A 114,100-nucleotide genomic window follows, 5' to 3' on the forward strand; every position below is an offset into this window, starting at 1 on the left:
CCCCAGCCCAATGCGATGCAGGCCTTGCTGGCCGCCAAGCCCAAGCCGACCTGGTGGAAGCGCCGCAGCCTCTGGGCTGCTGTTGTATTGATAGCTGTTGGGGCAGGCAGTTATTGGGCTTGGAGCCTCAACCAGCAAAAGAATGCGGCGCCCAGTTACATCACCGAGCCAGTCACCAAAGGCAACCTGACGCTCAACGTCACCGCCAACGGCACGCTGCAACCCACACGTTCGGTCAGCATTGGCAGTGAACTCTCGGGCACCGTGCGCCGCGTGCTGGTGGACATCAACGACCGGGTCAAACAGGGCCAGGTGCTGGTCGAGCTCGACACCGCCAAGCTGGGTGACCAGGTGACCCGTTCACGTGCCGCACTGGCGGTGGCGCAGGCCCAGCTGGCCCAGGCCACGGCCACCGTCAAGGAAAACCGCGCCAGCCTGGCCCGGCTCGAAGAAGTGGCCCGGTTGTCGGGTGGCAAGGTGCCCTCGGCCACCGAACTCGACACCGCGCGGGCAGGCATGGAGCGCGCCGTGGCCGCTGAGCTGAGTGCCCGCGCCAGCGTCGATTCAGCACGGGCCTCGTTATCCACCGACGAGACCAACCTGTCCAAAGCCTCGATCCGCTCACCGATCAACGGTGTGGTGCTGACCCGCAGTGTCGACCCCGGCAATGCGGTGGCCGCCTCGTTGCAGGCGGTGACCCTGTTCACCATTGCCGAGGATTTGAGCCAGTTGCAGTTGAAAGTGAATGTGGACGAGGCCGATGTGGGCCGGGTCAAGGTCGGGCAAAAAGCCAGCTTCACCGTCAGCGCCTTCCCGACGCGGCGCTTTCCGGCCACCATCACCACGGTGTCGTATGGGTCGACCATCACCGACAACGTGGTCACCTATGTGACCCAGCTCGATGTGGCCAACGCCGACCTGAGCCTGCGCCCAGGCATGACCGCCACCAGCACCATCACCGCGGTTGAACGCAAGGGGGTGCTGCTGGTGCCCAACACCGCACTGCGTTTTAACCCAGCCAAAGCCAACACAGCAGTGGCCAAGTCGGGTGGCGGCATCATGTCGAGCATGATGCCGCGTATGCCCCCGGGCCGCAGCAAAAGTGTCTCAGGCGGCGCGACCAAACAGGTGTGGGTGCTGCGTGACGGTGTGCCAGAGGCGGTGACGGTCACCCCCGGCATCAGCGATGGTCGTATGACCGAGATCACCGACGGCGCCCTCACCGAAGGTTTGGCGGTGATCACCGAACAACGCAGCAACGCCAGCGCCAAAAAACCATGAGCAGCGAGCCGCTGATCCAGCTCAAACAGGTGACCAAGGTCTACGGCCAGGGCGCCACCGCCCTGCTCGCCCTCAAAGGGGTGGATCTGGCCATCGAGGCGGGTGACTTTGTGGCCATCATGGGCCCCAGCGGCTCAGGCAAATCCACCGCGATGAACACCCTGGGCTGTCTGGACACCCCCACCTCGGGCGAGTACATCTTCAACGGTGTGCATGTGGAACACCTCTCGCGCGACCAGCGCGCACTGTTGCGGCGAAATTACCTGGGTTTTGTGTTCCAGGGCTTCAACCTGCTGGCGCGCACCTCGGCGCAGGAAAACGTCGAACTGCCGCTGTTGTACCGGGGTGAACCCGCCCAAAAGCGCCACGCGGCCGCCAAAAAGGCGCTGGCCTCAGTCGGCCTGGCGGGTTGGGAGCACCACACGCCGGCGGAACTCTCGGGCGGTCAACAACAACGCGTGGCGATTGCCCGCGCCATCGTCACCGAGCCCGCCGTGCTGCTGGCCGATGAACCCACCGGCAACCTGGACACCAAACGCAGCCACGAGATCATGCACCTGTTGTGGAAGCTCAATGTGGACCACGGCATCACCGTGCTGATGGTCACGCACGAGAGCGACATGGCCGACTACGCCAAACGCATCGTGCGTTTTGTCGACGGTCTGGTGGCCAGCGATGTGCGCAACCCGCATCCGCTGGCACTGACCGAAACGGCTGTCACCCAGACCGAGGAGAGCATCTGATGTGGCTCAACACCTTGTTGCTGGCGCTGCGCTCAATCCGGCGCAACCTGATGCGCTCGTTTTTGACGATCCTGGGCATTGTGATTGGTGTCAGTGCAGTGATCACGATGGTGACCGTGGGCAACGGCGCCACCCTGTCGGTGCAGAACCAGATCGCCGGGCTGGGCACCAACCTGTTGCAAATCCGGCCCGGCCAGCGCATGGGCGGACCCGGTGGCAGTGGCGCACCATCTTTCCGCGAGGCCGATGCCATCGCCATCCGCAGCCAAGTCAGCGGCCTGTTGGCGGTGGCCGCTGAGGGCCGCACCTCGGCCACCATCGTCGCTGACGGGCGCAACTGGGGCAGCAGCGTGATCGGCAGCACCAACGACTGGCTGGTCACCGGCAACTGGAAACTCAGCGAGGGTCGCTCTTTCAGCGACGACGAAGAACGCGGCGGCGCCTCGGTCTGCCTGGTGGGCCAGACGATTCAACGCGAGCTGTTTTCTGGCAGCAGCGCGCTGGGCGCTTTCATCCGGGTCAAGCAGATCACCTGCGAGGTCATTGGTGTGCTGGGCTCCAAGGGCCAGGGTGCTTTTGGCAACGACCAGGACGATGTGGTGCTGGTGCCCTTGCACACGCTGCAACGCCGCATCACCGGCAACCTGCGTATCAACACCTTGCTGGTGTCGATGGTGGACGGCGCCGACCCCGAACGTGTCAAAGCCAGCCTGACCGAGTTACTGCGCGAGCGGCGCAAACTGGCCGAGGCCGACGAAGACAACTTCAATGTGCTCGACACCAAACAACTTGGCGAAACCTTTGCCAGCACCACCAAGGTGATGACCATGCTGCTCGGCGCGGTAGCGGCCGTGAGCCTGCTGGTGGGAGGCATCGGCATCATGAACATCATGCTGGTGAGTGTGACCGAGCGCACGCGCGAAATCGGCCTGCGCCTGGCGATTGGCGCGTTGGAAGGTGAGGTGCTACTGCAGTTTTTGATAGAAGCGGTGGTGCTCTCGGCCCTGGGTGGGCTGATCGGCATTGTGCTGGCCACCGGTGCCTCGATCGGGCTGGCACGGCTGATGGACGTGCCCTACGTCTTCAACGTTGGCGTCAACCTGCTGTCCTTCGTGTTTTCAGCGGCGATTGGGGTCTTGTTTGGCTACGTGCCGGCCCGCCGCGCGGCACGGTTGGACCCGATCGAAGCATTGCGGCACGAGTGAGGTTTGCGACATTTGATCAGCGCCAGCGACGGGCGGATTGAACAACGCAGCACCCTGGTGGACCAACCCGGTGCCACCCTCACAGCGGTGGTGGCCTCCATTCGCCGGGTTCACAACAATGGGCGAGTTTCTGAGTCTGGCGGCGGACACACAGCCGCATCAAGGCAGACATCTGCCACCCGGCGTGGGTCCAAGCGGGTTTAGCATAATTCGCCACCAACCCTTATCCATAAAGGGCAAGTAGCTACACTAAATATAGTGATTTCACTGGCAGGAAACCGCTTCGGCCATCGCACTGTCGGGCGCCAGCGCATAAGCATTTGCAAAAGTGACCATGGCGCGACCCGCGATGTCTTTGATTTGCGCATCTGTCAGGGGCGGCAACTCTTTGTAGTACCAGCGCGGCTGAATTTCAGCCTGCACCAAGGCGATAAATTGTTGGGCAGCCACCGTCGGGTCGCCTTGGCGCATACAGCCCTGCGCCATGGCACGGCGGAAAAACTCGGCAATGTCCAAGATGCCTCGTTGGGGCCCGGCTTCGTAAAACAACGCACCCACATTGGAACGCCCCGCCTCGGCCAACACCATGCGGTGGGTGGCCGCCAGTTCCGGACTGCACATCAAAACAGCCAGTTTTTCGCTGAACTTTCCCAGTACTTCAAGGACACCCGCACGGATGTCGTGTGCGGCCAGTTCATCGAAGGCGCTCTCGATGTGCAGTTCACCCGCAGCCTTGGTGACCGCCAGAAACAGCGCCTCTTTGGAAGGGTAGTAGCCGTAGATGGTGGATTTGGAACCGCCAATGCGGTGAACGATCTCGGCCATGGACGCACGTTCGAAACCAAACTCAAGGAAGACCTGCGACGCGACCTCCAGGATGGCCTCGCGGCGGGCTTCTGTCCGAACTTTCATCATGCCTCCTTAAATGTACCGATGGGTATATTTTTGCTTGACAAACAGCTTTTGTCAATCTAATATTCAACAATACCGTACCGTTCGGTATATTTAAAAGCCGTTTTTCACCGTTTGTATCTGCCTGGCGTCCTGCGTGATGCCACATCTTTGGAGCCTTGTCCATGCACCCTGTTTTTCATCGACCCGTGGCCGTGCTGGCCACCGTTTCAGCCCTGGCACTTGTCGCCTGTGGCGAAGCCCCCCAGCCACCCGCCACCGCAGGCCAAGGTGTGCCCCAGGTCAGTGTGCTCACGCTGCAACCCCAGCGCTTGGCCCTCACCACCGAGTTGCCTGGTCGTGTGGCCCCCGCACTGATTGCCGAAGTGCGACCGCAGATCACCGGGCTGGTGTTGCAGCGCCGCTTCAAAGAAGGCAGTGACGTCAAGGCGGGCGATTTGCTTTACCAGATTGACCCCGCCACCTACCGTGCCAATGTGGACAGCGCCCAGGCCACCCTGGCCAAGGCCGAGGCCAACCTGGTCACGGTCAAGCTCAAGGCCGGGCGATACAAGGAACTGGCCGCAATCAAAGCGGTGAGCCAACAGGACGCCGACGATGCCGCGGCCTCCTTGCAACAGGCCGAGGCCGAGGTGAGCTCTGCCAAGGCGACCCTGCAAACCCAGCGCATCAACCTTGACTACACCCACATCACCTCGCCCATCAGCGGCCGCATTGGCCGCTCCAGCGTCACACAAGGCGCACTGGTCACGGCCAACCAGGCCAGCGCGCTGGCGACCGTGCAGCAGCTGAACCCGATTTATGTGGACGTGACCCAATCCACCAGCACCCTGCTGGCGATCAAACGCTCCATGGATGCGGGCACACTCAAAAGCGGCACCGCCAAAGTGCGCCTGGTGCTGGAGGACGGCAGTGTGTATGCACAGCCGGGCAAACTGCAGTTCTCAGACGTGACTGTGGACCAGAGCACCGGTGCCGTCACACTGCGTGCCGAGTTCCCCAACCCCCGCGCCGACCTGCTGCCCGGCATGTACGCGCGGGCGGTGCTGGAAGAAGGGGTGCTGGAACAGGCCCTGCTGGTGCCGCAATTGGCGGTGGCGCGTGACACCACAGGCAAACCTTATGCCTTTGTGGTGGACGGCAACGGCAAGCTGCAGCAACGCAGCTTGACCACCGACCGTGCGGTGGGTGACCAATGGCTGGTGAGCAATGGACTCCAACCTGGAGATGTCGTGGTGGTGGAAGGCCAGCAAAAAGCGCGGCCCGGTCAAACAGTGCAGGCCCAGCCTTACGTACCCGCCGCCCAGAAGACCGTTGCAGCTCAAAAGACGGCCACCGCTAGCGCCCCCGCTGGCACCAAATAAATCCCCCACCGAGAGACTCCTATGGCCCGTTTTTTCATAGACCGCCCCATCTTCGCGTGGGTGCTTGCCATCATCACGATGCTGGCTGGCTTGATGGCAGTGCTGACACTGCCGATTGCCCAATACCCCACCATCGCCCCCCCAGCGATTGCCATTTCGGCAAACTACCCTGGCGCCTCGTCCAAAACGCTCGAAGACACCGTGACCCAGGTGATCGAGCAGAAGATGAAGGGGCTGGACCGGCTGTCCTACATCGCCTCCACCAGCGAATCTTCGGGCAGCGTGACCATCACGCTGACCTTTGAGAACGGCACCGACCCCGACACCGCACAGGTGCAAGTGCAGAACAAGCTGGCCCTGGCCACACCTTTGTTGCCGCAAGAGGTGCAACAACAAGGTGTGCAGGTGACCAAATCGGCCAGCAATTTCTTGAACGTGCTGGCGTTTGTGTCCGAAGACGGCAAGCTCAATGGCGCGGACTTGTCCGACTACGTGGCCGCCAACGTGCAGGACCCGATCAGCCGTGTGGAAGGTGTGGGTGACACCACGCTGTTTGGCTCGCAATACGCCATGCGCATCTGGCTCGACCCGAGCAAGCTCAACAGCTTCAACCTGACACCACTGGACGTGAAAACGGCCATCGAAGCCCAGAACGCCCAGGTGTCTGCCGGGCAACTGGGGGGCCTGCCCTCTGCCGCCAACCAGCAGCTCAACGCCACCATCACCGCGCAGACGCGCATGAAGACGGCAGAGGAGTTCGCCGGCATCTTGCTGCGCACCCAGGCCAGCGGTGCTGCCGTGCGCCTGAGTGATGTGGCACGCATCGAGCTGGGGGGTGAAAGCTACGCCGTGGTGGCCCGCTTCAACGGCAAGCCCGCTGCGGGCCTGGCCATCAAGCTGGCCACCGGTGCCAATGCGCTCAACACCGTGAAGGCGGTGGATGCCAAGTTGGACGAACTGAGCCAGTTCCTGCCCCAGGGCGTCAAGGTCATCAAACCCTACGACACCACGCCGTTTGTGCGCATCTCGATCCAGGAAGTGGTCAAGACACTGGTTGAGGCGGTGGTGCTGGTGTTTGTGGTGATGTACCTGTTCCTGCAAAACTTCCGCGCCACCTTGATCCCCACGATTGCGGTGCCGGTGGTGCTGATGGGTACCTTTGGGGTGCTGGCGGCGTTTGGGTATTCACTCAACACACTGACCATGCTGGCCATGGTGCTGGCGATTGGCCTGCTGGTGGACGACGCCATTGTGGTGGTCGAGAACGTGGAGCGGGTGATGAGTGAAGAAGGCTTGCCCCCCCTGGAGGCCACGCGCAAGTCCATGGGGCAGATCACCGGCGCCCTGGTCGGCGTGGCCCTGGTGCTGGCCGCGGTGTTTGTGCCCATGGCCTTTTTTGGTGGATCCACCGGTGTGATCTACCGCCAGTTCACCGTCACCATCGTGTCGGCCATGACGCTGTCGGTACTGGTGGCGATGATCCTCACACCCGCCTTATGCGCCACGCTGCTCAAACCAGTGGAAAAGGGACATGGCCTGGCCAACAAGGGCTTTTTTGGTGTCTTCAACCGCGCGTTCGACCGCAGCAACCGGGGTTACCAGGGCCTGGTGCAGCGCATGCTCAAACACGGCTGGCGCTGGATGCTGGGTTACGCCCTGTTGGTGATGGTGGTGGGTTTTGTGTTCACCAAACTGCCCGCTGGTTTTTTGCCGGATGAAGACCAAGGCACCCTGTTCGCCCTTGTACAGCTGCCACCTGGCGCCACACAGAGCAACACCGAGAAGGTGCTGGAGCAGGTGCAGAGCCACTTTCTGGAAGACCAGAAAGACGCCGTCGACTCTATCTTCACCGTGTCGGGCTTCAGCTTTGCCGGCAGTGGTCAGAACACCGGCCTGGCGTTCATCAAACTCAAACCCTGGGACGAACGCACGGCCCCTGGCCTGAAGGCGCAGGCCGTGGCCAACAAGGCCATGGCAGCGTTGTCGCAGATCCGCAATGCCTCGGTGTTTGCATTTGCACCACCTGCGGTGTCCGAACTGGGCAACGCCAGCGGGTTTGACCTGATGCTGCAAGACCGTGCCAACCTGGGCCACGAGGCCCTGATGCAGGCGCGCAACCAATTGCTGGGGGCCTTGATGAAAGAGCCCGGCCTGGTCGCGGTGCGTCCCAACGGCATGGAAGACACCCCCGAGTTCCGGGTGGACATCGATGAACACAAGGCCGGTGCCTTGGGCCTGTCGATGAGTGACATCAACAACACTTTCTCGGTGGCCTGGGGCAGCAGCTACGTGAATGACTTCATCGACAAAGGTCGGGTCAAGAAAGTGTTTTTGCAGGCCGATGCGCCTCACCGCATGGTGCCCGACGACATCAACAAATGGTTTGTGCGCAACAGCAGCGGCACCATGGTTCCGTTCAGTGCGTTCTCCACCTCAGGCTGGACCACCGGCTCGCCCCGACTGGAGCGTTACAACGGCGTGCCGTCGGTTGAAATTCTCGGCATGGGCTTGCCAGGCACCTTGTCCAGTGGCCAGGCTTTGGACTTGGTAGAGCGCCACGCAGCCGAATTGCCTCCCGGCATCGGCTTTGAATGGACGGGTGTGTCGCGCCAGGAACGCGAGTCGGGCGGCCAGGCCATGCTGCTGTATGCGGTGTCCATCCTGGTGGTGTTTTTGTGCCTGGCTGCGCTGTACGAGAGTTGGTCGATTCCGTTCTCGGTGCTGCTGGTGGTGCCCCTGGGCGTGCTGGGCACGCTGGCCGGCGCAATTCTGACCTGGAAGATGAACGACGTGTATTTCCAGGTCGGCTTGCTTACCACCGTGGGGCTGGCGTCCAAAAACGCCATCCTGATCGTCGAGTTTGCCAAAGAGTTGCATGCCCACGGTATGTCGCTGGTGGAATCGGCCATCACGGCAGCACGCATGCGGCTGCGCCCGATTTTGATGACCTCGCTAGCGTTCATTCTGGGCGTGTTGCCCCTGATGATCAGCCAAGGCGCGGGTGCCGGTGCACAAAACGCGCTGGGCACCGCCGTGGTCGGGGGCATGGTGACCGGCACAGTGCTGGCCATCTTCTTCGTGCCGCTGTTTTTTGTGGTGGTGCAAAAGCAGTTTGACCGCGCCCATCACCTGCCGCTTGTTGCTGAACCTGTTATTACCCCTGTTGTATCGGAGGGCCATTGAAATGCCTCGTTCCCTGACCTTGTCCCTGGTGGCTGCCGCACTTGTGCTGGCGGGCTGTGCCAACCTGGCGCCGACCTATGAGCGGCCTGCCGCACCGGTGCCCGCAAGCTACCCTGGCACCAAACCCAACAGCCCGGCTGTGACCGACATCGACTGGCGCACCTTTTTTGCCGATGCCAAGTTGCGCAACCTGATCGAGCTGGCCCTAGCCAACAACCGCGATCTGCGCGTGGCCGTTCTCAACATCGAGCAGGCCCGTGCGCAATACCGCGTGCAAGACGCGCAGACCCTGCCCACGGTCAACGCATCGGGCAGCGGCACGGCAGCGCGCACACCGGCCAGCCTGTCGGGTGCCGGCGCCACCGTGACCAGCCACCAGTACAGTGCCAACCTGGGTGTGAGTGCCTATGAGCTGGACCTGTTTGGCCGCGTGCGCAACCTCAGCAGCCAGGCGCTGGAGCAGTATCTGGCCACCGAACAGGCGCGCCGTAGCACGCAGATCAGCCTAGTGGCCGAGGTCACCACGGCCTACCTCACCTGGGCCGCCGACCTGGAACGCCTGGCCCTGGCGGCGGAGACCCTGCGCAGCCAGACCGAGTCTTACCAGCTGACACAAACGCGCTTCGATCTGGGTGTGGCATCGGCCCTGACGCTGCGCCAGTTGCAAACCAGCGTGGAGAGTGCGCGCGTCGATGTGGCCCGCTACACCGGCCAGGTGGCGCAAGACCGCAACGCGCTGGCACTGCTGCTGGGCACGCCGGTGCCCGAGGCACTGGCACCCGACGCCTTGGGTGACACGCTCAACACCTTGCCCGAGCTGCCTGCGGGTGTGCCGTCTGACTTGCTGCTGCGTCGACCTGACCTGCTGCAGTCCGAACACCAACTCAAGGCTTACACCGCCAACATTGGGGCGGCGCGGGCCGCGTTTTACCCACGCATCAGCCTCACGGCCACAGCGGGCAGCAGCAGCGCAGATCTGTCCAGCCTGTTCAAGGCGGGATCGGGCAGCTGGAGCTTCATCCCGCAAATCAGCCTGCCCATTTTTGATGCAGGGAGCAACCAGGCCAACCTCGACAGCGCGGTCGCCGGGCGCGACATCGCAGTGGCGCAGTACGAAAAAGCGATCCAGACCGCTTTTCGCGAAGTGGCCGATGCCCTGGCCCAGCGCAGCGCTGTCGGTGACCAATGGCTGGCACAGACCGCGCTGGTGCAGGCCAGTGGGGAGGTATTGCAGATGTCGCAGGCCCGTTTTGACCGCGGTGTGGACAGCTACCTGGACGTGCTGGATGCCCAGCGCTCCTGGTACAGCGCACGCCAGACCCTCATCGGCACCCGCCTGACCCGCCTGACCAATGGCGTGACACTGTACAAAGCGTTGGGCGGCGGCTGGTCTGGCACAACGTCCTGAAACCTGAAGGCCCGCCATCATGCGCAGAACACGGCAGCAGGCCCTGGCCACCCGCCAGAGCATTCTGGACGCTGCAGTCCAGGTGTTTCTGGAGCACGGTTTTCAGCACACGGCAATACAGGATGTGGCCGAGCGGGCGGGTGTGACCCGGGGCGCGGTCTACTGGCACTTTCGCAACCAGCTTGATGTGCTGGAGGCACTGCTGGACACCACCCGACTGCCCTGGCAGGTGTTGCAGCCCTTGCCCAGGTCACTGCTGGGCAGCACACCGGTGGCGCCCATGCGGCAGGCTCTGGTGCGCATGGCCACCACACCCTTGACGTGGCTGGAGGGCTCGGTGCCAGCACAGCAGATGCTGCGCATTCTCGGTCAGATGAACGAGCCCGACAGTGCCACGCGCCTGGGTGTGCGCCTGAGCGCCCGCCTGGATGCTGACCGCAGTGCGGGCTTGCAGTGCTTGCGCATGGCGCTGGCACAAGCTGCCGCCAGCGGGGCCCTGCGTCAAGGCACCGACCCTGGCGCGGCTGCGCTGGGGCTGTTTGTTCTGGTCGATGGGCTCATGCACCAGTGGCTGCGCCAGCCCGAGGCCTTTGACCTGACAGCGGTGGGCACGCAAGCGGTGCAATCCCACTTGGCGGGACTGCTGCCGAATTGATCCTCAGCTAACCAAGCGGTCGAAAGACAGCGCTATGGCTTGCAAGGTCTGCTGCGGCTGCTTGCTCCGGCAACAACGCGGCTTCTAATGCCACACTATTGATAGTTATCTGCCCTTATTCCATAAGGGCTAGAAGCCATTTTCACGCATAACCGTCTGAATCACCCCAAACCGACCCACCGCAGCAAGGGCTGCGATTTGGAGCAACTGCGCCTTAACGCGCCATGACCCGGCCACTTTCGTCAGACAACACAATTTCCACCCGACGATTGAGTTGGCGGTTGTTGGCGGTGTCATTGGCCACCACCGGGAAAGACTCCCCATAACCCCGCATGGCAACACGGTCCGAGGCAATGCCCATCTGTTGCAAGGCGGCCTGCACCGCACCCGCACGGCGCTCTGACAAGGCTTGGTTGTATTCAGACGCACCCGTGCTGTCGGCAAACCCCTCCACCAACACATTGCGCTGTGGATTGTTTTGCAGCAAGGTGGCGAGTTTTTGCGCGGTGGCCATGCCAGTGGCCGTCAGACGCGACTGGTCGGTCGCAAACAGCACATCCCCCATGGTGATGACCATGCCGCGCTCGGTCTTTTTGGCCGCCAGATCAGCCAACTGGGTTTCCAGCTGGGCATTGCGCAGCTGCGCGTTGGCAGCATCATCCTGGGCCTGCTGGGTTTGCAGCTTGGCGCGGGCGGCGTCGTTTTGCGCCATCAAAGCCGCCTGATTGGCGGTGTTGGCGCGGATCTGGGCGGCATTGGCTTCGTTGGTGCGCTGGTCCAGCATCAGCTGGCTACGCTGTTTGCCTGCGTTGGCCACATCTGCCTCGGCCATGCGGCGTTTGGTCACCTCTTGTGTGAGGGCAATCTTTTGCCGGGCCAGATAGGCCAGTTGGTCCACTTCGTCTTTGCTGCCACGCTCAGCGGCCAAAGTTTCGGTTTTGTCCATGGCGTCGCTGGCGAGTTTCATCTCTTGGGGCGCATAGGTGGCCACGTTCGGGCTGGCCTGAGCTGAGCGGTATTCCACGCGAGTTTGCTCCAGCAAGGAGGTGGATTGCGGCATCGAGCCGCAGGCAGCCAGCAGCGCGGCCACGGCCAGAACAACCGGGGTTAGATAGGTGTTTTTCATGTTGAATTCCAATGGGTATGAGGGGATGAGCGTGGCTCAGAGATTGCGCTCAAGCTCGGCGCGCAACACGCGAATGTCCTCTTGCAGGGCATCCGAGGCGGCCTGGGCTTTGGCTGAGTTGGCCTTGCTTTGGGCCAGTTTGGCATCCACCTCAGCCTGGGCGGCCAGCTCTCGTGCCAATTTGTAGTCTTTGGCGGCCATGGCCTGGTTGGCCAGCACCATCTTGTCGCGCGCAGCGGTCATCTCGACCGGGGCAAATTGCACACCACCGGCACCGGCAGCGTTGTCCACGGCGGCTTTGGAAACCGCCACATCAGCGGTCGCCGGGGTTTTCAAACTGCTGCAACCGATCACCAGCACCGCAGTGGCACCGAGCAAGGCCGTAACCCAGCGTCTTGAGCGTGTTCTCATCATCTCTCTCCTTAAATGTCCATCAAGCGCAGGATCACTCTTGATAAGGACAGTTATAGGCGGATGGGTCAAACACGTCTGTTCGCTGGCACACGATGGTGTGCAACCGGCGGCTGATTCCAGCACAGGAGCAGGTCGCCGTCAGCTGGCAACCTGCCAGTGGCTCGTTAGCTCAACATGGAAAAGCTCAGTCCCCGCGTCGGTGGCTTAACGCGCTGGCGTCAAATCGAGCTGACCGTACAAAACGCGGGCGTCGGAGCGGGTGTTGTCGGTGTCGGTCATGATGCCGATCCCCACCAGGGCTCCGGGCGGCTCGCCAAAAGCGCGCTCAAAGTCGGCGCGAATGTTTCGCTCGTACATCTGCCAGCGGCTGAGCCCTCGCGCACCGGACTCCACCACCATCTGGCGAATGCGGTCGGTACGCGGATTCACAATCACGGTGTCCGATGGCCGGGTGTTGCACCAGACATACATCAAGGTCGCGTAAGGCAAAGGTTCGCCGGTGATGGCATGTGAGAGCTCCGACATCATCGCGTTTTTCATGGAAAACCGCGACCGATCACCATCAAAGGCCAAGATGATCCGCACGGGTGAGTCATCGGCCTCGGGCAAGGCCATGTCGGCAGCGTCGATCAATTGAGGAACGTTCCACGAAAACCGGATGCGACCCAGCTCAGCCGGCTCAATACGCATGCGGTGACGCAACATGCTGGCAGAAGATGTGGCTTGCGCCGAAACCGCCGACTTGCCGTCCACCCGCAGAAATGAAAATTTGGTGGCTTGTTTGCCAGGCAGTTGATAGTGCTGCCAGGTGTCAAAGGCAGGCAACACCAGTGTCGGATTGGTGAGACTTGGTGCTTGGCCACCTGGCGTATCGCCACTTGCCAACTGTGAGGGTGTCTTGGACACCGTTGCGCAGCCCGCCAGCACAGCCAAAGCCAGGACAAACACACAAGCTGTCAGACAACGGCTCTTCGGAATCGGCAGGTGGAACATGCTTTTGCTGCAGTCAGTGTCGAGACAAGAAAAAAGGGTTTGCTACTACTTTCGTAGCGGCAAACCCTTTGATACTGGCGGAGCGGACGGGACTCGAACCCGCGACCCCCGGCGTGACAGGCCGGTATTCTAACCAACTGAACTACCACTCCTGGTAGCTAACGTTTGCTCTTTCGAGCCAAGTCATTTGCTTTTGACAGCAAACCGTTACCGACTTGCGCCGCATTATCCGAAGATAACTTGGCGACCCCACGGGGATTCGAACCCCGGTACTCACCGTGAAAGGGTGATGTCCTAGGCCTCTAGACGATGGGGTCAAAACCTTTGGACTAACCAGTCAACACTTTGGAACTTTGGTGGAGGTAAGCGGGATCGAACCGCTGACCTCTTGCATGCCATGCAAGCGCTCTCCCAGCTGAGCTATACCCCCAAAAACCACTTTGCAACTTTTTCAAATTGCTCGTAACTTCCAAGCCTCAAATTATAGCGCGTAAATTACGCTTGTTGCAAGCGTTGCAAAACTTTTTGTCGGTCGAACAAAGAAAGCATTGCATCGACCGAAGGTGTATGGGCTGTACCAGCCACCAACACACGCACCGGCATAGCCAGATGCGGCATCTTCAGGCCGCACGCCGTCAGCACTTCCTTGATGGCCGCCGCAATGCCCGCCTTGTCCCAGACACAGCTGGCCAGCTTGTCGGCCAACAAGGCCAGGGCCGGTTTGACGGCCTCGGTGACATGTTGTGTACGCTCGGCCGCGGAGGGTGTGACGTCGGCATAAAACACCGCAGCCCAATCGGCCAGGGCCACGGTGGTGTCACAGCGGTCCTTGAACAGGGCACAAATGCCCACCAAGCGCTCATCGGCGGTGATGTCACGTTTTTGCAGTTGGGCTTGCACCAGCGGGGCCAACACCTCGTCTGCCGTGGCCTTGATGTGTTGTGCATTCACCCAGCGCAACTTGGCCTCGTCAAACTGAGCCGCGCTCTTGCCCAGGTGGTCCAGGCTGAACCACTGCAGGAACTGCTCGCGGCTGAAGATCTCGTCGTCACCATGGCTCCAGCCCAGGCGCGCCAGGTAGTTCACCATGGCATCGGGCAGGTAACCTTCTTCGCGGTACTGGGTGACCGGTTTGGCGCCGTTGCGTTTGCTCATCTTTTCACCCTGCTCGTTGAGCACGGTCGGCAGATGGGCATACACCGGGTGTTCTTTGCCCAGTGCCTTGAAGATGTTGATCTGGCGCGGTGTGTTGTTGACGTGGTCATCACCCCGGATCACATGGGTGATGGCCATGTCGATGTCATCCACCACCACACAGAAGTTGTAGGTGGGCGTGCCGTCCGGACGGGCAATCACCAGATCATCGAGCTCGTCGTTGCTGATCTCGATGCGGCCTTTGACCTTGTCCTCCCACACGACTGAGCCACTCTGCGGGTTCTTGAAACGCAGCACCGGCGCCACACCTTCGGGAACCGGTGGCAAAACCTTGCCCTCGGCCGGGCGCCAGGTGCCGTCATAACGCGGTTTTTCCTTGGCGGCAGTCTGGCGCTCACGCAAGGCATCGAGTTCTGCCATGCTCATGTAACAAGGATATACATGGCCTGCGGCCACCAGCTCAGCCAGCACTTCCTTGTAGCGATCCATGCGCTGCATTTGGTAGAACGGGCCTTCGTCGTGGTCCAGACCCAGCCAAGCCATGCCTTCAATGATCACATCCACCGCAGCCTGGCTCGATCGCTCCAGGTCGGTGTCTTCGATGCGCAGCACAAAATCACCGCCGGTGGAGCGGGCAAAGGCCCAAGGGTACAAGGCCGAACGGATGTTACCCAGGTGGATAAAACCGGTGGGAGACGGTGCAAAACGGGTGCGGGTACGCATAGTAGGTGTGTTCATATCAGAAAGAAGTGAGGCCACGGTCAAGGTCGGCCTGAATGTCGTTGATGTTTTCCAGACCCACGGCCACGCGGATCATGCCCTGGCTGACACCCGCCAGTTGCCGCTGCGCCGGGGTCAAGCGGCCATGCGAGGTGCTCGCCGGGTGCGCCAGCAAGGTTTTGGTGTCACCCAAATTGGTGCACAGCGACAGGGTTGCCAGCGAATCCAGCACATGGAAGGCACGCTCACGTGCCTGTTCGTCGTCAGAGGATTTGACTTCGAACGACAGCACCGCGCCGCCGCAGTTGGACTGCTGCGCCATCGCCAATTCATGCTGTGGGTGGCTGGACAAACCTGGGTAAAACACCTTGGCCACCGCCGGATGGGCCTGTAACCACTGCGCCAGAGCCAGGGCACGTTCGGACTGGGCTTGCATACGGATCGACAAGGTCTCCAGCCCCTTGAGCACCACCCAGGCGTTGAACGGCGCCAGCGTCATGCCACCACTCTTGAGGATCGGCAAAAAACTCTCGCTCACCAGCTCTTCACTCGCGCACAGGGCGCCGGCCATGACGCGGCCCTGGCCGTCCAGGTACTTGGTGCCCGAATGCACCACGATATCGGCGCCCAGGGTCATCGGCCGCTGCAGGGCCGGTGTGGCAAAACAGTTGTCCACCGCCAGCAGCGCGCCCGCCTCATGGGCGATGTTCGCCAGCGCCCGGATGTCACAGACATCGGTCAGCGGGTTGGTGGGGGTTTCGGCAAACAGCAGCTTGGTATTGGGCTGGATGGCCGCTTTCCAGGCGGCCGCATCGGTCTGCGGCACAAAGGTCGAGCTCACCCCGAACTTGGCCAGGTCCGAGCCAATGAGCTTGATGGTGGAGCCAAACATCGAGTGGGAGCAGATCACATGGTCGCCCGCCTGCAGCAGCCCCAGGCACATCATCAAAATAGCCGACATGCCCGACGCGGTGGAAATACAGGCCTGCGCACCTTCGAGTGCGGCCAGACGCTGCTCAAAACTGCTCACCGTCGGGTTGCCGTAACGGCCATAGGTGTAGCCGTCTTCCTCCCCGGAAAAACGGCGTGCGGCGGCCTCGGCACCGGGCTGCACATAACCACTGGTGAGAAACAGCGCCTCGGAGTTTTCGCCATACTGGCTGCGCGCCACGGCGGTGCGCACCGCCAGCGTGTCGCGGTGCAGGGGTTCAAAAAGAGGGGTTGTCATGCTCAGTCCTCGAAATTGGGTAGGGCCAGGCGCGAGTTGTCGTCCTGGTTGTCGTCGGTGCCGACCCGGCTGGCATTCAGGCGAACAATGTCCTCCACCGTGATGTCACCGGTGACGTACACACCGTCAAAACACGAGGCATCAAAACCATGGATGGCCGGATTGAGTGAACCGATGGCTTTTTTCATGGCTTCCACGTCCTGGTAAATCAGGGCGTCGCAGCCAATCAGTTCGCGGATTTCTTCGACCGTGCGGTTGTGCGCCACCAGCTCCTGCGGTGTCGGCATGTCGATGCCGTAGACATTGGGGTAACGGACCGGCGGCGCGGCGCTGGCCATATAGACCTTGCGAGCACCCGCGTCACGCGCCATTTGCACAATTTCTTTGGAGGTGGTGCCGCGCACAATCGAGTCGTCCACCAGCAGCACATTGCGGCCCTTGAACTCGCTGGCAATCACATTGAGCTTCTGGCGCACCGATTTTTTGCGCACCGACTGGCCCGGCATGATGAAGGTGCGACCGACATAGCGGTTTTTCACAAAGCCTTCACGGTACGGCAGACCCAGCAATTGCGCCAGTTGCGCGGCACTCGGACGGCTCGACTCGGGGATCGGGATGACCACATCAATCTCGTTGGGCGGCACGGTGGAGATCACCCGCTTGGCCAGGGTTTCGCCCAGATTCAGGCGCGCCTGGTAGACCGAGATGCCATCCAGCACCGAATCCGGCCGCGCCAGGTAAACAAACTCGAAGATGCAGGGGTTGAGCACCGGCGCGTCAGCGCACTGCTTGGTGTGCATCTGGCCCTGCAGGTCGATGAACACCGCCTCGCCAGGCGCCACATTGCGCTCGAACTTGTGCGAGGTGCCCTCCAGCGCCACCGATTCGCTGGCCAACATCCAGGTGTCATCAGTGCGGCCCACACACAGCGGGCGGATGCCATGCGGGTCACGGAACGCCAGCACACCGTGGCCGGCAATCATCGCAATCACCGCGTACGAGCCCTTGATACGGCGGTGCACCCTGCGCACCGCCTCGAACACGTCGCTGGGGGTCAGCGGCAGGCCCCGGGTGGTGGCCTCGATCTCGTGCGCCAGCACATTGAGCAGCACCTCGGAGTCACTCTCGGTGTTGATGTGGCGGTGGTCGGCGTTGAACAACTCGGCCTTGAGCGCATGGGCGTTGGTCAGGTTGCCGTTGTGCACCAGCACAATGCCAAACGGTGCGTTCACATAAAACGGCTGGGCCTCTTCTTCGCTGAAGGCATTGCCCGCGGTGGGGTAACGCACCTGGCCCAGGCCACAGTTGCCGGGCAGTGAACGCATATTGCGGGTGCGAAACACGTCGCGCACCATGCCCTTGGCCTTGTGCATGAAAAACTTGCGGTTGAGTTGGGTGACGATACCCGCCGCATCCTGGCCACGGTGCTGCAACAGCAGCAACGCGTCATAAATCAGCTGGTTGACCGGCGACTGGCTGACAACACCTACGATTCCACACATTTAGATTTCCCGGTTATTCATAAAGAGTCAGACTGGCAAGAACCGATTGAGTTCATGCGGCAAAACAGGTTTCAGCTGGGTGATCAAAGCCTCGGCCATCGCGGCACCCACCGATTCACGCCAGGCGCTGCTGCCTTTCATCGGTGTCATGTGCACCACCACGGTGGCAAGCAGCAGCAGCAAGACCCCGCGCAACACACCAAACAACGCTCCCAGCGCCCGGTCCAGAGGGTTCAGGCCCACGGCAGCGGTCAGTTTTTTGATCAGCACCACCACCAGCCCCCCCAACAGGATCACCAGCACAAACACCAGCAAGAAGCCTGCCGCGTAACGCATCGGTGCACTGGCGCCGCCCATCGGCAGCTGCTGCGCGGCATCCAGCGCCAGCCACTGCGCCAGCACAAAAGCCAGCACCCAGTTCACCAGCGACAGCACCTCGTACACCAGGCCGCGCCAAGCCCCGAGCACCATCGAGAACAGCAACACCGCAGCAAAAATCCAGTCCAACGCAGGCATGGTCACCAACAACTACAGCGTCAACAAGGCAGCGGGCAAATTGAGTTTTTTGATTTTGTCAGCCACCTTGTCGGCCTCGGCCTTGCTGGTGAAGGGGCCGGCACGCACCCGGATGCGCCGCCCTTCCTTGGTGTCAGCGGTCTGGGCATAGGTCTTCACGCCGGCGCGCTCAAGCTTGACCCGCACCTCATGCGCGCGGGCGTTGTCAGAAAAAGCACCCACCTGCACCACGTAGCGCTCGGCGGTAGCGCTGGCGGCTTTGGCGGGCGCGGCTGCCGAACTGGCGACCTTGGGTGCCTTGGCAGCGGCGTCCGCCGATTTATCGGCAGGCTTGCCTTCCAACAGCGCCAGCGCCCGGTTGGCATCGGCCGGGGTGGCCGCCGGTTTGGGGCTAGCAGGTGCCTCTTTGACTACGGTATTTGTAGCTGCCTGCCCTTTATCTACCTGGGCCACAGGCTGTTTTTGCTCTGCAAGCTTGTCCGCAGCCGGTTTGGGTGCGGTGGCCGCAGCGGCTTGTGCAGCCGGTTCAGCCGCCACCGGGCTGGTCGGTGCGGCGGTGTCCGCACTGGCTTGGGTGGGTTTGGCTGGGCTGGCAGGGATCACCAGGGGCAGCACCTTGTTTTTGTCAGGAATCACAATCGGGGTGTCCACCGCAATCGGGCGCGGCTGCTTGTCAAACAGCAGCGGCAGGCCAATCACGGCCCCCAGCACCAGCACCGTGGCACCAGCCAGCCGGTATTTGGCGCGCTGGCGGATGGCTTCGATGCTGGGCGGCTGCCCGGATGCTCTCGGAGAGTCATCGGCGCCCTTGCGAAACTTGAAAAAAGCCATGCTGGTGTGTGGAGGTGGTTCAGGAGGTGGGCAGATGCCTGGCGGCCAGTCGGGGCACGCCGTCTTTCAAGACGCCGCCCACGGTGTAAAACGACCCGAAGACAACAATTCTATCAGCGGGGTCGGCGCCAGCCAGGGCCGCCTGCAGGGCTGCCTCGGGGTCGGGGTGCACGCTGGCACTAGCGTCTTTGCGGGTGTTCTGGGCTTGCCAGCGCTGCAGCAGCTCGGCCGCCGACAGCGCACGTTCGGTCGGCAGGTCGGTGAAATACCACTTGTCGATGACCGGGCCGATGCGGGCCAGCATGGTGGCCAGGTCCTTGTCGGCCATCGCGCCAAAAACCGCATGGGTGGTCGGGAAATACCCCATGGCGTCCAGGTTGGCAGTGAGCGCCGCCACCGCATGCGGGTTGTGCGCCACGTCGAGCACCAGGGTGGGCTGGCCCGGCACAATCTGAAAACGCCCGGGCAAGTCGGCCATCAACAAACCGGCGCGCACCGACTGTGCACTCACCGGCAAACGCTCCCGCAACGCGGTCAGCGCGGACAACACACCGGCCGCGTTGAGCAGCTGGTTGGCACCACGCAGCGCCGGGTAGGCCAGCCCGGCAAAACGCCGCCCGCGCCCGGCCCAACCCCACTGCTGTTTGTCGCCGGACACATTGAAGTCCACGCCCACACGCCACAGGTCAGCCTCAACCTCCAGCGCACGGTCCAGCACACTTTGCGGCGGCACCGGGTCACTCACAATCACCGGTTTGCCGGTGCGCATGATGCCGGCCTTCTCGTAACCAATGGCCTCGCGGTCGTCGCCCAACAAGGCCATGTGGTCCAGGTCGACGCTGGTGATGATGGCGCAGTCGGGCTCGATGATGTTGACCGCATCCAGGCGCCCACCCAGACCCACTTCCAGAACCACCACATCGAGCGGGTGCTGCCGCATCACATGCAGGATGGCCAGGGTAGAAAACTCGAAGTAGGTCAGCGACACTTCATCGCCTTTTTTGCATCTGGCCCTTTCCACATCAGCAAAAGCCGCTACCAATTCTGCAGCCTTGACGGACTCGCCATTGAGCCGCAGGCGCTCTTCAAAATGCACCAGATGGGGTGAGGTGTAGACGCCGGTGCGGTAACCGGCCTGCCGCAAAATGGCCTCCAACATGGCGCAGGTCGAGCCCTTGCCGTTGGTGCCAGCCACGGTGATCACCGGGCATGTCAGGCGGATGGCCATGCGTTCGGCCACCGTGCGCACACGCTCCAGCGTCATGTCGATGGCGGTCGGGTGGAGTTGCTCGCAGTACGCAAGCCAGTCGTTGAGGGTGTCAAAGGAATGTGTCATAGCGGCGCCAATTGTCGCGCAGCCCGGAGCGCCTGCAGCCGGGCCTGGTCAATGGCATCATGGCGGGCATGAAAAACACCGCCCCCTCCTCCTCGACCGTCACCGTGTACGGCATCCCCAACTGCGACACCGTCAAAAAAGCCCGCACCTGGCTCAGCGACCAGGGTGTGGACTACCAGTTCCACGACTTCAAGAAGCAAGGTGTGCCGGCAGACCTGTTGCCGGGCTGGCTCGCAGCCATTGGCTGGGAAACCCTGGTCAACCACAAGGGCACGACCTGGCGCAAGCTCGATGAAGCCACCCGGCTGGCGGTGGTGGATGATGCGTCCGCCACGTCGCTGATGCTGGCCAATCCAAGTGTGATCAAACGGCCAGTGGTGGTGTGGGCCGATGGCGGTGTGAGCGTCGGGTTTACGACGGAGGCGTTTGCTGGTCGGGTGTGAGTCTGTGACACCACTGCGCAGGGCAAAAGCCGCGCAGCAAGCTCCCCTAAAATCCCAAGCTTTCACCGCCCGGAAAACAGCCCCACCATGACCACCACCCATATCGACAACGTGAATGTCACCACCAAAGCCAATGTGTACTTTGACGGCAAATGTGTCAGCCACAGTTTCACCGAGGCCGACGGCAGCAAAAAGTCGATCGGCGTGATCCTGCCGGCCACCCTCACCTTCAACACCGGCGCGCCCGAAGTCATGGAATGTGTGGCGGGCAGCTGCGAGTACAAACTCGACGGCACCGATGTCTGGGTCAAGTCGTCCGAGGGCGAGAAGTTCAGCGTGCCTGGCAATGCCAAATTCCAGATCCGCGTCACCGAAGGTTTTGACGCGTACCACTACATCTGCTCTTACAAATAACTTCCGGATGATCGACGACAAAGCGCCCCAGCGTCGTAGCGCCGCCTTGTCGTACCAAGACGTACTGTCTGCGGCGGCGCGCCTAGCCAGACCGCTTTTTCGCCGATCCGAGACAACTTGTTGAGTTTATTTTTTATAGCTACCCACCCATACTCCAAAAGGTCTAGAGGCCAAAATCATGTCTAACACCATTCTGCAGAACATCCCCGTCGGCCAAAAAGTTGGTATCGCTTTCTCAGGCGGGCTCGACACCAGCGCCGCCTTGCACTGGATGAAGCTCAAGGGCGCCCTGCCCTACGCCTACACCGCCAACCTGGGCCAGCCCGACGAGTCGGACTACGACGAAATTCCGCGCAAGGCGATGACCTACGGCGCTGAAAAAGCCCGCCTGATCGACTGCCGCCAGCAGCTGGCAGCCGAAGGCCTGGCCGCGTTACAAAGCGGCGCCTTCCACATCAGCACAGCCGGCGTGACCTACTTCAACACCACCCCGCTGGGCCGTGCGGTCACCGGCACCATGCTGGTGGCGGCGATGAAAGAGGACGACGTCAACATCTGGGGCGACGGCAGCACCTTCAAGGGCAACGACATCGAGCGCTTCTACCGCTACGGCCTGCTGACCAACCCGGCACTCAAGATCTACAAACCCTGGCTGGACCAGGCCTTCATCGACGAACTCGGTGGCCGCGCCGAAATGTCGGCCTTCATGACCGCACACGGTTTTGGTTACAAGATGAGTGCCGAAAAGGCCTACAGCACCGACTCCAACATGCTCGGCGCCACCCATGAAGCCAAGGATCTGGAAAACCTGAACAGCGGCATCCGCATCGTCAACCCGATCATGGGTGTACCGTTCTGGAAAGACGACTGCGTGGTCAAGGCCGAAGAGGTGAGCGTGACCTTTGAAGAAGGCCGCCCGGTCGCATTGAACGGCGTGGAATACCCCGACCTGGTCAGCCTGTTCCTAGAAGCCAACCGCATTGGCGGCCGCCACGGCCTGGGCATGAGCGACCAGATCGAGAACCGCATCATCGAAGCCAAAAGCCGCGGCATCTACGAAGCCCCCGGCCTGGCCCTGCTGTTCATCGCCTATGAGCGCCTGGTCACTGGCATCCACAACGAAGACACCATCGAGCAATACCGGAGCAGTGGCCGCAAACTTGGCCGCCTGCTGTACCAAGGCCGCTGGTTCGACAGCCAGGCCATCATGCTCAGAGAGACCGCTCAACGCTGGGTGGCTAGCGCCATTACCGGCACCGTCACACTCGAACTGCGCCGTGGCAACGACTACAGCCTGCTCAACACCGAAAGCCCCAACCTGACCTACGCCCCCGAGCGCTTGAGCATGGAAAAGGTGGAAGACGCACCTTTCAGCCCGCTGGACCGCATCGGCCAGCTGACCATGCGTAACCTGGACATCACCGACACCCGCGCCAAACTCGGTGTGTATGCCAAGGCCGGGATGCTGGAGCTGGGTAAGGGAGAAGACTTCTTGAAGCTGGGTAAGTAAAACCCCAAAAACAAAGCCCGCCAGACGACCTGCTTGGCGGGCTTTTTAATTGCCAACAAAAAGAGCTTATGACTGCGGATGGTCGCTGGCCACGACTTTTTCGATGCGCCGATCAGGCACCAGCCACATCAGCGCAACGGCGATAAAACAGGCTTGCGCCAACCATGAATTGACGAAGGCGCAGGGGATGGACAGGGCATACAGCAGCCAGGACAACTTGCCTTTGATATCCCACCCGATGGCCCGCGCCAGCGTTGTGTCCTGGCCTTCGCTGCGGATCACCAGACGTTGCAGGATCGTGTAAGCGATCGCCGCCATCAACAGGATGAAACCGTAAAACGCCGTCGGCAGCGGCGCAAAGTGGTTTTCGCCCATCCAGCCCGTCACAAAGGGAAACAGCGACAACCAGAACAGCAGGTGCAGGTTGGCCCAGAGCATGCCGCCACTGATGTGGTGTGTGGCATGCAGCAGGTGATGGTGGTTGTTCCAGTAAATGCCCACATACACAAAACTCAGCACATAGCTCAGAAACACGGGCAACAGCGGCTGCAAAGACGCCCAGTCTTCACCGTGGGGCACCTTCATTTCCAGCACCATGATGGTGATGATGATGGCCAACACGCCATCGCTGAACGCCTCAAGCCGATTCTTTCCCATGCCGTCAATGTCCCAGGTAGGTCTTCATGAATGATAGACAAAGTGCTCTCTGTCCGCAGGTTGGCCAAGCGCGCCCTATCTGCCCTGCAAATACCCCTGTGCAATCGGCTGCAAGGCCGAGGCGGTGATGCCCAGGGAGTCCAGGCCAGGAAACTTGCCAGTGGCCACGTTGGGCACTTTCATCGAGTCGAGGTTGTCGGTGCTCATCACCGGCTCACCCGGTGCCAGGCCCATCAGTTTGGCTTGCAGGCGGGCGGCCCAGTCGGGCAGGCCAAACACGGGGCGGCCAAAACCACCGCCCAGGCCCGCCAGTTGGCCGGACAGCTGCACCAGCTGTTTCAGGGTGAACACCTCGGGGCCGACGAGTTCGATGGTGCGCGGAGATGGGGCCTGGCTGGCGCCAGCCAGGCAGCGCACCACGGCGCTGGCCACGTCCTGCACCCAGACCGGCTGAAACTGCGCGTTGGCACCGGCCAGGGGTAACACCGGGAAGATTTTCTGCAACTTGGCAAACACGTTGAGGAATTTGTCCTGGGCGCCAAAAATCACGCTCGGGCGCAGGATGCTCAGGTCATACCCGTTGCGGCCCGAGGCATCGGCACCGGCGCCCACCGCAGCCTGGATCAGCACCGCCTCACCCTCACCTTTGGAACGCAGGTACATCGACGGCAGGGTTTGGGGCTGCAGCGCGTCAGTGCCCAGGGCGCTGACATGCACCAGCTGTTTCACACCGTGGGCCAGGCAGGCCTTGGCAATCTTGCGTGGCAGGGCCACATGGGTGCGTTCAAACGCCGCCTGGTTGCCGTGCAGGATGGCCACCAGGTTGACCACGGCGTCGTGCCCGGCCACCACCTGGGCCAGGGCGGTCTCGTCGTGCACATCACAGGTCAGCACGGTCAGGCCGGGCAGGTGTTGGAGCGCGTTGGCATTGCTGCGCCGCCGAGTCGGCAGGGTCACGGCCCAGCCCTCACGCACCAGTTTTTCACACACATGGGCACCTACAAAGCCGGTACCCCCAAGCACAAGAATTTTTTTCATGGCGCGATCATGCGGCAAATACGCCGCTGATTCCGCCCAGGCGCTTAGATAACCCGAAGCGGCGCGTGGGGTGTGCGCCGTCAGCCCAGGCTCAGCGACAGAGTTGCTCTGCCAAAAATAGCTACTCACCCTTATGACATAAGGGCTGACGGCCAAAAAGGCGTTAAACCACCACCGGCTCGGGTTCGAGCCAAATGCCAAAACGCTCGTACACGCTGGTCTGGATCGCCTTGGCCAGGGTCATCACCTCGCCACCGGTGGCGCCATCGGGGCCGTCGACCGAGCCACGGTTCACCAGCACCAACGCCTGTTTCTCGTAGACGCCCGCTTTGCCCACCGACTTGCCGCGCCAACCGCAGGCGTCGATCAGCCAGCCCGCAGCCAGCTTGAAGCTGCCGTCGGCCAGCGGGTAAAACACCACCTTGGGGTCGCGGCCAATGATGTCGGCACATTGCTCGGGCGTCACCGTGGGGTTTTTGAAGAAGCTGCCCGCGTTGCCCATCACGGCCGGGTCTGGCAATTTGGCGCGGCGGATCTCACACACCCAGTCAAACAGCTGCTGCGCAGTGGGTTGGTCCACACCGTGCTCGGCCATCTTTTTCTCGAGGTCCAGGTAACCCAGCACCGGTTTCCAGGGTTTGGGCAGGGCAAAACGCACACGCAGGATCAGCGCCCGGTCTTTGAGACCAATGGCCTGCTGGCCCACATCTGGATTGGCTGCGCTGCTATGTTTAAAAACAGAGTCACGGTAACCGAAGGCGCATTGGGCGGCGTTCAGGGTGAACACCTGACCAGTCACCAGGTCAATCGCGTCGAGCGAATCAAAGCGGTCCTGCAGCTCCACCCCATACGCGCCGATGTTCTGCACCGGCGCGGCGCCCACGGTGCCCGGGATCAGCGCCATGTTCTCCAGCCCCGGCCAGCCTTGGGCCAGCGTCCAGGCCACAAAGTCGTGCCAGTTTTCACCGGCACCGGCTTCCACAATGAAGGCTTTGGCTGTCTCGCCCACCAGCTGGCGGCCCGGGATCTCGACCTTGAGCACCAGTGGTTTGACATCACCGGTGAGGATCACATTGCTGCCGCCGCCCAACACAAACTTGGGCTCGCTGGCCCATAAGGGGTCGGCCAGCAGGGTGCTGATGTCGGCCTGGGTGGTGATGCGGGCCAGCGCATTGGCTTTGGCCAGGATGTGAAAGCTGTTGTAGGCCTGTAGCGGCACATTGTTCTGAACTAACATGGCGGAATTGTCGAACATTTATTTAGCGAGAACTCCTATGCCCTCTTTTGACACCGTTTGTGAAGCCAAGATGGTGGACGTGAAACACGCCGTGGAAAACACCTCCAAGGAAATTGCCACCCGTTTTGACTTCAAAGGCACGCCCGCCGCTGTCGAACTCAAAGACAAAGAAATCACCCTGATTGGTGACGCCGACTTCCAACTCACCCAGATCGAAGACATCCTGCGCAACAAACTCACCAAACGCGAGGTGGATGTGCGTTTTCTGGACAAGGGCGACGTCCAGAAGATCGGCGGTGACAAGGTCAAGCAGGTCATCAAGATCCGTGATGGCATCGAGACCGAACTGGGCAAAAAAATCCAGCGCCTGATCAAGGACAGCAAGATCAAGGTGCAGGCCGCCATCCAGGACGGCAAATTGCGCATCACCGGCAAAGACCGCGACGACCTGCAGGCCGCCCAAGCCCTAATGAAAAAGGAAGTCACCGACATCCCGCTGAGTTTTGACAACTACCGCGACTGATGGCCCCGCTGCTGCACGCCCTGCCCGCCCTGGCCACAGCCACGCTGCTGTGCGCCGTGGCCTTGCCGGCCGCCGCCCAAAGTGTGGCGCTGGCTGGGTTGCTGGGCAGCAAGGCGCTGCTGGTGATTGACGGAGGTCAACCGCGCAGCCTGGGTGTGGGTGACACGGTGCAAGGTGTCAAGCTGGTCAGCCTCTCGGGTGACCAGGCCCAGGTAGAGATGGGTGGCAAACGCCAGACGCTGCGCCTGGGTGGTGCCCCGGCCAGTGTCGGCAGCAGCGGTGCTGAGGCCGGTGGCAGCCGCATTGTGCTCAGTGCCGACTCGCGCGGCCACTTCATGACCCTGGGCCAGATCAACGGCCACAGCGCCAATATGATGGTCGACACCGGGGCCTCCAGCGTCAGCCTGTCGGTGGCGCAAGCCCAGCAGTTTGGGCTGGACTACAAAAAAGGCCGGCCCCAGGGCATCAGCACCGCCAACGGCGTGATTGCCGGCTGGCGCATCAAACTCGACCGGCTGCGTGTGGGTGATGTGACGCTGTACGACATCGACGCGGTGGTGTCCGACGGCGCCATGCCTTATGTGCTGCTGGGCAACAACTTTTTGGGCCGTTTCCAGATGAACCGCAACAACGACCAGATGGTGCTGGACAAGCGTTTTTGAGCATGGGCCTGATTGTCAAGAACGAGGGTGAATACGAAGACCTGCTGGGCCTGTGGTCGGACCTGGAGTCCGGCCTGGCGGTGGTGTTGACCCATCCCGACAGCGTGCAGGAATTTGCCCAGCGCATCCACCAGTACGACCGCTGGCTGCAAGACCTGCTGCAGCAGGACACCGATGTCAGCCTGTACCTGCTGTTCCAGCTGGCCACCAAGTCGCCGGTGGGTTACAGCGCCTCACACGCGCTGGTGTGTGCGGTGTTGTGTGACCTGATCGCCGCCCACCTGGCACTGCCACGCGCCCAACGCGACAGCCTGGTGCGCGCCGCCCTCACCATGAACGTGGCGATGACGGTGCTGCAGGACGAGATGGCCACCCAGCGCGGCCGCCCCACGCGTGAGCAGCAGATCACCATCAACGAACACCCGACCAAAGGCGCCCAGATCCTTGAAAGCAAGGGCATCAGCGACACGTTATGGCTGGAGGTGGTGCGGCAGCACCATCAAGAAGACAGCTCAGCCCAGACCCTGAGCCAATTGCCGCCGCATCGGCGGCTGGCGCACATCCTGCAGGTGGTGGACCGCTACGCCGCGATGATCAGCCCGCGCGAATCGCGTGAAGGCCAAAGCGCCGCCGACTCGGCTCGTAACCTGATCCAGGGGGCCTCGGAGCACAGTGGTGCGGTGGGCCAGGCGCTGGTGCAGATGGTCGGTTTTTGCCCGCCGGGCACCTTTGTGCAGCTTGAAGACGGCCGGGTGGCCATCGTGACCCGGCGCACCCCGCAGGCCAACCAGCCCGATGTGGTGGTGGTGATCGACGCACAGGGTCGGCTGGTGCGCACACCGGTGCGCCATGCCACCTCGGGCCCGGGGGCAGGTATTGCCTCGGCACTGCTGGCCTCGGCCGTGCGTGAGCGCATCAACCACCACCTGGTGCTGCAGCTGGGCAGCACCGAGATTTGATCTGTTTTTGATAGCTATCTGCCCTTTATACATAAGGGCCATAGGCCCATTTGACCATGAACACTGAGCCTGCCACCCCACCCTTTCATGAGCCCCGGCTGAGCCGTGAGTTACGTGCCCTGCTGGCCAGCCAGCGGGTGGCGTCGCTGGGCACCCTCAACAACGAGGGCAAACCCTTTGTCTCGATGGTGCCGTTTGCGGTGGAGCCCGACAGTGCCATCCTGGTGATCCATGTCAGCCAGTTGGCGCCCCACACCGGTTTTCTGCTGCGCAACCCGGCGGTCTCGGTGATGGTGATGCAGGCCGAAGTGGCTGGCGCGCCGGTGCATGCCTTGCCCCGGATCTCGTTCGACGGTGTGGCCACCCGGCTCGAACCCGGCACCAGCGCCTGGCAAGCCGCCCGCAGCGCCTACCTGGCGCGTTTCCCCGAGGCAGAGCCGATGACCCAGCTCGGTGACTTCAGTTTTGTGGGCATCCGCGTGACGCAGGCGCGTCAGGTCGCGGGTTTTGGTGCGGCCAGGTCGCTGGCCAGCGATGAGATCAGCAGCGTGCTCAGGCCGCTTTAGGCGGGCAAGGCCTGGCCTTCGATGAAGGCCACCATCAAACGCGCCACAGCAGCACCGTCGTGGCCCTTGGCCAGGCTCTGGGTGCAGGACTGGTACTTGTCTTCACCCAGCGAGCTGCGGCGTTTGTTGAGCAGATAGGCGCTGTAGTCCACCACAAACTCGGGGTGCGGCTGCACACAGAACACCCGGTCTTCCACCGCAAACGCGGCCACCGGGCAAAACTCACTGGTGGCCAGCAGCCGGGCACCTTCGGGCAGGTCAAACACCTGGTCCTGGTGGCTGGCCAGCAGGGCGATGTCACAGCGGCCTTGGGCCTCGGGCAACTCAGGCGCCAGCCACTGGTAATCCATGCGCCCGGCGCCCCAGCCCTGCGGCGCCCGGCCCACACGGGCACCCAGGCACAGCGCAATCAGTTGGTGACCAAAACAGATGCCAATGAGTTTTTTCTTGGCCTGCAGCAGCTGCTCGACCTTCTGGCGCAGCGCCAGCACCCAGGGCTCTTGTGAGAACGAGTCGGCCTTGCTGCCCGTCAGGAGCACCGCGTCATACGCATCAAACGACTCGGGGTAGTGCCCCTGCATGGTGTTGAACAGGTCGATCTGGCCCGTGGCACCGGCGTCGCGCAGCAGGCGCTCGGTCATCGCGCCATAACTTTTGTAGGTGGGTTCAACCGCCGGGTCGAGGGTGTCGTTGTCGAGGATGCAGAGTTTCATGCTCAGTGTTTTCCGGTGTGTTCGGCCGAACTGCCAGGCCGGTGATGCGGGTGGCCACGGTGGGCACCGTGGTCTGGCACAGCGGCAGCAGGTGTCGCCTTTTTGCCCAGCTTCGACTCGGTGCCCTTGATCAGCCGGTTGATGTTTTCAGCATGGCGATATAGCAGGAACAGTGCCATCACCGTGATGCCCACGGTCACGCTGGTGTTCTTGATCCAGAAGGTGTCACCGGCCAGCACGTACACCACTGGCGCCAGCACCGCAGCGGTGAGCGAGGCCAGCGACGAATACCGGAAACCCAGCGCCATCAGCACCCAGATCAGCAGGGTGGCCAGGCCCAGCCAGCCACTCACGCCCAGCAACACACCGAGTGCGGTGGCCACACCTTTACCCCCCACAAAGCGGAAAAACACCGGGTACAGATGCCCCAGAAAAGCCGCCAGCCCGACCATGGCCAAGGTGCCGTCACGCAGGCCATACTGGGGGCCGTAGATGCCCACCAGGAACACCGGCAACCAGCCCTTGGCGGCATCCAGCAGCAGGGTGATCACCGCCGCCGCCTTGGAGCCCGAACGCAGCACATTGGTGGCGCCCGGGTTTTTGCTGCCAAAGGTGCGCGGGTCACTCAGGCCCATGACCCGGCTGACAATCACCGCAAACGACAGCGAGCCCACCAAGTAGGCAGCCACCACAGCCAAAACTGGCAAAAAGCTTTGCATGGATTCCAAAAAACACTCCTGCTGCCCGCGGGTGCGGGTGTAAGTAAATCAACTATTTTGCCAGCCAGCGCCGGGCTCTGGCCAAACAGCGCAGCTTAGCCCAGCACCTCGGCCAGCGCACATAACACCGGTTTGGCGCCCAACAGGTCCACACACACCTGGGGTGACAGCCCCACCAGATAACCCCGCCGGCCTCCGTTGATCAGGATCTTGGGCTGGTCAAGAATGGTGGCCTCGATGAACACCGGCATGGTTTTGCGCGTGCCAAACGGTGAGGTGCCGCCTACCAGGTACCCGCTGTGCCGGTTGGCCACCTCGGGCGCACAGGGCTCCACCGTCTTGGCGCCGATCTGGCGCGCCAGGTTTTTGGTGGAGACCTTGCGGTTGCCATGCATCAACACCACCAGGGGTTTGGCGTCCTGGTCTTGCATGATCAGGGTTTTGACCACCGCATACGGGTCCCAGCCCAGCTCAGACGCGCTGTGCAGGGCACCGCCATGCTCCAGGTAGTCATACGTGTGCTCGGTGAAAGCCACCTTGCTGGCTTTGAGCAGCTGAGTGGCAGGGGTTTCAGAAACGTGGTCTTTTTTGGCCATAGTGGTGAAAGGACCTCAACGTTGTGCCACAGCCAAACGCAGAGCCAAACCGGCAAACACCACCGAGGTCACCCGGTTCATCAGCCGCTGCGCGCGGGTCGAGCCGCGCAGACGCTGCCCCATAGAGGCCGCAAAAAAACTGATGGCACCAAAAGTGATGAGCGTGGCCAACATGAACACCGCACCCAGTTCACAGATTTGCAGCGCAATCGCGCCGCGCTGCGGCTCGACAAACTGCGGCAAAAACGCCAGAAAAAACAGCACCACCTTGGGGTTGGTCAGGTTCATGATCATGCCGCGTCTCAACAACTGGCCCGAGCGCTGCACACTGGCGCCGCCCAGCTCACCCGCAGTGACCGGTGCCCACCACGCCAGCCAGGCCAACCTGGCCAGATAAGCAGCACCCACAAATTTCAGCACCACAAAGGCTGAGGCCGACGCGGCAAACACCGCCGCCAAGCCCAAAGCCACCGCTGCGGTGTGCACCACCAGACCGGCACACAAACCCAGCACCACCAACAAACCCGCCTTGCGGCCGTGTGCTGCCGATTGCATCAGCACAAACACATTGTCCGGACCAGGCGTCAGGCCCAGCAACAACGAGACACCAAAAAAAGCCAGCAGGGTTTGAACGGAAATCATCTGGAATGTTTGCAGCAGGTGAAGATGGGCCCGATTGTCAGACTACATCGCTGGGTCACGCATGTCCCAGCGGATATCGTCCACTTGGCGCAACACGACCTCCGACAACTGGGTGCCCCAAACGGCGACGTTTTCCTCAAGCTGGGCCACCGAGGTCACCCCCAGAATGGTGCTGGACACACGCCACTGCTTGTAACAGAAGGCCAGCGCCAGCTGGGTGGGTGTCAGGCCGTGTTCACGCGCCAGTGCGTTGTAACGCAGCGCTGCCGCCTGCGCTGCGGCCCGGCCCCAGCGCTGTTTGCGCATGGACTCGAATTTGGTCAGACGCGCTTCTGCCGGGGCACCGGGGCCGGTCAGGCCGGTGGCGTCGTATTTGCCGGTGAGCAGGCCAAACGACAGCGGCGAGTAGGCCAGCAGCGAGACATTCAGGCGGTACAGGGTCTCGTCCAGCGCGTTTTCCACACTGCGGTTGAGCAGGTGGTAGGCGTTTTGCACGGTGGCAATGCGCGGCAGGCGGTGTTGTTCGGCCAGGCGCACAAACTCGTGCACGCCATACGGTGTTTCGTTGGACAAGCCCACCGCACGCACCTTGCCCGCTTTCACCAAGGTGCCCAGCGCCTCCAATTGGGCGTGGATCGAGCTGCCCTCGGTCTCACTGGGCTGGAAGTACAGGCCACCAAACATCGGCACACTGCGCACCGGCCAGTGGATCTGGTAGAGGTCAATCACATCGGTCTGCAGGCGTTTGAGGCTGGCGTCGCAGGCGGCAATGATGTCGGGACCGGTCAGGTCAGCGCTGCCACCACGCACCCAGGGCATGGAGCGGCTGGGCCCTGCCACCTTGGTCGCCAGCACCAGCTTTTGCCGCACACCGGGGCGCTGGCTGAGCCAGTGTCCAATGATGGTTTCGGTCGCGGTGTAGGTTTCGGCACGGGCGGGCACCGCGTACATCTCGGCGGTGTCGATGAAGTTGACGCCCAGCTCAAGCGCGCGGTCCAGGATGGCAAAAGCGGTAGCTTGATCGACCTGTTCACCAAAGGTCATGGTGCCCAGACAGATGGGCGAGACAGACAGGTCGCTGGAGCCAAGTTGCACAGATTTCATAGGTAACACAGAGGGTAAAGAGCCAAAACGAAAAGTGTAAGCTCAAGCCACGGCACACACCGGTCATCGGGTTGTTAGCGGGTCAGGTGGCCCGAAAGAACTGACCTGACTCCCTATCATCCACCCCATGTACGCCATCCAGAACATCCCCCGCAGCCAGTTTGTCCCGATCCGTAACCTGAGCTACCACGTGCGCCTGTGGGGCCAGCCACAGCCTGGCCAGACACCGCTGGTGTTGTTGCACGGCTGGATGGACGTGGGCGCGAGTTTCCAGTTTGTGGTGGACGCGCTGGCGCAGGACCACTTCATCATCGCGCCCGACTGGCGCGGTTTTGGCCTGACCGACTCCAATGGTGCCGACAGCTTCTGGTACCCCGACTACCTGGCCGATCTGGACGCGCTGCTGGACCACTTTTCGCCCGATAGCCCGGTGAACCTGGTCGGCCACAGCATGGGCGCCAACATCGCGATGTTGTACGCCGGCATTCGCCCAGTGCGGGTGCGCCGCCTGGTCAATCTGGAGGGTTTTGGCCTGCCCGCGACCCAGCCAGAGCAAGCCACCGAACGTTTCACCCAGTGGCTGGACCAGCTCAAGGCACCGCACGCCACACAGCTCAAAAGTTACCCCTCGCTGGACGCTGTGGCCGCCCGCCTGATCAAAAACAACCCGCGTCTGAGCCCCGACAAGGCGCAGTGGTTGGCCAGCCACTGGTCGGTGGAGGCCACACCGGGCCACTGGCAGATCCTGGCCGAGGCCGCCCACAAGCTGACCAACCCGCAGCTCTACCGGGTCGACGAGGTGGCTTGTGTGCACCGCCAGATCACGGCGCCCACCCTGATGGTCGAGGCCGAGGATGACGGCATTGCCCTGTTCTGGAAGGGCAAATTCACCCTGGCCGAACACCGCGAGCGCCTGCAGGCCGTGCCCGACATCCGCGTACAGGTGTTGCCCGACTGCGGCCACATGCTGCACCATGACCAGCCGCAAGCGGTGGCCGCTTTGATCGAAGCGTTCTGCAAGTAGCCCGGCATGAGAAAATAGCGGGTTATTCGCCGAACAGACACACACAGGACACCTCAATCATGGAAGCAGAACGCATCAACGCCATTGGCAACCTCCTCGCTGACCTCAGCGCCCGTGCCCTAGATTTACGGGGGTATCTTTGACTTCGATGCCAAATTCGAACGTCTGAGAACCGTCAACGCCAGCCTAGAAGACCCCACGGTCTGGAATGACCCCAAACGCGCCCAGGAGCTGGGCAAAGAGAAAAAACTGCTCGACGGTGTGGTCGTCACCCTGACCGACCTGCAAAGCAACCTGGCCGACAACACCGAGCTGTTCGAGATGAGCCGCGACGACAACGACGAAGCCGGCCTGATCACCATCGAAGAAGACGCAGCGCGCCTGGAAGAGATCGTCAAGGGCCTCGAGTTCCGCCGCATGTTCAACAACCCGGCCGACCCGCTGAACTGTTTTGTCGACATCCAGGCCGGCGCCGGTGGTACCGAAGCCTGCGACTGGGCCAGCATGTTGCTGCGCCAGTACCTGCGTTATTGCGAGCGCAAGGGCTTCAAGACCGAGATCGAAGACGAAACCGCAGGCGACACTGCGGGCATCAAAGGTGCCTCGTTCAAGGTTGAGGGTGAATACGCCTTTGGCCTGTTGCGCACCGAGACCGGTGTGCACCGCCTGGTGCGCAAGAGCCCGTTTGACTCCTCAGGCGGCCGCCACACCAGCTTTGCCAGCGTGTTTGTTTACCCCGAGATCGACGACTCGATCGAGATCGAGATCAACCCGAGCGATGTGCGCGTGGACACCTTCCGCGCCAGCGGCGCCGGTGGCCAGCACATCAACAAGACCGACTCGGCCGTGCGGCTGACGCACATCCCGACCGGCATCGTGGTGCAGTGCCAGGACGGGCGCAGCCAGCACAGCAACCGCGACGTGGCCTGGAAACGCCTGCGTTCGCGCCTGTATGACTTTGAGCTGCGCAAACAGCAGGAAGCGCAACAAAAGCTCGAAGACACCAAGACCGACGTGGGCTGGGGCCACCAGATTCGTTCTTATGTGCTGGACAACAGCCGCATCAAAGACCTGCGCACCAATTTCGAGACCTCGGCCACCCAGAAGGTGCTCGACGGTGACCTGGACCCCTTCATCGAAGCCTCTTTGAAGCAAGGCGTGTGATGCAGGACGCTATGACTTGCGAAGCTGTCAGCCCAATATCAAAAAGGGCTGGCGTGGTTTCTGGCTTGATTTTCGACATGGACGGCACCATGATCAACTCGATGCCCAGCCATGCCCAGAGCTGGGTCGAGTTCTGCCGCCGCCAAGGTATCCAGATCGATCTGGCCGACCTGATGCGCCGCACCACCGGGCGCACCGGTGCCGAATGTATGCGTGAGCTGTTCCAGCGTGAGATGTCCGACGATGAAGCCTGGGCCTACATCGCCATCAAAGAGCAGCTTTACCGCGACCTGTTCGCCCCGGTGTTTGCCGAGGTGCCCGGCTTCAAACAGTTTGCCGGGCTGGCGCGACAACACGGCTTCAAAATCGGCGTGGGCACCGCCGGTGACCGCCACAACATCGCTTTTGCGATGCAGCGCCTGCAGCTGCCGGTGCCACCGCATGCGATGGTGGGCGGTGACGAGGGCTTGCCAGGCAAGCCCCAACCCGCTATATTTTTAGAAGCTGCCAGGCGAATGGGTATCAGGCCTGAAGACTGTATTGTCTTTGAAGATGCGCCACTGGGCATTGAGGCCGCGCGCCGCGCTGGCATGCGTGCGGTGGCGATCTGCAGCGGCCACAGCGCCGACGAACTGGCCGGGCCGCATGTGATCGCAGCGGCCAACAATTACCTTGAATTGATCGAATCACATTTTCTGGAGACCTTACATGTTGCAACTGCTTGAAGCATCGGGCGCGGCCACCGCCGTGCGCCGCGCCGACTACTCGGCCCCGGCGTTCTGGATCGACACCGTGGCGCTGACCTTTGATTTGGACCCGGCCAAGACCCGCGTCCTCAACAAGATGACGCTGCGCCGCAACCCCGAGGTGCCCGCACAAGCCTTGCGCCTGGACGGTGACGAGCTGAACCTGGCGCGCGTGCTGGTCAACGGCGCCGGTTGCTCGTTCAAGATGGACGGCAGCCAGCTGGTGCTGGAAAACCTGCCGCTGGAGGGCGCGTTTGAGCTAGAGATCTTCACCACCTGCGCCCCCGTCAAAAACACCAAGCTGATGGGCCTGTACGTCAGCAACGACTCGTTCTTCACCCAGTGTGAGGCCGAGGGTTTCCGGCGCATCACTTACTTCATGGACCGCCCGGACGTGATGGCCAGCTACAGCGTGACGCTGCGTGCTGACAAGGCCAAATACCCGGTGCTGCTGTCCAACGGCAACCTGGTCGAGCAAGGTGATCTGGAAGACGGCCGCCATTTCGCGCGCTGGGTCGACCCACACAAAAAACCCTGCTACCTGTTCGCCCTGGTGGCAGGCAAACTGGTGGCGCGTGAACAACGCATCGTGGCGCGCAACGGCAAGGAACATTTGTTGCAGGTCTATGTGCGCCCCGGCGACATGGACAAGACCGAACACGCGATGCAATCGCTGATCAATTCGGTGATCTGGGACGAAGCCCGCTTTGGCCTGCCGCTGGATTTGGAGCGTTTCATGATCGTCGCCACCAGCGACTTCAACATGGGCGCCATGGAGAACAAGGGCCTCAACATCTTCAACACCAAGTACGTGCTGGCGAACCAGGCCACCGCCACCGATGTGGACTTTGCCAACATCGAGTCGGTGGTTGGGCACGAGTACTTCCACAACTGGACCGGCAACCGCATCACCTGCCGCGACTGGTTCCAGCTGAGCCTCAAAGAAGGCCTGACCGTGTTCCGCGACCAGGAATTCAGCATGGACCTGTGCGCTGAGCCTTCCGCCCGCGCGGTCAAACGCATCGAAGACGTGCGTGTGTTGCGCACCGCCCAGTTCCCCGAAGATGCCGGCCCGATGGCCCACCCGGTGCGGCCTGACAGCTACATCGAGATCAACAACTTCTACACCGTCACCATTTACGAAAAAGGTGCCGAGGTGGTGCGCATGATGCAAACCCTGGTGGGTCGCAGCGGTTTTGCCAAAGGCATGGCCCTGTACTTCGAGCGTTTTGACGGTCAGGCCGTCACCTGCGACGACTTCGCCCAGGCCGTGGCCGACGCCAACCCCGACTCATCTCTGGCCAAACTGTTGCCGCAGTTCAAACGCTGGTACAGCCAGGCGGGCACACCGCGCCTGCAAGCGCGTGGTCACTACAACGCCGCCGAGCGCACCTACACCCTGAGTTTTAGCCAAAGTTGCCCCGCCACGCCGGGCCAGGACAACAAAGAGCCGTTTGTGATCCCGGTCCAACTGGGCCTGGTGGGCGCCAGTGGCGCCGCCCTGCCCCTGCACATCCAGAGCGACCTGGCCAGTGTGGGTGACAGCCACCTGCTGGTGCTGACCCAGGCCAGCGAGTCGATCACCTTTGAGAACGTGAACGAAGAGCCGGTGCCTTCGATCCTGCGCGGTTTCAGCGCACCGGTGATCCTGGACTTTGACTACACCGATGCCCAGTTGCTGACCCTGCTGGCCCACGACCACGACCCGTTCAACCGCTGGGAAGCCGGCCAACGCTTGGCCCTGCGCAGCGCTATTCAATCCATAGTGGACAGCCCAGACGGTATCAGGGCAAAGGGCCTGAACCATGCCTATGTCGAGGCCATGCGCGCCGTGCTGCGCCACCCGACACTGGACGCCGCTTTCAAGGAGCTGGTGCTGACCCTGCCCTCTGAGACCTACATCGCCGAACAGCTCGACGTGGTCGACCCGCAACGTGTGCACGCGGTGCGTGAAGCCATGCGCGAGCAACTGGCACGCGAGCTGTTGGCAGACTGGGAATGGGCGTTTGAGACCCACAAGGCCAACGGCAGCTACCGCCCCGACACGCTGTCGAGCGGCCGCCGCGCCCTGGCTGGCCTGGCACTCAACTACCTGTGCCTGGCCGCACGCAGCTCGGAAGACACGGTCTGGCCCGGCAAGGCCTACCAGCGCTTCAAAGACGCCGACAACATGACCGACCGTCTCAACGCCCTGTCGGCCCTGGTGCACAGCGGCCACGAACTGGCCAAACCCGCGCTGGCACGCTTTCACAGCCTGTTCAAGGGTGAGGAGCTTGTGCTGGACAAGTGGTTTGCGCTGCAAGCCGGTTGTTGCGACCGCGGTGGCCAGGTGCTGCCTGCGGTGCGCGCGCTCATGAAACACGCCGACTTCAACCTCAAGAACCCGAACCGCGCGCGCAGCGTGATCTTCAGCTACTGCAGCGCCAACCCCGGCGCCTTCCACCGCAGTGATGCAGCGGGTTACGTGTTCTGGAGTGAACAGGTGCTGGAGTTGGACGCCATCAACCCGCAGGTCGCCGCCCGCCTGGCGCGTGCGCTGGACCGCTGGAAGAAGCTGGCCGAGCCCTTCAAGACCGCTGCCCACGAAGCCCTGAAACGGGTGGCTGCCAAGGCGGACCTGAGCAACGACGTGCGCGAGGTGATCTCACGCGCCCTGGCCGATTGATCCACTTCGGGAGCCCTTCATGACCAAAAAAACCTACCTCACGCGTTATCTGGTGGAGAAACAGCGCCTCAACGGCCACATCTCGCCCGAGCTGCGGCTCCTGCTGGAGGTGGTGGCACGCGCCTGCAAACGCATCAGCCAGGCGGTCAACAAGGGCGCCCTTGGTGATGTGATGGGCAGCGCCGACAGCGCCAATGTGCAGGGCGAGATCCAGAAAAAGCTCGACATCATCGCCAACGAGGTCCTGATCGAAGCCAACGAATGGGGCGGCCACCTGGCGGCCATGGCCAGCGAGGAAATGGAAGGCATCCACGTGGTGCCCAACCGTTACCCGCAGGGTGAATACCTGCTGCTGTTTGACCCCCTGGACGGCTCCAGCAACATCGATGTGAACGTGAGCATCGGCACCATCTTCAGCGTGCTCAAAAAACGCGATGGCGCGGCCGTGTCCGAGCAGGACTTTTTGCAAGGCGGCACCCAGCAAGTAGCCGCCGGGTACTGCGTCTACGGCCCACAAACCACCCTGGTGCTGACCGTGGGTGACGGTGTGGCGCTGTTCACGCTGGACCGCGAACAAGGCTCTTTCCTGCTCACGCAGGAAGACCTGCGCATCCCCGAAGACACCAAGGAATTTGCCGTCAACATGAGCAACCAGCGCCACTGGGCGCCACCGGTCACCCGTTACATCGACGAGTGCCTGCAAGGTGTGGACGGCCCGCGTGGCAAAGACTTCAACATGCGCTGGGTGGGCAGCATGGTGGCCGATGTGCACCGCATCCTGACCCGTGGCGGCGTGTTTTTGTACCCCTGGGACAAACGTGAACCCGAAAAGCCCGGCAAGCTGCGCCTGATGTACGAGGCCAACCCGATGAGCTGGCTGATCGAGCAGGCCGGTGGCATCGCCACCGACGGCAAACGCCGCATCCTGGACATCCCCGCCACCGCGCTACACCAGCGTGTGGCGGTGTTCATGGGCTCCAAAAACGAGATCAACCGCCTGATCAGCTACCACGCTGAGGCCTGAGCGGCTGGTTATAATCGCTGGCTTACCAAGCCGGTGTAGCTCAGTCGGTAGAGCAGCTCATTCGTAATGAGAAGGTCGGGTGTTCGATTCATCTCTCCGGCACCAAATACAAAAAGCCCCTAGCTGTTATGGCTAGGGGCTTTTTCACGTAACTAACGCGGAGCCCGTCGACATTGGATCTCAAGTAGACATCTGCTCAAAGTGACAACTGTGCCTTTGGTGACTTGTCACAATTCAAAAGACATCAAGTCTTCTACCGTACTTTCTCTGTTACCCTCCATGCCGATTTGGTTAGATTCCAAGTACTCAAATGCGCTCTTGAAATCTTTTTTTCTCCACAGAAGAATATAAATTAAATAAAATAGTCCGATACCGCCTTTAATCGTACTCTTTAGGTCTTCATCGTGATCTTCAATATAAAATTCAGATGGCCTAGATAACCAGTAAACCGAAAATTTATCGATTACATCATACTCAGCAGCGGCAATAGCTTCAAGCTGATCTATATTTGTTATTCCAAACCTCAAAAGAGTATCAACATAGGACGCCGTAATATCATCATCGCCATAGACCAAGGTGAATTTCATCTTTTCAGCTACAAGTTTATCCAATCTTTGACAAGCCGAATCAATAGTATGAAGCGCTCGCAATGAAACCAGATCCAATTCAACACTCGTAGGATCTTCTTTTATTTCAGCAACAACAGTCCCCTCGTATGCTTGCAGTGATGTGCGAATTGATTCAAATTCAGCGTCAGCCAGTTCCAGCAGGCCTGCAACTCTAGCAAAACGCCGCCTAACATCTCTCGGGATTCCAGATGCAGACTTGTAACCGATATCATGCTCAATTTCAGCCCATGCATGCTGCAGAATTGAACGAATTTGAATTTCAATTTTTAGATTAACAAATCTTAGGTTCTCAACGAGATTCTTCCTGGCACCTGAAAAACTTGCAACATAGTGCAGCGATTGATAACCAAATCGATCAGGATCGAGGACAATTCTTTTATCAACTGAGTTAGAACGATCAATTTCAAACTCACTTTCAATAATTTTGGCCACGCGATCAACGTCATCCGAAAAATGAGTTGTGATCCTCATTGCGGCCACATCTGTCACATCCTCAATCTTTTGATACTGTTTATCAACCCTAGATAGCTTACGAGCTAAGCTGCTTCGCTCTTTGCAGCGCCAAGTAACAGAGTGAACTGATATTTCAGATGCCGCCAGAATTCTCTCCACTAAGTCAGATACATTTTTAGCAAAATCCAGATAAGTCCCAATAGACTTATCAAAATCTATTAGTATTTTTTGTTTTGAAAAACTAGATATATTTGACATATTCCTCCTTTATTTTCAACATCCAAATACAGTGAGGCTAGATACCAATTCAATGATGACTCAGGAGTCATTGCATCCAAATGAGCTGAAGTTAACAGTAATCCCTCAGGTGCGACATGTGCGTAGCACTCGACCATAGACTGCGTTTTCCAACCTCCTAATCGTTACAGCTCGTGCGTCGGCGTTCCCGCCTCCCAATGCCAAGTGGCAAAGGTATGCTGCAGATCATGCCACCGAAAATCCTCGATGCCTGCGAACCAGCGTCATGCAACGGCTTTCCTCCGCCGTCACCGGCCAGCTCGACGTACGCGGCGCCATGGCTTAACTATGCAATATGTAGCTACACGCCCATACTGAATAAGGGCTAGAGGTCTATTTCCTCAAAATTTGTCAGCCAAGCAGGCTTCAACATTGGACTTACCGTGTGATCAATCGTATGATTGATCGCTCTCTTTGCAACATGTTAGGAGCTTGTCATGCCCCATATCAGCGCCAACGACCTCAAAACCAAAGGTATTTCAGCCATTGAACTGGCCCTGAGCACGGCGCCTGAGGTCATTGTGTCGGTGCGTGGCAAAGACAGGTTTGTGGTGATGGACATGGCGCATTACCACTACCTGCGTGAATGCGAGCTGGATGCCGCGCTGGCCCAGACGCGCGCCGATCTGGCGGCAGGCCGCGCGGTGCAAGAGTCGCCCGAGGCGCACCTGGCTCGGCTGGACGCGATGTGAACCCGGCTGCGGTGCCCAAGATGCCTTTTGCACTGGTCTTCACCGAGCAATACAACCGCAGGGCCGCACGCTTTTTAAAACGCCACCCTGAACTGCGTCAGCAATACCTCAAAACCCTGCAAGTGTTAGAGGCTAACCCGGCCCACCCGTCGCTGCGGCTGCACCCTTTGCGTGGCAAGCTGGAGGGTCTGCATTCGGTGTCCATCAACTTGTCGTACCGGATCACGCTGGAGCTGTTGATTCAAGACAGCCAGATCATCCCGGTGAACGTGGGTGACCATGATGCGGTGTATTGAGTGCATTTTTTATAGCTACTCCTCCTTTTTAAAAAAGGGCTAGAGGCCGATTTGACATACAAAGACATACCCAAGAAGGGTTATGAGCCTGCACAAAGAAATCAGCTTTGAGGCGGAAATTTGACAGCACCTAGGTGGCCATGACTGGCCCTAATCCGAGGGACATATCGAAGGCTACGACCGAGCCCTGTGTCGACCGACGTGCGGGAATAGCGGCAACAGCAAAGACCCGACATCACAAGCACGTTCAGTCACCGCTGCGGGCTGACGCCCGGTGATGCTGTCTTGCTTCTTGCTTGTGTACCGCAAGCCGCCACCAACACCTCAGATCATCTACCCACTGTAAGCCCACTGACACAAACCGCCTTGACAATCAGCAGCAGTCGCGAAGTGGCCAAGCCAGACAGCGGCGAGGGGTCGGGGGGTGTTTAAGCACCTCCCTCTCCGTCTAATTCAGCAACTTGAGGACGCGATCAACGCACTGCTCGCTGGGGCAACATGCTTTTGAGCACCCCGTCCTTGAGGATCACGTGGTGGTAAATCGCCGCCACGGCATGGATACCGGCCAGCCACATGATGGCGTCGCCCAGAACTTCATGCACTTCACCCCAGTCGGCCAGATCGGCCACAGCCGAGTTGGCAATCAAGGGCATTTGATCGACCCGCAAGCCACCCAGCAAGGTCAGCGGATGGCCTTCGCTGCCCAGCGCCAACACGGCCGAGATAGGCAGGGCCAACATCAGCGCCCACAGCGCCAGGTGCGCCGCTTTGGACGCCAGATGCATCCAGCTGGCCATGGTGATCTGGGGTGCGGCGGGCCGCACAGCCACCCACAACAGGCGCAGCACGGTCAAACCAAACACCACCATGCCCAGGGTTTCGTGCCAGACGATGTCGCTGAGGGTGGCGGGGTCAACACCGTTGCGCATCAGGCGGCCAAAACCCTCTGGCGCCAGCACAAAGGCAATGGTCACCGCGATGGCGGTGAGCCAGTGGAAAGCCCGGCTCAGCGGGTCGTAATGGGTGGTGCTTGTAGGGGTCATGGTCTGCTCGTCAAACGAAAAGGCCATTGTGGGTTTCTTAAATTAACAAACTCTTAAGCCCCCACAGCGCCCCCGCTGTGAACCCACCCGCCTGGCCGCCGCAGCGGCCAGGGTTTGATCACAACACCTTGCTCAGGAAACGGCGGGTGCGTTCCTCGGCCGGGCGGTCAAACAGCTCGGCAGGCGCGCCCTGCTCCACGATCACCCCTTCGTCGATGAAGATCACACGGTCTGCCACCTGGCGTGCAAACCCCATCTCGTGGGTGACCACCACCATGGTCATGCCCTCGTCCGCCAGGGCCTGCATCACCGCCAGCACTTCACCCACCATTTCGGGGTCAAGTGCCGAGGTGGGTTCGTCAAACAGCATGATGCGTGGCTGCATCGCCAGCGCCCGGGCAATCGCCACACGCTGTTGCTGACCACCCGAGAGCTGGTTGGGGTAGGCGTCGATCTTGTCGATCAGGCCCACCTTGTCCAGCAGCGCCACCGCGCGGGCCTTGGCGTCGGCCTCACTCAAGCCGCGCACCTTGGACGGCGCCAGCGTGATGTTCTGCAGCACCGTTTTGTGCGGGAACAGGTTGAAGCGCTGGAACACCATGCCGATGTCGGAGCGCAGCGCGTCGATGTCGGTTTTGGGCTCGTGCACCGCCACACCATTGACCCAGACCTCACCACCGCTGGCGTCTTCCAGGCCGTTGAGGCAGCGCAAAAACGTGCTTTTGCCCGAGCCCGAGGGGCCGATCACACACACCACCTCTTTGGCCTGGATGGCGCAGTCAATGCCGCGCAACACCGCCAGGCTGCCAAAGGTTTTGCTCAGTTGTTTAACGCGAATCACCTCGTCCATAACGGGCCTCCAGTCTCTTCACCACATAGGCCAGGCCCAGGGTCAACACCCAATACATCAGAGAAATCGTCAGATACGGCTCCCAGTAGCGGGAGTAAGCCCCCGCCACCGTGCGGGCAGCGTAGGCCAGCTCGGCCAGGCCAATCGCCGAGATCAGCGACGAGTCTTTCAGCAGCGAGATCGCGTTGTTGCCCAGCGGCGGCAACATGCGCCGAAACGCCTGCGGCAGCACCACGTGGTACATAGTGCGACCATAACTCATGCCCAGCGAACGCGAGGCCTCCACCTGGCCCTTGTCGATCGACTGGATACCGGCGCGGAAAATCTCGGAGATGTAGGCACCGGCGTTGAGCGTCAAAGCCGCCACACCGGACAGGAACGCGCCGTAGTTCTGTTTGAGGTTTCGGGCCAGATCACCGTCGATCAGGATGCCGTCCACCGGGTTGATGAACAGCGGCAGCACCGCAAAATGCATCAGCAGAATCTGCACAAACAGCGGTGTGCCACGGAAGAAACTCACGTACACCGTGGACGGCCAACGCAGCGCAAAACGGCACAGCTGGCGCAGCGGCGCGTGGCGCGCATCGGCCACCCGCGCCAACCCAATCGCCAGCCCCAGGGCCGTACCCTGGATGATGCAGATCACCGTGACCAGCACGGTCATCTGCAGGCCATGCCAGAACAGCTCGGCGTACTCCGCAATGATGTCGGCGCGGAACCAGCCGAACCATAAAACTTGATCCATAAACCGGATGAATCAGTGTTTATTGCGCGGGCAGCGCAGGCGCTTCAGCCTGGAACCACTTCTTGTAGATCTGGGCGTAGCTGCCATCGGCCTTCACAGCGGCCAGGCCGGTGTTGAGTTTGTCGAGCAAAGCCTTGTTGCCCTGTTTCACCACAATGCCGAAGTACTCCTTGGGGAAGCTGGCGTCGGCCACGGTTTTGAGGCCCTTGTGCTCTTGCACGCGGAAGGCGATCACACCGTTGTCACCCATGGCGGCGTCCAGGCCGTTGTTGACCAGCTCGCTGATGACCACCGGGGTGCTCTCAAAGCGGCGGATGTCGGGGTTGGTCTTGCCAAACTCGCGCGAGCTCATGTCGTCAGCGGTGCTGCCGGTGACCACACCAATTTTCTTGCCAGCCAGGTCTTTCAGACCTTTGGCGGTGCTGTTGCTGGGCACAGCGATGAGCTGGCGGGCTTCAAAGTAGGGGGCGGTGAAGTCGTAAGACTGTTTGCGCTTGTCGTTGATCGTGACGCCAGAGATCACCAGGTCCACATCACCGTTGTTGAGCGCGGCAAAAATGCCGGTCCAGGGGGTGTTCACGATCTTGATCTGCAAGCCAGCCTTGTGTGCCACGGCCTTGATCATGTCGATGTCGTAACCCACGATCTCTTTGCTGGGGGTTTCATACGCAAACGGGCGGTAGGTGGCGCTGGAGGCCACCACCAGCTCCTTGTTCTGCGCCGAGCCAATCACCGGTGTGCACAGGGCCACAGAAGTCAACGCCAAACCAACGATCTTTGTGATGTTCATGGAAATACCTTTGTAGGGGGAAAAAGAGACGATAGACAGTGAAAAACCCGCTGCCCAGGCGGTCAAAAACAAGCTGAGCACAGGCCTGGCGGACCCATCCGCAAACGCTTTTGGCGCCGCTGTTTGAGAACAGACGTTTTGATTTTAATAAATCTTTCATCCGGGCCGTGTCAGCGCGGCATGTCGCAAAAAGGGCTTTCACAGACCCTAGGAACCTGGGCGGCAGAAGGGCGTCGGCTGCAACGGCTGGAGAAAAGTCCCACTTCGCGCCCATTTTTCCGGCGGTAGCTACGGCTACCGTCCTCAAAAGTGGGCACAAACTGGCCTCTTTTCCCAACCGTTTCGCTTCGACTTCTTCTGCCGCCCAGGCTCCTACCGGTGTTACGCTCAACCCCCTCTCATATTTGAACCGCGCCCCCAGGGCGCAAACAACGCAAGGAAGAACAGTCATGGGTGCGCAGTGGAAAGCAAAGGGCAAGGAATTGGCCGCCAACGCCAAGGGCCGGGTGTTTGGCAAACTGTCCAAGGACATCATGCTGGCCGCACGCAGCGGCGCCGACCCCGCCGCCAACTCGCGCCTGCGCCTGCTGGTGGAGCAGGCCCGCAAGGCCTCCATGCCCAAGGACACGCTCGACCGCGCCATCAAAAAAGGCGCCGGCCTGACCGGTGAAGCCGTCAACTTTGAACACGTCATCTACGAAGGTTTTGCGCCCCACCGCGTGCCGCTGATGGTGGAATGCCTGACCGACAACCTGAATCGCACCGCACCTGAGATGCGGGTGTTGTTCCGCAAGGGCCAGCTCGGCACCTCGGGCTCGGTGGCCTGGGACTTTGACCACCTTGGCATGATCGAGGCCGAACCGGCTGTACCCGGCGCAGATGCTGAGGTAGCCGCTATTGAAGCCGGAGCGCAAGACCTGGAGCCCGGTGACGAAGAAGGCACCACCCTGTTCCTGACCGACCCGACCGACCTGGACCTGGTCAGCCGCGCCCTGCCCGCCCAAGGCTTCACCGTGTTGTCGGCCAAGCTGGGTTACAAACCCAAGAACCCGGTCGACCCGGCCAGCCTGAGCGCTGAGCAGCTCGAAGAGGTGGAGGCCTTCCTGGCCGCCATCGACGCCAATGACGATGTGCAAAACGTCTACGTTGGCTTGGCAGGTTAAGGATGAAAAGCCAAATTGACCATCTGGTGATTCTTGCCCAGACCCTGGACCAGGGTGTGGCCTGGTGTGAAGCCACGCTGGGCGTCACGCCCGGCCCGGGCGGTGAACACCCGCAGTTTGGCACCCACAACCGCCTGATCAAAATCGCCACGCCCAAGTTCCCACTGGCCTACCTGGAGATCATCGCTATCAATCCAGAAGCTAAAAGCCCAGGTGATACAAGGGCTAGACGCTGGTTTGACATGGATGAAACGGCCCTACAGGCCGCTGTGGCCGTGGCGCCGCAGCTGGTGCATTTTGTGGCCCAGACCGACGAGTTACAGGCCGGGCGCACTGCGCTCAAGGCCCTGGGCATCGACCGTGGCCCGGCGCTACAAACCAGCCGCCATTCGCGCAAAGGCCTGCTGCAATGGCAAATCACCGTGCGCGAAGATGGCCAGCGCCTGTTTGACGGCGCGCTGCCCAGCCTGATCCAGTGGGGTAAACCGGCAGAGGCAGAACCGCTGCGCCTGCACCCACGCAACAGCCTGCCACGCTCTGGCGTCACACTGCAAAGTGTGGCCGTGACCCACCCGACCGCTGCCAAATTGTTGGCAGCCTATGAAGCCATCGGGCTGGCAGGTGTCACGGTAGAAGATGGCCCGGCCAACATCACCGTCACCCTGAACACGCCCAAAGGCCCGGTGACCTTGCAGAGCCAGGGTGTGTAGCCCGCTTGGCGCGTAGCACGCTGGGCTGCAGTCGCACAGACGCAGCTGTTGCGCAGACACCAAGAACGGCAAAAACCTTCTTTGACGGACGAATGCACCCGTTACGATGGTCAAAGTTTTCCCGTTTGGACAAGCGGATGACCAGTTTGGCCGACCAGTCATGGCACTTGGTTGCCGTTAACCGCAAGCCTCACGGGTCGTGGCTTGGTTGGGGCGGGGAAGTCCTTTTCATTCGTTAGGCATCGGGAGAGATATGTTCGCTGGCATCACCAATTGCAGCTTCGATGATCCTGATTTCAAGGAAGATTCCGTTCGGGAACTCATCTTGGCACCAATGCTTTCAAAGTTGGGATACTTGCCCTCAGGCAAGAACCGAGTAATTAGAAGCAAATCATTGAAGCACCCATTCATTCGAATAGGTACTCGCAATCACCCTGTTACGGTCGTACCCGACTACACGTTGGTACATGACGACAAGCCCCTTTTCATATTGGACGCAAAAAGCCCCAGGGAAGACGTCCTCGATCATGCGCACGTGCAGCAGGCCTACAGCTACGCTATGCACCCTGAGATCGCATGCCGAGAATTCGGTCTGTGCAACGGAAAGGAACTCGCTATCTTTGATGTGTTCCACCGCGAGCCGTTGACTATTCTGAAATTTCAAGAGTACGAAGCGAGATGGGCCGATATTGAAAAGTATCTTTCAGTCAATTTCCTGCTCCAACCGGCAATGCGGCGTTTTGCACCAGACTTCGGTCTTGCCTTGATGCGAATGGGATTCGAGCAAACGGCAGCGATGGTAATGCTCGGGGTTCGTTTGAATCTCTTTGGCCGGGTCAGCGACAACCTTTATTCGGCGAGCGCGAACACCACGTTCGGAGCTATTGAGCACTGCACGAGCTTCGACTTTTCTGCGGGAATGCTTCCTGCAATCGTCGCTGGGCTTCCCGAACCGCTAGGTGGCATGTTTAGTGAAGCGTTGAATCGTGCCCCATTCATGGCGGCCGCAGGACTTGCAATTGAGCTCGACCTAGCAGCCAGATTGGGCGAGATTACAAAGGGGCATGATGAAGAATTTGTGCCCCTTGTAATCGAGGAGATTTTCGAATCGCGCTTTAACCCAGAGCCTGTAGCCAATGACCCACAGGATATTCCGGAGCATGTCTTTCAGCTTCGCAAGGCGTTCGAGATCAAGCGAGAGTGAGCCGATACCTAACTCAGTCAAGGGGACCGGCCTTTGGCTGGCACCTTACTTCAAACGTTGAGGCTGTAAGAAGGTGCTTCTGGCACAACGTTTGCCATGAATCCAGCGGGGAAGAGCACAAACACGGCCCGCTAACAACGCCAAGCCACAACAGGCTGTTGCTTGCGAAGACTCAAACTTCGTAGCTATCAGCCCTTATTAAATAAGGGCTAGAGGCCAATTTTCTTTATAAACCCTCAGGCTGTTGCACCCAAGGCAGGACGCAGCGGTGACACATCCTCAGCCCGCACCCCCACGGCTGCCAGTTCACCTATGGCCGGGGCGGTCTGGATGCCGTAGCCGCCCTGGCCGGCCAGCCAGAAAAAGCCGGGGGCACCAGATCTTCGTTGGCGGGTGACACCAGCTGCTGGGCCGCATTAGCACAGGCTTGCCTGTGGCATCGACACCATGAACAGCAAAGACACTCTTGGCGAGGTAGATTCCAACGGTTACGATGACCATGGTTTCCCCTCTCGGACAAGTTGATGACAATGAAATTGCGGCGTGCCAAGAGTTTGACCTCTCCATCGTGGCACTCAGTTGCCGTTAACCGCAAGCCCAACGGCTCGCGGCTCGCCTGGGACGGGGAAGGCCCTTTCATTCGTTAGGCCTCACAGCAATACGAGCTCATCTTTGAAATGTTCAAGTATTCAAATCGGCTACTCATAGCAACCTTGTCATTCTTATTGGTAGCTTGCTCGGATCATAGCCACATAGGCGGCTATAGACACTCCAACGAAGCATCCAGACTGCTCCGCCTATCAGAAGATGGATCTTTTGCTGCCAACTCAGGAGATGTTGGCAACTACAAGATAGAGGGCGACCGGATTACCTTTTTAGACCCTGTCTTGGGAAGCGCAGAAGGAACAATCAGCGGAAACACGATCACAATTCAAAGCAACCCAAATAGCGATACATCCAAAAACCTTGCTGGAACCTGGAAAAAGATAGGCAAGGGGTCATGAGGTGCAAAGGAGGGACAAATTGCGGCACTCTGCGGTCATGAATTCCAACAACACAGCTTTCAATCTGCCTACGCCGCCGTACCAGAGGGTGGCGCGTGGGAAACGTGTTTTTCTATAGCCTCGTTAGGCCATCCATGGATCAAGCGACCGCTCAGTTGATCGAAGCTATTCGATCCTCGCCGCCCGGCACGTTCAAATTGTTCCGTGCAACGGAGGCTGAACCAGAGGTTGAGCAGTCGATGGCGAATCGTGAAGGCCTCGCGTTACGAGTACGGCATGCGCGAGAGTCCAGTTGCCTGATGGAAGTCATATCGCTTCGTCTTCAATACATGGATATCTGGCTCCGTATCTATTACGAGAACACACCGCATACTGAGCCGAGAGAGCGTGAATTTGGGCGCCTGCTTAGGCAGTGTTTCAAGCATGGCCTACCCAAGGGCCTATACGACAAGCTCCACCAGTTCAATAGAGACAGGGTGAAAGCAATTCATGGCTACCTTGTGGGCCTCATTGCTTACGATCAACTCGCCACAGTCGTTTTAGAGTCCGACGGATTGTCGGAAGAACTGACCGAATTTGTACTGCTCAACTCAGGTGAAGCGGTGACCGAGTCATTTGCAACTCAGCATCACAAGCGCGGAGATGCTGTTTACCCGGTTCGGTCGCTAATTGCTCATCTCAGATCGGGGGCCTTCATATGAATGGCATAACGTTGCAATGCACCGAACCTGCGCAAGAAGCCGCGCAGGCCGGTTAAATCCAACGTTGAGACTGTAAAAAGTGCCTCTGCCACAACGTTTGCCATGAACCCAGTGGAGATGATCGCAAACACGGCCCGCCACCAAGACCAAGCCACAACAGGCCACTGCCTTTGGAAACTCAAACTTCATAGCTACTAGCCCTTACTTTCAAAGGGCCAGCGGCCAATTATCCTCATAGACCCTCAGAACGTTGCGCCCAAGCCGGGGCGCAGGGGCGACACATCCTCAGCACGCACACCCACCGCCGCCAGGGCCGCTGGCACCGGCAGCCCCTGCACCAGTGCGGCGGCCAACTCACCCATGGCCGGTGCGGTCTGGATGCCGTAGCGACCCTGCCCAGCCAGCCAGAAAATCCGGGTGCACCGGGTCATCGTTGGCGGAGGACACCAGCAGCAGGCCCGCATCGGTCTGGGCTGCAGTCGCACAGGCTTGTCTGTGGCATCAACACCAGGAACGGCAAAGACGTTTTTTTGCCAGATCGATTCCAACCGTTACGATGCTCACAACTTCCCCTCTCGGACAAGTTGATGACAACGACATTGCGGTGCGCCAAAAGTTTGACATCCCCATCGTGGCACGTGCTTGCCGTTCAGCGTCACCCTCAACGGTTACGCTTGGCTAGGGACGGGGAAGCGCCTTTCAATCGTTAAAACCATGCGCACCCTCCGTTGGCTTCTCACAGTACCTGCCGCCTTGGTTGGCTTCTACCTTGGCGTTTTTGCTGCCGTGGTCATCTACAAAGTGAACGAGTGGCTGTGCCCCTCGGAGTACCTAGTCTCGGGTATGTGCAACGCCCCATGGTCATCCTTCGTTTCGGACTTGGCTTTGGCGGTTGGTTCTTTGATGTGTGGTTCTCTCGTTGTCCTCTTCCCCACGTTGGCAGCCCCTGCGTTACGGAAGAAAGTTGCTTTTGTCGCTTACGCCTTAGGGATCGTGGCGTCCCTCTACTGGCTCTTCCATGGGCTCTGGGTCCCGGTTGCGTGGGCGATCTTGAGCGGAGGTCTCACCTTTTGGCGAATAGGGGTCGTTCTGACCTCTCGCGCCAGCGGACCACCTTCGGCAGCCACTGATCTTGAACGTTGAGGCTGTCAGAAAAGTGCCTCTGCCACGACGTTTGCCGTGAGTCCAGCGGAGAAGAGGACAAACAAGGCCCGCCACCAACACCAAGCCACAACAGTCTGCTGTCTTCAGGTACTCAAACTTCATAGCAACCAGACCTTATTCTAAAAGGGCTAGAGGCCAATTTTCTTTATAAACCCTCAAAGCGTTGCACCCAAGCCAGGACGCAGGGGTGACACATCCTCGGCCCGCACACCCACCGCCGCCAGAGCCGCAGGCACCGGCAGGCCCTGCACCAGCGCCGCCGTCAGCTCACCCATGGCCGGTGCGGTCTGGATGCCGTAACCACCCTGCCCGGCCAGCCAGAAAAAGCCTGGTGCATCCGGCGCAAAACCCACCACCGGGGTTTTGTCGGCCACAAACGAGCGCAAACCGGCCCACGAGCGTTTGATCTTGCGGATCTGCAGCGTGGTCACGGTCTCAACCCGGTCCACCGCAATCGCCACGTCCAGCTCTTCGGGCTGCACGTCTTGCGGGTGCACCAGGTCTTCGTTGGCGGGTGACACCAGCAGCAGGCCCGCATCGGGCTTGATGTAGAAGGTTTCCTGGAGGTCAATCACCATCGGCCAGTGGGCGCTGTCACTGCCAGCAGGTGGCTCGCAGGTGAAGGCAGTGCGGCGTTTGGGTTGTAAACCCACTGGGGCCACACCGGCCAGCTGGGCCAGCTCGTCACACCAGGCGCCCGCCGCGTTGACCAGCACCGGCGCCCAGAAGCTGCCTGCCGGGGTGTCCACGCGCCAGCCGCCGTCTTCGCGCACCACGGCCTGCGCCTGGGCGTCACACACCAGTTTGGCGCCAGCGGCTTTGGCGCCGCGCAAAAAGCCTTGGTGGATGCCGTGTACATCCATGTCCATGGCATCGGGCTCGAAGATGCCAAACGCGGCAAACTCGGGCTGCAGCACCGGCACCGTCTGCAGCATCTGCTCCTGCGTCCACCACTGCACATTGGGGATCAGGGTCTGCATCGCCTCAAACCGCTCACGCAACGCGTCGTGGTCGTCCGCTGTGCCCACAATCAAAGTGCCACGCGGTGTGACCAGCGGGTACGGCGAAAACCCCTCGGGCGGCGCAAAGTAAAACGTCTTGGCTGCGGTGGTGATGGCACGCACCGTGGCATTGCCATAGGTTTCCGAATACAGCGCGGCCGAACGCCCGGTGGCGTGGTAACCCGGCTGCGACTCCCACTCCAGCAGCGTCACCTGCCGGTGCGGCGCCAAAAAATAGGCGGCAGAGGCACCCGCCATGCCCGCACCCACGATCAAGACATCTGTTTTCTGCATGTGTTCACCTTCTCAAAAAATGGCGCACAGGGGGCGCCGTCAACAAATTTCACAAGCGCTTCAGCACTTTTCAAATGGCACGCCAGTTTGGCCCCGTAACATGCAGGGCATTCAAAGGAGCCCCTGTTATGCCCGTGATCACCAACATTGAAGACCTGCGCATTCTGGCCAAAGCGCGGGTGCCGCGCATGTTCTACGACTATGCCGACTCTGGCAGTTGGACTGAGAGCACCTATCGTGCCAACTCGGCGGACTTCCAGGCGATCAAACTGCGCCAACGCGTGGCCATCAACATGGAAAACCGCAGCACAGCCAGCACCATGATCGGCCAGAAGGTGGCGATGCCGGTGGCGATTGCACCCACCGGGTTGACCGGCATGCAGAGTGCCGACGGTGAAATCAAGGCGGCCAATGCGGCCAAAAAATTCGGCATCCCGTTCACGCTCTCGACCATGAGCATCTGCTCGATCGAAGATGTGGCCAAGGAAACCGGTGGCCACCCGTTCTGGTTTCAGCTGTATGTGATGCGTGACCGTGACTTCATCGCGCGCCTGATCGACCGCGCCAAGGCGGCACACTGCTCGGCGCTGATGATCACGCTGGATTTACAAATCCTGGGCCAGCGCCACAAGGACATCAAAAACGGGCTGTCAGCACCACCCAAACTCACCATCCCCAACATCGTCAACATGATGACCAAGGTGCGCTGGGGTTTGGGCATGCTGGGCACCCAGCGGCGTGGTTTTGGCAACATCGTCGGTCACGTCAAGGGCGTGGAAAACATGGGCAGTTTGAGTGAATGGACCGCCAAACAGTTTGACCCGGCCCTGAGCTGGGACGATGTTGAGTGGATCAAAAACCGCTGGGGCGGCAAACTCATCATCAAAGGCATTCAGGACGTGGAAGACGCCCGCCTGGCAGTCAACTCAGGCGCCGACGCGATGATTGTCAGCAACCACGGCGGCCGCCAACTTGACGGCGCACCCAGCTCCATCAGCGCCCTGCCCGCCATCGTCGATGCCGTGGGCAAAGACATCGAGGTGCACATGGACGGCGGCATCCGCAGCGGCCAGGATGTGCTCAAAGCCCGCGCCCTGGGTGCACGCGGCACCTACATTGGCCGCGCCTTTTTGTACGGCCTGGGTGCTTTGGGTGAAGAGGGGGTGACCAAGGCGCTGGAGATCATCCACAAAGAGCTCGACCTGACCATGGCCTTTTGTGGCCACACCAACATCGACACCGTGGACAAGGGCATCTTGCTGCCCGGCACCTACCCGGTGTAAAGCCCTGGGGCGGGCTCGCCCTGCCCCAGCAACCTGCGTTTATTTGAGGTAAGAGCGCAGCGTTTTCACCACCTGCTCCAGGTCGTTGCGGCGTTGCTCCAGCGGCAGGTCTTGCGCGTCCAGGTGTTCGCGCAGGTGGCCCTCCAACACCTCGGCCATCAGCCCATTCACCGCACCACGGATGGCGGCAATCTGCTGCAGCACGGCGGAGCAATCGGTCTCTTGCTCCAGCGCGCGCTCCAGCGCATCGGCCTGGCCCTTGATGCGGCGGACGCGGGTCAACAACTGCTTCTTGCTTTTGATCGTATGCGGCACGGTCGGTCTCTTTCTGTCGATAAAAGTATACTGGGGTATAGTATCTAGACACCCCCGTTAGAACAGGAAGCGTACCACCATGCAGCCCCCCCTTACCGCCGCCCCGCTGGACCACAGCCACGTGTTTGACGAAGGCAACCCGCTGGCTGAGCGGAACACCCGCTGGGCAGTGATGCTCACCGCCGTCATGATGGTGGCCGAAATCGCTGGCGGCTGGTACTGCAACTCGATGGCGCTGCTGGCCGACGGCTGGCACATGAGCTCGCACGCGCTGGCGCTGGGCCTGTCGGTCATGGCCTACGGTGCAGCGCGGCGTTTTGCCAAGGACAGCCGTTTTGCCTTTGGCACCTGGAAGATCGAGGTGCTGGGCGGTTACACCAGCGCCACCTTTTTGGTGGGCATTGCGGTGCTGATGTTGTACCAGTCGGTCGAGCGGCTGATCTCACCCACACCGATCCAGTACGACCAAGCCATCGCGATTGCACTGGGTGGCCTGCTGGTCAACCTGGCATGCGCCTGGCTGCTACGGGACCACCATGACCACCGGCACGACCATGGACATGGACATGGACATGGACATGGACATGGACATGGACACGATCACCACCACGGACATTCCCATGGGCATGCCCACCACGAAGACCTGAACCTGCGCTCGGCCTACATCCATGTGGTGGCCGATGCCGCCACCTCGGTGCTGGCCATCCTGGCGCTGATGGGCGGCAAGCTTTGGGGCGCCGACTGGCTCGACCCACTGATGGGCATGGCCGGTGCCGCATTGGTGGGTGTCTGGGCCTACGGTTTGTTGCGTGACAGCGGGCGTGTGCTGCTGGATGCCGAGATGGACGCGCCGGTCAGTGAAGAAATTCGCGAGGTGATTGCGGCCAGCCCGATCCCGGCGCACATCACCGACCTGCATGTGTGGCGGGTAGGCAAAGGCAAATACGCCTGCATCCTGTCACTGGCTGCCGGGCAGACTGCAACACCCGACTACTTCAAAAACCTGCTGAGCATCCACGAAGAGCTGGTGCACATCACGGTAGAAATCCACCCCTGCGGCCCCACCTGCCACCCGCAGTATTTCGGGCCAGCTGCAGCGGGTGTGTCACCGGCTTGAAGTCATCTGCCGTCCCGCGCCCTGCTGAGCTGCGCTGTGGCGCTCTTCAGTGGCTGGGTGGGGGGTGCTTCTGCGCAAAAACTTCTTTGGCCGCAAACAGGCCGTTTAATGCAGCAGGGAACCCGGCATAAACCGCCATCTGGATGATGACTTCGACAATTTCCTGCTCAGTGCAACCCACATTGCGCGCGCCCTGGATGTGCACCTTGAGTTGAGGTGCTGCGTTACCCAGCGCGGTGAGTGCCGCAACCACGGCAAGTTCCCGCGTCTTGAGATCCAGACCGGGCCGCGAATAGATGTCGCCAAAGGGAAATTCAATGAGTAGCCGCGCAAAGTCGGGCGCGATATCGCTCAGACTGTTGATCACCTTTTCACCGGCTTGGCCGTCAATCTCTTTGAGCTTGGCCAAGCCCCGTACATAGCGTTCGCTGTTCATGTGATTTCCTTGGTGTTGATAAGTGAGCGCACTGTATGTCGCGCTTTCTTGCGCATCCAATACTCTTTTTGTGATACCTTTTTGGTATGACAAACTCGATTGACCTGCGCCAGCTGCGCTACTTTCTGGCGGTGAGTGAAGAACTCAACTTCGGACGTGCGGCGCTGCGATTGCATATCTCACAACCCCCCTTGAGCAGGCAAATCCAGCAGTTGGAAGAGCAATTAGGCGTGGCGCTGTTCCTGCGGGGCAAGTCAGGCGTCACGCTGACAGAAGCTGGGCTCGCATTCCTGCCGGAAGTGCGGCTAAGCCTGCGGCAGGTGGACAAGGCGATTACGGTGGCCAGAGCGGCAACAGGTACTGAAGGAGGCCAGTTTGTGCTGGGCTACACCACGGTGTTTGACCGCAGCGCCATCCCCGACGTTGTTGACAGCCTGCAGCAGCGTTTCCCTGAGTGGCGGATCATCTCCAAAGGCAGGCACTCGACACGTCTTGTCCGGGACATCCAAAACGGCAACATGGACGCCGCCTTCATTGGTTTGCACACCCATACCGAGGGCTTGACGGTGGAGACTGTCCTGGAGGAACCGCTTGTGGTGGCCTTGCCGACCGCCCATCCACTCGCCAAAAAACGCCGACTCAGTTTCGACGACCTTCGCAATGAAGCCTTGTTCTGGTTTGAACGCCGCTTGAATCCCGGCTTTTACGACCACTGCCAGGCATTTTTTAACCGGATCGATTTCAAGCCCAACGTGGTCCCGGAACCACCGGACCACCACATCCTGCTGGGCTTGATTGCACAAGGACAAGGTTTTGGGCTGTTGCCTGCGTCACTGCAAAAAGTCAAACGCCAAGGCGTGAGCTTCAGGGCCCTGAAAGAAGGTGACAACAAGCTGTCGATGGGTATCGCGCTGGCCTATGCACAACACAACCCGTCGCCGGTGTTGCGTCCGTTCATTGAGCTTGTCAGGGCGAAGATCAGGACAGCTGCAACTGGTGTGTCACCAACTTGAAGTCCGGGTCTTCCGGGAAGGCTTTCACCTGGAAGCCCAGGCCACGCATGAGTTTGAGCATGTTGGCGTTGTTGGCCAGCACCAGGCCTTCGATCTCGGTCAGCCCTTTTTCACGGGCAAAGTCCATGATCGAGAGCATCAGGCGCGAGCCCAGGCCCTGGCCCTTGAAGTCATCAGCCACCACCAGCGAGAACTCGCAGCTGGCGCGGTCCGGGTTGGTGATGTAGCGCGACACACCGACCACCCGTGTGGTCTGCTGTGACTGACCGTGTTCGTCCAGGCTGGTGGAGGCGTGCAAGGCCACCAGCGCCATCTCGCGGTCGTAGTCGATCAGGGTGAAACGCGACAACATGGTGGCGGGCAGCTCCTGCATGCTCGACACAAAGCGGAAATAACGGCTCTCGGGCGACAGGCCGCGCACAAAGGCCTGCAGCATCAAGGCGTCGTCGGGGTGGATCGGGCGCACCACGTACTCCCCGCCACCGGCCATCGGGAACACCTGCTCATGCTGCGAGGGGTAAGGCAGGATCGCCAGGTGGTTGTAGTGGCGCACCGAGGGCGCGGCGTTGTCGATGATGATGCGGGCGTCCACCGCCAACGAACCCGACTCGTCCACGATGATGGGGTTGATGTCCATCTCGCGCAGCTGCGGCAGCTCACACACCATTTCAGACACCCGCAGCAGAATCTGCTCCAGCGACTCCACATCGGCGGCTCTGGCACCGCGCCAGGCACCCAGGGTGTCTGCCACCCGTGAACGCTCGATCAGCCGACGCGCCAGAAACTGGTTCAGCGGCGGCAACTCCATGGCGCGGTCGTTGATCAGCTCGATCATGGTGCCACCCGCACCAAAGGTGATCACCGGGCCAAACGGGTCGTCGGTGACCAGGCCCACACAGACCTCGCGACCACGTGTCTGGTTCGACATGTTCTGCACCGTGACACCGTTGATCTTGGCGTCGGGCTGCAGGCGTTTGACGTTCTGGATCATCTCCAAATACACATCGCGCACACCCATGGCGTTCATCACATTCAGGGCCACACCCTGCACGTCCGACTTGTGGCTGACATCGGGCGAGTCGATCTTGAGCGCCACCGGGAAACCCAGCTGGGTGGCGATCATCATCGCCTCGTTGGGACTGCGCGCCAGGATGGTCTTGGTGACCGGGATGTGGAATGCCGCCAGCAGCGCCTTGGACTCCATCTCGGTCAGCACCTTGCGCCGCTCGGCCAGCACACTCTCGATCAGCAGGCGCGCACCTTCCACATCCGGGCGCGACAACTCGCTCAAGGGCGGCGGGGTTTGCTGCAGCAGCAGCTGGTTCTGGTAGAAGGACGCGATGTTGCCAAAGGCGCCCACCGCGGCCTCAGGGGTGCGAAAGGTGGGAATAGCCGCGTCGTTGAGGATCTTGCGCGCGTCCCCCACCGAGGCGTCGCCCATCCAGCAGGTCAGCAGCGGTTTGTTGACCTGGCGGTTGAAACCGGCAATGGCGCTGGCGATGGCATCCCCATCCCGGTCGACCTTGGGGGAATAAATCACCAGAATGCCATCGATCTGGCTGGCCTGGCTGGCTGCCTCGATGGCAGCGCGGTAGTGTTCGGGGCCGGCCTCTTCTGAGACATCGACCAGATCGCTGAGCGTGGCCAGGGGCGACAACGCGGGTTTGAGCGCCTCAATCGCCTGCGGGCTCAGGCGCCCGAGTTCCAGGTTGATTTCACTGACCCAGTCAGCCGCCAGCACACCCGGCCCACCGCCGTTGGTGATGATGGCCAAACGCCGACCCACCGGTTTGTAACGTGAGGCCAGGCATTTGGCGGCGGAGAACAGCTGCACAAAGGAGCGCACCCGCACCGCACCGGCGCGGCGCAGGGCGGCGTCAAACACCTCGTCACTGCCCACAATCGCACCCGAGTGTGTCAGGGCCGCGCGGTTGCTGGCCGGTTTGCGGCCCGCCTTGAGCACCACCACCGGCTTGGCATTGGCTGCCGCACGCAGGGCACTCATGAAACGCCGGGCGTTGGTGATGCCTTCCAGATACACCACGATGCTGTGGGTTTTGGCATCCGACGCTAAAAAGTCCAGCACCTGCGCCATGTCGACGGCGGTATTGGGGCCCAGTGAGACCACGGTCGAGAAACCCACCGCGTTTTTGCGTGCCCAGTCCAGGATCGACGAGGTCAACGCGCCCGACTGCGACACCAGCGCCAGCGGGCCGGGTGATCCCAGCGGCCCGGCGACACTTGCATTGAGTTGTAAATGGGGCCGCTGAAAACCCAGGCAATTGGGCCCGAGCAGGTAGATGCCGTCGCGCGAGGCCATTTTGTGCAACTCGGCCGCGTGGGCGGCGTCGATGCCACTGGAGATCACCAGCGCCGAGCGGCATTTGATGCGCCCGGCCAGCTCCAGCGCCGCGGCCACTTCGCCAGGGGGCAGCGCGATGATGGCCAGATCGGCATGCACACTGGCCAGATCTGCCAAGGTGCCACTGGCATGGGTGTCCAGAAACACCAGTTTGCCCGCGTATTGCTGGGCGGTCAGGGCCCGGTGCAAGGCGCGCGCTTGCGGCGTTTGGGAATCGGGATCGCTGGTCTGGCCGGCAAACACGGCAATGGAGCCCGGAGAAAACAGCGATGTCAAGAAATGCTTGTCCATAAACTACCCACTGACGTTTGATAAACCCCGTCAAGCTTAACCTGTCCCCGCCCAAAAAGCTCTGGAATTTGTCATCTAGACAGCAGGGCCAGCGCCGGTATGGGTGGGCAAAAAGCACCGCCTGGCGCGGTATCCTTGCCAACATGCCTGTGTTGCCCCACCCGATATGCCACCCCGCCTGATCCGCCGCATTGCCCACCTGGACATGGACGCGTTTTACGCCTCGGTGGAGCTGCTGCGTTACCCGCAGCTCAAAGGCCTGCCAGTGGTGATTGGTGGCGGGCGGCGCTCGGCCGATGACGCCTTGTTGTTGGCCCATGCCGATGTGCCGCTGCACAAGATCCCGGTGGCAGACTTTCCACGGCTGGCGGGTTACACCGGGCGCGGTGTCATCACCACCGCCACCTACGCGGCGCGCCAGTCGGGTGTGGGCTCGGCCATGGGCCTGATGAAAGCGGCCAAACTGTGCCCAGAGGCGATTTTGCTGCCGGTGGACTTCACCGAGATCCGGCGTTTTTCGCGCGCGTTCAAGGACATCATCCTGGACATCGCCCCGCTGATGGAAGACCGGGGGGTGGACGAGGTCTACATCGACTTCACCGAGGTACCCGGTGGCCAGCGCGACGGTGGCCGGGTGCTGGCGCGCCTGATCCAGAAGACGATTTTTCAGCAGACCGGTCTGACCTGCTCGATCGGGGTGGCACCCAACAAGCTGCTGGCCAAGATGGCCAGCGAGTTCAACAAACCCAACGGCATCGCCATCGTGTTCGAGGAGGATCTGGAGAGCAAGATCTGGCCGCTGGCCTGCCGCAAGATCAACGGCATCGGCCCCAAGGCCGATGAAAAACTGCAAGGTCTGGGCATCACCACCATCGGCCAGCTGGCGCAACAGGAGCTGGACTGGCTGATCGACCACTTTGGCCAGAAAACCGGCGCCTGGCTGTATGCGGCCTCACACGGCCAGGACGACCGCCCGGTGGCGCTGGAGAGTGAGCCGGTATCGATCAGCCGCGAAACCACCTTTGATCGCGATTTACACGCGGTGCGCGACAAGGTCGAGCTCGGCGCCATCTTCACCAAGCTGTGTGAGCAGGTGGCGGCCGACCTGGCCAACAAGGGGTATGTCGGCAAAACCATTGGCATCAAGCTGCGTTTTGACGATTTCAAAAGTGTCACCCGAGACCAGACGGTGGAGGCTTATGTGGGTGACGCCCAAACCATCCGCCGGATTGCGGGACACTGCCTCAAACGGGTGCCATTGAACCGGCGCCTGCGCCTGCTGGGTGTGCGGGTGGCCTCGCTGATGCGCCTGCAGGATGCAGCAGAGATGGCATCAAACCAGCCTCCAGCCCTTATATATCAAGGGCTAACAGCTTCTAAATCCATAGTCTCTGAGCCGCAGCTGTTTGATTAACAGTCGTGGCCCGCATAGCCCCTCTGGCGGCACAAGAATGGCGCTTTTGCTGTAATCCACCGGTGCTTTTTTCAACCAGGTCACGGTTCACACCGGCCTTCTTTTCCCCTACCCCATCCACCAAGGACACCACCATGACCACATCGCTGTACGACATCACCCTGCGCCAAGCCAACGGCTCTGACACCACCTTGGCCGATTACAAAGACCAGGTGCTGCTGATCGTCAACGTGGCTTCCAAATGTGGTCTGACACCGCAGTACGAAGGCCTGGAAAAACTGTTTGAAACCTACCGCGACCAGGGTCTGACGGTGCTGGGTTTCCCGGCCAATGACTTTGCGGGCCAGGAACCCGGCACCGATGCCGAGATCGCCAGCTTTTGCAGCCTGAACTACGGTGTGCAGTTCCCGGTGTTCAGCAAAATTGTGGTGACCGGTGACAACAAACACCCGCTCTACCAGTGGCTCACCGCCGCCCAGCCGGTCACCGAAGAACGTGCCGGTGTGGAGACCATGCTGCGCGGCCACAAGATTGAACCCACCAGCGCCCCCGAGGTGGTGTGGAATTTTGAGAAATTCCTGATCAACCGCAAGGGTCAAGTGGTGCGCCGTTTTGCCCCCGCCACCACTGCCGACGCCCCCCAGTTGGTGGAGGCAGTGAAACAGGAACTGGCTAACAAATAAATAGCTACCAGCCCTTATTGCATAAGGGCTAACGGGCAAAAACCCTACTGCCGTGCGGTGCGCACATGGCGCGGCAGCGCTTGCGGAAAACTCGAGCGAAACGGGTTGATGTCCAGCCCGCCCCGGCGCGTGTAACGCGCGTAGACGCTGAGCTTGTGCGGCAAACAGCGGGCCTGGATGTCCATGAAGATGCGCTCGACACAGTCTTCATGGAAACCGTTGTGGTTGCGAAAACTCACGATGTAACGCAGTAACCCGGCCTGGTCGATCTGCGGGCCAAAGTAGCTGATCTGCAGACTGCCCCAGTCCGGCTGGCCGGTGACCGGGCAATTGCTTTTGAGCAGGTTGCTGGTCAACACCTCGGACACCGGCGCCTCTTCGGTGGCCGCGCTCAGCAACTCGGGCGCGGGGGTGTAACGGTCACAGTCCAGATCGAGCCGGTCCAGGCTCAGGCCGTCGAGTTCATGGATCGGCTCCTGGTCAAACAACTCAGGCGCAATCAACTTGACGCCCACACTGCTTTGCACGATGGCGCCGCGCCAGGCAGCTTCGGTCAAATCGGCACGCAAACGTGCCTGCACCTCCGCTGCGTCGGCAAACCGGGTGTTGCTGAAACTGCCCAGGTACAGCTTGAACGACTTGCTCTCGATGATGTTGGTCGATTCACACGGCACCGTGATGTGGGCCAGCGCCAGCTGCGGCTTGCCACGTGTGTTGAGCCAGCTCAGCTCAAACGCGGTCCACAAATCAGCGCCGAGAAACGGCAGCCGCTGGCTGATACCAAGCTTCTCGCGCTGCGCTGCTCGCGGAATCGGGAACAGCAGGCTGGCGTCGTACTGATCTACATACTGCGTGGCCTGGCCGAGAGGGGAATGGTCGATGGGGTTCATGGGCACTCTGCTTTCAATAGCTACTCACCCTATATCAATAAGGGCTGTAGCGCCATTTCTTCTGAAAAACTCAATCCGCAGCGCGGCGGCGGAACACCAGTCGATCAGGTGTGGAGGCGCCTACGTCATAGGCATACCCTTCGGCATCAAAACCGACCAGTTGCTCAGGCTTCTTGATCGCATGTACCGCCGCAAAACGCGCCATCAGCCCACGCGCGCGTTTGGCGTGAAAACTCACGATCTTGTATTTGCCGCCCTTGTATTCCTCAAACACACACTCCACCACCCGCGCTTTGAGGGCCGTGCGGTCCACCGCCTTGAAGTACTCGACCGAGGCCAGGTTGACGATGACTGGCGCCGCGTCTTTTTTCAGGCAGGTGTTGAGGTGCTCGGCGATCTGGCTGCCCCAGAACTCGTACAGGTTTTTGCCACGGGCATTGGCCAGCTGGGTGCCCATTTCCAGCCGGTAGGGCTGCATGTAGTCCAGCGGGCGCAGCACGCCGTAGAGCCCACTCAAGATGCCCACATGCTCCTGCAGCCAGGCCAATGCCTTGGCATCCAGGGTTTTGGCGTCCAGGCCACCATAGACATCGCCGTTGAAGGCCAGCACCGCCTGTTTGGCGTTTTTGGCGGTGAACTTGGGCGTCCAGGCCTGGTAACGCGCCACGTTCAGGCCGCTCAGGGTGTCGCTCAGGTGCATCAGCTGGGCGATGTCTTGTGGTGATTTCTGGCGCAGGATCTCGATCAGCTCAGTAGACTGGGCCACAAACTGTGGCTGGGTATGCGGTACATCACCGGCGGGAGTGTCGTAGTCGAGGGCTTTGGCGGGGGAGAGTAAAAGCAGCATGGTGGCAAGGGATAAGGGTTGGGTCGCAAACTACAGACCTGTCAGGTTTTCATTATCGTGACCGCGTCATAAAGAAAGGCTATGGATAGCTTATAAACAATGTATCGTGAAAACGATAGATCGCCACTATGATTTGACCCATCGGTGAAACACACTGCACCGAAGATTTCTTGCTTTCTCATCAACCAACCAGGAGTCCTTCCATGTCCTTGATCAATACCCAAGTTCAACCTTTCAAAGCCAAAGCTTTCCACAATGGCCAGTTCATCGACGTGACCGAAGCCAGCCTCAAAGGCAAATGGTCGGTCGTGATCTTCATGCCCGCCGCCTTCACCTTCAATTGCCCGACCGAAGTGGAAGACGCTGCTGACAACTACGCTGAATTCCAGAAGGCCAACACCGAGGTCTACATCGTCACCACCGACACCCACTTCTCGCACAAGGTGTGGCACGAAACCTCTCCCGCCGTGGGCAAGGCCAAGTTCCCGCTGGTGGGTGACCCAACCCACCAACTGACCCGCGCTTTTGACGTGCATATCGACGCAGACGGCCTGGCTTACCGCGGTACCTTCGTGATCAACCCGGACGGCGTGATCAAGACCCTGGAAATCCATTCCAACGAAATCGCCCGCGATGTGAAAGAAACCCTGCGCAAGCTCAAGGCAGCCCAGTACACCGCTTCGCACCCCGGTGAAGTGTGCCCCGCCAAGTGGAACGAAGGCGCCAAGACCATCGCTCCCTCGCTGGAACTGGTCGGCAAGATCTAAGTCCCCGGTGACCTGATCGGCACACCGTCACTGGTGTGCCCCAAGCCGGACTGGGACAAGCTGCCCCGCGCAGCTTGCCCTCCGGTTTTTTTTCGAACAAAATTTGCCTCCAGCCCTTTTAAAACGGGCACAAACAGCTATTTAAGAAGTAGCACCTAAGGAATCCACCATGCTCGACCAAGACATCAAAACACAATTAGCCGCCTACCTGCAGCGCGTGACACAACCGTTCGAGATGGTGGCCAGCCTCAATGACTCGGACACCTCGCGCGAAATGCTCGACCTGCTGCAGACCATACAGAGCCTGCGCAGCGACATGATTAGCCTGCGGACCGATGGCAACGACGCCCGCAAGCCCTCCTTCACGCTGCAACGCGTCGGTGCCAACAACAGCCTGCGTTTTGCCGGCCTGCCGCTGGGCCACGAATTCACCTCGCTGGTGCTGGCCTTGCTGTGGACCGGCGGCCACCCGCCCAAGGTCGAGGCCGATGTGCTGGACAGCATCCGCGCGCTGGACGGTGACTTCAACTTCGAGGTCTACATGTCCTTGACCTGCCACAACTGCCCGGACGTGGTGCAGGCGCTGAGCCTGATGGCGATCTTCAACCCCAAGGTCAAGACCGTGGTGATCGAAGGCGGCGCCTTCCAGGCCGAAGTCAATGACCGCGAGATCATGGCGGTGCCGATGGTGTTCCTCAATGGCCAGATGTTCGGCTCGGGCCGTATGACGGTCGAGGAAATTGTCGCCAAGCTCGACACTGGCGCCGCCGCCCGTGATGCGGCCAAGCTGTCGGCACAAGCCCCGTACGAAGTGCTGATCGTCGGTGGTGGCCCTGCGGGTGCCGCTGCCAGTGTTTACGCCGCCCGCAAAGGCATCCGAACCGGTATTGCCGCCGAGCGTTTTGGCGGCCAGGTCAACGACACCTTGGCCATCGAGAACTTTATCTCGGTGCTGGAGACCGACGGCCCCAAGTTTGCCGCCGCGCTTGAAGCACATGCCCGCGCCTACGACGTGAACATCATGAACCTGCAACGCGCCGACAAGCTGGTCCCGGCGACTGAACCGGGTGGCCTGATCGAGATCCAGCTCGCCAATGGCGGCTCGCTCAAGAGCAGAACCGTGATCCTGTCCACCGGCGCGCGCTGGCGCAATGTCAATGTGCCCGGTGAAGAACAGTACAAAACCAAGGGTGTGGCCTATTGCCCGCACTGTGACGGCCCGCTGTTCAAGGGCAAACGCGTGTCGGTGATTGGCGGGGGCAACTCCGGCGTCGAGGCCGCGATTGACCTGGCCGGTGTGGTGACGCATGTGACGCTGATCGAGTTCGACACCAAGTTGCGTGCCGACGCGGTGCTGGTCAACAAACTCAAGAGCCTGCCCAATGTGACCATCCTGGTGAATGCCCAGACCACCGAGATCACCGGCGACGGCCAGAAGGTCAACGGCCTGAGCTACAAGGACCGCGCCACCGAGACTGTGCATCATGTGGAACTCGAAGGTGTGTTTGTGCAGATTGGCCTGGTGCCCAACACCGAATGGCTCAAAGGCACGTTGGAGCTTTCCAAACACGGCGAGATCGTGGTGGATGCCAAAGGCGCGACCTCGCTGCCCGGCGTGTTTGCCGCAGGGGACGCCACCACCGTGCCCTACAAACAAATCATCATCGCCACAGGCGACGGCGCCAAGGCGGCACTCAGCGCGTTTGACTACCTGATGCGTTTGCCTGCGGTGGTCGCACCAGCGGTTGCAACACCCGTAGCTACGCCAGCAGCAGAGATGGCCACGGCATAAAGGCTTACAGCCTCAGGCTGGCTCAGTAAAATCGGGCCAGTCTCTCTTTTTTACATTGAGCGGCGCCTGTTGGCGCCGTTCGTCATTTTTGGCACTCTTCCCATGACCGACGCACCGCAGCAACCTGGCCTCAACAGCCTGTCCAAATCCTTTGAGCCCGCCGCCCTGGAAGCCCACTGGGGCCCGGAGTGGGAAAAGCGCGGTTATGGTGTGGCGGGCGCCCGTGGCACCGGCCAGCCTGACGCGGATGCTGCCGCACGTGGTGACAACTTCTGCATCCAGTTGCCGCCGCCCAATGTGACCGGCACGCTGCACATGGGCCATGCGTTCAACCAAACCATCATGGACAGCCTGACGCGGTACCACCGCATGGCTGGCTTCAACACCGCCTGGATTCCGGGCACCGACCACGCCGGTATCGCCACCCAGATCGTCGTGGAGCGCCAGTTGCAAGCTCAAGGCATCAGCCGCCACGACATGGGCCCGACACCCGCAGAAGCACGCAAAAACTTCGTGAGCAAGGTCTGGGAGTGGAAAGAAAAGAGTGGCAACACCATCACCACCCAGATGCGTCGTATGGGCGACACCGTTGACTGGAGCCGCGAATACTTCACGATGGACCCCAAGCTGTCCAAAACCGTGACCGAAACCTTTGTGCGCCTGTATGAACAAGGCCTGATCTACCGCGGCAAACGCCTGGTCAACTGGGACCCGGTGTTGATGAGCGCGGTGTCTGACCTGGAAGTGGAGTCTGAAGAAGAAGACGGCAGCCTGTGGCACATCATGTACCCCTTTGCCGACGGCCCGCAGCTGGTCAACGGCGAACTGGCTCCCGGCCTAGTGGTGGCGACCACACGGCCTGAGACCATGCTGGGCGACGTGGCCGCCATGGTGCACCCGGAGGACGAACGTTACGCGCACCTGATCGGCAAGGAAGTCACCCTGCCCTTGTGCAACCGTACCATCCCGATCATTGCGGACGACTACGTGGACAAGGCTTTTGGCACCGGCGTCGTCAAGGTCACCCCGGCGCATGACCAGAACGACTACCAGGTCGGCCAGCGTCACAAGTTGCCGATGATTTGTGTGCTGACACTGGATGCCAAAATTGATAGCAATGCACCCAGCGCTTATGTGGGCTTGGACCGCTTTGCAGCACGCAAGCAGATCGTCAAAGACCTGCAGGCGCTGGAACTGATGGTCGAGATCAAAAAACACAAACTGATGGTGCCGCGCTGCGCCCGCACCGGCCAGGTGATCGAGCCGATGCTGACCGACCAATGGTTTGTGGCGATGTCGAAAGTGTCTGAACAAGACCCGACCGGCAAGTCCATCACGCAAAAAGCCATCGACGCGGTGCAGTCGGGCGAAGTGAAGTTTGTGCCTGAGAACTGGGTCAACACCTACAACCAGTGGATGAACAACATCCAGGACTGGTGCATCAGCCGCCAGCTCTGGTGGGGCCATCAGATCCCCGCCTGGTACGCCGAAGATGGTACGGTTTTTGTAGCACGTAACGAAGACGATGCAAGGGCTCAGGCCCAAAAAGCCGGTTATACCGGCACCCTCAAGCGTGACGACGACGTGCTCGACACCTGGTACTCCAGCGCGCTGGTACCCTTCAGCACCATGGGCTGGCCTGAAAAAACGCCCGACTACGACCTCTACCTGCCCAGCAGCGTGTTGGTCACCGGTTACGACATCATCTTTTTCTGGGTCGCCCGGATGATCATGATGACCACCCACTTCACCGGCAAGGTGCCGTTCAAACACGTCTACATCCACGGCTTGGTGCGCGACGCGCAGGGCCACAAGATGAGCAAGTCTGAAGGCAATGTGCTCGACCCGGTCGACCTGATCGATGGCATCGCCCTGCCCGAGCTGCTGGTCAAACGCGCCGAGGGCCTGCGCAAGCCCGAAACCGCACCCCAGGTGCGCAAAAACACCGAAAAGGAGTTCCCGGCTGGCATCCCCGCCTTTGGCGCCGATGCGTTGCGCTTCACCTTTGCCTCGCTGGCCTCTCTGGGCCGCAGCATCAACTTCGACGCCAAACGCTGCGAGGGGTACCGCAACTTCTGCAACAAACTCTGGAACGCCAGCCGTTTTGTGCTGATGAACTGCGAAGGCCAGGACTGCGGGTTGAACGAGCACAGCCCTGCCGAGTGCGCCACAGGCGACTACCTGAAATTCAGCCAGGCGGACCGCTGGATCGTCTCGCTGCTGCAAAAAGCCGAGGCGGATGTGACGCAGGGCTTTGCCGATTACCGCCTGGACAACGTCGCCAGCACGATTTACGACTTTGTCTGGAACGAGTTCTGCGACTGGTACCTGGAAATCGCCAAGGTGCAGATCCAGACCGGCGACGACGCGCAGAAACGCGCGACCCGCCGCACCCTGATCCGCACCCTGGAAACCATTTTGCGGCTGGCCCATCCGATCATCCCGTTTGTGACCGAAGAGTTGTGGCAAGTGGTAGCCCCACTGGCAGGCCGCGCTGGTGCCTCGGTGGCGATTGCGGCCTACCCGGTGAGCCAACCCGAGCGCATCGACCCCGCCGCGATTGCCCATGTGGCCAAACTCAAGACCCTGGTCGACGCTTGCCGCAACCTGCGTGGCGAGATGAATGTGTCACCTGCGACCCGGCTACCGCTGTTTGTGCTGGCGGGCTCCCCTGCCGAAGCCGCTTTCATGACCGAGGCCGCACCAGTGTTGCAGGCGCTGGCCAAACTCAACGAAGTGCGGGTGTTCAGCGACGAAGCGACCTGGGCTGCCGCCGCACAAGCCGCACCTGTGGCGGTGGTGGGTGAGGCGCGCATCTGCCTCTTCATGGAAATTGACGTGGCCGCCGAAAAGGCCCGCCTGGGCAAGGAACTGGCGCGGCTTGAAGGTGAAATCCTCAAGGCCAACGGCAAACTGGGTAACGAGTCTTTTGTGGCACGTGCCCCGGCTGCGGTGATTGATCAGGAACGCAAACGCCTGGCCGACTTTGAAGCCACGGTGGCCAAGGTCAAAGAGCAGTTGGCACGCCTGGGTTGATGTGAGATGGGGGCCGCCACGCTGCGGCCCTGACTGACACTCTGGGGGCAGAGGGGCAACCACGGCCGCCCTTGGCCCGCGCCAGGGTCAGCGACGGCGCAGCACGTGGATATAGGTGTCGTGCACGGTTTGCTGGTCCAGCAACTCGTTGCCGGTCTGCCGGGCAAAGGCCTTGAAGTCGCGCATGGAGCCCACATCGGTGGCTGTCACCTGCAGCGTCTGGCCGCTTTCCATGGTGCTCAAGGCCTTTTTGGCGTGCAGGATGGGCAGCGGGCAGTTCAGGCCGCTGGTGTCGATCTCTTTGTCAATGTGCATGGCTGTTTCCTGATAAATGGGGGTCTGGACTCACGCCGGGAACACACCGGTGGACAGGTACCGGTCGCCCCGGTCGCAGACAACAAAGACAATTGTCGCGTGGCGCGCGGTTTTGGCAATCTCTTGCGCTACCCAGCAGGCGCCTGCCGCTGAAATACCGGCAAAAATGCCTTCCTCACGCGCCAGCGTGCGGCACATGGCCTCGGCATCTTCCTGGCTCACATACATCAGCTCGTCGACATGGGTTGGGTCATAAATCTTGGGCAGATAAGCCTCGGGCCATTTGCGAATGCCAGGAATGCGTGAGCCCTCATGCGGCTGCACCCCAATGATTTTGATCGCGGGGTTCTTCTTTTTGAGGTACTGCGAGACACCGGTGATGGTGCCGGTAGTGCCCATGGCACTCACAAAATGGGTGATCTTGCCCTTGGTGTCGGCCCAGATTTCGGGGCCGGTGGTCTCCACATGGATGCGCGGGTTGTCCTGGTTGGCAAACTGGTCAAGCATGCGGCCCTTGCCTTCGCGCTGCATCTGTTCGGCCAGGTCACGTGAATACTCCATGCCGCCGCTCTTGGGGGTGAGGATCAGCTCGGCACCAAAAGCCTTCATGGTCTGGGCGCGCTCGATCGACAGGTCCTCGGGCATGATCAGGATCATCTTGTAACCCTTGACGGCCGCCGCCATGGCCAGCGCAATGCCGGTGTTGCCCGAAGTGGCCTCGATCAGCGTGTCACCCGGTTTGATCTCACCACGCTCTTGTGCCCGCACAATCATCGAAAACGCGGCCCGATCCTTGACCGAACCGGCCGGGTTGTTGCCCTCCAACTTGCCCAAAATCACGTTGCCGTTGAGCTGGTTGACATCAACCGCCAGCCTCTGCAAACGCACCAACGGTGTTTTGCCAATCAAATCTTCAATGGTTGGATATTTCATACCCCGCACTGTGCCATAATTCGCGCTCGCTCCCGCAGCCCGGGTGGTGAAATTGGTAGACGCAGGGGACTCAAAATCCCCCTCCGAAAGGAGTGCCGGTTCGATTCCGGCCCCGGGCACCAGAATTCCGTTTCAGCTCTTGTCGAACCCGCACGTTGTCCCAACGTAGCGGGTTTTTTGTTGTCTCAGAGCTGATGCAAGTCCTATTTGGGTACATCAGCATTTGGTCTAGTCGGCAGATGAATGATCTGGACAAGCAGCGAATTGACGTTAGACCATGCAGACAACCGCCAGGGCTTGGAGCAATGACCTCTCTCAAACACCCTGGCCGCGAGCGGCCTGGGCTGCCGCACAAAACAGGCCACGCATCTCTGCGTCCGAGCCTTCTCCGACTTGAAGCATCTGCAGCTTTTTGGGGGTGCTGGTCTCCTGACGCTGGCCTGCCATGTCTTGCCAGATGGCGGCGATCTCCTGCCCGATGTGTTGGCTGTCATCGTCTTTGCCGACCACCACTAGCACTTTCTCAAGGGGTGCGCGGCGTAACAAGGCCTCCAGCTCAAACCGGGTGCCAGCACGCTTGTCGTTGTACTCACGCAGGTCAAGCATCACCACGGCGGCCTGGTCGATCAAGGACAAGACCGTGGCCTGCCAGCTGGTGTTCGCACAGAACAACTCATGAACGCGACAGCGGCCGTCGGGGTCACGCGTCTGATCCAGCGTCAACAGTGCCTGCTTGAGCTTGTCTGCGTCGGTGATAAAGCGCTGGTGCAAACTGCGCTGAAGATAGGCAAAAAATTCATCGGGCTCCAGGTAGGCACCCGCCAGGTCGGGGCCTGCAATCATCCACACCGGGCCTGCAAAACGCCAGCGCGCCAGAAAGCGGTCGGTGAAGGCCTCTGAGCGCTCTGAGGGTTTGAACACACGCAGCAACAACAAAGCACCCAAGGGTTGGGGCGCGCGTCGAATGGTCCAACGCAAGGCCACACGCTGCACACCGCGCCAGGCCAACCAAGACACCAAAATGGCCAACCCCAACCACTCCATGCTGTGTTGGGTGCGCTGCTCGAACGACATCATCAAAACAACCGTAGCCATGAAGGATGTGACGAGTGCCCAGTAGGCACCCAAGGCCAGCTGCTGCTCGCTGAACTGCCGTTCGGTGTACCGGCGCGCCAGGCGCATCAGCATTCGCCATGAGCAGTACGCCGCGATGCCGAGCAACACCACAGAGGTCCCCCCCGCAAGAAGCCAGTCCTGAAGCGTTGGTTCCGTGTCAGGTGAGTCATCAAACAGAACGAGCACCCAAATCAGGGTAAAGAACACCAACAGACCCACGGTGAATGCAGCGACCAAAGGCGGGCCAGCACCGCGCACCGCCGGACGCATGAATGTGACCAGGGTCAACGCCAGTAGTGCAGCGCACAACAAAAAAATGCCGCTGCCCAGCCAGCCCAAACCCGCAAAAACCAAACCAAGGCCCAAACACAGCATCACCAGGGCAAAAACCGCCCAAACACGGGACTCTCTCACACACGCTTGAAATGCCCAGGGTAAAGCTGCTGGCAGCACAAGCATGGGCCACAACACCAGTTGTGTGATCCAGGTGGCCAAAGGGGCACTGTCTCCGAACTTTTGACCGGTCATGGTCGACAAGAGCGCAATCCCAAAAACCAGAATGATCAAGAGAAGCCACCAATACAACAAGCCACTAACAAACTGGACCCACAACACCCGACCACGCAGGCGACGCGCAGGCCGGGTGGGGTCATCCGCACCCGCAGGCTGGAAGGCATCTGCCGCACACCAGGATTGCTGCAAGTCAGCTGTCGCCAGGGGCATGTCGGTTGTTTGGGCAGCACGCGACTCGGTCGGGAGCACGATGTGGCTCACCGCTGTTTTGGCCTGCAGATCAACCACGGCCCTGGCGTAGCGGCGCTTGATCCAAACCGCCAAACCAACAGCCAGTGGCACCAGCAGACACAGTAAAAAAGCGATCAGCGCGATCCACTGGGTTGAGTTGAGCTCGTCATTCGAAGCCATGCGGGTGCCCTCCGAAGAATGTCTGCATTGTTGTCGCCGAGGTATTCCAGCCGCTGGCAAGCAAACTGGACTTACCCCTGACGTCGGGGCTGACCTCGTTGCTACGCAGACCACTGATGACCGCCACCCGTTTAAGGTGGCTTGAGTGGACGACGCCATCGTACCCTGGGACCACTGCAGCGGTGTCGACCAGCTCTGGCCCAAAGGCGTGGGCCAGTTCATCCTGTGGGCGTTGATGAGCTTGCATCGCCTCCAGGCCTGCGATGGCACCAGACACATCGCGATACCATTCCTGAAGTTGTAGCTACCAGCCCTTACAAATCAAGGGATAGAGGCCACTTTCATTTAACCTGACTTACCCGCCAGCTGCAGCGAGGCACGCAAAGTGTCATTGATGCGGGTTTGCCAGCCATCACCGGTGGCGCACACGTCGGTTGACCAGGGCTCGGGGCAGTTGGACGTTTGCTGGGCGTTGAGACATAATTTTTTGCACCCAAGATGCAATCCTCAGCCAGTCCAGGCTGACAGAGCAAGAGCAATCTCCATCGTCCACTTTCAAAATAGGGGGAACACCATGGCACTGAACGCGTATTTGCGACTCAAGGGGCAAAAGACAGGTGATGTCAAAGGCTCGGTCACACAAAAAGGGCGAGAGGGAAAAATCATGGTCATTGCGGTGTCGCACAGCATCGTGTCGCCGCGCGACATCCAGTCGGGCTTGCCCACCGGCCAGCGCCAACACAAGCCGTTTGTGATCACGAAAGAGTCCGACAAGTCGTCGCCGCTGCTCTACAACATGCTGGTGACCAACGAGAACATCCTTGACTGGGAGCTTCAGTTCTGGACGCCAACCCTGACGGCGACAGCGGGTAGCGGGCAGGAGGTGCAGAGCCATTCCGTCAAACTCGTCAATGCGAACATCGCCTCCATCGACTTCCGGATGCCCAACAACAAAAACCCCGACCTGATGCGATACGCCGAGTACGAAGAGATCGCCTTCACCTACCAGAAGATTGTCTGGACGTGGAACGACGGCGGCATCACAGCGTCGGACGACTGGGTCGGCCGCGTCTAGTGCCACAGAGGGCGTCTGCCCTCCCACTGCTCACGACCCCGCCAACCCCTGCACCACCGTGGGGTAACGCAGCCTCAGGCGCAGCTCTTTTTTGAGCCGGGTGTTGTCCATGCGCCGGGACTCACTCATGAAGCTCAGCAGGGCCAGCGGCAGGCGTTGTTGCGCTTCGGCGCGCGACAGGCGTTCGGGCCGGGGCAGGCCGTACAGGTCGGCAGCCAGCTCAAAGTACTCACCCATCTTCAGGCAGGTGTCGTCGTTGGTGTTGTAGACCCGTTGCGGGGCGCCGCGCCACAGGGCGGCCACACAGGCGCGCGCCAGGTCGTCAGCGTGGATGTGGTTGGTGTAGACATCATCCTCGGCGCGCAGCATGGGTGTGCCGCGCAACAGGCGTTCACGCGGTGTGCCGCCCACGCGGTTGGGGGCGTAGATGCCGGGGATGCGCAGCACGGTGCTGGGCACACCCGTGGCGCGGCCATAGTGGCGCACCAGGCTTTCAGCACATATTCGCCTCTTGGCCCTTGATGTAAAAGGGTTAACAGCTCTTGTTTCTGTAGCTACTGCACCGTCGCAGTCGCCATACACACCGCTGGTGGAGCCATACACCAGCGACTCGGGCCGGCTGCGTCGGCGCAGCACCCGCAGCAGCGCGCGGGTACGCGGGTCGCCTGCAACACTCTCCAGCGGCGGCGCCAGATGCACCACACGGGTCGCCAGACCGGCCAGGCGGCACAGGCTGGGTGGTTCATCGAGGTTGCCCAGCAACGGGGTGATGCCTAGGGCACGCAGCTCGGCCAGGCGGGCAGCGCTGGAGGTCAGCGCGAGCAGGCGCACTTGGCGGTGCATCAGGCCCGCCACGCGCAAGCCAACATCACCACAGCCCACCAGCAGCACACGTTCGCGCCGGAAACGGGCGGGCAAGGCGCCAGGTCGGCTGGCGTACAAAAGGGGAGACGTGCTTTTTAATGCGGGCAAAATGTGATCCTTCCAGTTTTGATTTCAGCGCCTAGGATAACGACAACATGAGCTCTGCCGCCACCTCCCCCGCCACTTTTCAGATCACCATGGTGCCCAGCCAGCGTACGTTCAGCGTCGACCCTGGCGAAACCCTGCTGGCCGGGGGCATCCGCCAGGGGGTCAACCTGCCCTATGGCTGCAAAGACGGCGCCTGTGGTTCCTGCAAATGCAAAAAACTCAGCGGCAGCGTGGAACACGGCAGCTACCAGGCCAAGGCCATCAGCGACGAAGAATTGGCCCAGGGTTTTGTGCTGACCTGCTGCGCCACGGCCACTAGCGACGTGGTGCTGGAGTCGCGCCAGGTCACGGCCGAGGGCGCGTTCCCGATCAAAAAAATGCCCACCCGCCTCAAGCTGATGGAAAAGAAGTCAGACGACGTGATGCGCCTGCAACTGCAGCTGCCCGCCAACGAAGCTTTTCAATACCACGCCGGTCAATACATCGACTTTCTGCTGCCCGGTGGCCTGCGCCGCAGTTATTCGATGGCCAACGCACCCCACACCCTGGCGGCGGGTGAAGGCATCGAGTTACACATCCGCCACATGCCCGGTGGCAAGTTCACCGACCAGGTGTTTGGCACGATGAAAGAGCGCGACATCCTGCGCATCGAGGGGCCTTTTGGCAGCTTCTACCTGCGCGAAGGCAGCAGCAAACCGATCATCCTGTTGGCCTCGGGCACCGGTTTTGCACCGCTCAAGGCGCTGATCGAACACATGCAGTTTGCCAAGATCAGCCGCCCGGTCACGCTGTACTGGGGTGGGCGCAGGCCTGCTGACCTGTACATGGCGGACTGGGTGCAGGCCAAACTGGCCGAGATGCCGAATCTGCGCTTTGTGCCGGTGGTGTCCGACGCGCTGCCCGAGGATGGCTGGAGCGGGCGCACCGGTTTTGTGCACCAGGCCGTGCTGCAAGAGACACCCGATTTGTCCGGGCACCAGGTGTATGCCTGTGGTGCGCCGATTGTGGTGGCGTCTGCCCAGCGCGACTACCTCCAGGCCGGGCTGCCGGTCGACGAGTTTTATGCCGATTCATTCACCTCCGAAGCCGACAAGGCTGCGGACGGCGCCGCTGTTTAACCCAAGACAAGGACCTGTCATGCACACCCGATCATTTCTGCTGAGTACCCTGGCGCTGGCCGCCGCCACCCTGATGCCGCTGGCGCAGGCGCAAGACAAACCGATCCGCCTGATCGTGCCCTACGCCGCCGGTGGCCCGCTGGACATCACCGCGCGTGCGCTGGCCGAACGTGTCAAGGACAGCCTGGGCACGGTGATCATCGACAACAAACCCGGCGCCGGTGGCAACATCGGCGCCAGCGCGGTGGCCAAGGCGGCGCCGGACGGCCTGACCATTGGTATTGCTGCCACCGCCACCCATGCGGTCAACCCCTGGCTGTACAGCAAGATGCCGTTTAATGCGGCCACCGACTTTGCCCCGATCACCCAGATGGTGCGGGTGCCCAATGTGCTGGTGATGAATGCCGACACCGCCGCCCGCCTGAAGATCAACAGTGTGAAAGACCTGATCGCCTACGCCAAGGCCAACCCGGCCAAACTTAATTACGGCAGTGGTGGCAATGGCAGCGCCGGGCACCTGGCCGGTGAGTTGTTCAAAAAAGAGGCCGGCATTTTTGCGGTGCACATCCCCTACAACGGCGGCAACCCGGCGCAACTTGGGCTGCTCAGTGGCCAGGTCGATTACAACTTTGACAACCTGTCCACCGCCGCGCCCAACATCAAGGCCGGCAAACTCAAGGCGCTGGCGGTGACCACCCTGACCGCGTCGAGCGCGCTGCCCGGTGTGCCACCGGTGGCTGACACCCTCAAAGGGTTTGCGGTGGACACCTGGTGGGGCCTGGTGGCACCTGCGGGCACACCCAAGGACGTGATCACCAAACTCAACACCGCGTTTGTGGCCGCGCTCAACGCGCCTGAGACCAAAACCCGCTTTGCGGCCCTGCTGGCCGAGCCGGTGCCCAGCACCCCCGAGGCGTTTGGTGCGTTGATGAACAGCGAGCGCCGCAAATACGAGTCCATGGTCAAGTCCTCCGGCGCCAAGGTGGATTAACCACCCAGCACTACACCCAAACCGTCAGGGCTTGGCCGCTGGCTCGACCTTGGCGGCGTTGAGGCGGCGGATACGCGCCTCATTGGCCAACAAGACATCGGCCTGCGTCACAGGTTTGGGGGATGAAACAGGGCTGGCAACGGGGGCCACGGCGGGTTGCGGCGCCTGCACCAACGCGTTGGCCTGACGCCGACTTAACTGGGTGGCAGCCTGGCCCTGGATCAGCTGCTCTTGCTGCTGCCCCCGCTGCTGGATCACCAGCGGCACACCACTGCCAGTGCTGGCGGGCTGCGCCAACACAGCGGCAGGGCTGGCCAGCAGCCCGGCGGCGCCCGCCAGCACACAGGTGGCCAGGCGCAGGCGCCTACTCATCCACACCGGCCCCGGACAAATACCACTGCGCGATGATCTGCCGCTCAGCCGCGGTGATGTGGGTGGTGTTGCTCATCGGCATGAGTTTGCTCACCACCACCTGCTGGTAGATGTTGGCCGCGTTTTGTTGGACCATCTGCGGGCTGTCAAAACGCAAACCCTTGGACTGCACCGCCTCACCATGGCACAGGTAACAACGCTGCTCCAGAACGGTTTGCAGGGTTTTGTAAGAGATTTGGCCGCTAGCCACCGTATTACCTGGGCTACCCGCTACGGAAGACGTAGCAGATTGAGGGGTGTTGGATTCTGGCGCAGGTTTGAGCCAGACGATCATCATGGCAATCACCACCACACCCAGCAGCGCATAAGGCAGCGGATTGCCATTGCGCCCGAGCTTGAAGCCGTGGCGCAGCACAAAAAACTGGCGGATCACGGCACCGGCAAACATCATCGCAATCAACACCAGCCAGTTTTGCGGGTGGGTGTAGGTGAAGCTGTAGTGGCCGCTGAGCATCGCAAACAACACCGGCAGCGTGAAATAGGTGTTGTGCACACTGCGCTGTTTGCCACGTTTGCCATGGATCGGGTCCACCGGTTCACCGGCCTTGATCGCGGCAATCACCTTGCGCTGGCCCGGAATGATCCAGTGCGCCACGTTGGCACTCATGGTGGTGGCCATCATCGCGCCCACCAGCAAAAAGGCGGCGCGCCCGGCAAACCAGTGGCAGGCCAGCCAACTGGCCACACACACCAGCACCAACACCAGCGCGCCCACGATGGCATCACCGTTTTTGCGCTGGCCAAACAGGCGGCAGATCAGGTCGTACAACAGCCAAAAAATCACCAGAAAGAAAATCGCCACCGTGATCGCCTGCCAGGGCAACCAATCCATCTTGGACTTGTCAATCAGGTAAGTGGTGGCACTCCACAGGTAGGACACGGTGAACAGCGAAAAGCCGGTCAGCCAGGTGGTGTAACTCTCCCAATAAAACCAGTGCAGGTGTTTGGGCAGCTGCGGCGGGCGCACCGCGAACTTCACCGGGTGGTAGAAGCCGCCGCCGTGCACCGCCCACAACTCACCGCTGACGCCTTGTTTTTTGAGGTCTTCGTCCTCGGGCGGGGTCAGGCTGCTGTCCAGAAACACAAAATAAAACGAGGAACCAATCCAGGCAATCGCGGTGATCACATGCACCCAGCGCAGCAGCAGGTTGGCCCAATCGAGGTAATAACTTTCCATCCACTATCCCTTTTTAATGTCCAGACGACGTCTGCCCGACAACTTGCAAGACTTGTGCCGCCACCGCCACCGCAATCACCTCTGGCTGCTTGCCAACAATGCCCGGCACACCAATCGGGCAGGTCACCTGGGCCAGCTCCTCAGCCGTGAAACCACGCGCCAGCAGGCGGTGGCTGAAGCTGGCCCATTTGGTTCGGCTGCCAATCAGGCCGATAAACGGCAGGTCCGCCTGCTGTCGCTGGCGCAACAAGCAGGCTGCCACCACATCCAGATCCTCGGCATGGCTGAAGCTCATGATCAGCACCAGCGCACCGGGTGGCAGGTCTGCCACCGCGGCCTGCACCGGTTGTGAATGTTCACACAGCACCTGCGCGGGCAGGTCGGGCGGGAATATCTCGTCACGGCTGTCGATCCAGTGCAGGCGCAGCGGCAGGGTTTGCAACACGGCCACCAGTGCCCGCCCGACATGGCCCCCCCCAAACAGCGCCACCAGCGGCCAGCTGGATTGTTGTGCCGTCAAACGCTGCGCCAGCTCGGAGGTGTCCTGTGCCCCCACTCGCTCAAATTGCAATGTCATCTCGCCCCCACAACACTGGCCCAAAGCGGGCCCCAGCGGGTAGCGACACATCTGTTTTGGTTCGCCCGATTTCAACTGTTGCCGGGCATGCTGGATGACCTGCCACTCCAGCTGGCCACCGCCCACCGTGCCCAGTGTGTGCCCGGCAAACACGGCCATCCAGGCACCGGCCTCACGGGGCACCGAGCCACGCGAGGTCTGCACCGTGACCAGCACCGCGTCCTGGGTGGCCAGATTCTGAATAAAAGCTGCCAACACTGTCACAAATCCTTACCCAATGGGGGCCACAAAGCCTGTCAAACACGGCGTTTTTGCGGCACAGTAGCGCACCTGCACATCCTGCCCAAAAGAGACACCATGAACCTGTTCACCCCGCAACACACTCGCCAAGCCAGCTGGGGCCTGGCGCTGGCCTCGACGCTGGCGGCCTTGCTCAGTGGCTGCAGTAGCCCACCCAAGGCGCCGCCTGCACCACCCGCCGCGCCGGTGGTTGTCCCACCGCCGCCCGCCGCCGCACCGGCTCTGGTGTCGCAGGCTGTAACCCCGCGCGCCTACCGGCGTGACGCTGCACAACATCTCTACAGTAAAAACGCCGACCGCATCTACCGGGGCAAGATGCCGCCGCTGCTGTATGCGATCGGTGTGCTGCAGGTCGAGGTGGACAACAAAGGCCGCGTCACCGGCACCAGCTGGATGCGTGCGCCCAACCACGCGCCCGAGGTGATTGCCGAGATCGAACACACGGTGCGTGCCGCCGCACCCTACCCGGTGCCGGTGCGCATGGGCCGTGTCACCTACACCGACACCTGGCTGTGGCACAAAAGTGGCACCTTCCAGCTCGACACCCTGACCGAAGGGCAGTATTAACACCACTCAGGAGCCCCGGTAGGTCGAATAACTCCAGGGGCTCACCAACAGCGGCACGTGGTAGTGCGCCGCTGGGTCGGCCACCCCAAAGTCCAGGTTCACCTGGTCCAGAAAGTTGGGCTCGGGCAACACCACACCCCGCGCCTTGAAATAAGCCGCCACCTCAAACACCAGCCGGTAGGTGCCGCGCTGCAGGCTGCTGGCATCGAGCAGCAGGCCGTCGGGGTTGCGGCCATCGGTATTCAGCACCAGCTGTTTGATCAGGCGCGGCGCACCGGCACCGGTGGCCCACAGCGCCACCGACATGCCTGCCGCCGGTGTGCCGTGCATGGTGTCCAACACATGTGTACTCAATCCCATGAATGCTTCCTCAAAATAAGGTCAAAGTGTATTGGGCATAAACGACGCAGCTATCATGCCAGCCAACCCTGTCTGACGCTGATTTCACACCATGAGCCACTACAACAGCACCCTACCCTACCCGCGCGATTTGAAGGGCTACGGCCCCCAACCACCCCACGCCCAATGGCCCAACCAGGCCCGCATTGCGGTGCAGTTTGTGCTGAACTACGAGGAAGGCGGCGAAAACTGCGTGTTGCACGGCGATGCGGGCAGTGAGCAATTCCTCTCGGAGATGTTCAACCCGGCCAGTTACCCAGAGCGCCACATCAGCATGGAGGGTATCTACGAATACGGCTCACGCGCCGGGGTCTGGCGCATCTTGCGTGAGTTCGAGAAGCGTGGTCTGCCACTGACCGTGTTTGGCGTCAGCATGGCGCTGGAGCGTTACCCCGAGCTGGTGCAGGCCTGCCAGAGCCTGGGCCACGAGATCGCCTGCCACGGTTTGCGCTGGATCCACTACCAGAACGTTCCCGAAGCGGTGGAGCGTGAACACATGGCACGTGGCATGGAGATCCTGACCAAACTCATGGGTGTGCGCCCGCAAGGCTGGTACACCGGGCGCGACAGCCCCAACACGCGCCGCCTGGTGGCCGACTTTGGTGGTTTTGCCTACGACGCTGACTACTACGGCGACGACTTGCCGTTCTGGATGGACGTGAAAAAAACCGACGGCAGCCTGGCGCAACAGCTGATCGTGCCCTACACCCTGGACTGCAACGACATGCGTTTTGCCCTGCCCCAAGGCTACAGCCACGCCGACCCGTTCTACCAGTACCTCAAGGACACGTTTGATGCGCTCTACGCCGAGGGTGACCCCAATGGCCTGAACGCGCCCAAGATGATGAGTGTGGGCATGCACTGCCGCCTGCTCGGACGCCCGGGGCGCATCACCGCGTTGCAACGTTTCTTGGACCACATCGGGCAACACGAACATGTGTGGGTGTGCCGCAGGTTGGACATTGCGCGGCATTGGCGCTCGGTGCACCCGTATGACGCGGTGGCGGTGGCCTGAGATTTGCTTGAGTTCATGTGCGCCTGATTTATGTGTTTTTTTGGCCTCTAGCCCTCGTAAATACTGAATCAAGGGCTCTTACAGATGTAGCAGTTTGGACTGCATCTGCCGCCGACTTAAATAACCAACACCATGCCCTTAACCCTGGACCAACTCAACACCGCCTCCAAACTAGAGGCCTTGCAGCTGCTCGACGGCCTCTACGAACACAGCCCCTGGATAACCGAGGCGGCACTGCAGCAGCGGCCCTTCCAGTCGTTGGCCCAGCTCAAAGTCCTGTTGACCCAGGTGGTGAGCACGGCCCCGCGCGAAGCCCAGCTGAGCCTGATCCGCGCTCACCCCGAGCTGGCCGGCAAAGCCATGGTCAGCCAGAGCCTCACGACGGAGTCCACCAACGAGCAAAACAAAGCGGGCCTGACGAACTGCAGCCCGGCCGAATTTGCCAAGCTGCAGCAGCTAAATGCCGACTACAACACCCAATTTGGCTGGCCCTTTATCCTGGCGGTGCGTGGGCCGCGTGGCACGGGTTTGAGCCGGGCCGAGATCATCGCCACCTTTGAGCGCCGCCTGCACAGCCACCCGGACTTTGAACTTCAAGAGTGCCTGCGCAACATCCACCGCATTGCCGAGATCCGTCTCAACGACAAGTTTGGCATCACCCCCACGCTGGGCAACGCGGTGTGGGACCAGCAGGAACAACTCGCCGAGTTTTCGGAGCCTGGCTACAAGGAACAGAACCAGCTCACCGTGACCTACCTGACGGAGGCCCACCGTGCCTGCGCCGAACGCATCCGGGGCTGGATGCTGGAAAGCGGGTTCGATACCGTGTCCATCGACGCGGTAGGCAATGTGGTCGGGCGATATGAGGCGCTTGACAAAAACAGTAGCAGCTCGCCCTTACCCAATAAGGACCAGAGCCCCAAAACACTGTTGACCGGCAGCCACTATGACACCGTGCGCAACGGCGGCAAATACGATGGCCGCCTGGGCATTGTTGTGCCCATGGCCTGTGTGCGTGAGTTGCACCGCGTTGGGCGACGCCTGCCGTTTGCCATCGAGGTGGTCGCGTTTGCCGAGGAAGAAGGCCAGCGCTTCAAAGCCACGTTTTTGGGCTCCAGCGCGCTCACCGGCAGTTTTGATGCGACCTGGCTGGACCAGCTGGATGCCGATGGCGTGTCGATGCTGGCGGTCATGCAACAGGCCGGGCTCGGTGGTGCGGACAAAACCGCCGCCCTGCAAGCCATCAGCGCTCTGAAACGCGACCCGGCGCAGTACCTGGGTTTTGTCGAGGTCCACATCGAACAGGGCCCGGTGCTCAACACGCTGAACCTGCCGCTGGGCATCGTCACCGCGATCAACGCCAGTGTGCGTTACCTCGGCGAAGTCACCGGTGTGGCCAGCCACGCCGGCACCACCCCGATGGACCAGCGTTTTGACGCCGCCTGTGCGGTGGCCGAGCTGGCGCTCTACCTGGAGCAACGCGCGGCGCAGGACGGCGACTCGGTGGCCACCATGGGCCAACTCAACGTGCCCAACGGCAGCATCAACGTGGTGCCGGGGCGTTGCACGTTCAGCCAGGATTTGCGCGCGCCGAGTGACCGCCAGCGTGATGCGCTGGACGCGGATGTACGCGCCACCTTGGCACAGATCAGCCAGCGCCGGGGGCTGCAGTTCACGCTGCAGGAAACCATGCGCGCCAGCGCCGCACCCAGTGACGCCCTCTGGCAACAACGCTGGGAAGCTGCCGTGGCGGCACTGGGCCTGCCCGTCCACCATCTGCCCAGCGGCGCTGGCCATGACGCGATGAAGTTGCACGAGCTGATGCCCCAGGCCATGTTGTTTGTGCGCGGCCAAAACGCCGGCATCAGCCACAACCCGCTGGAGTCCACCACAAGTGATGACATGCAGTTGGCGGTGGAGGCGTTTATGCAGTTGCTGGAGTTGGTGGCGTGAAATCGCCCGTTATGACTCCCACACGTGCAGTTTTTACCCGCTGTGCGTATTGGGTGCCCAACTCCGCGGATGTCCCCCGGCTTGGGCCCTGCCCAAGCCTCCTCCTTTATTCCGCTGCGTCAGACACCCAACACACACCACTCGCAAATCAGTTTGCAAGCAAACCCAGGCAGATAACCCACCGGCTGCTGCGTAGCGCGAACCAGAGGCGCTTGCCCGTCAGCACCCTCAGCATGATGCTGTAGGGTCAACACACAAGCGCAACAACCAACACAACCCACCCAAAACTCCCATGACCACTGAAAACCAACTCGACGCCTGGATTGACGCCCACTTTGACGAACAGGTGGCGTTTTTGCAGCAACTCATACAGGTGCCCACCGACACACCACCCGGCAACAACGCGCCACACGCTGAACGTGCCGCTGATTTGTTTGAGGCCATGGGTCTGAAGACTGACAAACACCCGGTGCCCGCATCGGACGTGCAGGCCGCTGGGCTGCAAAGCATCACCAACCTGATCGTGCGCCGCAGTTATGGCGCGGGTGGCAAAACGATTGCGCTCAACGCGCATGGCGACGTGGTGCCGCCCGGTGAGGGCTGGACACATGACCCCTACGGTGGCGAGATCGTGGACGGCAAGATGTATGGCCGCGCTGCCGCGGTGAGCAAATGCGACTTTGCCACCTACGCCTTTGCCATCCGCGCGCTGGAGGCGGTGGCCAAACCAACCCAGGGCCAGATTGACCTGCTGCTGACCTATGACGAAGAATTTGGCGGTGAGGTCGGCCCGGCCTGGTTGCTCTCTCAGGGGCTGACACACCCGGACCTGATGATTGCCGCTGGTTTCAGCTACCAGGTGATCACCGCGCACAACGGCTGCCTGCAGCTCGAAGTGACGGTGCATGGGCAGATGGCGCACGCCGCGATTCCCGAGTCGGGTGTGGATGCTTTGCAGGCTGCGGTGAAGATCCTCAACGTGCTCTACGCACAAAACGACCTCTACCGCGCCACCCTCACATCGCAGGTGACGGGCATCACCCACCCGTATCTGAACGTGGGCCTGATCTCGGGTGGCACCAACACCAATGTGATTCCTGGCAAAGTGACTTTTAAGCTTGATCGCCGCATGATTCCTGAGGAAGATGCTACACAAGTCGAAGCAGCTCTGCGCCAACTGATAACTGAGACCGCCGCATTGTCACCCGGTGTGACGGTCGATGTGCGGCGCATTTTGCTGGCCCAGTCGATGAAACCACTGTCGGGCAACCAGCCACTGGTGGACGCGATCCAGAAACACGGTCAGGAAGTGTTTGGTGAACCGATTCCCGCGCTGGGCACACCGCTCTATACCGATGTGCGTCTGTTTGTCGAGCGCGGCATCCCCGGCGTGATCTACGGCGCCGGGCCGCGCACCGTGCGCGAGTCGAACGCCAAACGCGCTGACGAACACCTGGTGCTGGACGACCTGCGCCGTGCCACCAAGGTCATCGCCCGCAGCCTGCACGACCTGTTGTGAGCCGCAACGGCCGTGTCCGGCCGGGCGTTCGACATTCGTCAACTAAAATTGACAGTTTCTCACCTGCGGCACCAACCGTGTCGCAGGTGCTTGGGCCACCTGCCAGCTGCTGCGGCCAGACTTTTGCAAGACCACCGACCTGATGCGCCAAGAACACGAGATCAACCACAGCTTTGGCCGCGAATCGGTCAACCCCACTGAGCGCCGCGACCGCATCCGCACGGTGTTCACCGCCGTGGCCCCGCGTTACGACCTGATGAACGACCTGATGAGTATGGGCATCCACCGCCTGTGGAAGCGCAGATTAGCCCGCTCGGTGCAGGGTATCCAGGGCCAGGTGATTGACCTGGCCGGTGGCACGGGCGACGTGGCGCGGCTGCTGCGTGCACCTGGGCGGCACGTGACGGTGTGTGACCCAAGCCTTGCCATGATGCAGGTCGGCCAGCAGCGCCCCGACATGGTCGGCATCGACTGGCTGGTGGGTGAGGCTGAACAACTGCCGCTGGCAGACGCCAGTGTGGACTTGCTCACCGTGTCCTTCGGGCTGCGCAATGCCACGCACCTGGAGCGGGCGCTGTCAGAAATTCACCGCGTACTCAAACCCGGTGGCCAGTTTGTCTGCCTGGAGTTTTCTCAGCCCGCGTTCTGGCTGGCGCCAATCTACAACCTGTATTCGTTTCTGCTGATCCCGCGCCTGGGTGCGCTGGTGGCCCGCGCGCCGATTGCCTACCAGTACCTGGTGGAGTCGATCCGCCGTTTTCCCAACCAGCAGGGTTTTGCCGATCTGATGCGCCAGGCGGGTTTCACAAACATCCGCTGGAACAACCTGTCTTTTGGCATCGCCTGCCTGCACTATGGAACCCGCCCTCAATGAAATCTGAACAGATGCTGGGGGTGCCCTCCTCTCGCCTGCTGGTCTGGTGGACCGCGATTCGCCCGCGCACCCTGAGCATGGCCGCCACCCCGGTGCTGCTGGGCTCGGCCCTGGCCTGGGCCGACGGTGCTGTGCCGCTGTGGCCGGTGTTTGTGGTGACGCTGCTGTGTGCGCTGCTGATCCAGATCGGCACCAACCTGCACAACGATGTGGCCGACTTTGAGCGCGGTGCCGACCGGCCGGACCGCATCGGGCCCTTGCGTGTCACCGCCGCAGGCTGGGCCACACCGCAGAGTGTGCGCCGCGCTGCGGCCTTGAGTTTTGGGCTGGCGCTGGTGTTGGGCCTGCTGCTGGTGTGGCAAGGGGGCTGGCCGATTCTGGCCATTGGCATCTGCTCGCTGATTGCGGGCTGGGCCTACTCGGGCGGGCCGTACCCGATTTCACACAGCGCCCTGGGTGAGTTGTTTGTGCTGGTGTTTTTTGGCCTGCTGGCAGTAGCTGGCAGCCACTGGTTGCAAAGTGAGAGCACCACCTTGGCGCCCTGGCTGGGTGGTGCGGTGGTGGGCCTGCCCGCTGCGGCGGTGCTGCTGGTCAACAACTACCGCGACCACGAGGCCGATCTGCGCCAAGGCCGTTTGACCCTGGCCACCCGGCTCGGGGATGCCGGGGCCGCGCGTGCTTATGCGGTCATGGTGCTGCTGCCTTTTGTGCTGGTGCTGGCTTTGGCTTGGGCTGGGCACACCGGTGCCATGCTGGCCTGGCTGGCCATTCCCCACGCGCTGAAACTGATTCCCCAGCTGCGTCGCCAGGCCTCGGGCGCGCAGCTGAATCAGCTGCTGGGCGCTACCGCCAAACTGGGGCTGTTGCTGGGCTTGTTGCTGTCGGTGGGGGTTTTCCTGTGAACCCAGCCGTGGTGCAGACCCTGTTGCCACTGGCGCTGGCCTTCATCATGTTTTACCTGGGCCTGACCCTGGTGCTGGCCGATTTCCGCCGGGTGGCGCAGCGGCCCAGGGCGCTGCTGGTGGGGCTGGTCGGGCAGATGCTGCTGGTACCACTGGCCGGGTTTGCCGTGGCCACTTTTGCCGGGCTGGACCCGGTGATGGCCGTGGGCTTGATGGTGCTGGTGGCCTGCCCGGGTGGCGTCAGCTCGGGCCTGCTCACCCATCTGGCGCGCGGTGACACCGCGTTGTCAATCTCACTCACGGCGGTGACCAGCCTGGCCTCGATGCTGAGCTTGCCGCTGATCGTCAACACCGCGCTGCAAGTTTTTATGGGCAGCAGCCTGACAGCGCAATTGCCGCTGTTCTCGATGGTGCGCAGCATTTTCCTGCTGACCACGCTACCGGTGCTGCTGGGCATGGCGCTGCGCTGGCAATTTCCGAAGCTGGTGGCGCGGCTGGAACCGGTGGCGTCCAAGGTAGCCACCACCTTGTTCCTGCTGATTGTGCTGGCCACCTTCTGGGACCAGCGTGCCGTGTTGTGGCAACACCTGCCCACCCTGGGCCCGGCCACGCTGCTGCTCAACGCCTTGATTTTGGGCGCGGCCTACCTGCTGGCCACACAGGCCCGGCTGCACCACGCGGACCGCATTGCCATCGTCACCGAATGTGGTTTGCAGAACTCGGCGCTGGGCATTTTTGTCTGCCTGCAATTGCTGGCCTCACCGGCCATGAGCGCCCCCAGCGTGGTCTACGCGCTGCTGATGAATCTGGGCGCGATTGTGTTTGTGCTGGTGATGCGCCAGCGCCGCAGCACGGCACCCGCTTAGTTGGGTGCGGCGCTGCGGCCGTGCCCAAACAGCCGCTTCACCCAGTCACCAAAGTCATCCACCACGGTGAACACCGCCGGGATCACCAGCAGGCTCAACACGGTGGAGGTCATCAGGCCACCAATCACCGCCACCGCCATCGGGCTTCTAAAGCTGGCATCGGCACTGCTCCAACCCGCCGCAATCGGTAACATGCCTGCACCCATGGCCAGCGTGGTCATGACAATCGGGCGGGCGCGTTTGTGGCAGGCATCCAGCAATGCGTCCACCCGGCTCATGGGCGCCACCACCGGGTGGCCGTCGCTGCCGTCATGGCCACGGCGCGCCACGATGGCGTACTCCACCAACAGGATCGAGTTTTTGGTGGCAATACCCATCAGCATGATCAGACCAATCAAGGACGGCATCGAAAAACTCTTGCCCGTCACCAGCAACATCACAAACGCCCCACCCAGCGAGAGCGGCAGCGCCGTCAGGATGGTGAACGGGTGCAGGAAGTTCTTAAACAGCAACACCAGCACGATGTAGATGCACAACACCCCCGCCAGCATGGCCAGGCCAAAACCGGTGAACAGCTCACCCATCACCTCGGCATCACCCAGCGCCAGCTGTTTGACACCCGGTGGCAAGGCGCGGATCGAGGGCAGCTGGTCCACCGCAGCGGCCACATCCCCCAGCGGCACGCCAGACAGTTCGATGTCGAAGTTGATGTTGCGCGAGCGGTTGAGCCGGTCAATCGCAGCCGGGCCGTCGGACAGCGTCAGGGCAGCCACCTGGCTCAGCATCACCGGGCCATGGGTGCCGGGCACACTCAGGCGGCCCAGCAGGTCCAGGTCTTGCCGCGCCACATCGGTGAGCTTGACCACAATCGGCACCTGGCGCTGGCTCAGGTTGAGTTTGGCCAGGCCCGAGTCGTAGTCGCCCGCCGTGGCAATGCGCAGGGTTTCACCAATGGCACTGCTGGTGACGCCCAGGTCGGCAGCGCGGGCAAAGTCGGGGCGCACCACCACCTCGGCACGCACCAGGCTGGCGCTTGAGGCAATCTGCCCCAGGCCGGGAATGGTGCGCAGGTCTTTCTCGACCGCGTTGGCCGCTATCGCCAGCGCCTGCGGGTCGTCGCCGCTGAGCACCAGCTGGAACTTCTCGCCACTGCCACCCAGGCCGACCTTGCTGCGCACACCGGGCAGCTCAGCCATGGCTGTCCGGATGTGGTCCTCAATACCCTGTTTGAGCGGGCGGTGGCCGCGCTCGGTCAACAACACGGTGAGTGTGGCCTTGCGTACCTCCGCCGCGCCGCCACCCTGGAACGGGTCGGCACCGGCCGAACCACCGCCGATGGTGGTGTAGACACTTTTCACATGCTCCACCTGGCTCAGCAGCAGGCGCGCGGCCTCTGCCGCCACACGGGTCTGTGCCAGGGTGGCGCCCGGTGGCAGCTCCAGGCTGACCTGGGTCTGTGAGTTGTCGTCCGGCGGGATGAAGCCCTTGGGCAAGAGCGGAATCAGCAGCAGCGAGCCCACAAAAAAGACGCCCGCTGCCGCCATGGTGAGCCAGCGGTGCTGCAGCGCCCAGGCGCTCCAGCGCAGGTAACGCGCCATCCACCAGGGGTCTTTGTGGGCACGCGGGCTGGGTTTCATGATGTAGGCGGCCATCATCGGGGTCAGCATACGTGCCACCACCAGCGAGGCAAACACAGCCAGCGCCGCCGTCCAGCCAAACTGGCGGAAGAACTTGCCCACCACCCCGCTCATGAACGCGGTGGGTAAAAACACCGAGATCAGTGTGAAAGTGGTGGCAATCACCGCCAGACCAATTTCATCAGCGGCTTCCATCGCCGCCTGGTACGGCGGTTTGCCCATGTGCAGGTGGCGCTCGATGTTTTCCACCTCCACAATCGCATCGTCCACCAGCACACCGATCACCAGCGAGAGCGCCAACAGGGTGACGACGTTCACCGAAAAACCCAGGTAGGCCATGCCGATAAACGCGGGCAACACCGACAACGGCAGCGCCACCGCCGACACCACCGTGGCGCGCCAGTTGCGCAAAAACAACCAGACCACCACCACCGCCAGAATGGCGCCTTCGTATAACAGCACCATCGAGGCGTCAAACTCCTCAGCCACCGGGGTGACAAAGTCAAACGCTTCGGTCAGCTCCATGTCTGGGTGCTGGGTCTTGAGCTCTTGCAGCGCCAGCTGGATAGCCGCGCCGACCTCGACCTCACTGGCACCCTTGCTGCGGGTGACTTCGAACCCGACCACCGGCACCCCGTTGAGCAAGGCGGCTGAGCGTGGCTCGGCCACGGTGTCGGTGACCTCAGCCACCTGATCGAGCCGCAGCCGCCGACCGTCACTGAGGGAGATCTGCAACTGCGCCAGCTCAGCCGCCGTTTTGACACTGACCACGGTGCGCATCGGTTGTTCGCCGCCACCCAAGTCGGCACGGCCACTGGCGGTATCTTGCTGCGTCTGGCGCAACTGGCGCGAGATCTCCGCCGCCGTGGCGCCCAGCGCCTGCAGCTTGATCGGGTCCAGCGCCACAGTCACCTGGCGCGTGACCCCACCCACCCGGCTGATGGCACCCACGCCTTTGACCGACAACAGGCGGCGCGTCAGGGTGTTGTCGACAAACCAGCTCAGCGCCTCGTCGTCCATGCTGGGCACCCGCACCGCAAACGCCAGAATCGGCGAGCTGGCCAGATCCATCTTGCGCACCACAGGGTCGTTGACCTCGGTGGGCAGGTCGGCACGCACACCTTGCACCGCAGAGCGCACATCGTCCACCGCTTCCTGCGTGGGTTTTTCCAGATGAAACTCAACGGTGATGGACACACTGCCGTCGTTCACTTTGGTGTAGATGTTTTTCACACCCTGCAGCGGGGCCACGGCGTTCTCGAGTTTGCGGGCAACCTCGGTTTCCAGCTGCACCGGTGCGGCCCCCGGCAAAGCGGCAGAAACGATGACCATGGGTAAGTCCAGGTCGGGCATTTGCTGCACCTTCATGGACCGGAAAGACAACAAACCGGCAACACTCAGCAGCACAAACAACATGGCTGCCGGGATCGGGTTTCGGATGGACCAGGCGGAGACGTTCATCTTGAATGCTCCTTATTGACTAGCTGCTTGCCCAGGCGCCACCTGGGCTGGTGTGCTTTTCTCTTTGGAAGGCGTGGCGCTGGCATCCACCACGCGCACCAGGTCACCCTCGGTCAGGAAACTCACACCACTGGCCACCAGCCGATCGTCCGCCGCAACGCCAGCCAAGATCTCGACCTGCTCACCCAGCCTGCGGCCGGTTTGCACCTTGCGCTGGCTGATCTTGTTGTCGGCCCCCACACGCATCACGTAGCTGAAGCCGTCACGCACCAGCACCGCACTGTGTGGCAGGGTCATGGCGCTGGAGCTGCCCAGCGCAAACTCGCCCCGGGCAAACATGCCGGGCTTGAAACTGGCCGCCACACCTGTCGCCGCATTCCCGGCGCTGCCTCCCTTGGGGGCCGCCAGGTCCACATACACCAGGCCATTGCGGGTCTGAGCGTCGACAGTTGGCGCCACCATGCGCACCCGGCCCTGGGTCTGGGCGCCGCCCGGGGCGGTGACCAGCACCGGGGTGCCCACGGCCACCTGACTCAGTTCGCTGGAGGTCAGCTCGGCACGCCACTCCAGGCGGCCCTGGCGGATCAGGCGAAACATCTCGGTGCCCGCGCCCAGCACCGCACCCACGGTGGCGCTGCGGCTGGAGACGATGCCCGCATCAGGCGCCAGCACCCGGGTGTAGCTCAGGCGCAGCAGCTGGGTGTCGAGTTGGGCTTTGGCCGATTCCACACGGGCCTTGGCGGTGAGCTCCTGCGTCAGGTAAACGTTGATCTGCTGGGCGCTCAAGGCACCTGTGCCTTGCACAGCGCGGGCGCGGTCCGCATTGGCGGCGGCCTCTGCCGCATTGGCCGTGGCTTCACTCAAAGCAGCACGCGCCAGCGCCACCTCGGCTTGTACCGGCTCGGGCGCAAACCTGGCCAGCAGTTGGCCGCGTTGCACACGGTCACCCACCTGCACCAGCAGCTCTTGCACCCGCAGGCCACTGGCCTCGGCGCCAATGCTGGCCTCTTGCCAGGCCGCCAGGTTGCCATTGGCCGTGAGTTTGATCGGCAGAGTGCCCGAGCGGGCCTGGGTCAGGGTCACCGTCAGCGCGGGTTTGCTGGTGGCGCTGGGGGTGACGGCATCTGCCGCGGCGGGCTGCAGGGCCAGCAGCACCAGGCCACCGGTGACCAGCAGACAAGCGGCCATCAGGCCCAGGGTGAGGGGTTTGAGTTGGATGAGCTTCATGACAAAAAATCGTTGAAATACAAAAAGACGGTGGCCGGAACAACGCCGCTTACAAGGCGGTGTGGGTCAGTGCGGGGCTTGGTGTTGGGCCGGGGGAGGACAAGCGGTCGGGCTCGAACCCGCCACCCACAGCGCGGTACAGCGCCACCCAGGCCTGCTGGCGCTCCAGCGCCAGGGTCAAGACGCTGGACTCGGCGGCCAGCGCGCTGCGCCGGGCATCCTCCAACTCCATCAGGCTGGCCAGGCCTTGGTCAAAGCGCTGCTGGGTGGCGGCCAGTGCCTCGGCATACCCTTTGGTGGACACCTCGGCATCCAGCTGGCGGGTCTGCACACTGCGCAGGGTCAACATGGCCTCTTCCACCTCACGCACGGCCTGGCGCACCTTGGCCTGGTAGGTGACCACGGCGGACTGGTAGGCTGCGTAGGCCGCCTGCACATTGGCTGCGCGCTGGCCACCGTCAAACAGCGGCAAGCTCAGAGCCAGCGGGCCAAACGACCAGGTCGACACCTCGCTGGTGCTGGCGCCGCTGCGCACACGCAGGTTGCCAATGCTGCCATTCAGGCTCAAACGCGGCCACTGCTGCGCTTTGGCGCTGCCCACCTGGGCGCTGGCCAACACCACATCACGCTCGGCGGCAAACACATCGGGGCGTTGTGACACCACCTGAACCGGCAAGGCCGCTACTTCAAAGATAGCTATCTGCCCTTGATTTACATGGGCTAGAGCCAGTTTTTGCCTCAAGTCAGGCTCAGGCACAGCGGTCAGCGCCACCAGGGCTTTGACATCGAGCTCACACAAGCGGGTTTGCTGGGTCAGGCGGCTGTTGGCCTCGGCCGCACTGGCGCGGGCTTGTGCCCCCACCGACGGTGCGACAAACCCGGCCTGGGCGCTGATGGCGGTCAGGCGTGCGGTTTCCAGCCGCGAGGCGGCGTCACGCTCGGCCACACCCAGCTGGCAGGTGCAACTGGCAAAGCTGTAATAGGTGTTGGCCACCTCGGCAGCCACCAACACGCGGGCGTCGTGCCACTGGGCCTGGCTGCCTTCCACCTGCGCCTGAGCCGCGCGGCTGACCGCACGGTTGGCACCAATCAGGTCCAACTCCCAGGCGGCTTGCACACCGGCCTGCGAGCTGGTGGCCACCGGCACATCGGGCTGGCTGACACCCCGGCTGGCACTGGCCTGGGCGCTCAGGTTCGGGATCAGCGCGGCATTGGCGGTGGCCTGGTTGGCACGGGTGGTGGCAATACGACTCACGGCCTGCGCCACCGACGGGCTGGCGGCTTGCGCCGCTTCAATCAGCTCGACCAGCAGCGGGTCACCCTGCTGCTGCCACCAGTTCGACAAGGAGGACACGGTGCCCTGGTGTGGCAACGGTGCCTGCCAGGCAGGCGCCACCACCATCGGCACCTGGGCCGGTGGCATCAGGTTGGCGCAGCCGGAGAGCGCCAGCACGGTGAGAGACAGGCTGGCAAAAGGCTTGATTCTGAAATTCATGGTGAGGGGGAAACAGGCTGAGGCAATGGACGGGTGGCAGACTCTGCCGTAGTGGCTTGGCGGCTTGATGGTGTGGGGGGGGAGGCAGCGGTGCTGCCTTGGCGGCGCATGGCCTCGGCCTCCACCATGGCCATGCCGTAGCTGACCAGGCGGTCGCAGTACACATCCACCGCCTCTGGTGTGGACAGCAGCGCGGGCCGTATGGCGGCCACCACGTCACCCACCACATGCGGTGTGATGCCCAGACCCATCAGCGTGAAGGCGAGACGGTGAATGTCGTCATCCGCTTGCGCCAGACCCAGGTGCTTGCACAGTGCCGCCAACAGCACCGCATACGTCGGTTTGAAGTCGGTCTCGATTTCTTCGGCCCACAAACCGGTGGGCTCCAGCATTTCGCGGCAATGCAGCTTCATACATTGCTGCATCGCCTCACCCAGTTTGAGGGGCGCCACCACCCCCCGCAACATACCTTGCAGCGCGGGCTCCAGACCACGCTCGGCGCCGTCCAGAATGTCATTGGTCAACTGGGGGTTGGTGCGCTGATCAAAGTACACGGCACGGTACAGACCGGCCTTGTCACCAAAGTAATAACTGATGGCCGCGACATTGGCGTGCGCCGCCAGGGCAATTTCGCGGATCGAGGTCTTGGCAAAACCCTTGTCGGCAAACAGCACCAACGCCGCATCCATCAGGCGCTGACGCGCCTCGATGCCATCACTGCGCACGGCGGTGACAGCTGTGGTTGCTGGCGGCGGTGTACCGACGAGCCGGGTGTCGGGTGAGTCAGGCGCGTGTTTCATGCGGTACATTGTAGTCAGTTAAATCAAACGTTTGATTTAACTAGGTTGCCAGCAGGGTGAAGGTTTTCCGTTGAGCGGACGCGCCTTGGGTGGCAGGGGATGGGTAGGGGCGGCGGCCTCATACCGCCAAATGCGCAGAAAACGAAGTTTTGGCGCAGCCAAATCGGCCGCCACCCCTCCCCATCTCCTGCTGGCAAGCGAGGTTTGAACTCGATACAAGGACCCCAAAGGCAAGGAGAGGCAGATGACCGAGATGCAGCGGCACCTGTCATTCGCCATCGACCGCTTTCAGCGGCGCTCAATCATCACGAGCTAATACCGTGGGCGAAGTGGGCGGAATACTTAATGAATTGAAACCCTTGGGCAAGACACGTCCAAATTGAATCGACGACAGTAGTAACTACCAACGAATATCACAGGCAAAAGGGAACCAATTGGCCATGATGAAAGTCGGCTAGGATGTTACGTTTGCGTCAATTGAAAATGTTCAAATTTGAATTCGCGTGCTTCGTCACTTTGACTTGCCTAATGCTTCCCGCCCACGCTTTCAAGGGTGGCATTGAGTCCCTCAGCGGAACATGGCTCGTTGAGGCAGAAAACCATGACTGGGCTATTGAACGCGGTTTAATAACTGCCGAATATCCGGTTCTTGTCGTAGATGCTGATGGAAAGTTTCGTGCCTATCGGTTTGGCGTGGACTGCGAAGAGGACCCAATCGCTAGAGGCAATTTGGATGAAAGAGCAAAACGAATCCATTGCGAGAACTCGACAACTGCGAACAAATCAGACCAAATGGGCGGTCACGCCGTTCTCGTCACTGAGGGCGATCTTCATCAAGTGACGCCGGGGAGTTGGCAATTTCTGCCTTCGCCCAAAGGTCGCGCATTGCTTGATGACGCCGCAAATTCAAAGCCGTTGCGTGCTGGTTCGCTCTTTCGAGGCTCGCCAACTCAACTCGCAATTTTTATGCAGATGATGGCGGACCCGGTTGAAATTGTGCGAGATGGTCGACATTTACATTTTTCGCTAGCGGGTGGCAAATGGCGTGCAGTTTTTAAGCAATATCCGCGCGATGTGTTAGTGGATGCCGGGGTTGCCAACTACATAATCGGCCTTCCATACGGTCAGTATTTTCGATGTACTCTGCGAGTATTCGATGATGACAACTTGAATTCAGCTTTGATAGCGGAGTTGTTGAAATTACGTCGCTTGGTGCGGTCGATCAATGATATGGCTCAAGATCAAATATTTGCGTGGGGCGAAGCCAGTAAAGGCAACAAGGATGCCCTGTCCCAATGGGAGGCGAAGAACCGCAAAAATTACGATATGGAATATGCTGAACTTTCGCAAACACCAGCAATGAATGCTGCGGCCAACAGGAACATCGGTGCGTACCTTGGCTGCCCGAAGCGCGATGGGATGTAGTACGCGCCTGCCACAATGATAGTTTTTGAGGGGCCCCATGTGTCCGGCATATAGGAAGCAGTTTGAATGCTACGACTAACGCTTTCAGTCTATTGCGGGTACTCAGAGTCGCTAGATTGAACGGCAGGTATGTGGCAGGCAGATCAGCAAACTGTAGACCCGCTATCAGCCTTAACCTGCCTGCCGTCAAAACTTCTTAAAACCGTTGAAGGCGGGTGGTGGGATTACCGGGCGCAGAACCCATTCGCGTGATGAGACAGGCGGCGCACCATCCTCAGCAGCAACACCCCAGCCAGAGGCCGACCCAAGTCGTCTCCCGCGAGGGGGCCGGAGAACGGTAACCCCGCCGCCCGACTGGCGCCACGCGAACCAGCGGCTCAAAAGAACACCATTAACTATAGCTGCCCGCCCTTATTCCACAAGGGCAAAAGGCCGATTTGATATCCAGAAGCAAGCCTTTTGAACTCGGCGGCTATAGTGCAGACAGCCAATACGCTTGCGGCGCTGGGCAAGCAGCCCAACAGAACGCAAGACGGGAGTAGCCACTTTTTTGTTGTGAACAACAACACACTTCATTAAACCGGCTGCTTGCTTGCCCCGCACATCTGCGGGACACATCCAAGTTCGGCCTTGTAGCCTGGAGCCCGAAATGTCAAACCTCAAAATCACTGAAATCAAAGCGTTCGTTCCATCCAAGGATTTTGAACTGTCCAAACAGTTTTACAAGGATCTTGGATTCACGATGGCCTCTGAAGGTGGCGGCATCGCCTACTTTCATTTTGGCCAGGTCAGTTTCCTGCTCCAGGATTTCTGCGCGGAGTCGTTTGCCGAGAACTTCATGATGCACATCCTGGTCGAGGATGTGAACTCGTGGTGGGAGCAGGTCCAACAAAGTGGCGTGCTTGAGAAGTACGGGGTCCGTGTGACAGCGTTGGAAAATCAGCTGTGGGGCATGCGCGACTTCTGTCTCTACGATCCATCGGGTGTTCTGTGGCGCATTGGCCAGAACATCGAATGAACACCAAGGGCAACCTATGCTGCCGACATCGACGCCGAAACCATCTTTCCAGCAGACCACCTTCGACGCCTGCTGAACTCCATTCTTAGACCGCAGACAGACGAAGCAGGGGGCCAACGTGATTCAAACACTCGAAACACCCAGGCTGCGCCTTGTGCCACCAAGCCAGGCTTGCGCGAAGGCCTACGAGTTGTTCTATACAGATGCCGAGGCTTCGCGAATGTACGGCGGTCCTATCACAGCCGCCGCAGCTTGGACGCGACTCTCATCCGACCTGGGTTCCTGGTACTTGCAAGGCTTCGGTGTCTGGGCAATGCAGGAAAAGTCGGATGGTGAGTTCCTAGGAACCTGCGGCTTCTGGCAAGGGAGAGACTGGCCACGAGAACTTACTTGGTGGCTCCTGCCGCAGTACAGAGGTCATGGCTTCGCCAAGGAGGCATCGTTGGCCGCGGTACATCACGCATACGAGGTTCTGGGCTGGTCAGCGGTTGAGACGTACATGAACGACCAGAACACCCAAGCCCGGGCGCTGGTACTGAGCCTGGGTGGCCAGAAAGCGAGACGGCAGGGCTTTCCCGACGGGAAGGAACGTGATGTGTTCATCATCCCCCGCACTGCGGTCTAACAGGTGAGGTCCTACGGCTAACCGCTTCAATTCGGACGCTGAACCTGCATGTCAAGCAGTTGCTGCGTCATGATGCGTTTGGCCGACTCCAACCTTCACCCACCTGGCGTAACACCCAACAACAGCTCAAACAACTTCAAGAACCATAGCCTCCAGCCCTTGATTCAAAAGGGCTAGAAGCCAATTTGACGCCAAGACTTCAGCGCAAACCCAACTGCATCAGTTCGGGTGACAACGCCACCCAAGGCACATCAAACCCGGGGGTGGCCCGCTGCGGCGGCAAAGGTGAGTTGCGCAGTGCCCAGGTGGCGCCGGCAACCACGCTGTCCACAATCGGCACGTTCACAAACGGCTGAATCTGCGCGGCCATGCCAGCCAACCCTGCGCCACCCAGGATCACGGTTTGCACACCGAGTTGGCGCACCGCATTCAGGCAAGCCTCTGTCAACAACTGACGCGCAGCCACCGGGTCGGCGGCCAGTTGCGCGCCGGTGGGTGCCACGGTGTGGATACCAGCCAGAGCCTGGGCGTGACCGAGCGACTGCGCCAGCCGTTGCAAAATCGGCGCCCAGCGCTCACCGCCGGTGACCACCGCAAACCGGCCATGGCGCGCGGCCTCGATGAACGCTGCCTCGGCCAGGCCAGTGACAGGCACCGGGCTGCTTTCGCGCAGGGCTTGTAAGCCGGGGTCACCAAAACAGCCAATCAGCACCGCGTCGGGCCGCCCTTCTGGCGCCGTCAGTGCAGCAGCCCAGGCGTCGAGTGCGGCATGGGCGGCCACTGCGTAGCTGGCCTCGTCCGAAATATAGGGCGCACCAAAACGTGCGGTGACCGAGCGCACCATCACATGGGAGCCGACGGCGCTTTGCACATGCTGTTGCAGCAGCGTGGTGACGTTGGACGAGGTGTTGGGGTTGATGACGAGTAATTGCCGCATAAAGGGACTCAGGCCGGTGCGCCAAACAGCGCGTTGAGATCGGGCGGGGTGTCGTCTGCGGTGTTGAACTGCAGCTGAGCTTCAAGCCGGGCCAGGTGCTCGCGCATGCGTTTGGCGGCTTCCTTGGTGTCACGCAGGCGGATCGCATCCAGCAAGGCGCGGTGTTCGTTGCAGCCGCAAGAGGTGGCGTCCATACGCTCAAACTCGTGTGCCGGGCTGTAAGTCATGAGCACCAGCGAAGTACGCGATGTCAGCTCACGCAGGATGCGCGCCAGTGTGTCGTGTTTGGCGCCCTCGGCAATCAGTGAGTGGAATTCACCCGACAGGCGGATGGCGCGGCGCATGTCACCGGCTTGGCGGGCCGCTTCTTCGTCGTCAATACATTGTTTGAGCTGCGCCATGTCGGCATCGGTGGCCTGAGCGATAAAACGCTCCACCAAGGAAGGCTCAATCAGGCGGCGCACCTCAAACACCTCACGCGCTTCTTTTTCGGTGGGCTGGGCGATGGTGGCGCCCCGGTTGGGTGTGAGGGTGACCACCTGCTCGTTGGCCAGGCGCACCAGCACCGGGCGGATGCGTGTGCGCGACACGCCAAACGCGCTGGCCAGCTTGTCTTCGACCAGCTTGGTGCCGGGTGGCAGCTTGTGGTCCAGGATGGCGGAGATCACCCGCTCGTACATCTCGGCATCGGACAGCGGCGCGGCTAACTCACTCATTCTCAACCCTTGTTTTGTCTTTGCTTGAGCCACCAGGCCAGGCCAATCGCCAAGGCCATCACCAGCAATGATATGACGGTGGTGACCGTGCCCAGGGCGTAAATCGACGGGGTGGTCACGGTGGTGGTCAGGCCCTGCAATTCAAGCGGCAAAGTGTTGACATCGCCAATGGCTTGTGAGGTGCGGGCGATCTCGTCCCAGCTCAGGGTGAAACCAAACATGCCAATGCCGACGATGGACGGCGCAATCAGCGGCAGCACCACATGCCGGAATCCTTGCCAGGGTGTGGCGCCCAGATCCCGCGCGGCTTCTTCATAGGCCGGGTTGAAGCGGTTGAACACCGCAAACATGATCAGCAGGCCAAACGGCAGCGTCCAGGTCAGGTGCGCGCCCAGGGCCGAGGTGAACAGGCCCAGCGAGCTGCCGTATTCTTCGAGCGTGCTGGTCATACCCAGGGCTTCAAGCGCCCATTTGAGGCCCGAGTCGATCAGCCGGAACTCCAACCCGATGCCCAGCGACACAATGATCGACGGCATGATCAAACTGGCCACCACCACATAAAACAAGGTGTTGCCACCGGCCAGTTTCTTGCGAAACGCCAGCCCCGCCAGCACCGAGAACAAGACCGTGAGCACCATCACCGCCGTGCCCAGCGCCAGCGAACGTTTAAGCGCGGCACCAATGTCCACCACACCCAAGCCTTCGGCCAGCTTGTAAAACCAATGCAGCGAAAAGCCCCGCAGCGGAAAGGTCAGGCCACCCTCAGGCCCCTGAAAACTCAGCACCACAATGACCAGCATCGGGCCGTAGAGGAACAACACAAAGGCGGTGAAAAAAGCGGCCAGCAACCAGAAGCCTGCGGAGCGTTGGTCAGAAGTATGTGACATGGATAAACATCCTATTCAATGTGCGGCCAGCGATACAAAGCGCGAAACACCGCGGAACCGGCTTTGCCGGGCCGCTGGTGTTGCCCCCTTGAGGGGGGAGGCGGCTACGCGAAGCGAGCAAGCAACGGGGGTGTTCATAATTCTTTTCGGATATCAACCAGCCGGGTCAGCGCCCAAATGATCATCAACACAATGCTCAGCAAAATCACCGCATTGGCTGCTGCCAGCGGGAACTGCAGGTAAGAGGTCTGCACCTGGATGATTTTGCCAATCGACGCGATCTGCTGGCCACCCATGACACCAATCGTCACAAAGTCGCCCATCACGATGGTGATGACAAAAATCGAGCCGATGATGATGCCGGTGCGGCACAGCGGCACGATCACATTCCACAGGGTTTGCCAGGCGCTAGCGCCGCTGTCGTTGGCGGCCTCGATCAGGCTGCGGTCGATGCGCATCATGCTGTTGAAAATCGGCACGATCATGAACATGGTGTAGAGGTGCACAAAGGCCAGCACCACCGAAAAATCCGAGAACAGCAGCCACTCAATGGGCGTGTTGATCAGCCCGATGCCCTGCAGGCTCTGGTTCACCAGCCCGTTGCGCCCCAGCAGCGGCACCCAGGAGATCATGCGAATCACATTGCTGGTCCAAAACGGGATGGTGCACAACACAAACAGCAGCGTCTGCACCCCGCTGGAGCGCACATAAAACGCCAGAAAGTAAGACACGGTGAAACCAATCACCAGCGTGATCAGCCAGACCAGAAAACTGAATTTGAAGGTGGACAGGTAGGTCTTGAAGGTGACACACATCTCGTCCATGTTGCTGCAGCCGTCAAACACCGACACATAGTTTTTGAAGGTGAAGGCCGGCAGCAACTCGTATTCATTGAAGTCCCAGAAGCTGACCATGCCAATCAGCGCCAGCGGGATCAGGAAAAACAACACAAACACCAGGGAAAGCGGCATCGCCTGCCACCAAGCCGCAATGCTGCGACCGGGTGCCTGGGTGGAGGCTGGGAGGGTTGTGGTGGATGTGCTCATGGTGTGTGTTTCATGTCTTGCACCCTCGCCCCTTGGGGGAGAGGGATGGGGTGAGGGGTTTTGGCGCTCATCTGATCTAGCAGCTTTTATAAGAGAAATTGGCTTCTAGCCCTTTATCTACAAGGGGATATAGCTATCAAATCAATACCTAACCGATGGCAGCGCCGCCTGCCCTCACCCCTGTCCTCTCCCGCAGGCGGGAGAGGGAGCGGTCAAGGTCAGGCCGCGACGAACTCATTCCATTTTTGAACCATGTAGTTGTTTTCATCCATCACCGCGTTCCAGCAGGCGATGCCACCCATGCGGGCTTCGTAGCTGCCGCCGTCGCGCACGGCACCGGCCTTGGCCAACACGTCTCCATTGGGGCTCTTGATGTCTTGGGTGGCGGCCTTGCCTTCCATCCAGTAGGCCCACTCGTAGGCTTCCATCTTGGACTTGGCGGTGTCGAGCACGGCGCTGTAATAACCTTGGCGGTTCAGGTAGGCACCGGCCCAGCCGTCGAGGAACCAGTTGATGAACTCATAAGCACCGTCGAGCTTGCGTCCAGACAGCGTGGCGGGCAGACCAAAACCGGCCGCCCAGGCGCGGTAACCTTCTTTCAAAGGCTGGAAGTTGCAGGCAATGCCCTTGGTGCGCACCGCAGTCACGGCGGGCGACCACATCGACTGGATCACCACCTCACCAGAAGCCATCAAATTCACCGATTCGTTGAAGTCTTTCCACAGGCTGCGGAACTGGCCAGCTTTTTTGGCTTCAATCAGGGTCTTGATGGTCAGGTCAATTTCCTTCTTGGTCATGTTGCCCTTGTCGGGGTACTTGTAGATGCCCATGGCTTCGACCACCATGGCGGCGTCCATGATGCCGATGGACGGGATGTTCAGGATGGCGGCCTTGCCCTTGAATTCGGGGTTCAACAACTCGGCCCAGGAGTTGATCGGGCGCTTGATCAGGTCGGGGCGAATGCCCAGCGTGTCGGCGTTGTACACGGTGGGGATCAGGCTCATGAACTGGGTTGGTGTTTTGGAGAACACCTTGCTCTTTTCGCCCTCCAAATAAATCACCTTCTTGGGCGCGGTGCCCTGCTCACCCACAGCCTTGCCGGCCACGGTGCCGGTGGTGAACAGCGTGGTGATCTTGTCGGCATTCTTGATGCGTTTGACGTCAATGCCCTTCAAGTTGCCGGTGGGCACAATCTTCTTGAGCGAGAAGTATTCGGTGTCAATCAGGTCGAAGCTGTTGGGGGCGGTGACAGCACGTTTGGTCACGTCGTCGGTGGTCACGGCCACGTACTGGATCTTGATGCCGGTGTCTTTTTCAAACTTTTCACCAATGGCCTTGTCCTGGTTCACGGCGGTGCCCAGGTAACGCAGCACGATCGGCTCGGCCGAATGCACAGCCGGGAACATGCCGGCGGCCAGAATGCCGGCCGTGCCTTTGAGCAGGCTGCGGCGTGGCACAGAAGCGTTCAACGCCCCGGTGGCAACACCGCTGGCGATGTCGGTGATGGTTTTGGTGATGTCAGTCATGGCAAAAACTCCTGGAGGGCTGAAAAATCTTCTTGCGAAGTGGTGGGGGGGGGGGGAGAAGAACGGTTGGGTGTTAATGGGCCAGCGCGTGGGCGGCATCGGGTGACCAGTGGAGCTGCACACTCTCACCCAGCTGGTACGGGCGCGCCGCAAAAGCAGCCTCAGGCACCATCACCGAGATCTCGGCGGTGGCACTGGCAGAGCGGTCCTCGCCGGGGTGTTGCAGACCCACCAGCACATAGGTGCCCTGGTATTCGATGTCGGTGATCACCGCACGCTGGTTGCCCGCGCCGTCGGCCAGGCCGGGTACATCGGCCGAGAGCTGCATGTGGTCGGTGCGCACACTGATCTTGCCCGTGGGCGTGGCCAGCACATTGTGGCCACCCATAAAACGCGCCACAAACTCACTCACCGGGCGGTTGTAGATCTCATGCGGGCTGCCCATTTGTTCGATCACACCGTGGTTCATCACCACCATGGTGTCGGCCAGGGCCATGGCCTCTTCCTGCGAGTGGGTGACGTGGATAAAGGTCAGGCCCAGCTCTTTTTGCCAGCGGCGCAACTCGGCACGCATCTGGATGCGCAAAAACGGGTCCAGTGCCGACAGCGGCTCGTCCAGCAACAACACACGCGGCTGGGTGATCAATGCCCGTGCCAGCGCCACACGCTGCTGCTGGCCACCTGACAGCTCGCCCGGTTTGCGCGCACTCAGGTGGCCCATGGCGACACGTTCGAGCAAATCTGCGGCCTGTTTGTGGCGTGTGGCCTTGTCCACACCTTTCATCTTGAGGCTGAAGGCCACGTTGTCCAGCGCACTCAGGTGCGGGAACAGCGCAAAACTCTGGAACATCATCGCGGTGCCCCGCGCGGCGGCGGGCAAATCGGTGATGTTGCGGTTTTCCAGCAGGATGTCACCCGCCGTCACCGACTCGTGCCCGGCAATCATGCGCAGCGTGGTGCTTTTGCCGCAGCCCGAGGGCCCCAGCAAACAGCAGTAACTGCCGCTGGCGATGCGCAGGTTGATGCCATCCACAGCGGGTTTGGCACCGGCGGCATAACTTTTGGTCAGCGCCACCAGTTCAACGGCGTCGCGGGGGGTCACAGGCGTTTTGGCGTTCATGCCAATCACGTCAGCAAAAGCTATGCCAGGATTGTGTACAGGCTAAATCACAGATTGCATACAAAATCGCACACGCTTGGTGCGCAATGCTGTCCCGCCCACCCAATTCCGGTGCGGGCGGCGGGAATTGGGGCACGGGCTCTACAAGCCGTCATCCAATGCCTGGATGGACTTGGCGGTGAACCCAAGAAGCGCCACAACCGCCCCCACCAGCCCAAGCAGCACAAACATCCAGCGCACACCCATCCACTCACCCAGTGGCATCCCGAACAACAAGCCCACGGGTGCCGCCAGCCCCATGACCGCGTTGAGCAAGGACAGCGCCCGCCCCTGCAGATGGTTCGGAATGCTGGTTTGCAACAGCGCCACCAGGGGCGCATTACCCAGCGCAAACGTGACCCCGCTGATGATCCAGCAAACCACCGCCGCCTGGAACCAGCCGCTGGGCATCAGGCTGGTCAGCGCCATGGCCAGACACGAGGCCGCCAAACCCGCCAGAACCCAAGGCACTTTGCGCTGCGGCGCCAAAGCTGTCACCAACAAGCCGCCCAGAATCATGCCGAGGCCCTCCAGCCCCTCCATCAGGGCCACCTCGGGCGCGCCGCCCCCAAAATGGGTTTTCACCAGCAAGGGCACCAGGGTGAAGGTCGGCATCACCACCAGCACCACAGCCGCCAGCAAACCATACAGCCGACGCAAGCCCGGGATGCGCCACACCAGGTGCACCCCTTCGACAAACTCGCCCCACATGGCATGTTTGCCCGCCTGGCGCACAAAGGTCTGCGGTATACCCAGCACCAGCAGCGGCACGATGCCCAACAAAGCGGTGATGACATCGATGCCCAAAGCCCAGCCCATCGGCAAAACGCTGATGGCCAGCGCCCCCAGCGGGGCTGCGGCCACCATCGTCAGGCTTTGCAGGGTTTGGTTCAAGCCAGCGGCACGTGGCAAAAAGCTGGTGGGCACCAGCATGGCCACACTGGCCTCGGCGGCAGGCATCTGAAACGCCTGCATCGCACTGCGAATACCCATCATGACGTAGACATGCCACAGCGCCACCTGTTCGGTGACAAACAGCAGCATCAAGACCAGCATACACAGGGCGCTCACAGCATCTGCCGCGATCATCAGGACACGGCGGCTATAGCGGTCGGCCAGGGTGCCGCCCAAGGGGCTCAGCAGTGCCTGCGGCAGCAGCGCCACCATACCGGCAAACGCCAGGGAAGACATGTCGCCCGTGGTGTCTGTGATCCACCACAACAACACAAACTGCGTCAGCGCCGAACCCATCAGCGACAACGCCTGGCCGCCATAAATCAGGCCAAAGCGCCATTTCCAAGGGCTTGGCGTTGCCTGCGCCAGAGGGGCGCTGGCCGATGCCGTGGCGCCTAACATTCCCGCACCTGTGCTGCGTTGGCGGCACCCGCACCGTTCTTCCAGTACACCCAGGCGGCCACCGCAACCAACAGAGCCACCAACAGCCCCAGACTGGATGCGTAGGCCGATTCAAACGAGGCATGGGCCACCGCCACCAAGCTGGCCTGGGCAGACCCAGGCAGCGTTTGGGCCGCGCGTAATGCAGCCTCCAGGCTGTCTGCCACCTGCGCGTCTGGCGACAACCAGGCCTGCGTCGCCATGTGGCTGCCATACACCGCAGACATCAAACTGCCCACCACCGTGACACCCAAGGCGCCGCCCAACTCGTAAGACACCTCCTCCACCGAGGCCGCCATGCCCGCCTGTTGTTCGGCAATGCTGTTCATCAAGGTGGTGGAGGCGGCACTGATCACCGCCCCTACGCCCAGGCCCAACACCACCAGACAGCTGCCCTGCACCCAGGTGCTGGCATCACGCCACAGCAGCAAACCGCCAATACCCACGGCCGCCAACAACAAGGACCCGATCAGCATTCGCATGGCGCCAACACGGTGCAGCCAAGCCCCTGCCAGCGGCCCCACCACCAGGGAGGCCAGTGGCAAAGGCAGCATGAACAAACTGGTTTGCAGGGGTGACATGGCCTGCACCAACTGCAGGCGCTGGCTCAGCACCAGTTGCAGACCCATCAGGGTTGCCGCAGCCACCACGGCCGCCAAGACCGAGGCAAAAAACCCGGGCGTGCGAAAGATCGCAAAGTCCAGCATGGGCTGGGCCAAACGACGCTGTCGACGTGTGAACACCACCAGACAAGCCACGCCAAGCGCGGTGGCCAAGCACACCTCCGACCACGACGACGCCTGCAGCCCCATGGACTTGATGGCATAGGCCAGAGCAATCAAACCCACCATCACCTGGAAAGACCCCACACCGTCCCAATGCCGGGAGGTATCCCCCGCCATGCGGGGAATCAGCAGCCAGGCCAGCACCAGCGCCACCAACACAATCGGCACGTTGATCAAAAACACCGAGCCCCACCAGAAATGCTCCAGCAAAAAGCCGCCCAGCACCGGGCCAAACGCGGCGCCGCCAGACGCCACCGAGGCCCACACCCCAATGGCCACAGCGCGCTCTTGCTCGTCCGTGAAGATCAGGCGAACGATGGACAGCGTGGACGGCATCATCAAAGCGGCGCCCACCGCCAGCAGGGCGCGCGCCAGGATCAAAACCTCTGGCGTGGGCGAAAAAGCCGCCAGCAGCGATGCCAGGCCAAACACGACCAAGCCGCTGACAAACAGACGCTTGTGACCCAGCCGGTCGCCCAGCGTGCCCGCCCCCAGCAACAGGCCTGCGGCGACCAGCGCGTAGGTGTTCACGATCCACAGCTTCTGCGACGCGGTAGCGCCCAGGGCCTGGGTCAGGGTCGGCAAGGCGGTGTAGAGCACCGTCATGTCCGTCACGATGAGGAACAAGGCGCTTGAGAGGATCGCCAATATGATCCAGCGCTTGGCGTAAGAAGAAGACATTACCATCACCATACGATTAAAATATGACCGTATTTTAATTAGAAAGCTCCAAACATGGGTAGACCGCGGGTTATTGACCGTGAACGCTTGCTTGACATGGCCGAAGACATCGCCCGCCATGAGGGTGTGGCGCGGCTCACCTTGGGGGCCTTGGCCCTGGCCGCCGGGGTGTCCAAAGGCGGCGTGCAGGCCATTTTTGGCACCAAAGACCAGCTGATGGACGCACTCTTTGCGCGCTGGGTCGGTGAATACGACAGCGAGCTGACGGCCAAGGTTGGCCCCACACCCAGCCCGCTGCAGGCGCTGGGGGCTCACATCGACCTCACCCGCGACATCGACGAGGCCGAAGCCCACCGTGCCGCCGGGCTGCTGACCGTGCTGTTAAGCACCGCCGATCAGCGCCAGAAGTCCAATGACTGGTACCGCAGCCGCCTGGATTTGGCAGACCTCTCCACCCCGCAGGGCCGCCGGGCGCGCATCGCGTTTCTGGCCACCGAAGGCGCCTTCTTTTTGCGTTGTTTTGGTCTCTTGAAAATGGCCGAGCCGGAATGGCACGACATCCTGGACGACATCCGCCGCGAGCTTTTGCCAGAAGACAGCGGCAAGCTCACCAAGTGACGGCCTCAGTCGCCCAGGTCAATCACCTGCGCCAAGGCCATACCCGCGGGTGCTTCGTACTGCGCCAGCACCAGAGCGCGATCAGTTTGCTGTGAAGCAACCTCCAACTGCCGCAACACATAACGGATAGAGGCCCGGTCCAGCGCCGCCAGCGGGTCATCGAGCAAAGTCACCGCAGCCCCCGCCGCAAACGCCGCCGCCAGCCAGACCTTGCGTTTGCTGCCGGTGGACAACATGTAGAGCGGCTTGTCCAGATGTTCAACCAACGACAGCCCCGCCAGCAACTCGGCCCACGCCGGAGCTTCGGGCGGCAAAAAACCCGGCCACTTGGCGCGCTGCTGTGCGAAAAACTGGTTGGGACAAATGGCGTCAAAAACATCGGTGCGCGGGTCGATCCAGAACACCTGCTGCCGGTAAGCCAACGGCTGCGCCTGCAAAGACACGCCCTTGATCTGCAAACTGCCCGCCTGCGCCGCCAGATCACCCGCAAGCAGGCGCAGCAGCGTGGTTTTGCCGCTGCTCTCACCCCCCATCACCAGGGTGACGCCGGGGCCAATACAGGCCGACCAGCCGTCAAACAGCACACGCTGCGGGTAAGAAAACGCCAGCCCGTCCACCCGCAGGAGCGTGTTTTGCGGGTTGCAGGGGGTGGTGACAAGCGGCGTGGGCACAGACATGGATTATCTAAGTTTCATAGCAATAAGCCCTTATTTTAAAAGGGCTACCCGACAACCATGGGTCGCGACATGTGCCGCGTCACGGGTGTCGCTACCTGAATGTGAAAATCGTCACCTCAGAAAAACAGAGGATAAAAACATGCACAAATTGAAGTTTGCCATCGCCGGTTGCGGTTTTCTCGGCAACATCGTGGCTGACGCCTGGCGGCAGGGGCTGCTGGCGGACTATGAACTGGTCGGTTGTTTTGGCCGCAATGCGGCATCCACAGCAGCACTGGCCGACAAAAACGCCTGCCAGCCTTGCGCAACCCTCGACGAGTTGCTCGCGCTGCGACCTGACTATGTGGTGGAGGCGGCGTCACCCGGTTTGCTGCGTGACATTGCCCAACCCACGTTAAACGCAGGAGCCAACCTGATTGTGCTGTCCATCGGCGCCTTCGCCGACGCAGACTTTCTCTCTCAAGTCGAAACGCTTGCGCGCACAACGGGACGGCGGGTGCACCTTGCGTCGGGTGCGATAGGTGGCTTCGACGTGCTGCGCACTGCCGCGCTGATGGGTGCCATTGACGCCGGTATCCGCACCGAAAAAGGGCCTGCGTCACTGCGCGGGACACCCATCTTCAATGAGGAGTTGCTCACGGCCAGCGCGCCAAGCGAGGTGTTCTCCGGCAATGCCCGTGACGCGATCAGCCTGTTCCCGACCAAGGTCAACGTGTCTGTGGCCACGGCGCTTGCCACGGCAGGTGTGGCTGCCACGCAGGTCAGTATCAACAGTGTGCCGGGCTTCCTGGGTGACGATCACCGCATTGAGGTTCGTGGTGAAGAGGTTCATGTTGTTGTCGACACTTATTCCCGCACCAGCGCCATTGCCGGCTGGAGCGTCGTGGCCTTGATGCGCAACCTCGCCGCGCCAATCGCTTTTGGCTGAGCGAGAGGGGCGGAGAACGACAGGCCTGCCTGCCGCCTGGCGTCACCCTCACCCAAAACACTAATCACTTCACAAAAGATAGCTACAACCCCTTACGAAAAAAGGGCTAGAGGCCATTTTCGCCAACATCCTTGGAAGAAACGCCTCTGATCATCACAAACCCCGTCGGGGCTGACCATGCCATTGCGCTGGTGGGTTACTGGAAGGCTGCGCTATTGGGACTCGAACCGGGGGAATGAATTCAGTGCGTCGCCAATGCAGCGATTGCTGTCTGTCGATGCCGCTCGCCGAACTCACGCTAGCGCCCTGCAAGCGGTCATTGGCTCTGACAGCCGAGGAAAACACCAATATCTGCCGAGTCAGGTGCAACGGCAACCAATGGCCACTCTAGGCGGTCATTGCTACGCCGATGGCTGTTCTTTCCGTCAGTTCGGACGGGTACAGTTGCCTAATGGGGATTGCTGAATCCTGCTTAAAAAGCGGGCGCTCTAAATCTGCTTTGGCGATAGATTTTGCATATTGCTGATACAACAAGGGAGAAGCTTATGGACGAGAGGGTTGTGCGAACAATCGCTGGCTTGAGGGACTGGGCGGAGCTTCAAGCGTTCACGAAGAACGCTGCTGCGAGAGATCGCCTCACGCCAGATGTCAAGGAGGCGCTCGACCAACGCTCAGTTGAACTTGGAAGAGAACTGATGGCTCGAAAGACCGGGCTAGACTTAACCAGCCTATCTGCCGCTGAACAGAAGATCGTTTTGGCGGTTAGCCAGTACGTGGCGCTCAAGGAGTTTCAGTCCAGCCATGCGACACGCACCTTCGATCAGCTACGCAACCGGGGACTTATAGGCGCTGCGGAAAGTGCAGTTTGCAGGGGCAGTCCCACGGAGGGCTTTCGGACGCTCGCGGAGGCGAACCATAGTGACATCTCCTATGAGCAAATCGTTGTAGACCATACGCAGGAGTTCAGCGAGCGAGCTATCTGGTACTCACGCCGCGCCCTCGGCATGCCCAACACCTTGTCGAATCCCCCTGCTCAAGATAGCAGCGATATCCAGACTAAGACCACAAGTTTCATTGCATGGTTGAAGAAAGCGGCAAAAATCAACGACGGCATCATTCCTTTATTCACCAACGATGAGGCAGCTGCTGCGATCGGCCGCAACGACATGCAGAAGTACGGTCGTGCGCACGGCAACATGCAGTCGCGCATCGACTTCGCGTGCTATCGGGTAGAGCTTCCCCCACTAGGCCTCGCGGCAGAGGAACCGTTTGAATTAGCTTGGTCGCAAGATCGCAGGACGTGGGCATTCCCGGTAATGCAAATGCAGCGTGCCGCTCAGCTAAGGGAGTGGACCGACCAGGACTTCGATAGGGTTCTGCGGGAAACAGAGCGGCTTCCCGGACAAGCACATCTAATCTGGAAGGACGCTTTTGCGAAAGAAGAGCAAGCGATACAAGCCTGGGCGTACAGCTTCTCGACGGAAGAAATAACCGGCGAAGACATCGAAGAAAGTAGGGCCAAGCGCAACGCTATCTGGTCGAGAGACGAGTTGATCCTCGCGCTTGACCTCTATATGAGGCACCGCGCTTCACCGCCAGCAAGAGACTCTCTGGAGATCGAAGAACTGTCTGAGGTGCTAAACCAGCTTGGTACTGTGCTGGGTCAGCGAATTAATGGCACCTATCGGAATACGAACGGTGTCTACATGAAGTTGATGAACTTCAGGCGCCTTGATCCCGACTACACGGCAGAGGGTAAAAAGGGTTTGACGCGAGGTAACCAAGATGAGGCTCGAGTTTGGGATCAGTTCGCTGTTGACCCAGCAAGACTGGCCGAAGTTGCACGGTTCATTCGCAAGGGAATCACCGAGCATCTGAGCGATGAGAACCTGGCCGGCCCTGATGAGACCGGCATTGAAGAAGCGGAAGAGGGTAAGGTCGCCACGCGCATGCATCGTTACCGGGAGCGGGACAGGCGGCTCGTGGTTGAGGCGAAAGTGCAAGCGATGAAGAAGCACGGCCGGTTGGTTTGCTCGGTTTGCAATTTTGACTTCTCGAAGCGCTATGGTGATGTCGGTGCAAACATCATTGACGTTCACCACACAAAGCCGGTCCACACGTTGGAACCGGGAGAGAAAACCAAGGTGACTGACCTGGTGCTCCTGTGCTCAAACTGCCATCGCGTTGTCCACTCCAGGCGCACATGGCTCAGCGTCGAACAGGTAAAGACCGCGTTGGCGAACGCGAGCGCTCGTGGACAGTAATCCGTTTTCCTAGCCCTCGATCCATCGCAGCGGCATCGTCAGACGGCACCACATACGACAGCTGGCGGCAGCGATTCCATCTTAAATGACCGGTCCGGCATGAGACGTCCTGGCGGAATCGAGTTCCGGGCGTCTGGTGAGCTGCTGCTATACGCATCGCTGCTCGTCAACTGACAGGTTGTGACCAAAGCAGCTACCCATGCGGCCGGCCACGAATGACTTAGACCGGCCTCAGGCTGACTTTCCCAACCATCGACGTATCCACAACTGTTGAAGGCGGGTGGTGGGGTAACCGGGCGCAGAACCCATTCGCGTGATAAAACTGGTTGCGCACCCCCCTCAGCGGCAACACCCCAGCAAAACACCCAACCAACTCCGTCTCCCGCGAGGGGGCCGGAGAACGGTTACCCCGTCAACCGCCAGGCGCCACGCAGCAATGTGTTTTGACACACAGACAACCGGCTGGCAACGGTATTGAATCCCCTGTGTCTGTGTTCCCACATCCTTCACCGGGAAGGGGACAGAGCATCCAGGAGGTCCATGACATCTTTTTACGAGACGCTTGAGGTCAACCCACACGCCAGCGGTGTCGTGATCCGGGCGGCCTACCGTTGCCTTGCCCAACAACACCATCCGGACAAAAACGCGGACTCTGAAGACGCGCAACAAAGGATGATGAACATCAACCGCGCCTACGCTGTGTTGTCAGACCGCCAAAAGCGGCAAGCGTATGACCTGAGCCAGAGCATCCCCCAGGACTTTTGCGAACGTCGCGGCCTCGACCCTGCCGCCACGACGCAGGTTAAACCGCAGGACAAGCGTACTGCCACAGCCCGGCCATTTGCGTTTCGGCCATTGCGTTGAGCCCAGGCAGACCGTTAACACATCGCCACCTGGATGCTCGCCCGGCGATCACTTCGGGTCAGTTTTGTAGCACCCTGCCATGCGCGGGGAAGGGTCATACACGACACAGCATGCCGCCAAAATATCAAAAACCATATAATTTTGTTAATTATTAACATTTTTTAATATTTACAACGGTTGACAACCCCATAGATCGGACACTCACCATGCATCACACCACCGCCAACATCGCCGCTTTAACAGCGACCTCCTTGGGCCTGCCTTCGTCCACGGCTTTACACGGCCACAACGACCTGGATATTTCATGAACAATTTAACAGTACGTGCCAAGCTGGCGTGGTCGTTTGGTGGACTGGCCTTGATGATTTTGCTGATCTCGGGCTTCGCCGCAAAAATGCTCAGTGACGCCAACAGCCAGTTTGACAACTACATCAACGGCGTCAATGCACGTGCCCTGGAGGCTGCAGGGGTAGGGCAAGCTGTGGATCGCCGCGCCATTGCCGCACGTAATCTGGTGTTAGTCACCAAACCAGAAGACAAGGCCGCAGAGAAGGACCGGGTCATGCAGGCGCAAAAAGACGTCACCGAACACCTGACCAAGCTCAAAGAGATGGCCAAAGCGCCAGACGTTCCTGATGAAATACGTCGTTTGATTGCAGAGATAGACAAGATCGAACAGGTTTATGCCCCCGTGGCCATGGGCATTGTTGAACTGGCCCTCAACAACAAGCGTGAGGAAGCCATCACCAAAATTGACACCGAATGCCGCCCACTTTTGGCTGCATTGGCTACTGCGCAAGCCAACTATGCCAATTTCGCCCTAGAGCGCTCCAACAAGTTGGTGCAAGAGTCTGGTGCCCTTTACATCACCCAACGCAATATCCTGATCACGGTTTGTCTTTTTGTGTTTGTTATGGCGGTGTTAGCCGGCGTGCTGATTACCCGTAGCCTGACCCGCGCGCTCGGGGCCGAGCCGGCTGAGTTGAGCCTGGCGGCCAGCCGTGTTGCAGATGGTGATTTGAGTGCCTCGTTCCGCGTCCAGAGCGACGACACACACAGTGTGATGGCAGCCATGGCCCGTATGCAAACCGCTCTGATTGAGGTGGTCTCCTCGGTGCGCTCCGGGTCTGAGTCGGTGGCCACCGCCAGTGCCGAGATTGCCCAAGGCAACCATGACTTGTCTTCACGCACCGAGTCCCAGGCCAGCGCGCTGGAAGAAACCGCAGCGTCGATGGAGGAACTGTCCTCCACCGTCAAACAAAACGCCGACAACGCCCGCCAGGCCAACCAACTCGCCCAAAGCGCCAGCAGCGTCGCTGTCAAGGGGGGTGAAGTTGTTGAGCAGGTGGTCAACACCATGAAGGGCATCAACGAATCAAGCCGCAAGATCAGCGACATCATCAGCGTCATCGACGGCATCGCCTTCCAGACCAATATCCTGGCGCTCAACGCAGCGGTTGAAGCTGCGCGTGCGGGTGAGCAAGGTCGTGGCTTTGCGGTGGTGGCCACCGAGGTTCGCGCCCTGGCCGGACGCTCGGCCGAAGCCGCCAAAGAGATCAAAACGCTGATCAGCGCCAGCGTCGAGCGGGTGGAGCAAGGCAGCGCTTTGGTCGACCAGGCCGGCGCCACCATGACCGAGGTCGTGGGCGCCATCCGGCGCGTGACCGACATCATGGGTGAAATCAGCGCGGCCAGTGTCGAACAGAGCCTGGGGGTCTCGCAGGTTGGTGAAGCGGTGGTCCAGATGGATCAGGCAACCCAACAAAATGCAGCCTTGGTTGAAGAGATGGCCGCCGCAGCCAGCGGCCTCAAGAACCAGGCGCAGGAACTGGTGAGCACAGTGGCCCTCTTCAAACTGGCAGCCGGGCAAGAGGGTGGGTATTTGGCCCCCGCTGTGCGTTTTGCCGCACCATCTGCCCACGCCCCAACCAAGAAGCTGGTCCCGAGCAAAAAGATGACGGCCAGGGCCACACCAAAGCTGGCAAGCCTGGGGCACACCACCGGTGGCAAATCGGAAAATGCAGAGTGGAAGAGTTTCTAACAGTGACTGCTGGCCAACAGCGACAACACCCCAACAAGCCTGCAACCCAAGCCATGTCCTGCGAGGATGGCTCAGAACGGCCCCCTCACCCGCCAGACGACACGCGAACCAGCGGTTCAAAACACTACAGGAAAGTTAGCAACCCGCCCTTACAGGAAAAGGGCTAGAGAGCATTTTTTCATACGACCAAGAACTACCGGATCAAAAAAGCCAGCACCTTGTCGGCGAACTTGCCGTACGGCGGCCACAGGAATTTGAGCGTGCTGAACCGCGTCTGGTAGAACACCGGGCGCATTTTGGAGAAGGTCTCAAACCCTTCATGCCCGTGGTAATGCCCCATGCCCGAGTCACCTACACCACCAAACGGCAGATCGTGCTGGCCCACATGGAACAGCGCGTCGTTGACCGAGACACCGCCGCTCATCACATGGTCGATGATGTGCTGCACTTGGGCCGCGTCGTAGCTGAACGGGTACACCGCCAGCGGGCGCGGCCCGGCGTTGATGTTGGCAATCACCTCGTCGAGCCGGGTGTAGCTGCGCAGCGGCAGGATCGGGCCAAAAATCTCGCGTTGCATCAGCACGCTGTCAGCCGGAGCGTTCAGCACGATGTGTGGCGCGATCTTGCGCGTGTCCCGGTCAAAAGCCGGGCCATCCAGCAGCGGCAGCACCTGCGCGCCCCGGCTGCGCGCATCGTCCAGCGCAGCCAGCAGCCGGTCAAAAGCACGCTGGTCGATGATGGACGTGTAATCGGGTGAGTCCAGGCGCGGGTAACGCTGGGCAACCAGCTCACGCGCCAGGCTCACAAAAGCCTCTACCTTGGCGGCGGGTAACCAGGCGTGGTCCACGGTGGTGCAGATCTGGCCAGCGTTGAGCAGTTTGACAAACAAAATACGCTCGGCCGCGAGTTTTAGCGGGAAGTCGTCACACACAATGGCGGGCGCCTTGCCACCGAGCTCCAGCGTGACCGGGCACAGGTTCTGCGCGGCAGCAGCCATGACCGCTTTGCCGGTTTGGCCGGAGCCGGTGAACAGCAGGTGGTCGAACTTGAGTTTGGAAAATTCCACACCCACACCGCCGGTTTCGTCAAAAAACTGCAGCTTCTCGGGCGGAAAATAGGCCGGTATGTGCTTGATAAGGTACGCCGCCAGATGGCGCGAGTTTTCACTCATCTTGACCATCGCCCGGTTGCCTGCGGCAAAGATGTAAGACAGCGGCACCAGGCTCAGGTTCAGCGGAAAGTTCCACGGCACGATGACACCCACCACACCGAGCGGCTGCGGGATCACCCGGTTGCGCGCACCCAGAAAATTGCGCCAGTCCACACTGCGGCGCTGCGGCCGCATCCAGCCGCGCAGGTGTTTGAGGATGTGATCGATGCCGTCCACCGCCGGGAACACCTCGGCCAGCAGGGTCTCGTGGCGCGAGCGGTGGCCGTAATCCAAGCTGATGGCCTCACACAAAGCGTCCTGGTGTTCACGGATAAAACGCTGCAGCGTGCGCAAATCGCGCTGGCGCTCAGCCAGGCTGGGCACGGGGTGGGCCAGATAGGCCTGGCGCTGCAGGGCCAGGGTGTCTTGCAGCGGACTTGACTGGGGTGTTTC

Annotated in this window: 103 protein-coding genes and 5 tRNA genes (1 of these 108 cut by a window edge); 53 read left to right on the plus strand and 55 right to left on the minus strand. The window is 60.9% G+C overall.

The window, feature by feature from the left end; all coding sequences use genetic code 11:
- From KKO72_RS09590 to KKO72_RS09600, 3 genes are all read left to right on the plus strand, one after another.
- Positions 1–1,281 (plus strand): efflux RND transporter periplasmic adaptor subunit (locus tag KKO72_RS09590; RefSeq protein ID WP_371736862.1); only part of this gene is annotated, 1,281 nt, incomplete at its 5' end.
- Positions 1,278–2,024, plus strand: a complete 747-nt coding sequence (locus KKO72_RS09595) for an ABC transporter ATP-binding protein (protein ID WP_214937730.1) — start codon at positions 1,278–1,280, stop codon at positions 2,022–2,024. The genes KKO72_RS09590 and KKO72_RS09595, both read left to right, overlap by 4 nt.
- The gene (locus tag KKO72_RS09600) at positions 2,024–3,229 is read left to right on the plus strand and encodes an ABC transporter permease (RefSeq protein ID WP_214937732.1); all 1,206 of its coding nucleotides are present in this window, start codon (positions 2,024–2,026) and stop codon (positions 3,227–3,229) included. The genes KKO72_RS09595 and KKO72_RS09600 overlap by 1 nt, the downstream gene beginning before the upstream one ends.
- Positions 3,230–3,493: 264 nt before the next feature.
- On the opposite strand, the gene KKO72_RS09605 is transcribed toward KKO72_RS09600, so the two are convergent.
- On the minus strand, positions 3,494–4,141 hold the full coding sequence (locus KKO72_RS09605) for a TetR/AcrR family transcriptional regulator (protein ID WP_214937734.1): 648 nt from the start codon (positions 4,139–4,141) through the stop codon (positions 3,494–3,496).
- A gap of 164 nt (positions 4,142–4,305) precedes the next feature.
- Here KKO72_RS09605 and KKO72_RS09610 point away from each other — a divergent pair, with 164 nt between their 5' ends.
- From KKO72_RS09610 to KKO72_RS09625, 4 genes are read left to right on the plus strand one after another with little or no spacing between them, the layout of a single operon-like run.
- Positions 4,306–5,505: an efflux RND transporter periplasmic adaptor subunit gene (locus KKO72_RS09610; protein ID WP_214937736.1), complete on the plus strand. Its 1,200-nt coding sequence runs from the start codon at positions 4,306–4,308 to the stop codon at positions 5,503–5,505.
- Between the two features lie 21 nt (positions 5,506–5,526).
- On the plus strand, positions 5,527–8,688 hold the full coding sequence (locus KKO72_RS09615; RefSeq protein WP_214937738.1) for an efflux RND transporter permease subunit: 3,162 nt from the start codon (positions 5,527–5,529) through the stop codon (positions 8,686–8,688).
- A 1-nt stretch (position 8,689) separates the two neighbouring features.
- On the plus strand, positions 8,690–10,096 hold the full coding sequence (adeC, locus tag KKO72_RS09620; RefSeq protein ID WP_214937740.1) for an AdeC/AdeK/OprM family multidrug efflux complex outer membrane factor: 1,407 nt from the start codon (positions 8,690–8,692) through the stop codon (positions 10,094–10,096).
- 19 nt (positions 10,097–10,115) lie between these two features.
- Positions 10,116–10,751, plus strand: coding sequence for a TetR family transcriptional regulator (locus tag KKO72_RS09625; protein WP_214937742.1), 636 nt, complete (start codon positions 10,116–10,118; stop codon positions 10,749–10,751).
- Positions 10,752–10,965: 214 nt separating this feature from the next.
- On the opposite strand, the gene KKO72_RS09630 is transcribed toward KKO72_RS09625, so the two are convergent.
- From KKO72_RS09630 to folC, 12 genes are all read right to left on the minus strand, one after another.
- A complete protein-coding gene (locus tag KKO72_RS09630) occupies positions 10,966–11,877 on the minus strand; it encodes an OmpA family protein (RefSeq protein ID WP_214937744.1) in 912 nt (303 codons plus the stop codon).
- A 36-nt stretch (positions 11,878–11,913) separates the two neighbouring features.
- Positions 11,914–12,288: a DUF4398 domain-containing protein gene (locus tag KKO72_RS09635; protein ID WP_214937746.1), complete on the minus strand. Its 375-nt coding sequence runs from the start codon at positions 12,286–12,288 to the stop codon at positions 11,914–11,916.
- Positions 12,289–12,495: 207 nt separating this feature from the next.
- Positions 12,496–13,284 (minus strand): DUF3047 domain-containing protein, encoded by a 789-nt coding sequence (locus tag KKO72_RS09640; RefSeq protein WP_214937748.1) that lies wholly within the window; start codon positions 13,282–13,284, stop codon positions 12,496–12,498.
- A 75-nt stretch (positions 13,285–13,359) separates the two neighbouring features.
- Positions 13,360–13,436, minus strand: a tRNA-Asp gene (locus tag KKO72_RS09645).
- 89 nt (positions 13,437–13,525) lie between these two features.
- Positions 13,526–13,601, minus strand: a tRNA-Glu gene (locus KKO72_RS09650).
- A 37-nt stretch (positions 13,602–13,638) separates the two neighbouring features.
- A tRNA-Ala gene (locus tag KKO72_RS09655) sits at positions 13,639–13,714 on the minus strand.
- A 65-nt stretch (positions 13,715–13,779) separates the two neighbouring features.
- Positions 13,780–15,177, minus strand: a complete 1,398-nt coding sequence (gene gltX / locus KKO72_RS09660; protein ID WP_251140566.1) for a glutamate--tRNA ligase — start codon at positions 15,175–15,177, stop codon at positions 13,780–13,782.
- Position 15,178: 1 nt separating this feature from the next.
- The gene (locus KKO72_RS09665; RefSeq protein WP_214937750.1) at positions 15,179–16,387 is read right to left on the minus strand and encodes an O-succinylhomoserine sulfhydrylase; all 1,209 of its coding nucleotides are present in this window, start codon (positions 16,385–16,387) and stop codon (positions 15,179–15,181) included.
- 2 nt (positions 16,388–16,389) lie between these two features.
- Positions 16,390–17,889, minus strand: coding sequence for an amidophosphoribosyltransferase (purF, locus tag KKO72_RS09670; protein ID WP_214937751.1), 1,500 nt, complete (start codon positions 17,887–17,889; stop codon positions 16,390–16,392).
- Between the two features lie 27 nt (positions 17,890–17,916).
- A complete protein-coding gene (locus tag KKO72_RS09675) occupies positions 17,917–18,405 on the minus strand; it encodes a CvpA family protein (protein ID WP_214937753.1) in 489 nt (162 codons plus the stop codon).
- Between the two features lie 12 nt (positions 18,406–18,417).
- Positions 18,418–19,236: an SPOR domain-containing protein gene (locus KKO72_RS09680; protein ID WP_214937755.1), complete on the minus strand. Its 819-nt coding sequence runs from the start codon at positions 19,234–19,236 to the stop codon at positions 18,418–18,420.
- Between the two features lie 19 nt (positions 19,237–19,255).
- The gene (gene folC / locus KKO72_RS09685) at positions 19,256–20,572 is read right to left on the minus strand and encodes a bifunctional tetrahydrofolate synthase/dihydrofolate synthase (protein WP_214937757.1); all 1,317 of its coding nucleotides are present in this window, start codon (positions 20,570–20,572) and stop codon (positions 19,256–19,258) included.
- Positions 20,573–20,631: 59 nt separating this feature from the next.
- Here folC and KKO72_RS09690 point away from each other — a divergent pair, with 59 nt between their 5' ends.
- The 3 genes from KKO72_RS09690 (at position 20,632) to argG (ending at position 22,939) form a co-directional block, all read left to right on the plus strand.
- Complete coding sequence (locus KKO72_RS09690; protein ID WP_214937912.1) at positions 20,632–21,015, plus strand: ArsC family reductase; 384 nt, start codon at positions 20,632–20,634, stop codon at positions 21,013–21,015.
- A gap of 87 nt (positions 21,016–21,102) precedes the next feature.
- On the plus strand, positions 21,103–21,429 hold the full coding sequence (locus KKO72_RS09695; RefSeq protein ID WP_214937760.1) for a pyrimidine/purine nucleoside phosphorylase: 327 nt from the start codon (positions 21,103–21,105) through the stop codon (positions 21,427–21,429).
- Positions 21,430–21,607: 178 nt separating this feature from the next.
- Positions 21,608–22,939 (plus strand): argininosuccinate synthase, encoded by a 1,332-nt coding sequence (argG, locus tag KKO72_RS09700; protein ID WP_214937762.1) that lies wholly within the window; start codon positions 21,608–21,610, stop codon positions 22,937–22,939.
- 66 nt (positions 22,940–23,005) lie between these two features.
- On the opposite strand, the gene KKO72_RS09705 is transcribed toward argG, so the two are convergent.
- The 3 genes from KKO72_RS09705 to murB all read right to left on the minus strand — a co-directional run bounded on the left by KKO72_RS09705 (position 23,006) and on the right by murB (position 25,871).
- The gene (locus KKO72_RS09705) at positions 23,006–23,596 is read right to left on the minus strand and encodes a TMEM175 family protein (protein WP_214937765.1); all 591 of its coding nucleotides are present in this window, start codon (positions 23,594–23,596) and stop codon (positions 23,006–23,008) included.
- A gap of 75 nt (positions 23,597–23,671) precedes the next feature.
- Complete coding sequence (locus tag KKO72_RS09710) at positions 23,672–24,634, minus strand: complex I NDUFA9 subunit family protein (RefSeq protein ID WP_214937767.1); 963 nt, start codon at positions 24,632–24,634, stop codon at positions 23,672–23,674.
- Between the two features lie 163 nt (positions 24,635–24,797).
- Positions 24,798–25,871, minus strand: coding sequence for a UDP-N-acetylmuramate dehydrogenase (murB, locus tag KKO72_RS09715; RefSeq protein ID WP_214937770.1), 1,074 nt, complete (start codon positions 25,869–25,871; stop codon positions 24,798–24,800).
- Positions 25,872–25,908: 37 nt separating this feature from the next.
- Here murB and KKO72_RS09720 point away from each other — a divergent pair, with 37 nt between their 5' ends.
- The 4 genes from KKO72_RS09720 to KKO72_RS09735 are packed head-to-tail and all read left to right on the plus strand — an operon-like array spanning position 25,909 to position 28,581.
- On the plus strand, positions 25,909–26,394 hold the full coding sequence (locus KKO72_RS09720) for a YajQ family cyclic di-GMP-binding protein (RefSeq protein ID WP_214937773.1): 486 nt from the start codon (positions 25,909–25,911) through the stop codon (positions 26,392–26,394).
- Positions 26,394–27,056, plus strand: a complete 663-nt coding sequence (locus KKO72_RS09725; protein WP_214937775.1) for a TIGR02281 family clan AA aspartic protease — start codon at positions 26,394–26,396, stop codon at positions 27,054–27,056. Before KKO72_RS09720 ends, KKO72_RS09725 begins: the two co-directional genes overlap by 1 nt.
- A gap of 2 nt (positions 27,057–27,058) precedes the next feature.
- Entirely contained in the window at positions 27,059–28,015 is a 957-nt protein-coding gene (locus KKO72_RS09730) for an HD-GYP domain-containing protein (protein ID WP_251140567.1), read from the plus strand.
- A gap of 56 nt (positions 28,016–28,071) precedes the next feature.
- A complete protein-coding gene (locus KKO72_RS09735) occupies positions 28,072–28,581 on the plus strand; it encodes a HugZ family protein (RefSeq protein WP_214937777.1) in 510 nt (169 codons plus the stop codon).
- Here KKO72_RS09735 and KKO72_RS09740 read toward each other — a convergent pair.
- From KKO72_RS09740 to KKO72_RS09760, 5 genes are all read right to left on the minus strand, one after another.
- Positions 28,578–29,294, minus strand: a complete 717-nt coding sequence (locus KKO72_RS09740; RefSeq protein WP_214937780.1) for an amidotransferase — start codon at positions 29,292–29,294, stop codon at positions 28,578–28,580. The two genes, KKO72_RS09735 and KKO72_RS09740, sit on opposite strands and share 4 nt — an antisense overlap.
- Positions 29,295–29,296: 2 nt before the next feature.
- Positions 29,297–30,013, minus strand: coding sequence for a glycerol-3-phosphate 1-O-acyltransferase PlsY (gene plsY / locus KKO72_RS09745; protein ID WP_214937782.1), 717 nt, complete (start codon positions 30,011–30,013; stop codon positions 29,297–29,299).
- 95 nt (positions 30,014–30,108) lie between these two features.
- Positions 30,109–30,609 carry an aminoacyl-tRNA deacylase gene (locus KKO72_RS09750; RefSeq protein ID WP_214937785.1) on the minus strand — a complete coding sequence of 167 codons (501 nt, stop codon included), beginning with the start codon at positions 30,607–30,609 and terminating at the stop codon, positions 30,109–30,111.
- A 15-nt stretch (positions 30,610–30,624) separates the two neighbouring features.
- Positions 30,625–31,251 carry a LysE family translocator gene (locus KKO72_RS09755; protein WP_214937787.1) on the minus strand — a complete coding sequence of 209 codons (627 nt, stop codon included), beginning with the start codon at positions 31,249–31,251 and terminating at the stop codon, positions 30,625–30,627.
- 42 nt (positions 31,252–31,293) lie between these two features.
- Complete coding sequence (locus KKO72_RS09760; protein WP_214937788.1) at positions 31,294–32,355, minus strand: aldo/keto reductase; 1,062 nt, start codon at positions 32,353–32,355, stop codon at positions 31,294–31,296.
- A 127-nt stretch (positions 32,356–32,482) separates the two neighbouring features.
- Between KKO72_RS09760 and KKO72_RS09765 the strand changes: the two genes are divergently transcribed.
- The 6 genes from KKO72_RS09765 to KKO72_RS09790 all read left to right on the plus strand — a co-directional run bounded on the left by KKO72_RS09765 (position 32,483) and on the right by KKO72_RS09790 (position 39,083).
- The gene (locus KKO72_RS09765) at positions 32,483–33,379 is read left to right on the plus strand and encodes an alpha/beta fold hydrolase (protein WP_214937790.1); all 897 of its coding nucleotides are present in this window, start codon (positions 32,483–32,485) and stop codon (positions 33,377–33,379) included.
- A 59-nt stretch (positions 33,380–33,438) separates the two neighbouring features.
- A protein-coding gene (gene prfB / locus KKO72_RS09770) for a peptide chain release factor 2 (RefSeq protein WP_143541765.1) occupies positions 33,439–34,543 on the plus strand; the annotation gives its coding sequence in 2 pieces (ribosomal slippage) (positions 33,439–33,519 and positions 33,521–34,543; 1,104 coding nt in all).
- An 11-nt stretch (positions 34,544–34,554) separates the two neighbouring features.
- Complete coding sequence (locus KKO72_RS09775; protein ID WP_214937792.1) at positions 34,555–35,268, plus strand: HAD family phosphatase; 714 nt, start codon at positions 34,555–34,557, stop codon at positions 35,266–35,268.
- Positions 35,252–37,954 (plus strand): aminopeptidase N, encoded by a 2,703-nt coding sequence (pepN, locus tag KKO72_RS09780; protein WP_214937794.1) that lies wholly within the window; start codon positions 35,252–35,254, stop codon positions 37,952–37,954. Before KKO72_RS09775 ends, pepN begins: the two co-directional genes overlap by 17 nt.
- 19 nt (positions 37,955–37,973) lie before the next feature.
- Positions 37,974–38,978 (plus strand): class 1 fructose-bisphosphatase, encoded by a 1,005-nt coding sequence (locus KKO72_RS09785; RefSeq protein WP_180128243.1) that lies wholly within the window; start codon positions 37,974–37,976, stop codon positions 38,976–38,978.
- A 29-nt stretch (positions 38,979–39,007) separates the two neighbouring features.
- Positions 39,008–39,083 (plus strand) — tRNA-Thr (locus tag KKO72_RS09790).
- Positions 39,084–39,205: 122 nt separating this feature from the next.
- Here the strand turns inward: KKO72_RS09790 and KKO72_RS09795 are convergent.
- The gene (locus KKO72_RS09795) at positions 39,206–40,318 is read right to left on the minus strand and encodes a GTP pyrophosphokinase family protein (protein WP_214937796.1); all 1,113 of its coding nucleotides are present in this window, start codon (positions 40,316–40,318) and stop codon (positions 39,206–39,208) included.
- 476 nt (positions 40,319–40,794) lie between these two features.
- On the opposite strand from KKO72_RS09795, the gene KKO72_RS09800 reads away from it, so the two are divergent.
- Both KKO72_RS09800 and KKO72_RS09805 read left to right on the plus strand, forming a co-directional pair.
- Positions 40,795–41,049, plus strand: coding sequence for a hypothetical protein (locus KKO72_RS09800; protein WP_214937798.1), 255 nt, complete (start codon positions 40,795–40,797; stop codon positions 41,047–41,049).
- Positions 41,050–41,069: 20 nt separating this feature from the next.
- A complete protein-coding gene (locus tag KKO72_RS09805) occupies positions 41,070–41,345 on the plus strand; it encodes a hypothetical protein (RefSeq protein ID WP_214937800.1) in 276 nt (91 codons plus the stop codon).
- 473 nt (positions 41,346–41,818) lie between these two features.
- On the opposite strand, the gene KKO72_RS09810 is transcribed toward KKO72_RS09805, so the two are convergent.
- From KKO72_RS09810 to KKO72_RS09825, 4 genes are all read right to left on the minus strand, one after another.
- A complete protein-coding gene (locus KKO72_RS09810) occupies positions 41,819–42,388 on the minus strand; it encodes a cytochrome b (protein ID WP_214937802.1) in 570 nt (189 codons plus the stop codon).
- 118 nt (positions 42,389–42,506) lie between these two features.
- A complete protein-coding gene (locus KKO72_RS09815) occupies positions 42,507–43,229 on the minus strand; it encodes an amino acid ABC transporter ATP-binding protein (protein ID WP_214937916.1) in 723 nt (240 codons plus the stop codon).
- Positions 43,216–43,983 (minus strand): amino acid ABC transporter permease, encoded by a 768-nt coding sequence (locus tag KKO72_RS09820; protein ID WP_078366346.1) that lies wholly within the window; start codon positions 43,981–43,983, stop codon positions 43,216–43,218. Before KKO72_RS09820 ends, KKO72_RS09815 begins: the two co-directional genes overlap by 14 nt.
- Positions 43,984–44,002: 19 nt before the next feature.
- Complete coding sequence (locus KKO72_RS09825; RefSeq protein WP_180128231.1) at positions 44,003–44,773, minus strand: basic amino acid ABC transporter substrate-binding protein; 771 nt, start codon at positions 44,771–44,773, stop codon at positions 44,003–44,005.
- Between the two features lie 449 nt (positions 44,774–45,222).
- Between KKO72_RS09825 and KKO72_RS09830 the strand changes: the two genes are divergently transcribed.
- The 4 genes from KKO72_RS09830 to KKO72_RS09845 all read left to right on the plus strand — a co-directional run bounded on the left by KKO72_RS09830 (position 45,223) and on the right by KKO72_RS09845 (position 49,555).
- Positions 45,223–45,936: a YebC/PmpR family DNA-binding transcriptional regulator gene (locus tag KKO72_RS09830; RefSeq protein ID WP_078366348.1), complete on the plus strand. Its 714-nt coding sequence runs from the start codon at positions 45,223–45,225 to the stop codon at positions 45,934–45,936.
- A gap of 2 nt (positions 45,937–45,938) precedes the next feature.
- Entirely contained in the window at positions 45,939–46,646 is a 708-nt protein-coding gene (locus KKO72_RS09835) for a VOC family protein (protein WP_214937804.1), read from the plus strand.
- 253 nt (positions 46,647–46,899) lie between these two features.
- Positions 46,900–47,850, plus strand: a complete 951-nt coding sequence (locus KKO72_RS09840; RefSeq protein ID WP_214937806.1) for a type I restriction enzyme HsdR N-terminal domain-containing protein — start codon at positions 46,900–46,902, stop codon at positions 47,848–47,850.
- A gap of 1,138 nt (positions 47,851–48,988) precedes the next feature.
- Positions 48,989–49,555, plus strand: coding sequence for a hypothetical protein (locus KKO72_RS09845; protein WP_214937808.1), 567 nt, complete (start codon positions 48,989–48,991; stop codon positions 49,553–49,555).
- 242 nt (positions 49,556–49,797) lie between these two features.
- On the opposite strand, the gene KKO72_RS09850 is transcribed toward KKO72_RS09845, so the two are convergent.
- Positions 49,798–49,986, minus strand: a complete 189-nt coding sequence (locus KKO72_RS09850) for a hypothetical protein (RefSeq protein ID WP_214937810.1) — start codon at positions 49,984–49,986, stop codon at positions 49,798–49,800.
- An 888-nt stretch (positions 49,987–50,874) separates the two neighbouring features.
- Positions 50,875–52,014 carry an FAD-binding oxidoreductase gene (locus KKO72_RS09855; protein ID WP_214937812.1) on the minus strand — a complete coding sequence of 380 codons (1,140 nt, stop codon included), beginning with the start codon at positions 52,012–52,014 and terminating at the stop codon, positions 50,875–50,877.
- 128 nt (positions 52,015–52,142) lie between these two features.
- Between KKO72_RS09855 and KKO72_RS09860 the strand changes: the two genes are divergently transcribed.
- Complete coding sequence (locus KKO72_RS09860; protein WP_214937814.1) at positions 52,143–53,297, plus strand: alpha-hydroxy acid oxidase; 1,155 nt, start codon at positions 52,143–52,145, stop codon at positions 53,295–53,297.
- Between the two features lie 39 nt (positions 53,298–53,336).
- Here the strand turns inward: KKO72_RS09860 and KKO72_RS09865 are convergent, their stop codons facing one another.
- Positions 53,337–53,612 carry a metal/formaldehyde-sensitive transcriptional repressor gene (locus tag KKO72_RS09865; RefSeq protein WP_180128217.1) on the minus strand — a complete coding sequence of 92 codons (276 nt, stop codon included), beginning with the start codon at positions 53,610–53,612 and terminating at the stop codon, positions 53,337–53,339.
- Positions 53,613–53,691: 79 nt separating this feature from the next.
- On the opposite strand from KKO72_RS09865, the gene dmeF reads away from it, so the two are divergent.
- Positions 53,692–54,729: a CDF family Co(II)/Ni(II) efflux transporter DmeF gene (dmeF, locus tag KKO72_RS09870; RefSeq protein WP_214937815.1), complete on the plus strand. Its 1,038-nt coding sequence runs from the start codon at positions 53,692–53,694 to the stop codon at positions 54,727–54,729.
- A gap of 46 nt (positions 54,730–54,775) precedes the next feature.
- Here dmeF and KKO72_RS09875 read toward each other — a convergent pair whose 3' ends face one another.
- On the minus strand, positions 54,776–55,165 hold the full coding sequence (locus tag KKO72_RS09875; protein WP_214937817.1) for a carboxymuconolactone decarboxylase family protein: 390 nt from the start codon (positions 55,163–55,165) through the stop codon (positions 54,776–54,778).
- A gap of 86 nt (positions 55,166–55,251) precedes the next feature.
- Between KKO72_RS09875 and KKO72_RS09880 the strand changes: the two genes are divergently transcribed.
- Positions 55,252–56,178 carry a LysR family transcriptional regulator gene (locus tag KKO72_RS09880; RefSeq protein WP_214937820.1) on the plus strand — a complete coding sequence of 309 codons (927 nt, stop codon included), beginning with the start codon at positions 55,252–55,254 and terminating at the stop codon, positions 56,176–56,178.
- Here the strand turns inward: KKO72_RS09880 and KKO72_RS09885 are convergent.
- On the minus strand, positions 56,144–58,831 hold the full coding sequence (locus KKO72_RS09885) for a bifunctional acetate--CoA ligase family protein/GNAT family N-acetyltransferase (RefSeq protein ID WP_214937822.1): 2,688 nt from the start codon (positions 58,829–58,831) through the stop codon (positions 56,144–56,146). The genes KKO72_RS09880 and KKO72_RS09885 overlap by 35 nt on opposite strands.
- 166 nt (positions 58,832–58,997) lie before the next feature.
- On the opposite strand from KKO72_RS09885, the gene KKO72_RS09890 reads away from it, so the two are divergent.
- Together KKO72_RS09890 and KKO72_RS09895 are read left to right on the plus strand one after the other, a co-directional pair.
- Complete coding sequence (locus KKO72_RS09890; RefSeq protein WP_251140570.1) at positions 58,998–60,245, plus strand: DNA polymerase IV; 1,248 nt, start codon at positions 58,998–59,000, stop codon at positions 60,243–60,245.
- A gap of 134 nt (positions 60,246–60,379) precedes the next feature.
- The gene (locus KKO72_RS09895; protein WP_214937824.1) at positions 60,380–60,928 is read left to right on the plus strand and encodes a glutathione peroxidase; all 549 of its coding nucleotides are present in this window, start codon (positions 60,380–60,382) and stop codon (positions 60,926–60,928) included.
- Between the two features lie 44 nt (positions 60,929–60,972).
- On the opposite strand, the gene queF is transcribed toward KKO72_RS09895, so the two are convergent.
- Both queF and yaaA read right to left on the minus strand, forming a co-directional pair.
- The gene (queF, locus tag KKO72_RS09900) at positions 60,973–61,818 is read right to left on the minus strand and encodes an NADPH-dependent 7-cyano-7-deazaguanine reductase QueF (protein ID WP_214937826.1); all 846 of its coding nucleotides are present in this window, start codon (positions 61,816–61,818) and stop codon (positions 60,973–60,975) included.
- 70 nt (positions 61,819–61,888) lie between these two features.
- Entirely contained in the window at positions 61,889–62,665 is a 777-nt protein-coding gene (gene yaaA / locus KKO72_RS09905) for a peroxide stress protein YaaA (RefSeq protein WP_214937828.1), read from the minus strand.
- A gap of 203 nt (positions 62,666–62,868) precedes the next feature.
- Between yaaA and ahpC the strand changes: the two genes are divergently transcribed.
- The 3 genes from ahpC to KKO72_RS09920 all read left to right on the plus strand — a co-directional run bounded on the left by ahpC (position 62,869) and on the right by KKO72_RS09920 (position 68,260).
- Positions 62,869–63,432 carry an alkyl hydroperoxide reductase subunit C gene (ahpC, locus tag KKO72_RS09910; protein WP_078366367.1) on the plus strand — a complete coding sequence of 188 codons (564 nt, stop codon included), beginning with the start codon at positions 62,869–62,871 and terminating at the stop codon, positions 63,430–63,432.
- 169 nt (positions 63,433–63,601) lie between these two features.
- The gene (gene ahpF, locus KKO72_RS09915) at positions 63,602–65,224 is read left to right on the plus strand and encodes an alkyl hydroperoxide reductase subunit F (RefSeq protein ID WP_214937830.1); all 1,623 of its coding nucleotides are present in this window, start codon (positions 63,602–63,604) and stop codon (positions 65,222–65,224) included.
- Positions 65,225–65,326: 102 nt separating this feature from the next.
- Positions 65,327–68,260, plus strand: coding sequence for a valine--tRNA ligase (locus tag KKO72_RS09920; RefSeq protein ID WP_214937832.1), 2,934 nt, complete (start codon positions 65,327–65,329; stop codon positions 68,258–68,260).
- 87 nt (positions 68,261–68,347) lie between these two features.
- Here KKO72_RS09920 and KKO72_RS09925 read toward each other — a convergent pair whose 3' ends face one another.
- Both KKO72_RS09925 and cysM read right to left on the minus strand, forming a co-directional pair.
- Positions 68,348–68,575: a sulfurtransferase TusA family protein gene (locus KKO72_RS09925; RefSeq protein ID WP_214937834.1), complete on the minus strand. Its 228-nt coding sequence runs from the start codon at positions 68,573–68,575 to the stop codon at positions 68,348–68,350.
- 30 nt (positions 68,576–68,605) lie between these two features.
- A complete protein-coding gene (cysM, locus tag KKO72_RS09930; RefSeq protein ID WP_214937835.1) occupies positions 68,606–69,508 on the minus strand; it encodes a cysteine synthase CysM in 903 nt (300 codons plus the stop codon).
- 37 nt (positions 69,509–69,545) lie between these two features.
- On the opposite strand from cysM, the gene KKO72_RS09935 reads away from it, so the two are divergent.
- Positions 69,546–69,630 (plus strand) — tRNA-Leu (locus tag KKO72_RS09935).
- Between the two features lie 193 nt (positions 69,631–69,823).
- Here the strand turns inward: KKO72_RS09935 and KKO72_RS09940 are convergent.
- Positions 69,824–71,548, minus strand: a complete 1,725-nt coding sequence (locus KKO72_RS09940) for a hypothetical protein (RefSeq protein WP_214937837.1) — start codon at positions 71,546–71,548, stop codon at positions 69,824–69,826.
- 574 nt (positions 71,549–72,122) lie between these two features.
- Between KKO72_RS09940 and tssD the strand changes: the two genes are divergently transcribed.
- The gene (gene tssD, locus KKO72_RS09945) at positions 72,123–72,623 is read left to right on the plus strand and encodes a type VI secretion system tube protein TssD (RefSeq protein ID WP_214937839.1); all 501 of its coding nucleotides are present in this window, start codon (positions 72,123–72,125) and stop codon (positions 72,621–72,623) included.
- Positions 72,624–72,653: 30 nt separating this feature from the next.
- Here the strand turns inward: tssD and KKO72_RS09950 are convergent, their stop codons facing one another.
- Positions 72,654–73,595 (minus strand): NAD-dependent epimerase/dehydratase family protein, encoded by a 942-nt coding sequence (locus KKO72_RS09950; protein ID WP_251140571.1) that lies wholly within the window; start codon positions 73,593–73,595, stop codon positions 72,654–72,656.
- Between the two features lie 47 nt (positions 73,596–73,642).
- Here KKO72_RS09950 and KKO72_RS09955 point away from each other — a divergent pair, with 47 nt between their 5' ends.
- Together KKO72_RS09955 and KKO72_RS09960 are read left to right on the plus strand one after the other, a co-directional pair.
- The gene (locus tag KKO72_RS09955) at positions 73,643–74,713 is read left to right on the plus strand and encodes a CDP-6-deoxy-delta-3,4-glucoseen reductase (RefSeq protein WP_214937841.1); all 1,071 of its coding nucleotides are present in this window, start codon (positions 73,643–73,645) and stop codon (positions 74,711–74,713) included.
- A gap of 19 nt (positions 74,714–74,732) precedes the next feature.
- Positions 74,733–75,704, plus strand: coding sequence for a tripartite tricarboxylate transporter substrate binding protein (locus KKO72_RS09960; RefSeq protein WP_180128184.1), 972 nt, complete (start codon positions 74,733–74,735; stop codon positions 75,702–75,704).
- 24 nt (positions 75,705–75,728) lie between these two features.
- On the opposite strand, the gene KKO72_RS09965 is transcribed toward KKO72_RS09960, so the two are convergent.
- From KKO72_RS09965 to xdhC, 3 genes are read right to left on the minus strand one after another with little or no spacing between them, the layout of a single operon-like run.
- A complete protein-coding gene (locus KKO72_RS09965; protein ID WP_214937843.1) occupies positions 75,729–76,076 on the minus strand; it encodes a hypothetical protein in 348 nt (115 codons plus the stop codon).
- Entirely contained in the window at positions 76,069–77,313 is a 1,245-nt protein-coding gene (locus KKO72_RS09970) for a urate hydroxylase PuuD (RefSeq protein ID WP_214937845.1), read from the minus strand. Before KKO72_RS09970 ends, KKO72_RS09965 begins: the two co-directional genes overlap by 8 nt.
- Before the next feature lie 13 nt (positions 77,314–77,326).
- Entirely contained in the window at positions 77,327–78,154 is an 828-nt protein-coding gene (gene xdhC / locus KKO72_RS09975; protein WP_214937847.1) for a xanthine dehydrogenase accessory protein XdhC, read from the minus strand.
- A gap of 93 nt (positions 78,155–78,247) precedes the next feature.
- Here xdhC and KKO72_RS09980 point away from each other — a divergent pair, with 93 nt between their 5' ends.
- A complete protein-coding gene (locus tag KKO72_RS09980; RefSeq protein ID WP_214937849.1) occupies positions 78,248–78,757 on the plus strand; it encodes a hypothetical protein in 510 nt (169 codons plus the stop codon).
- Between the two features lie 6 nt (positions 78,758–78,763).
- Here KKO72_RS09980 and uraH read toward each other — a convergent pair whose 3' ends face one another.
- On the minus strand, positions 78,764–79,117 hold the full coding sequence (uraH, locus tag KKO72_RS09985; protein WP_214937851.1) for a hydroxyisourate hydrolase: 354 nt from the start codon (positions 79,115–79,117) through the stop codon (positions 78,764–78,766).
- 91 nt (positions 79,118–79,208) lie between these two features.
- On the opposite strand from uraH, the gene puuE reads away from it, so the two are divergent.
- The 6 genes from puuE (at position 79,209) to KKO72_RS10015 (ending at position 86,285) form a co-directional block, all read left to right on the plus strand.
- The gene (gene puuE, locus KKO72_RS09990) at positions 79,209–80,171 is read left to right on the plus strand and encodes an allantoinase PuuE (protein ID WP_214937853.1); all 963 of its coding nucleotides are present in this window, start codon (positions 79,209–79,211) and stop codon (positions 80,169–80,171) included.
- A gap of 132 nt (positions 80,172–80,303) precedes the next feature.
- Positions 80,304–82,124, plus strand: coding sequence for a 2-oxo-4-hydroxy-4-carboxy-5-ureidoimidazoline decarboxylase (gene uraD / locus KKO72_RS09995; RefSeq protein ID WP_214937855.1), 1,821 nt, complete (start codon positions 80,304–80,306; stop codon positions 82,122–82,124).
- A gap of 292 nt (positions 82,125–82,416) precedes the next feature.
- The gene (locus tag KKO72_RS10000) at positions 82,417–83,643 is read left to right on the plus strand and encodes an ArgE/DapE family deacylase (RefSeq protein ID WP_214937856.1); all 1,227 of its coding nucleotides are present in this window, start codon (positions 82,417–82,419) and stop codon (positions 83,641–83,643) included.
- 142 nt (positions 83,644–83,785) lie between these two features.
- Positions 83,786–84,517, plus strand: a complete 732-nt coding sequence (locus KKO72_RS10005) for a class I SAM-dependent methyltransferase (RefSeq protein ID WP_214937857.1) — start codon at positions 83,786–83,788, stop codon at positions 84,515–84,517.
- Complete coding sequence (locus KKO72_RS10010; protein WP_214937859.1) at positions 84,514–85,419, plus strand: 1,4-dihydroxy-2-naphthoate polyprenyltransferase; 906 nt, start codon at positions 84,514–84,516, stop codon at positions 85,417–85,419. The genes KKO72_RS10005 and KKO72_RS10010 overlap by 4 nt, the downstream gene beginning before the upstream one ends.
- Positions 85,416–86,285 (plus strand): bile acid:sodium symporter family protein, encoded by an 870-nt coding sequence (locus KKO72_RS10015; RefSeq protein WP_214937861.1) that lies wholly within the window; start codon positions 85,416–85,418, stop codon positions 86,283–86,285. Before KKO72_RS10010 ends, KKO72_RS10015 begins: the two co-directional genes overlap by 4 nt.
- Here the strand turns inward: KKO72_RS10015 and KKO72_RS10020 are convergent.
- Genes KKO72_RS10020 through KKO72_RS10035 form a run of 4 tightly spaced genes read right to left on the minus strand, consistent with a single transcriptional unit; the run spans position 86,282 to position 92,905 of the window.
- On the minus strand, positions 86,282–89,383 hold the full coding sequence (locus KKO72_RS10020) for an efflux RND transporter permease subunit (RefSeq protein WP_214937863.1): 3,102 nt from the start codon (positions 89,381–89,383) through the stop codon (positions 86,282–86,284). The genes KKO72_RS10015 and KKO72_RS10020 overlap by 4 nt on opposite strands.
- Before the next feature lie 12 nt (positions 89,384–89,395).
- Positions 89,396–90,610 (minus strand): efflux RND transporter periplasmic adaptor subunit, encoded by a 1,215-nt coding sequence (locus tag KKO72_RS10025; RefSeq protein WP_214937865.1) that lies wholly within the window; start codon positions 90,608–90,610, stop codon positions 89,396–89,398.
- Between the two features lie 49 nt (positions 90,611–90,659).
- Positions 90,660–92,105, minus strand: coding sequence for an efflux transporter outer membrane subunit (locus tag KKO72_RS10030; protein WP_214937867.1), 1,446 nt, complete (start codon positions 92,103–92,105; stop codon positions 90,660–90,662).
- On the minus strand, positions 92,102–92,905 hold the full coding sequence (locus KKO72_RS10035) for a CerR family C-terminal domain-containing protein (RefSeq protein WP_214937869.1): 804 nt from the start codon (positions 92,903–92,905) through the stop codon (positions 92,102–92,104). The genes KKO72_RS10030 and KKO72_RS10035 overlap by 4 nt, the downstream gene beginning before the upstream one ends.
- A 468-nt stretch (positions 92,906–93,373) precedes the next feature.
- Between KKO72_RS10035 and KKO72_RS10040 the strand changes: the two genes are divergently transcribed.
- The 3 genes from KKO72_RS10040 to KKO72_RS21175 all read left to right on the plus strand — a co-directional run bounded on the left by KKO72_RS10040 (position 93,374) and on the right by KKO72_RS21175 (position 95,973).
- Complete coding sequence (locus KKO72_RS10040) at positions 93,374–94,330, plus strand: hypothetical protein (RefSeq protein WP_214937871.1); 957 nt, start codon at positions 93,374–93,376, stop codon at positions 94,328–94,330.
- 649 nt (positions 94,331–94,979) lie between these two features.
- Complete coding sequence (locus tag KKO72_RS10045) at positions 94,980–95,348, plus strand: VOC family protein (protein ID WP_214937873.1); 369 nt, start codon at positions 94,980–94,982, stop codon at positions 95,346–95,348.
- Between the two features lie 154 nt (positions 95,349–95,502).
- On the plus strand, positions 95,503–95,973 hold the full coding sequence (locus KKO72_RS21175; RefSeq protein ID WP_371736864.1) for a GNAT family N-acetyltransferase: 471 nt from the start codon (positions 95,503–95,505) through the stop codon (positions 95,971–95,973).
- Positions 95,974–96,172: 199 nt separating this feature from the next.
- On the opposite strand, the gene KKO72_RS10055 is transcribed toward KKO72_RS21175, so the two are convergent.
- The 8 genes from KKO72_RS10055 to KKO72_RS10090 all read right to left on the minus strand — a co-directional run bounded on the left by KKO72_RS10055 (position 96,173) and on the right by KKO72_RS10090 (position 105,105).
- Positions 96,173–96,910: an aspartate/glutamate racemase family protein gene (locus KKO72_RS10055; protein WP_214937879.1), complete on the minus strand. Its 738-nt coding sequence runs from the start codon at positions 96,908–96,910 to the stop codon at positions 96,173–96,175.
- A gap of 8 nt (positions 96,911–96,918) precedes the next feature.
- Positions 96,919–97,626 carry a GntR family transcriptional regulator gene (locus KKO72_RS10060; RefSeq protein WP_214937881.1) on the minus strand — a complete coding sequence of 236 codons (708 nt, stop codon included), beginning with the start codon at positions 97,624–97,626 and terminating at the stop codon, positions 96,919–96,921.
- Between the two features lie 2 nt (positions 97,627–97,628).
- The gene (locus tag KKO72_RS10065; protein WP_214937883.1) at positions 97,629–98,513 is read right to left on the minus strand and encodes an ABC transporter permease; all 885 of its coding nucleotides are present in this window, start codon (positions 98,511–98,513) and stop codon (positions 97,629–97,631) included.
- 134 nt (positions 98,514–98,647) lie between these two features.
- The gene (locus KKO72_RS10070; protein WP_214937886.1) at positions 98,648–99,559 is read right to left on the minus strand and encodes an ABC transporter permease; all 912 of its coding nucleotides are present in this window, start codon (positions 99,557–99,559) and stop codon (positions 98,648–98,650) included.
- A 218-nt stretch (positions 99,560–99,777) separates the two neighbouring features.
- On the minus strand, positions 99,778–101,085 hold the full coding sequence (locus tag KKO72_RS10075; protein ID WP_078365789.1) for a PotD/PotF family extracellular solute-binding protein: 1,308 nt from the start codon (positions 101,083–101,085) through the stop codon (positions 99,778–99,780).
- 73 nt (positions 101,086–101,158) lie between these two features.
- Positions 101,159–102,205, minus strand: coding sequence for an ABC transporter ATP-binding protein (locus KKO72_RS10080; RefSeq protein ID WP_214937888.1), 1,047 nt, complete (start codon positions 102,203–102,205; stop codon positions 101,159–101,161).
- A 141-nt stretch (positions 102,206–102,346) separates the two neighbouring features.
- A complete protein-coding gene (locus tag KKO72_RS10085) occupies positions 102,347–103,600 on the minus strand; it encodes an MFS transporter (RefSeq protein WP_214937890.1) in 1,254 nt (417 codons plus the stop codon).
- The gene (locus KKO72_RS10090) at positions 103,594–105,105 is read right to left on the minus strand and encodes an MFS transporter (RefSeq protein ID WP_214937892.1); all 1,512 of its coding nucleotides are present in this window, start codon (positions 105,103–105,105) and stop codon (positions 103,594–103,596) included. The genes KKO72_RS10085 and KKO72_RS10090 overlap by 7 nt, the downstream gene beginning before the upstream one ends.
- 54 nt (positions 105,106–105,159) lie before the next feature.
- Between KKO72_RS10090 and KKO72_RS10095 the strand changes: the two genes are divergently transcribed.
- Complete coding sequence (locus KKO72_RS10095; protein WP_214937894.1) at positions 105,160–105,723, plus strand: TetR family transcriptional regulator; 564 nt, start codon at positions 105,160–105,162, stop codon at positions 105,721–105,723.
- Positions 105,724–105,728: 5 nt separating this feature from the next.
- Here the strand turns inward: KKO72_RS10095 and KKO72_RS10100 are convergent, their stop codons facing one another.
- On the minus strand, positions 105,729–106,400 hold the full coding sequence (locus tag KKO72_RS10100) for an ATP-binding cassette domain-containing protein (protein ID WP_214937896.1): 672 nt from the start codon (positions 106,398–106,400) through the stop codon (positions 105,729–105,731).
- A gap of 139 nt (positions 106,401–106,539) precedes the next feature.
- On the opposite strand from KKO72_RS10100, the gene KKO72_RS10105 reads away from it, so the two are divergent.
- The 4 genes from KKO72_RS10105 (at position 106,540) to KKO72_RS21265 (ending at position 112,497) form a co-directional block, all read left to right on the plus strand.
- Positions 106,540–107,328: an aspartate dehydrogenase domain-containing protein gene (locus KKO72_RS10105; RefSeq protein WP_214937898.1), complete on the plus strand. Its 789-nt coding sequence runs from the start codon at positions 106,540–106,542 to the stop codon at positions 107,326–107,328.
- A 545-nt stretch (positions 107,329–107,873) separates the two neighbouring features.
- Positions 107,874–109,592, plus strand: coding sequence for an HNH endonuclease (locus KKO72_RS10110; protein WP_214937900.1), 1,719 nt, complete (start codon positions 107,874–107,876; stop codon positions 109,590–109,592).
- A 540-nt stretch (positions 109,593–110,132) separates the two neighbouring features.
- Positions 110,133–110,456 carry a J domain-containing protein gene (locus KKO72_RS10115; protein ID WP_214937902.1) on the plus strand — a complete coding sequence of 108 codons (324 nt, stop codon included), beginning with the start codon at positions 110,133–110,135 and terminating at the stop codon, positions 110,454–110,456.
- A gap of 304 nt (positions 110,457–110,760) precedes the next feature.
- Positions 110,761–112,497, plus strand: a complete 1,737-nt coding sequence (locus KKO72_RS21265; RefSeq protein ID WP_214937904.1) for a methyl-accepting chemotaxis protein — start codon at positions 110,761–110,763, stop codon at positions 112,495–112,497.
- Between the two features lie 193 nt (positions 112,498–112,690).
- Here the strand turns inward: KKO72_RS21265 and KKO72_RS10125 are convergent, their stop codons facing one another.
- On the minus strand, positions 112,691–114,100 hold the 3' portion of the coding sequence (locus KKO72_RS10125) for a coniferyl aldehyde dehydrogenase (RefSeq protein ID WP_214937906.1). The gene runs 12 nt beyond the window's last position; the window shows 1,410 of its 1,422 coding nt (coding positions 13–1,422); its start codon lies beyond the right edge, outside the window; its stop codon occupies positions 112,691–112,693.

This window comes from Rhodoferax sp. U11-2br, from assembly GCF_018619435.1.
GTDB lineage: Bacteria > Pseudomonadota > Gammaproteobacteria > Burkholderiales > Burkholderiaceae_C > Rhodoferax.

Excerpts from the sequence above, each read along its gene's own strand:
- KKO72_RS09625 (WP_214937742.1), top strand. The coding sequence starts at position 10,116 with ATGCGCAGAACACGGCAGCAGGCCCTGGCCACCCGCCAGAGCATTCTG.
- KKO72_RS09835 (WP_214937804.1), top strand. The coding sequence starts at position 45,939 with ATGAAAAGCCAAATTGACCATCTGGTGATTCTTGCCCAGACCCTGGAC.
- KKO72_RS10110 (WP_214937900.1), top strand. The coding sequence starts at position 107,874 with ATGGACGAGAGGGTTGTGCGAACAATCGCTGGCTTGAGGGACTGGGCG.
- KKO72_RS10030 (WP_214937867.1), bottom strand. The coding sequence starts at position 92,105 with ATGAATTTCAGAATCAAGCCTTTTGCCAGCCTGTCTCTCACCGTGCTG.
- KKO72_RS10045 (WP_214937873.1), top strand. The coding sequence starts at position 94,980 with ATGTCAAACCTCAAAATCACTGAAATCAAAGCGTTCGTTCCATCCAAG.
- KKO72_RS09860 (WP_214937814.1), top strand. The coding sequence starts at position 52,143 with ATGCCCGTGATCACCAACATTGAAGACCTGCGCATTCTGGCCAAAGCG.
- KKO72_RS09600 (WP_214937732.1), top strand. The coding sequence starts at position 2,024 with ATGTGGCTCAACACCTTGTTGCTGGCGCTGCGCTCAATCCGGCGCAAC.
- yaaA (WP_214937828.1), bottom strand. The coding sequence starts at position 62,665 with ATGCTGCTTTTACTCTCCCCCGCCAAAGCCCTCGACTACGACACTCCC.
- KKO72_RS09735 (WP_214937777.1), top strand. The coding sequence starts at position 28,072 with ATGAACACTGAGCCTGCCACCCCACCCTTTCATGAGCCCCGGCTGAGC.
- KKO72_RS09920 (WP_214937832.1), top strand. The coding sequence starts at position 65,327 with ATGACCGACGCACCGCAGCAACCTGGCCTCAACAGCCTGTCCAAATCC.
- uraD (WP_214937855.1), top strand. The coding sequence starts at position 80,304 with ATGCCCTTAACCCTGGACCAACTCAACACCGCCTCCAAACTAGAGGCC.
- KKO72_RS09755 (WP_214937787.1), bottom strand. The coding sequence starts at position 31,251 with ATGATTTCCGTTCAAACCCTGCTGGCTTTTTTTGGTGTCTCGTTGTTG.
- KKO72_RS10000 (WP_214937856.1), top strand. The coding sequence starts at position 82,417 with ATGACCACTGAAAACCAACTCGACGCCTGGATTGACGCCCACTTTGAC.
- KKO72_RS09680 (WP_214937755.1), bottom strand. The coding sequence starts at position 19,236 with ATGGCTTTTTTCAAGTTTCGCAAGGGCGCCGATGACTCTCCGAGAGCA.
- KKO72_RS09890 (WP_251140570.1), top strand. The coding sequence starts at position 58,998 with ATGCCACCCCGCCTGATCCGCCGCATTGCCCACCTGGACATGGACGCG.
- KKO72_RS10095 (WP_214937894.1), top strand. The coding sequence starts at position 105,160 with ATGGGTAGACCGCGGGTTATTGACCGTGAACGCTTGCTTGACATGGCC.
- KKO72_RS10100 (WP_214937896.1), bottom strand. The coding sequence starts at position 106,400 with ATGTCTGTGCCCACGCCGCTTGTCACCACCCCCTGCAACCCGCAAAAC.
- KKO72_RS10075 (WP_078365789.1), bottom strand. The coding sequence starts at position 101,085 with ATGACTGACATCACCAAAACCATCACCGACATCGCCAGCGGTGTTGCC.
- KKO72_RS10080 (WP_214937888.1), bottom strand. The coding sequence starts at position 102,205 with ATGAACGCCAAAACGCCTGTGACCCCCCGCGACGCCGTTGAACTGGTG.
- tssD (WP_214937839.1), top strand. The coding sequence starts at position 72,123 with ATGGCACTGAACGCGTATTTGCGACTCAAGGGGCAAAAGACAGGTGAT.
- KKO72_RS09880 (WP_214937820.1), top strand. The coding sequence starts at position 55,252 with ATGACAAACTCGATTGACCTGCGCCAGCTGCGCTACTTTCTGGCGGTG.
- KKO72_RS09695 (WP_214937760.1), top strand. The coding sequence starts at position 21,103 with ATGACCACCACCCATATCGACAACGTGAATGTCACCACCAAAGCCAAT.
- plsY (WP_214937782.1), bottom strand. The coding sequence starts at position 30,013 with ATGCAAAGCTTTTTGCCAGTTTTGGCTGTGGTGGCTGCCTACTTGGTG.
- KKO72_RS09885 (WP_214937822.1), bottom strand. The coding sequence starts at position 58,831 with ATGGACAAGCATTTCTTGACATCGCTGTTTTCTCCGGGCTCCATTGCC.
- KKO72_RS09730 (WP_251140567.1), top strand. The coding sequence starts at position 27,059 with ATGGGCCTGATTGTCAAGAACGAGGGTGAATACGAAGACCTGCTGGGC.
- KKO72_RS09925 (WP_214937834.1), bottom strand. The coding sequence starts at position 68,575 with ATGCACATTGACAAAGAGATCGACACCAGCGGCCTGAACTGCCCGCTG.
- KKO72_RS21265 (WP_214937904.1), top strand. The coding sequence starts at position 110,761 with ATGAACAATTTAACAGTACGTGCCAAGCTGGCGTGGTCGTTTGGTGGA.
- KKO72_RS09825 (WP_180128231.1), bottom strand. The coding sequence starts at position 44,773 with ATGAACATCACAAAGATCGTTGGTTTGGCGTTGACTTCTGTGGCCCTG.
- KKO72_RS10005 (WP_214937857.1), top strand. The coding sequence starts at position 83,786 with ATGCGCCAAGAACACGAGATCAACCACAGCTTTGGCCGCGAATCGGTC.
- KKO72_RS09720 (WP_214937773.1), top strand. The coding sequence starts at position 25,909 with ATGCCCTCTTTTGACACCGTTTGTGAAGCCAAGATGGTGGACGTGAAA.
- gltX (WP_251140566.1), bottom strand. The coding sequence starts at position 15,177 with ATGAACACACCTACTATGCGTACCCGCACCCGTTTTGCACCGTCTCCC.
- KKO72_RS09615 (WP_214937738.1), top strand. The coding sequence starts at position 5,527 with ATGGCCCGTTTTTTCATAGACCGCCCCATCTTCGCGTGGGTGCTTGCC.
- KKO72_RS09765 (WP_214937790.1), top strand. The coding sequence starts at position 32,483 with ATGTACGCCATCCAGAACATCCCCCGCAGCCAGTTTGTCCCGATCCGT.
- folC (WP_214937757.1), bottom strand. The coding sequence starts at position 20,572 with ATGACACATTCCTTTGACACCCTCAACGACTGGCTTGCGTACTGCGAG.
- KKO72_RS09740 (WP_214937780.1), bottom strand. The coding sequence starts at position 29,294 with ATGAAACTCTGCATCCTCGACAACGACACCCTCGACCCGGCGGTTGAA.
- KKO72_RS09635 (WP_214937746.1), bottom strand. The coding sequence starts at position 12,288 with ATGAGAACACGCTCAAGACGCTGGGTTACGGCCTTGCTCGGTGCCACT.
- KKO72_RS09785 (WP_180128243.1), top strand. The coding sequence starts at position 37,974 with ATGACCAAAAAAACCTACCTCACGCGTTATCTGGTGGAGAAACAGCGC.
- KKO72_RS09675 (WP_214937753.1), bottom strand. The coding sequence starts at position 18,405 with ATGCCTGCGTTGGACTGGATTTTTGCTGCGGTGTTGCTGTTCTCGATG.
- argG (WP_214937762.1), top strand. The coding sequence starts at position 21,608 with ATGTCTAACACCATTCTGCAGAACATCCCCGTCGGCCAAAAAGTTGGT.
- KKO72_RS09965 (WP_214937843.1), bottom strand. The coding sequence starts at position 76,076 with ATGAGTAGGCGCCTGCGCCTGGCCACCTGTGTGCTGGCGGGCGCCGCC.
- KKO72_RS09840 (WP_214937806.1), top strand. The coding sequence starts at position 46,900 with ATGTTCGCTGGCATCACCAATTGCAGCTTCGATGATCCTGATTTCAAG.
- KKO72_RS09605 (WP_214937734.1), bottom strand. The coding sequence starts at position 4,141 with ATGAAAGTTCGGACAGAAGCCCGCCGCGAGGCCATCCTGGAGGTCGCG.
- KKO72_RS09710 (WP_214937767.1), bottom strand. The coding sequence starts at position 24,634 with ATGAAAAAAATTCTTGTGCTTGGGGGTACCGGCTTTGTAGGTGCCCAT.
- KKO72_RS10085 (WP_214937890.1), bottom strand. The coding sequence starts at position 103,600 with ATGTTAGGCGCCACGGCATCGGCCAGCGCCCCTCTGGCGCAGGCAACG.
- KKO72_RS09830 (WP_078366348.1), top strand. The coding sequence starts at position 45,223 with ATGGGTGCGCAGTGGAAAGCAAAGGGCAAGGAATTGGCCGCCAACGCC.
- KKO72_RS09795 (WP_214937796.1), bottom strand. The coding sequence starts at position 40,318 with ATGTCAAATATATCTAGTTTTTCAAAACAAAAAATACTAATAGATTTT.
- dmeF (WP_214937815.1), top strand. The coding sequence starts at position 53,692 with ATGCAGCCCCCCCTTACCGCCGCCCCGCTGGACCACAGCCACGTGTTT.
- KKO72_RS09810 (WP_214937802.1), bottom strand. The coding sequence starts at position 42,388 with ATGACCCCTACAAGCACCACCCATTACGACCCGCTGAGCCGGGCTTTC.
- KKO72_RS09665 (WP_214937750.1), bottom strand. The coding sequence starts at position 16,387 with ATGACAACCCCTCTTTTTGAACCCCTGCACCGCGACACGCTGGCGGTG.
- KKO72_RS09610 (WP_214937736.1), top strand. The coding sequence starts at position 4,306 with ATGCACCCTGTTTTTCATCGACCCGTGGCCGTGCTGGCCACCGTTTCA.
- KKO72_RS09820 (WP_078366346.1), bottom strand. The coding sequence starts at position 43,983 with ATGGATCAAGTTTTATGGTTCGGCTGGTTCCGCGCCGACATCATTGCG.
- KKO72_RS09895 (WP_214937824.1), top strand. The coding sequence starts at position 60,380 with ATGACCACATCGCTGTACGACATCACCCTGCGCCAAGCCAACGGCTCT.
- KKO72_RS10020 (WP_214937863.1), bottom strand. The coding sequence starts at position 89,383 with ATGAACGTCTCCGCCTGGTCCATCCGAAACCCGATCCCGGCAGCCATG.
- queF (WP_214937826.1), bottom strand. The coding sequence starts at position 61,818 with ATGAACCCCATCGACCATTCCCCTCTCGGCCAGGCCACGCAGTATGTA.
- KKO72_RS10010 (WP_214937859.1), top strand. The coding sequence starts at position 84,514 with ATGAAATCTGAACAGATGCTGGGGGTGCCCTCCTCTCGCCTGCTGGTC.
- KKO72_RS09775 (WP_214937792.1), top strand. The coding sequence starts at position 34,555 with ATGACTTGCGAAGCTGTCAGCCCAATATCAAAAAGGGCTGGCGTGGTT.
- uraH (WP_214937851.1), bottom strand. The coding sequence starts at position 79,117 with ATGGGATTGAGTACACATGTGTTGGACACCATGCACGGCACACCGGCG.
- ahpC (WP_078366367.1), top strand. The coding sequence starts at position 62,869 with ATGTCCTTGATCAATACCCAAGTTCAACCTTTCAAAGCCAAAGCTTTC.
- KKO72_RS10055 (WP_214937879.1), bottom strand. The coding sequence starts at position 96,910 with ATGCGGCAATTACTCGTCATCAACCCCAACACCTCGTCCAACGTCACC.
- KKO72_RS09640 (WP_214937748.1), bottom strand. The coding sequence starts at position 13,284 with ATGTTCCACCTGCCGATTCCGAAGAGCCGTTGTCTGACAGCTTGTGTG.
- KKO72_RS09960 (WP_180128184.1), top strand. The coding sequence starts at position 74,733 with ATGCACACCCGATCATTTCTGCTGAGTACCCTGGCGCTGGCCGCCGCC.
- KKO72_RS09595 (WP_214937730.1), top strand. The coding sequence starts at position 1,278 with ATGAGCAGCGAGCCGCTGATCCAGCTCAAACAGGTGACCAAGGTCTAC.
- KKO72_RS09805 (WP_214937800.1), top strand. The coding sequence starts at position 41,070 with ATGCCTTTTGCACTGGTCTTCACCGAGCAATACAACCGCAGGGCCGCA.
- KKO72_RS09850 (WP_214937810.1), bottom strand. The coding sequence starts at position 49,986 with ATGACCCGGTGCACCCGGATTTTCTGGCTGGCTGGGCAGGGTCGCTAC.
- KKO72_RS09845 (WP_214937808.1), top strand. The coding sequence starts at position 48,989 with ATGGATCAAGCGACCGCTCAGTTGATCGAAGCTATTCGATCCTCGCCG.
- KKO72_RS09980 (WP_214937849.1), top strand. The coding sequence starts at position 78,248 with ATGAACCTGTTCACCCCGCAACACACTCGCCAAGCCAGCTGGGGCCTG.
- KKO72_RS10025 (WP_214937865.1), bottom strand. The coding sequence starts at position 90,610 with ATGAAGCTCATCCAACTCAAACCCCTCACCCTGGGCCTGATGGCCGCT.
- KKO72_RS09725 (WP_214937775.1), top strand. The coding sequence starts at position 26,394 with ATGGCCCCGCTGCTGCACGCCCTGCCCGCCCTGGCCACAGCCACGCTG.
- pepN (WP_214937794.1), top strand. The coding sequence starts at position 35,252 with ATGTTGCAACTGCTTGAAGCATCGGGCGCGGCCACCGCCGTGCGCCGC.
- KKO72_RS10035 (WP_214937869.1), bottom strand. The coding sequence starts at position 92,905 with ATGAAACACGCGCCTGACTCACCCGACACCCGGCTCGTCGGTACACCG.
- KKO72_RS09705 (WP_214937765.1), bottom strand. The coding sequence starts at position 23,596 with ATGGGAAAGAATCGGCTTGAGGCGTTCAGCGATGGCGTGTTGGCCATC.
- KKO72_RS09760 (WP_214937788.1), bottom strand. The coding sequence starts at position 32,355 with ATGAAATCTGTGCAACTTGGCTCCAGCGACCTGTCTGTCTCGCCCATC.
- KKO72_RS10090 (WP_214937892.1), bottom strand. The coding sequence starts at position 105,105 with ATGTCTTCTTCTTACGCCAAGCGCTGGATCATATTGGCGATCCTCTCA.
- cysM (WP_214937835.1), bottom strand. The coding sequence starts at position 69,508 with ATGAAATATCCAACCATTGAAGATTTGATTGGCAAAACACCGTTGGTG.
- ahpF (WP_214937830.1), top strand. The coding sequence starts at position 63,602 with ATGCTCGACCAAGACATCAAAACACAATTAGCCGCCTACCTGCAGCGC.
- KKO72_RS09750 (WP_214937785.1), bottom strand. The coding sequence starts at position 30,609 with ATGGCCAAAAAAGACCACGTTTCTGAAACCCCTGCCACTCAGCTGCTC.
- adeC (WP_214937740.1), top strand. The coding sequence starts at position 8,690 with ATGCCTCGTTCCCTGACCTTGTCCCTGGTGGCTGCCGCACTTGTGCTG.
- KKO72_RS09855 (WP_214937812.1), bottom strand. The coding sequence starts at position 52,014 with ATGCAGAAAACAGATGTCTTGATCGTGGGTGCGGGCATGGCGGGTGCC.
- KKO72_RS09630 (WP_214937744.1), bottom strand. The coding sequence starts at position 11,877 with ATGAAAAACACCTATCTAACCCCGGTTGTTCTGGCCGTGGCCGCGCTG.
- KKO72_RS09875 (WP_214937817.1), bottom strand. The coding sequence starts at position 55,165 with ATGAACAGCGAACGCTATGTACGGGGCTTGGCCAAGCTCAAAGAGATT.
- KKO72_RS09955 (WP_214937841.1), top strand. The coding sequence starts at position 73,643 with ATGAGCTCTGCCGCCACCTCCCCCGCCACTTTTCAGATCACCATGGTG.
- KKO72_RS10105 (WP_214937898.1), top strand. The coding sequence starts at position 106,540 with ATGCACAAATTGAAGTTTGCCATCGCCGGTTGCGGTTTTCTCGGCAAC.
- KKO72_RS10070 (WP_214937886.1), bottom strand. The coding sequence starts at position 99,559 with ATGAGCACATCCACCACAACCCTCCCAGCCTCCACCCAGGCACCCGGT.
- KKO72_RS09800 (WP_214937798.1), top strand. The coding sequence starts at position 40,795 with ATGCCCCATATCAGCGCCAACGACCTCAAAACCAAAGGTATTTCAGCC.
- puuE (WP_214937853.1), top strand. The coding sequence starts at position 79,209 with ATGAGCCACTACAACAGCACCCTACCCTACCCGCGCGATTTGAAGGGC.
- KKO72_RS10065 (WP_214937883.1), bottom strand. The coding sequence starts at position 98,513 with ATGTCACATACTTCTGACCAACGCTCCGCAGGCTTCTGGTTGCTGGCC.
- KKO72_RS09940 (WP_214937837.1), bottom strand. The coding sequence starts at position 71,548 with ATGGCTTCGAATGACGAGCTCAACTCAACCCAGTGGATCGCGCTGATC.
- KKO72_RS09690 (WP_214937912.1), top strand. The coding sequence starts at position 20,632 with ATGGCGGGCATGAAAAACACCGCCCCCTCCTCCTCGACCGTCACCGTG.
- purF (WP_214937751.1), bottom strand. The coding sequence starts at position 17,889 with ATGTGTGGAATCGTAGGTGTTGTCAGCCAGTCGCCGGTCAACCAGCTG.
- murB (WP_214937770.1), bottom strand. The coding sequence starts at position 25,871 with ATGTTAGTTCAGAACAATGTGCCGCTACAGGCCTACAACAGCTTTCAC.
- KKO72_RS10060 (WP_214937881.1), bottom strand. The coding sequence starts at position 97,626 with ATGAGTGAGTTAGCCGCGCCGCTGTCCGATGCCGAGATGTACGAGCGG.
- KKO72_RS10115 (WP_214937902.1), top strand. The coding sequence starts at position 110,133 with ATGACATCTTTTTACGAGACGCTTGAGGTCAACCCACACGCCAGCGGT.
- KKO72_RS09970 (WP_214937845.1), bottom strand. The coding sequence starts at position 77,313 with ATGGAAAGTTATTACCTCGATTGGGCCAACCTGCTGCTGCGCTGGGTG.